Source organism: Sphingobium sp. WR1 (assembly GCF_059693745.1).
In genome coordinates, this window is the sequence record NZ_JCATID010000002.1 from 1 (window position 1) to 108,850 (window position 108,850).

The window sequence follows — 108,850 nt, forward strand, 5'->3', positions numbered from 1 at the left end:
TGCGCTTGATCGATGAGCGCGCGTCCGGTCAGCTTCGCTACCGTCGAACTACACCATCACCCGGGGCACGACCGATGATCGCATCCCCCGGCGTGCTGAAACCATGCTCATCGTTGCGGCAGCCCGTGTAAATGGGTCGCAGAAAGATGCGTTGGAGTTCCTCCTTCTCAAATGGCATTTTCGCCATTGAACCGTCCGGCCGCTTTCCGCTCGGTATCAAGCCGCTTGCATAATTTTTGAGAAGATAATCATGTCCGCTGGCCCATTCGCAGAACCGCATGAGTTGGCCCAGATATTTCTCCTGCGTGGCATAGGAGAGTGTGGGTCGGCCGGGGACATGGTTCTGCGCGACCGTGCGCAAACTCATCCCTGATTTAATCTGATCCTCGAAGTTTGGAGGAAGTTTGCCGATCACGTGGGCAAACTCTTCGCACGCCGCCTTGGTCAATGTGGAGAGCGCCGTCTCAGGCCCAAAGAATGCCACGATGTGCTTCAATTCCGCACGATACCGATCCTTAGTCTTTTCCGTCTGCTCTTTTCGGAACAGGGTGTCCAGATAGGCTTGCTGCACACCGCCAAACGTAGGTGCATGCCGCAAAGGTGATATCAGCGCAGGGGCAGAAGGAGCTGGAACAGGCTCTAAAAAGGCAACGTCATCAAGCCCTTTGGAATAGTCCCCGTCCAAGTGCCGACGCTCCATCCGGGCAATCTGCAAGGCAGCGCGACGAACCAGCTCCCGAAGCAATCGCGCTTCCGACGAATGGAAATCTGCGCGCATACCGGCTTTGGTCAGCAGGTCGGCTTCGATTGACTGCACGACGCGCATCGTTCCGATGTCTTCTGGAGCGCGAAACATCGCGATGCGATCTTCAACCTCCATCACATATTCTTCGCGGCGCTGGCCATCCATAGCCTCGTCGGGAGGTGACGCGTCCACTTCCGACCGTGCTGCCAGCAGATAGTCCCGCGCCAGTCGCCTTGCATCCAAATCGGTCAGCAATGGAAAAGAGGGATCGGTCGGCCGAACTGGCGCGGCAATGCGCGAAGGGACGATTATCCCCTGCTCTCGCGCCACCGACTGGCTGATCCGCTCATGCGCCTCATGGATTTCGCGCTGAGCGGCCTGAACCGCGAGATGATATTTACGCTCATGCTGGCGCGCAGGCTCTCCGGCCTCTTTCCACGCCGACACACCCAACGACTTGTTGTAATCCGACCGGCCCAGATGCGCGGCCACGTCATCAGGGAAGCGCCTGCGGTAATAGAGATTTCGGCTACCCGCACGTTCGACGACGTATGGCGGTTTTGGCATTTCTTCCATGGCCCTGTGTTACACATCGGTGCAGCAAAGAGGCAAGAGAAGCCGCAGATTTCCGCCGATTGGCAGAAATCCGCAGGTTTTGGGAAAATTGGTGGAGCCTAGGGGGATCGAACCCCTGACCTCGTCATTGCGAACGACGCGCTCTCCCAGCTGAGCTAAGGCCCCTAAAGGAGCGCTGCCTATAGGCGAGCAGTTTGGCCCATGCAACGGTCTTTTGCGGAAAAAATTCCGCCTGTCCCTGATCTCGATCAAGCCCGTGGAAATCCGCGGGTTTCCGGCACGGCAAGGTGGTGGATGGGCCGGATATTACCCCTGCGTAACGCCCGGAACGATGCCCCTGCCCGACCATTGATCCCCCGACGATGCCGACGATGCGTCGCCATGGACAAACCAAGGAGAAGGACGATGGGTTATCAAGGCGGACGCCGCTATGGCGAGGATCGCTATTCGACCGGCTGGGACCGCGGAGACCGTTATCGGGCCGGGCGCGACTGGCGCGACGACCGTGGCTCTCGCTACGGCACACGCGGCCAGTTCGGCGGCCCCGATCCGCGCCGCCCCCCGGCCGATTATGATTATGAGGAACGCGGCTTCTTCGACCGGGCCGGCGATGAGGTCCGCAGCTGGTTCGGCGACGAGGAAGCCGAACGCCGGCGCGAATATGATGAATATTATAACCGCCCCTATGGCGATCCACGCGACCAGTCGAGCCGGCTGGGCTATGCGTCGGCCGCGCGCAGCGACTATCTGCCGGGCCGCGGCTATGCCCCCTATACCGGCGAACGCAGCGGCTATGGCAGCGAGGATCATGGCTATCGCAATCGCGCCTTCGGCCCGCAGCAGGATTATGGGGCGCATCACGACAGCAACTATCATGCCTGGCGCCAGCAGCGGATCGATGAACTCGACCGCGACTATGCCGAATATCAGCGCGAGAATCGCGACCGCTTCAACAGCGAGTTCAGCGGCTGGCGCACCCGTCGCGGCGAACAGCGTCAGGCGGTCAGCCAAGTCAAGGAACATCAGGAAGTGGTGGGGAGCGACGGCGAGCATGTTGGCACCGTCGACAAGCTGCGGGGCGACCGCATCATCCTGACCAAGAGCGACCAGGATGCCGGAGGCGTGCATCATTCCATCCCATCAAGCTGGATCAAGTCGGTCGACGCGACGAAGGTGACGCTGGAAAAGACCGCCGACGAAGCCCAGCACGCCTGGCGCGCCGAACGCGAGCAGAATGCCCTGTTCGGCGACCGCGATCAGGATCGTGGCGGCTGGACCAGCGAAGGCTATGCCAGCAGCAGCACCGGTTATAGCGGCAACCGCTATCGCTGATCGCGGCTGACGGCAGGGAAGAGGCCCGGTCGGCTTTACGACCGGGACTCCTGCATCATGGATGCGGTGGGGTTACTGGAGCATGATCCGATCAGATTGAATCGGATCATGCTCTAATTTTCCTTTGTTTCCCGCATTTTCCGAGTCGTCAGATGTTTCCATCTAACTTGAAAATGCTCTAAACCAATCGCGTCAGCAGACCGCGCGCAACGCCTCAGGCAGTTCATCGGCGCTCGAACCGGAACGGGCGATGCGCGGACGGGCGCTGTAAGTGCTGAACTGTTCCAGCGGCAGCGCCGTGCCGCAAAAAGCGCATTCCGCCACCATCCGACCGACGATCCATTGCTGCCGCGTGCAGGACGGACAGCGATTCGCCCCACCAGCATGATAGAGCGGGCTGAAACCCTTCGTGAATGACGGCCGGGCCGTCCCAAATGCGATCTGCATCGATTTCTTCCTCCATTTGCCTGAGGAATCAACGCGCGGGATGCAAAAGGTTTCACTTGTGAACCAAAAAGACATCGACCACCCAAATCGCAGCGACGCGCCGGTCGAGATGTTGGTCGCCTCCGCGCCGAAAAGCCATGGCGACCGGGTGGATGCCCCCTGCCCTGACGGTCTATCGCTGCGGTAACAACAGGCTGGAGTCCCCGTAGGAATAGAAGCGATAGCCCGTTTCGATCGCATGGGTATAGACCGCCTGCATCCGGTCCCGCCCCATCAACGCGCTGACCAGCATGAAGAGGGTCGATTTAGGCAGATGGAAGTTGGTCATCAGCCCGTCGACCGCCTTGAAGCGATAGCCGGGCGTGATGAAGATGCGCGTTTCGTCCGCGAAGGGACGAAGCAGGCCGTCCTCACCCGCCGCGCTTTCCAGCAGGCGCAGGGATGTGGTGCCGACCGCGATCAGCCGGCCGCCCGTCGCGCGCGCAGCGTTCAGGCGATCAGCAGTCGCGGCGTCGATGCGGCCCCATTCGGCGTGCATCCGGTGATCGTCGGTGTCATCGGCCTTGACCGGCAGGAAGGTGCCCGCGCCGACATGCAGCGTCAGCGTCTCGGTCTTGACGCCCGCCTCGGCGATCGCGGCCATCAATTCGGGCGTGAAGTGCAGCGCGGCGGTGGGCGCGGCGACGGCGCCATCCTCGCGCGCGAACATGGTCTGGTAATCGCTGCGATCGCGCTCGTCGGTCGGGCGCTTGCTGGCGATATAGGGCGGCAGGGGCATCCGCCCGGCCCGCTCCAGCAGCAGCTCCACCGGCTCGTCGCCCTCGAAGTCCAGCGTCACGCCGCCATCCTCGTCGCGGGCGCCGGCAATGGCCGCGACGCCCGCGCCGAAATCGATCCGGTCGCCTGTCCGCACCCGCTTGGCGTTGCGCAGGAAGGCCTGCCACTGACGCAGCCCCTGCCGCTTGTGCAGGGTCGCGCCGATCCTTGCCTCGCCCCGCATTCCTTCAAGCTGGGCGGGAATGACCTTCGTATCGTTGAACACCAGCACGTCGCCCGCGCGCAGCAGGGACGGCAGGTCGCGCACGACATGATCCTGCATGTCATCCTCGCCCGGCACCAGCAGCAGACGCGCACTGTCGCGCGGCGAAGCAGGGCGGAGCGCAATATTCTCCGGCGGCAGGTCGAAATCGAACAGGTCTACGCGCATGGCGGGACTATGCCTTGTCTATACAGACATTCGTTTCAAACGCAGCCGACGGACGATCGCGCGGACCGCTTCTCGACTTCGCTCGAAGCGAACGGCGGGAGGAACAAGCCAACTGAGCGGGACAGGTTCCAGCCGGACGATCCGGCTTATTTCTTCGGCGCTGGCTTGGTGGGGGCCGGAGCGCTCGGGGTCTCGATGATCGAGGGCGGCGGCGATGGCGCGGCCGTCACCGGCGGCTTGCCGTCGCTTTCGATCGACGCCTGGAGGATCACGGTCGGGTCGGCTGGCGGCTCGCCCTCATGGATCGCGTCGACATATTGCATCCCTTCGATCACGCGGCCCAGCACGGTATATTTCTTGTCGAGCTGCATACGCGGCAGCAGCACGATGAAGAACTGGCTGTTGGCACTGTCCTCGCTCTGGGCGCGGGCCATCGACAGCGTGCCGCGCAGATGCGGCATCGGGTTGAACTCGGCCTTCAGGTCGGGAAGCTGCGAACCGCCGGTGCCGTCGCCCTTGGGATCGCCGCCCTGCGCCATGAAGCCGGGGATGACGCGGTGGAATTTCAGGCCGTTGTAAAAGCCCTGGCGCGTCAGTTCCTTGATCCGCTCGACATGGTTGGGCGCGATGTCGGGGCGCAGCTGGATGCGCACGCGGCCGCCGCTCGACAGGTCGAGATCCCAGATATTCTGCGGATCGGCGGGCACGGTGGCGGGAGGCAGCTTGAGCGTGGGGTCGGCGCCGAGCGATTTGGCATTCTCCTGCGCGCGCACGGCGGCTTCCGCCTTCTTCATCTCCTCGGCATTGCCGCCGCCACCGCCGCCCTGGGCGAAGGCCACGCCGGACGCGGTGAGGGCGAGGCCGATCGCCACGGTCTTGAGCGCGCTAGTAAAACGCATGAATGAGGCTTTCCTTACACAAACTTGCCCGATGGGTCGCATGGCCCTGATAGCGCGCTGATCGCGATTGGCAACTGAACGCAGGCTGAAACCGAAGGATTAAGCGCCCTTGCGGCCGATCTCATCGACCCGCGCGACCACTTCGTCGCGCACGGCGGGGCTGACGAACTTATGGATCGGCCCGCCATAGAGGGCGATTTCCTTGACCAGCCGCGACGCGATCGGCTGCAACGACACGTCCGCCATCAGGAAGACGGTTTCGACCCGGCCGTTGATCTGCTGGTTCATGCCCGCCATCTGATATTCATATTCGAAGTCGGCAACGGCGCGCAGACCACGGATTATCACGCTGGCGCCCTGCGATTCGGCGAAGTCCATCAACAGCGAATTGAAACCGGTGACGACGATCTCCGTATCGATCCCGGCGCATTCGCGCCGGACCATCTCCAGCCGTTCCTCGTCGGAGAACATGGGCGACTTGGCGATGTTGGTGGTGACGCCGATCACGAGCTTGTCGACCAGCTTCGCGCCACGCCGGATGATATCCATATGCCCCAGCGTGACAGGATCGAAGGTGCCGGGATAGACGCCGATACGTTGCTTCGCCATGAACTTAACGGTCCCTTTCCACAATATAGTCGGCGATGGCGCGCAACAGATCCGCCTCCGCACCGAAACCATGAAGATGCGCCTTGGCCTGCGCGACCAGCATATGCGCCCGTTCGCGCGCCGGTTCCACGCCCAGCAGCGAGACGAAAGTTTCCTTGCCCGCCGCCGCATCCTTGCCCAACGCCTTGCCGGCAAGGTTGGCGTCGCCCTCCACATCGAGCAGGTCGTCGGCAATCTGGAATGCCAGGCCGATGTCGCGGGCATAGCCGTGCAGTCGTGTGCGCGCGTCGTGCGGCAGGCGCGCCATGATCGCGGCCGCCTCCACGCAGAAGGCGATCAGCGCGCCGGTCTTGAGAGTCTGCAACCGGGTGACGGTAGCGAGATCGAAACGGGTCTTCTCCGCCTCCAGGTCCATCATCTGCCCGCCCGCCATGCCGGCCGGACCGCTCGCGACGGCCAGCGCCTTGACCAGCTCAACCCGGACGAAGGGATCGGGATGCGTCTCCTCATCGGCCAGCACTTCGAAGGCCAGATCGTGCAGGCAGTCGCCCGCCAGAATCGCCGTCGCCTCGTCGAATATCATGTGCACCGTGGGCTTGCCCCGGCGCATATCGTCATCGTCCATCGCCGGCAGATCGTCATGGATCAGCGAATAGACATGGATGCACTCGATCGCGAGACCGACGCGCAGCGCCGAATCTCGGGAAATGTTGAACAGGTCGCACGCCGCCTGCACCAGCAGCGGGCGCAGCCGCTTGCCGCCGCCGATCGCGGCATGGCGCATCGCTTCGTAGAGGCGGCGGCGCGGATCGTCCGGCACCGCCAGCAGCCGATCGAAGGCGGCGTCGATCGCCATCACGACGCCGGCCGCGCGCATCTTCACCAAGGCGGTTGCGGAGGCGCCCCCTCCCCCGGTCATGCCGCGTCAGTCCGCGCCGAAGGGCTGCGCGCCGGCAACAGCGCCATTGGCGTCGACCGTCAGCTTGGCGATCCGCGCCTCCGCCGCTTGGAGCCGGTCGGCGCAACGCTTGCGCAATTCCTCGCCCTGCGCGTAGAGCGAGATCGATTCGTCGAGCGGAACGTCCCCGCTTTCCAGCCGGCGCACAATCTGTTCGAGCGCGCGCAACGCATCCTCGAAGGACAGGGTCGAAAGATCGGGGGTGGAAACATCCTCAGCCATGCCTCTTGCATTGGCCGTGCCCACGGTCCCGGTCAAGCCCGGACGCGGCAATAAGCTATTTGCGCCCATTTCCTTCTTTACCCGTTCCTGTCATCAAACAGTCATGACGTCATATCAGGGGGCATGGCGGTTATCCCGTCATTTTGCGTTGACGCACCATGTTGCACATGCACATAAAAGGATCGCTATGAAACACTATTTCCCCCTGATCGCCTTCGCCAGCGTCGCGCTGCTGTCGGCTTGCAACAAGAGTGACGAACCCGAAGTCGTGGGCGGCCCCGCCGACCCGATGGCGGCCCAGCTCGCCAACGCCGCGCCGGTCGAACTGCCGCCGTCGGTGAAGGCCAACAAGCAGTATCGCTGCAAGGACAACAGCCTGATCTTCGTCGACTTCATGAGCGACGACAAGACGGCGCTGCTGCGCACCGAGAAGAACGGCGCCGCGACCTCGCTGAAGGCCGCCGAAGCCGGTCAGCCCTTCACCGCCGAAGGCGGATATGAGGTCAAGGGATCGGGCAACGACGTCACCATCTCCATACCCGGCAAGAGCGCGCTGGCCTGCCACGTCTGATCCGACTTCTTCTTCTGGTTCAACAGGGCCGGACCTTCCCTAGGGTCCGGCCTTTTCTTTTGCCCGCAAAACCAAAGGGCGTCGAAGCCGGAACCGGCTATATATCAGCCACTACCGTCCGCTCCAGCCTAGATATTCTCCCCGATCCCGTCGGTGCTTTCCAGCAGGGCATGGACGCGGTGAGGGGCGGACACTTCGACGCGGCTGGTCACTTCATATTGCGCCTTGGCCTGGCGGACGTTGGAGTCGGCCGGCACGCTGTCGGTCAGCCAGACATTGCCGCCGATCACCGACCGGCTACCCACGATGATGCGCCCCAGGATCGTCGCCCCGGCATAGACGACCACATCATCCTCGATAATGGGATGGCGCGGCAACGCCTTTTCGAGCTGCCCCTTCTCGTCCGCCGGGAAGCTGCGCGCGCCCAGGGTCACGCCCTGATAGAGCCGCACCCGGTCGCCGACGATCGCGGTTTCGCCGATGACGACACCGGTGCCATGATCGATGAAGAAGGACTGGCCGATCGTCGCGCCGGGGTGGATGTCGATCCCGGTCTTGCCATGTGCGATTTCCGAAACGATTCGCGCCACCAGCGGCGCCCCAAGCTCATAGAGCCGATGCGCCAGCCGGTGATGGATGATCGCCAGCATGGACGGATAGCAGATCAGCACCTCATCCACGCTGCGCGCGGCGGGATCGCCCAGGAAGGCGGCGTCGACATCGGTGTCGAGCAGCACGCGCAGGCCGGGCAGGCTCTGGGCGAAACCGCCGATGATGCGCGCGGCTTCGCGATCCACCACCTGCGCCGGCTCGTCCTTCAGCGCATAGATCAGCTCGAGCCGTATCTGCCCGTAAAGGCGACTCAGCACCGTTTGCAGCGTCTCGGCGACATAGGCGTCTTCATTGTGGAGGCGCACGAAACTGGGGCCGAGGCGCAGCGGGAAAAGCGCGCCGCAGAGCGACTGCATGATCTTGGCCAGGTTGGCGCGCGAGGGGAAACCTTCCGCGCCATATTCGGCGTGGTGCTGCTGCGCCTGCCGCCAGCGGCTGCGCGCGACGCTCAAATCCGCGACAAGCTGGTCCAAATCCCAATATCCCTCGACAACGCGGTCGTCTTCCGGTCCGTCTGCGATCATATCAGCCTCATGCGCTTATTGCAGTCGGCATAGCTTGGGTGCGGGCGGGGCGATAAACGAGTTTTGCTTGGGGCCGGACAGTTTCTCTTTTAGGCGCGCGTCGCCGCCTTGGGCAAATGCAGGCAGATTTCGGCGCGCAGACCGCCTTCGGGACGGTTGGCGAGCAAAAACTCCCCGCCCTCCGCCGCCACCGCCTTCTGCACGATGGCAAGCCCCAGCCCCAGCCCGCGCGTATTGCGCTGGCGCGCATCGTCGAGGCGGGAGAAGGGCCGTAACACTTCCTCCAGCCGCTCGCGCGGAATTCCGGGGCCGTCATCGTCGACGCGGATCAGCACCTCGCTGCCCTTGCGCTCCAGCGAGACGCGGGCGCGATGGCCATAATGGAGCGCATTCTCGATCAGGTTGCGCACCGAGCGGCGCAGCGACAGGCCGCGCACCTCCATCTCCAGATGGTCCGGCCCTTCATAGGTCACATCCTGGTCATGATCCTGGAAGGCATCGACCACGGTTGCGATGCTGACCGCTATGTCTGTGCGGACCGGCGGCTCGGGGTCCTTTTCCCCGCCCAGGAAGGCGAGCAGCGATTCGAGCATCGCGCCCATTTCCTCCAGATCGCCACCCATGGCTTGTTGCACTTCAGGGTCCTTCACCGTCTCCAGCCGCAATTGCAGCCGGGCGAGCGGCGTGCGCAGGTCGTGGCCGACCGCCGCCAGCGTCTCGGTCCGCTCGTCGATCAGGCGATGGATGCGCGCCTGCATCGCGTTGAAGGCAGTGATGAGATTACGCACATCGCTGGTGCCGGCTTCGGGCACGATCACTTCCGATCCGCGGCCGATCTTGTGGGTCGCATGGGTCAGGTCGCGCAGCGGCGCCAGGGTCCGGCGGATCAGCAGCAGCCCCGCCACCAGCAGCGCCACAACCGGGATCAGCGCCAATCCCATGCGGCCGATGGTGAAGGCCCATTTGCCGCCGCTATTATGCATCGCGAAATAGAGCCAGCTGCCGTCATGCAATTGCAGCCCGCCGTTGATTTCCGAATGGCGGGCCGGGTTCAGGCGCAGCCACAGGCGGGATTTTTCAAGGCTGGGTTCCCAGGCCACGATCTGCTGCCGCATCCGCTCCAGTTCGGGCGAGAGCGGCGGCGGCGGCGGCGCGACCTGCGACCAGTGGACGTCATAGCGGTCGGTGGTAAGTTGCAGGCCCAGCGCAGGCCGCTCCCCGCGCGGCTGTTCGGCCAGAAGCTTGCGGGCGATGACCAGATGTTCGGCCAGCCGCCGCGCCTCGTCATCCTGCAGCGAGAGATGGCTGGCCCGCTCGTAGATCAGCGTGCCGACGGCGAACTCCAGCGTCACTGTCAGCAGCAGGATCGCGAAGAGCCGGCCGAGCAGCCCCAGCGATCCCCTGACATGCCGCCTCAAGCGCGGCTGACCTCTGCGTTGAACATATAGCCGACCCCGCGCACGGTGGTGATCGGCGCGCCCTTGTCCTGCGTCGACAGTTTGCGGCGCAGGCGGCTGACCAGCACGTCGATGCTGCGGTCGCTGCTGTCGCCCATGCGGGTGCGCGACAGTTCGATCAGCCGTTCGCGCGCGATGACGCGCTGCGGGTGGCTGAGAAAGGAACCGAGCAGGTCGAATTCCGCCCCGGTCAGGTCGACGATCGCGCCGGTGGGCGAGCGCAGCTCGCGGCGGGGGAAGTTGACGCTCCAGCCGTCGAATCGCGCCTCGCTCTCGCGATGTTCGTCCGGGCCGCGCTCCACGCCGACGCGGCGCAGGATGGCGCGAATACGGGCGATCAGCTCGCGCGTGCCGAAGGGCTTGGGAAGATAATCGTCGGCGCCGAGTTCAAGGCCGACGATACGGTCCGTCTCGCTGCCCTTGGCGCTGATGAAGATGATGGGGACGTCGCTCTTGCGCCGGATCTGGCGGCAGAGGTCGATGCCATTGGTGCCGGGCAGCATGACGTCGAGCACGACCAGGTCGACCGGGCCGGCGTCGAACGCCACCCACATTTCCGGTCCCGAGGAAGCGGGGCGGACCTGATAGCCATGTTCCTGGAGCGCCCGGGCGGTCAGGGTGCGCAGCGGCGGATCGTCTTCGACGAGGATGATCGACGGAGCGGTCATGAAGGCGTCAGCGCGGACAAGGTCATAGGCGGGAGATAGGCCCCGCCGGAACGGGGGTCAACTGCGCGGCCCGCTCGAAAGGGTCGATCGCGACTGGAGCAACAATTTGTCACGACGGGGAAAAGCGCCGGCCCGCCATCGGGGACGGGCCGGCGCTTTTGCAGGATCAGAAGGCGGCCGAGATCGAGAAGACGACCTGGCTGCGCGCGATCGACTTGCCGGCATTGTCGGCGTCCGCGACCGAGAAGTTGGGACGCAGGTAAGTTTCCTCGACGCGGGCGATGTCGGTGTCGACATAGGCGACGCCCAGCGTCAGCGGCGTGCCGGGAATGGCGACGTCGGCGCCCACCAGCCAGTCGAGATATTTGCCGGTCGGCGCGACCGACGTGCCGTTGGGGCCAAGGCCGCTATTGCCCTTCGACCAGCCCAGATGCGCCTTCAGCGTGACCGGGGTATTGGGCACCGAACCGCTGACATCGCTCCAGACATAGAAATTATCTTCCTTGGCGCCCGGATCGTCGGGGATGCCCAGCGCATAGGTATCGGCGCTGTTATACCATTTACCCAGCGCCTGCTGCTTGGGCGCATAGGCGACCCCGACCAGGCCCTTCACGGGACCGAACTGGTGCGACAGCTTGACATAGGGTTCGGCGAAATCGGTTTCGTCCGCGCCCGACGGATACATGTACCAGGTCAGGCCGACGTCCAGCGTCGTGCCTTCGCCGAGCGGAATGGCGTAGCCGGCGAACAGGTCCAGTTCGATGCCGGCACCGCCGAAGGTGCCCCATCCCGCCAGGTTGGATGCCCAGGTGCCGACATAGGCGCCGCTTTCATGGGTCGCGGTGATACCGCCCTGCACGGCCATGGCCCTGTCCGACTGCGACACGCCGCGAAAGCGATAATCGGACACGAGGCCGACGCTGCCGGTTACGGTGACGGGGCTGGAGGGTTCATCCTGAGCGAAGGCCGGCGCACTGGAAAGGAGCGCGAGGGCGGCACAGGCGATTTGATACTTCATGAACATTCCCCTTTTACGAAAGAATGTTCCGTCCTGCATCCGCAGCAGCCCGAAGATCTTTGGTTGATCGTCTCCGATACCGGCGGATGTCTCTGGACTATTCCCTCCCGTCCCGCAGGCAAACCGCTTTTGCCGCACCTGCGAAAGGATCGGGAATATTGTGATATAGGAAGCACGGTTATTTGCTAAAGGCGCAATTTATATTTCCAATCTGTTTCTAAATCGTATCAGAATGAAAAAAGCCGCCGTGCCCGGGGGTGGCACGGCGGCTCCTAAGTCGCCTTGTTCGAGGGGGGTGGATCAGGCGACGAGCTGGCGCATCCGTCCGGTTGCGCCGAACAGTTCGACCGGGGCGCCCGCGCCACGGCGGCGATCGACCCATTCGCGCAGCATTTCCGCACACGTATGGTCGATATGGCCGAGGCGCTCGACATTCAGGATGACCAGACCGGCGGCCGGCAGCGATTCGAGCTTCGCCGACAGCTTGGGCAGGCTGAGGAAGGTGGCGGTACCGCGCAGCGCCACTTCATGCGCATCGGCGCGGCTTTCTTCCTCGACCTTGAGGCGCAGCCGCTTGGCGTGCGGCAGCAGCTCGATCATCGACAGGCCGATGCCCACCAGCACGCCGGTCAGCAGGTCGGTCGCCACCACGCAGATCAGCGTCGCCGCCCACACTACGGCCGGGAGCGGACCATAGAGGTGGAAGAGATGCTTGACGTGCGCGACGCTCACCAGCCGGACGCCGGTGATGACCAGGATGCCGGCCAGCGCGGCCATCGGGATTTCCCGCAGCAGCCAGGGCAGCAGCGCGACGAAGCCCAAAATCCAGATGCCGTGCAGGATCGCCGACAGGCGGGTCTTCGCGCCCGCCTGGACGTTGGCGGAGGAGCGGACGATGACACCGGTCATCGGCAGCGCGCCGGCGAAACCACAGAGCAGGTTGCCCACGCCCTGAGCGCTGAGTTCGCGGTTATAATTGGTGCGCACGCCGTCATGCATACGGTCGACCGCCGCCGCCGAAAGCAGGGTTTCGGCGCTGGCGATGAAGGCAATGGCGATGGCTGTGGTGATGACCGTCGGATTCAGAAGCTGCGCCAGCAGCCCGCCTTCGGGCAGCGTCACGGCGGCGACGATCGATTCGGGCACGGTCACGCGCGCGACCGGCAGGCCGAGGAGGAAGGCGACCAAAGTCGCCAGCACGACGCCGACCAGCGCGCCCGGCACCAGCTTCATCGAGGCGGGGCGGAATTTCTCCCAACCCAACATGCCGAAGATGGTGACGAGGCCGACCGCGAAGGCCGTCGCCGCGCCGCCATTCGACAGGCCGAGAATCTGGCCGGGCATCGCGACCAGATTGCGCAAGCCGCTGGACAAGGGCTTATCGTCGAACAGCACATGGAACTGGCCGACCACGATCAGCACGCCGATGCCCGCGAGCATCCCGTGCACGACCGCGGGCGAGATGGCGCGGAACCAGCCGCCGACCCTGAGCAGGCCAGCGACGATCTGGATCGCGCCGGCCAGGATCAGGATGGGACCAAGGGCCGACAGCCCCTGTTCCCGGACGATTTCGAAGACGATGACCGCAAGCCCCGCGGCCGGGCCGCTGACCTGCAGCGGCGAACCCGCCAGCAGCCCGACGACGATGCCGCCGATGATGCCGGTGATCAGGCCCTTTTCCGGCGGCACGCCGGAAGCCACGGCGATACCCATGCAGAGCGGCATCGCCACCAGGAAGACGACGATCGACGCCGTGAAATCGCGGCTGAGATGACCGCCGGAAAGAGCCTTCACCATGATTTACTCCGCCGCTTGGGCAAAGGCCGCTTCGCCCGCGAGGCGACGGCCGTGGGGAAGCGCGATCGGCATCGGCGCGCCTTCGCGCAGGGGCGAGAAGCGCCCGGTTTCGCCGTCCAGGCCGAGCACCTGACCGGCGTGGATGTCGACATACCAGCCATGCAGGGCGATATCGCCGCGCGCGATGCCCGATGCGACCGAGGGATGGGTGCGCAGATGGGCCAACTGGGCAACGACGTTTTCCAGCGCCATGTTGCGCAGCTTTTCCGCGTCGCTCAGATCGTCGGGATAGCTTTCGCGGCAGACCTTCTGCGCGGCATGGCTATGGCGCAGCCAGGCGGCGACGTTCGGCATGGCGGTCAGGTCGGCATTGGTGGACAGCGCCTTCATCGCGCCGCAGTCGCTATGGCCGCACACGATGATGTCGCGCACGCCGAGCACCATCACCGCATATTCCACGGTGGAGGTGACGCCGCCATTCTGGGTGGCGTGCGGCGGCACGATGTTGCCGGCGTTGCGGCAGACGAACAGGTCGCCGGGCGCGGCCTGCATGATGTGTTCGGGGACGATGCGCGAGTCGGCGCAGGAAATCATCAGCGCCTTGGGGCTCTGCCCGTGGCTCGCCAGTTGATTGTATAGCGCGCTCTCGTTCGGAAAGACCTTCGTCTCAAAGCTGAACACGCGACCGATAAGCTCGTTCATGGAGTCTATCCTTCTTTCTATGGCGGCGCCGGTCAGGGGGCGGACCGGTGTAGAATGAAGAATAGGGATGCGGCTTTGCTGCAACGCAGCGCATTTGTTAAATAATATGTCTGGCTAAAAAAGGTGCGACTGGCGCGCCGAACCGCGGAAAACCGCCATTCGGCGCAGGGATTTCCGGGTCATCGCCGGTCGACGACGGCGCTGAACATATATCCGACGCCGCGAACCGTAACAATCGGCGCAGCGCAGCCGCCGCCACCCAGCTTCCGGCGCAGGCGGCTGACCAGCACGTCGATGCTGCGGTCGGACGAAGGCGTATCGCGCACCCCCGCCAGCTCCATCAGCCGCGCGCGGGCGATGACCGTCTGGGGATGATCGAGAAAGACCGTCAGCAGCGAGAATTCCGCCGCAGTCAGTTCCACCGGCTGATCTTGCGGGTCAGTGACCTCGCGCCGGGCGAAGTCCACCACCCAGCCGTCGAAGATCGCCTGGGTCTGGCGGCGAAGGCCGAGCGCCCGCTCCCCCCGCCCCCGGCGCAGCACGGCGCGCAAGCGGGCGGCAAGTTCGCGCGCCGAATAGGGCTTGGCCATATAGTCGTCGGCGCCCAGTTCCAGCCCGACCACCCGGTCGACCTCCGAACTGTTGGCGCCGACCAGAATGATCGGCACGTCGCTGCGTTCCCGCACGTCACGACACAGGTCGAGGCCGTCCGGGCCGCGCAACGCCGCGTCCAGCACGAGCACGCCGACCGGCGCGCTCGTCAGGGCGTTGAAGATATCGTGCGCCGAAGCCGCGGGCAGCGCGCGGAAGCCGCTCTGCTCCAGAAATTCACGCACATTATGCCGCAAATCCGGTTGGGTTTCGGCAATCAGGACCAGCGGTGGATTCATCCGCGCTGCTTGGCGTCCGGCACGGTCAGCGCACGCACGCCGTCCAGTTCGTCGACCAGCACGGCGCGGTCCTGCCGCGCGACGGCGACGGCTTCGGCCGCCTTGGCCCTGGCATAGCGGGCGACCTGCGCGTCGATCTGGCTGCGTGCGGCGGCGCAGCTGCCGGCATAGCTGCCCGACAGCGGGGCGAAGCGATGGATCGCCTTGCCAAAGGCGGGCACGGCGCGGCCCTGCGCGGCGACGGCGCGGTTGACGGTCAGGTCCGCCTGCCAGCGGCAGACCGGCACCGCGCCGCGATTGGCGAAGCGCGGCTCGACCTCGCGCAGGCTGACCGCCGGCTGGGCATGATAGCTGGCGACATAGGCCTGGGCGCCATGGTTGATCTCGACGCTGTGGACCGGGGCGGCGGCCGCGGCCAGGGCCGCGACGAACTGGGATGCAATGGTGAGGAACATGGACGCTACTCCTTCGCGCCAGGCCGGAACGACCGGGCGATTGCGTCGGGTGTAGGTCCGATGAATGTCTGCGTAATTGGCTGAGTGTAACAAATCATTGCTGACGCAACTCAGCGCCTCATTGCGCGGCCATCAGCGCCGGCATGGGCTGCACGCCATTGGTTACATGGTCGACCAGCGCCGCAAGCCACAGCGCGTCGCCAGCCGCCCGATGCCGCGCCACGCCCTGCCCGTCGGCATGGGCCACCGCCGCGCCGATCCGCGCCTCGTCCGCGCCCTGCTCGTCGAAGAGCGTGGCGACATGCTCGATTCGGAAGGGTGTGGCGACGTCCGCCGCCTGCGCCAGCGTTTCAAGCCAATATTGATCGACCAGGCTGTCGGCGATGATCCGCCGCCCCTGCGTTGCGGCCACCAGTTCCGCCAGCACGGTTTCGACCGGCCATCCTTCCGCCGCGATCCGGGCGCGGCTGAGGCCGTGCAGCGCCTCGGCCTCGACCGTCCAGTCCCAGTCCGCCCAGCCGTGATGCGGCCGGATCAGCCAACTGCGCGCCATCCCGCCACCCGCGATCCCGACCTCGATCGGGAAGGAACGCCCATGGCGGGGCAGGCAGGACGCCTCGAAATCGATTGTGATTATGGTCAATTTTCAGGCTCCGATCGCGCGCGCCGCCGGCCCTCTCCAGCCTGTCCGACGCGCTTCGTGGTGCGCTCCCTATTCACTGCAACTATGTCAGGGTGAAGTCAGGCGCTACCTCCTTTTGGGAAAATCATATGAGCAGAAGCGTCGGCGCGGCGAACCGCCCGTCATGGGGGACGCCGCGGCAAGCTTCTGCTAATCAACGGAAACAATGAGGAAACAGAAGCAATCATGACCGTTGTCGCCGCCTATCTTTACCGCCATGGCGAGCGCGTGCGCGCCGTCTCGATCGACGAACGAATCGCGCCGAACGAGGACAAGGCAGAGTTCGTCTGGATCGGCGTCGCCGACCCCAGCGTCGAGGAAATGCAGACGCTGGCGCGCACCTATGGCCTGCATCCGCTGGCGGTGGAGGATGCGATCAAGGCGAACCAGCTGCCCAAGGTCGACCTCTATGGCGACCAGCTGTTCGTCATCGCCCGCACCGCCCATGTGGAAGCGGACATCATCTGCTACGGCGAAACCGCGATCTTCGTGGGCCATAGCCATATCATCACCGTCCGCCATGGCTCCGCCCGCGCGCATCTTACCCTGCGCAAGGAACTGGAGGCGGTGCCCTCCCGCCTGGCGCAGGGGGTGGATTATGTGCTGCACGCCATCCTCGACTTCATCGTCGACGGCTATCTGCCGATCATCGAGGGAATCGAGGAGGAAGTGCTGGCGATGGAGCAGCAGATGATCGACCATTTCCTCGGTCGGGAAGAGATCACCCGCATCTTCAACCTGCGCCGGCAGCTGATCCGCTTCCAGCACATCCTGCTGCCCATGCAGGAGGTGGCGACCAAGTTCGTGAAGGTGGAGCTGCCCTGCATCGACCCGGAGGCCCGCGCCTATTTCAGCGACGTGCGCGATCATGTGCGCCGGGTGCAGACCATGGTGGACGACCTGCGCGAAGTGCTGAACAGCGTGTTCGAATCCTCGACCCTGCTCGAACAGCAGCGCACGGGGGACATCACCCGGCAACTCGCCGCCTGGGCCGCGATACTGGCCGTGCCGACCGCGATCGCGGGCATATATGGCATGAACTTCGAATATATGCCCGAACTCAAGGAGCGGTTCGGCTATCCGGTCGTGCTGGGGGTCATCGCCCTCATCTGCGCCCTGCTCTACGCCCGTTTCAAGAAGCTGAAATGGCTCTAGCGGGCCAGCGGCGGTCCCGATCGCGACCGATCCAAATCGGCGTCTTTCGGCCTTTGGACGGTGAGCCGACTCGCTGAATCTACCCCTTTTGCGCCTCTCCCTGTCCTATCTGACAAAACTGGCAATCCGCCCGAAAAACTATATCGTTCATGTGCCCGAGAAGGCTGAAGCAAAAACGGCCGATCGATCGATAGGCGAAGACGGAAAACGCGCGCATGACTGGCCTCCCTACCGAACCGAGCGAGAGGATGATCGACGCGGAAGCGCCATCCGCCTCGCCCCGTCATGATCCGCCGACGCGGATCGGGGATTATGCCGCCTCCCCCTCCACCGACCGCGCGCCATTTCACGCCCGGGCGGAACGGGCCGTCGAGCACCTGTCCAGATGGGCAGGGCCTCTCGCCCTTTCGGGCATAGTCCTTTTGATCGCCTGGTGGATCATCGACTGATTCGACGGCAATCTGCGTCCCTATCGTTTCCAATCATTGCTACCGCAGCGCAGCGTCGCCTTCGCTCAGGTCGTCGCGACTTTGGGGCGATATGTCCATGCCGCCCCTCAAGTCGTCGGAAAACCGCTTCTTCGCGCCTTTCTCCCGATTGCCAGCGCGCGATTATTATGGCGTGCTGCTGCGCAACATAAATCACAGCGTAGGGGATGACCTGAAACCGGGCCGCAATGGCGGCACGGTGCATGGTCATGACGTCATGACGCGAACAAAGGGTTGCAGATGTCGAAAATCGATCTGGCGATCAAGGATATTCCTCGTTTTCAGCCCGCTACCGCCGCCAGCCTGCGGAACGTCCGGCTGATCCTGTGCCTGTTCCTCCTCGTGGCGGATCTGGTCGCACTGACGACGGGCTTCGCCCTCGGCCTGAAGGCCGCGGGCCAGCCCGTCATGTCCAACTGGCTTTGGCAGCCGCTGACGGGCGGAATGATCGTCTACGGCGTCCTCGCCTTCCACAATCAGGCCTTCAATCCCCGCTGCCTCACCAGCATGACTTCCTCCTGCCGCAGCGCCATCATGGCGCTGGCCGGCACCCTGCTGATCTTCCTGCTGGTGGTCTTTTCGCTGAAGGCGACCGGCACCCTGTCACGCCTGGGCGTGTCGTCGGGTATCTTCACCAGCGCGGCGCTGATCATGCTCCAGCGGGCGATGATCGTGCACGCGGTCCGGCGCCATTTCGGCGAGGGGCTGTTCGCGCAATTGCTGATCGTCGACGGCGGGGTCATGCCCGACCATGTCGACGGCATGACGGTGATCGAGGCGGACGCGGCCGGCCTGCGCCCGGACCTGGACGATCCCTATATGCTCCACCGGCTGGGCACGATCCTGGAAGAATTCGACCGGGTGGTCATCGCCTCGGCCGTCGACCGCAAGGACGATTGGGCGCAGATGCTCAAGGGCGGCAATATCGTGGGCGAGATCATCGTCCCCGACCTCGATTCGATGGCGCCGCTCGCGGTCCAGACCTGTCGCGGTATGCCGACCCTGGTGGTGGCGCGCGGCCCGCTGAACCTGGCCAACCGGGCCAAGAAGCGGCTGCTGGACATCGTCCTGACCGTGCCGGTGCTGATCGCGCTGGCGCCTGCCATGGCGGTCGTCGCCATCCTTATCAAGCTGGACTCCCCAGGCCCGGTCTTCTTCCGCCAGGAACGGATTGGACGGGGCAACCGCATCTTCCACATCCTCAAGTTCCGCAGTATGCGCGTGAACCAGGCCGGTCAGGACGGCGGCACCTCCACCCGGCGCGACGACGACCGCATCACCCGCGTCGGCGCCTTCATCCGCAAGACCAGCATCGACGAACTGCCCCAGCTCATCAATGTGCTGATGGGCGAGATGAGCCTGGTCGGCCCCCGTCCCCACGCGCTGGGATCGACCGCCGAAGATCAGCTTTTCTGGCAGGTCGACCGCCAATATTGGCATCGCCACGCGCTCAAGCCTGGCATCACCGGCCTGGCGCAGATCCGCGGCTTCCGCGGCGCGACCGAGACGCGGCGCGATATCCTGAACCGTGTCGAGGCCGACCTTGAATATCTCCATGGCTGGAGCCTGATGCGCGACATCGCGATCATGGTCGGCACGCTCAACGTCCTGGTCCACCGCAACGCCTATTGATGGATGGAGCCAGTTGATGGATGTGGCCGGACGGCCGGGAATGCGACGAGCCGTTCCCGAACTGCCCGATATCCCTACCTTTTGTTAACCCTCGACAGCTATCCCGCCTGCATCAAAAACAGGCGGGATTTTTTTGTGTCATGCGGAACCAGAAGTCTGCTGTAATCGTTGCACCTCATCCAGCCGGAGAAACGCGCGCAAAAGCGTTCGTTCCGGCCCGTTCTCACGCCGCTCCAGATCTGACCGATCGGTTGGAAACCGCTGTTCAGTTCGTCTCCCGCTGGGCCGGAGTCGCCGCTTTGCTGGCGACCATGGCGGCCATCGTCTGGGCGATTCTCTAAGGCGGAAACGCCCGATTTAGCTTGCTGCCAGATTAACAGATACGACATGGCGGGTTCCGGCCTGTAACCCGCCCATTTCGGACGATCCGAAGCGTTGCTTTGCTGCGACCAATTGCATTCCGGCGAGTGTGCACGGGATGCAAAGAGGGTTAGCATGACCGCATTGCTGCAACGCAACAAGGATTCCTGTTTTTGATCGAAAATCATCGCCCGCCCTCGCGGAGGGGCAGTTGCGTGACAGGTATGGACGGCAGACCGCGTCGGCCGTGCTTCAAGCGCGCCGCGATCGGGACCGTTGCGATTTTGGCGATGGCGCCCTTTGCTGCGCTTGCACAGGAAGATGGCGCGCCGCGCGCGCCGTCCGATGATCGGCGGCTGGCCGATTATGGCTTTCACCTGACCGCCGGACTCGACCTGCTCTATGACGACAATGTCTATCGCGTCGACGATGCGGTGGACGATCCCAAAAGCGACCTGATCGTCACCCCATCGATCGAGGCGACCTTCGGCCGGCCGATCGGCCGGCACGATATATTGCTCCGGGGCAAGCTGGGCTATGACCGCTTCATCTCGGCGGAGCAGCGGAGCAAGCTGCGCATCGATACGGAGGCGAAGGCCAATATCCGTTTCGGCGCTACCTGTCTGGTCACGCCGCGCGCCGCCTATCGGCAGCAGCGCGCCAATTATGGCGACCTGAACAGCGCGACCGAAAATCTTCAGCGCTTCACTAGCTTCGGGGCGAAGTTCACCTGCGAGCGGCCGGGCTTGTTCCCTGTCGCCGAATATAGTCACGACCTGACGCGCAACGCCGACCGGTTCGACTATGCCGACCAGACCAGCGACAGCTTCATGGGCGGCATCGGCTACAACAAGCCGAGCCTGGGCACGCTCACCGCTTATTATGAACGGGTCAACAGCAAGCGCGACACGCTCGGGATCGAGAACCGGATCAACAGCTGGGGCCTGCGCTTCCAGCGGTCGGTGTCGCCGCTGACCCAGATCGACGCCGACCTGCGCTGGCTGGACGTCGACAGCGATTCCGCCGCGGTCGGCAGCTATGACGGGCTGGGATGGAAGGTAAGCCTTTCCACCAACGCCATTTCCCGCCTGAAATTGACCGCCGCCACGGAAAGGGCGATCGTCAACGACAGCCTGATCGCGGCGGGTTTCGCGATCGAGACCAGCTATCGGGTGCAGGGCGATTTCGCCATTTCCGAACTGACGTCGGCCGGTCTTTATGCGGAATGGGAGCGGCGCAAGTTCCGGCAGGACGCCGCGCTGCGCCCCTTCACCATCAATTCCGACCGGAACCTGCGGCTGGGCGCGGTGTTGACCCGCAAGCTGTCGGATCGCTTCGCGCTGACGCTCGATGGTCAGCACTACCGGCGCCGGACCGACACCGACATTTCTCAATATAGCGGCACCCAGGTGACACTGGGCGCGACCATGACATTCTGATTGATCCAGGGAGTATAGACCTGTGAAAGCAGCCAAGACCCTGACCCTCCTCCAGGCCGCGACCCTGATCGCGCTGCCGGTGGCCGCCATCGCCCAGACCGCGCCCGCTCCGGCGAGCACGGCCGCCGTCGCCCCGGCAGCGTCGCAGCCTGCGGCCGCCGGCTATCTGCTCGGCCCGGACGACGAGGTGAAGATCGCGGTGTTCGGCCAGCCGGACCTGTCCACCACCACCCGCATCAAGCCGGACGGCACCGTCCTGCTGGCGCTGATCGGCCCGATCCAGGCCAATGGCAAGAGCACGACGCAGCTCGCGCAGGACATTGCCGCGGGCTATGCCAGCGGCGGCTATCTGACCAAGCCGTCGGTTAGCGTCGAAGTCAGCAATTATGTCAGCCGCTTCGTGACGGTATTGGGCAATGTGCCGCAGGCGGGCAATTATCCGCTTGACCGCCCCTATACCGTCGCGTCGATGCTGGCCAAGGCCGGCGGATCGACCAAGGACGGCGCCAATGCGGTAATCCTGACGCCCGCCGAAGGCGGCGCGCCGATCCGCATTTCGCTGGCGGAGATGTCGGCGGGCGCCAACCGGCCGCTGAAGCCGGGCGACACGCTGTTTGTGCCGCAGGCCGAGAAAGTCTATGTCTATGGCCAGGTTCAGCAGCCCGGCGCCTTTTCCTACGCGCCGGGGCAAAGCTTCCGCCAGGCGCTGGCGCTGGCGGGCGGCCCGACGCTGGCAGGGTCCACAAAACGCATAAAAGTACGCCGGGGGGGGAAGGAAATTCAGGCCAATCTGGACGATCCGGTCCAGCCTGAAGACGTCCTCATCATCCGGGAGAAACTGTTTTGACCGCGATAGATCAAGGAATCTGGCATGAACGACCCGGCCTGTTGAGCCGGTTCCTCTCTTCCGCGCGCGGCGACGCGCGGCGCAACGACCGGCTGATCCCGGACGAGGTGGTGCTGCAACCCGATATGCGCGCGCTTCCCGGCTTTCGCCATGACGAGGAGGAAGAGGCTGCACCGCAGCCCCGCCCCCTGTCGATGAGCGCCATGGCCGCGCCGATCCGGCCGATCAGCCTGCGCCGCGACAGCATCTATGCAGCCTTCAACACCGCGATGCCGGTGACGGATCGCCATGGCCTGGCCGGTCGCAACAGCGAGTTGGAAAGGCTGGTCGAGGCGGTCGTCGTGCAGCGCAAACATGCCGTCGTGTTCGGCACGCGCGGGTCGGGCAAGACGTCGCTCGCGCGCGTTTTCGGCGATCTCGCGGACGAGGCGGGGTGCATCGCCCTCTACGCCTCGGCTAGCGGAGAGTCCGATTTCGACGCGCTGTTCCGCCCCTTTCTGGCGGAACTGCCGATGAGCAACGCCGGGCGCGAGCGGCTGAAAACCATGCTGGGCGAGCGGATCGACGTGGCGCGCCTCGCCCCGCTGCTGGTCGAGGAGGTGCGCGAACGCTCCATCCTCATCATCGACGAATATGACCGGGTCGTATCCGACAGCGCCAAGCAGGATGTCGCATCGCTGCTGAAGCTGCTGACCGATATTCATTCCCCGGTGCAGGTGGTGCTGGTCGGCATCGCCAGCGATATTGACGGACTGATCGCGGCCCATCCCTCGCTGCGCCGCCATCTGGCGCCGCAGCGGGTCAGCCCCATCCCCCGCCCGCAGTTGGAGCGGCTGCTGGAAAGCTGCGCCACCAACGCCCGGCTGACGATCGCCGCCGACGCCATGGAGACGCTGGCGAGCGCGGCCATGGGATCGCCCTATCATGCCCGCCTGTTCGGTATGCACGCCGCGCTGATCACGGAGGCGGCGGGACGCGATCTGGTGACGCTGGCGGACGCCGAACGGGGCCTGGCCGACGCACTCACCGGTTGGTCGGAAATGAGCGACGCCACTTATGCTCTGTTCCGCCGCATCCTGTGGGAAGCGGGGGCCAATCGCCGCATGATCGGCCTGGCCGCCGTCGTGGCGGCGCAGATGCTGGCCATTTCCTATGAGCGGCTGGTGCGCCTGGGCCATGAGGTGCTGGGCGGCGGATCGATCAACGAGGGTCAGGCGCGCGACGCGATGGCCCGGTTGCAACCGGCGCTGGTCGCCACCCCCAATGGCGAATTGTGGATGTTCGAGGACACGCTGGCGCCGCAATTCCTGCTGCTGATGGCCAAGCAGCCGGTGGCTGCTGCGCCGCCCGAACAATCGCCAGCCGAAGAGATGCGCGCATTGCTGCGAGGAGTGGACGGGCTATGAGCATGAACCCCATCGATTTGCTGGCCGCGCTCCAGGCGCGCTGGCGGACCGCCGCGACGATCGGCGGCATCCTGTTCCTGCTGATCGCGGTCGTCGCCTTCATGCAGCCGCGCCAATATATGGGCACGGCCTCGCTGCTGCTCGACCTGTCGCAGACCGATCCGACCTCGACCACGAACGATCAGGGCAGCCGGATCGACGTCGAAAGCATCATCGGCACCCAGACCGACGTGATCCGCAGCGCCAAGGTGATCAACGCCGTGGCGAAGGAAGCCGGCTTCGTCGACGCCCTGCCCGCCGATATGCCTGCTGCGGCCCGGTTGCAGCAGGCGGCCGCGCAGGTGCGCGCCAACCTGACCATCACCACCGGCCGGCAGAGCAATGTGCTGCAACTCCAATATCTGGACCCCAGACCGGACGTGGCGGCCAAGGTCGCGAATCTCGTCGCCAAAATCTACATGCGCGAACAGGTGGAGCTGCGCGCCTCGCCCGCGCGCGGATCGGCCAGATGGTTCGACGAGCAGACGCAGGAAGTGCGCCGCCGCTATGAGCTGGCGCAGAAGAAGCTGTCCGACTTCCAGCGCGCCCATGACATCATCGGCATCAACCGCATGGACCTTGAAGCCGAAAAACTGAAGAATATGTCCTATCAGCTGACCCAGGCGCAGGCCGAAGCCGCCGCCGCCCGGTCCAAGGCGCGCGCCGGCAGCGTGTCGGACATCGAAGGGTCGCTGATCGTCCAGAATCTGCAGGAGCAGGTCGCGGCGCAATCGGCCCGCGTGTCCGAACTGGCGAAGACGCTCGGTCCCAACCACCCGACCATGGCCGCCGCCAGCGCCCAGCTGTCCGAATTGCAGGCGAAGCTGGGCTCGGCCCGCGCCAGCCAGGCCGGGGCGGTCAGCGCCAACAGCGTCGCCGCGAACAGCCGCGAGGGCGACCTCAAGGCCAATATGGCGTCTCAGGAAGACCGCATGATCCGCATGTCGGATGTGCAGGACCAGCTGATGGTGCTCCAGCGCGACGTCGACGCCGCGCGCCAGACCTATGACACGGTGCGCCAGCGCTTCAACGAGGCGGCCCTGAAGAGCCAGATCTCCCAGCCCAACGCCAGCCCGCTGGACGAGGCGGTGGTGCCGCTGCTGCCCGCCAAGCCCAACATCCCGCTGATGCTGGTCGCCGGCATCGCGCTGGGCCTGGTCGGCGGTGTGGCCGGGGTCATCCTGATGGAGATCGTGCATCCCCGCGTCCGATCGGCCACCGGCGTCGCCCGCGCCACCCAAGTCGATGTCATCACCGAACTGATGCCCGTGCCCATCCGGGCCGGGTGGTTCCCCAAGCATAAGGAAGCCGCATGAGACTGCGTTCCACCGCTGGCGCCCCGCCGCAGATGAACCCCGGCGGCACCGCCGCTGCCCGTCCCCGCGCCCGCGACAGCAAGGGTTTTGCCCGGCTGGCGGTCGAGCATGGCTTCCTGCCCGAGGCCGATGTCGCCCGGATCGAGGCCCATGCCCGGACCGAGGGTCTGGCGCTGCATGACGCGGCCGTCGACCTGGGGCTGCTGGACAGCGAGGATGCCGCCATGCTTGCCGCGCTCCAGGGCGGCTTCGCCCTGTTGCCCGCCGGCGATCCGCGCGTCGACCCGCTGGTCGCGGCCGCATTCGACCCGGCCGATCCCTATGCGGCCAAGGTCCGCACCATCCGGTCCAAGATGCGGGCTGTCGCCAAGGATGGCGATCCGGCGGCGCTGAAGCTGGCGGTGCTGTCGATCGAGGCCGGCGACGAAGGCGCGATCATGGCCGCCAACCTCGCCGTCGTCACGGCCCAGATGGACGGGCCGACCATGGCGGTCGACGTCGACATGGACCGCCCTTCGCTCGACCGGCTGTTCCGTGTCGCCAACAAGGCAGGCCTGGCCGAACAGCTGATCGGCAGCGCGGCGCTACTGCCCGCCGCCAAGACCGCGGTGGAGGGATTGTGGCTGATGACCGCCGGCCGCGCATCGGGCAGCGCATCCAGCTTGGTGACGCGCGGCCCGCTGGCCGAAACCGCCGGCGGCTGGGGCCTCAAGGACATGACGATGCTCTTCTACCTGGCCGAACGCAAGGGCGAGCAGACGCCCTATGGCAGCATCCTCGCGGGCTTCGACGCGGTGACGCTGGTGGTGCGGCGCGGGAACACCGCGATCGCCGACATGCGCCGCGTCATCGACGATCTCGATCGCCACGGCGTCCCGATCGCCGGGACGGTGATTGCATGAACGATCTGGCTGCCGGCAATCCGATGCCCTGGCCGGAAGGCGCGCGGACGGATCATCCGGTCGCGCAGGTCGGCGGCATTGCGGTGTCGACTCTCTCGCTCAGGGCGTTGATCGACAAGATGTTGCGTGAAGCCCCGCTGCGCCGGTCGCTCGACCAGCCCGCCTGGCTGATCTTCGACTGCAACGGCCAGGGCCTGTCGATGAACGCCAGCGACGCCGCCTTTCGCGCCGACCTGGCGCAGGCGGACCTGATCCATGCCGACGGGCAGGTCGTGGTCGCGGCCTCCCGCTGGCTGGGCGGCCCGGTGATCGCCGATCGATCGAGCACCACCGATATGTTCATCGACAGCCTGCAACCCGCGGCGGCGGCGGGTGTCCGCTATTATCTGTTGGGCGCCGCCGAAACGGTGAACGCCGAATGCGCCCGGCGGATCACCGCCATGGCGCCCGGCCTGCAACTGGCCGGACGGCGCAACGGCTTCTGGTCCGCGCAGGAGGAGGATGCGGTGATCGATGCGATCAATGCCGCCGCGCCCGATGTCCTGTGGGTCGGCACCGGCAAGCCGCGCGAGCAGGCCTTCTGCGTGCGCAACCGCCACCGGATCAAGGCCGGCTGGATCGTCACTTGCGGCGGCCTGTTCAACTATGTCACCGGCGATTATCCGCGCGCGCCGATGTGGATGCAGAAGTCCGGGCTGGAATGGCTGCACCGCATGGTGACGCGTCCGCGCCAGCTCGCCTGGCGCTACATCACCACCAATCCCCACGCGCTCTGGCTGATCTGGAAGCATCGCCATGGCTGAAGCGCAGGTCGCTGAAGAACGCCCGGCGACGGGCCGCATCCAGCGCCTTGGCAGTGTGCTCGGCCGCTTCGGCCTGGCCAGCCTGTCGTCGGCGATCGTGTCGGTCAGCCATCTGGCCGTCCAGCTTTTCTCGATCCACCATCTGGGCACCTCGGCGATCGGCACGCTGGCCTTCCTGCTGGTCATCATCCAGTTTGGTTACAGCCTGTCCAATGCCCTGGTGTCCACGCCCTACACGATTATGGTCAATCAGGGCGAGGAGGCCGACGCACGCCGTTTCGACTTCTTCTTCCCGGTCAATCTGCTGCTGGCGGCCAGCCAGGGGCTGATCTGCGCCGCCATCGCCTGGGCCACCGCCTCCCCCGCCGCCGCCCTGCTGTTCGGGCTGGCCGGCACCTTCTCGCTGATCCGCTGGTTCGGCCGGTCCAACGCCTATGCCCATCATGCGCCGATGCGCGCGGCGCGATCCGACCTTGCCTATGCCGGCACGATCCTGATTGGCCTGATGATCGCGATGCGCACGGGCGCCAGCCTGTCTTCGATCGGCGGAATGCTGGTGGCGGCCAGCCTGATCGGCATGTTGCCCTTCGGAATCGCCTTCCTGCGCCGCCATGGCGCGATGGGGCCGGGCCGGGCGCTGCGCGCCTATCGCCCGGTGTGGCGCGAACAGTCGGCCTGGACGCTGGTGGGCGTGCTGTCGACCGAGGCGACATCCAATTCCCACAGCTATATTGTGACCCTGCTGGCCGGCCCGACCGCTTTTGCGCCGATCGCGGTGGGTATGCTCTTCTTCCGCCCGGTCAATGTCTGCATCACTGCGCTGACCCAGTTGGAGCGGCCGCGCATGACCCGCGCCGTGGCGCGCGGCGACCATGGCGCGGCGATCAAGTCCGAACGCATGTTCATGGCCGCCCTGGTGCTGCTGTGGTTGGGCACCTGCATCGTCGCGGCGATCGTGCTGGAGGCGTTTCCGGGCCTGATCCTCAAGCCCACGCTCGATCATCAGGCCGTCGTCATCGCCGTGGCGCTCTGCGCCCTGCTTTCGCTGGTCCAGTGCGTGCAGACGCCGATGAGCGTGATGACCCAGGCACGCCGCGCCTTCCGCCCGCTCGCCGCGCAGAGCCTGCGCAGTTGCGGCGTCGGCATCGTCGCGGTGACGCTGATCGTGCTGGGAACCGATCCGGTGCTGTCGATCGGCGGCGTGGTGCTGTCGCAGCTGGTGATGATGCTCGGCATCTGGCGGCTCGACCGCCAGTGGCGCCGCGCGCAGCAGGCGGGGGGCTGAGCCATGGCGACAAGCTGGCACCGCGCTGGTAGCGCCCCGGCGGCGACCGACATCATCCGCACCGCCCCCATAGCGGACGGCGGCAGCGAGCGGCTGGTCTGGATCGCCCAGATTTTCTATTTCGTTTTCCTGATGATGGTCTTCATCGGCCAGCAGCCCTTCGCGTCGCGCACGCAGGAAGAACTGGTGGCGCTGGCTGAGGCCAATGACGGGTCCGACCTGTTCAAACAGGCGCTGTTCATCGGCTTCGCCCTGCTGCTGACGGCGGTGCAGATCATCCGCAAGCAGCCGTTGCGCTACAGGTTCAGCTTCTGGCCGCTGGCGATCATGCTGGTCTGGTTCTTCATCACCTGCGCCTGGGGCGCCGATCCCTTCGTGTCCTTCAAGCGCGCGATGCAGCAGTTGATCGTGATCTATATCACCTTCTGCGCCCTGTCGCTGATCGGGCCGCAGCGATTGTTCGACGCCCTGCGCGCGGCGCTGATCCTTTCGCTCCTCATCTGCTGGATCTCGCTACCGCTGACATCGGCCGCCGTGCATCCCCCGACCGAGCACGACAGGGCGCTGGTCGGCGCATGGCGGGGCTTCTTCTTCCACAAGAATATCGCCGGCGCGGTCATGGCGCTGACCTTCATCGTGTGCGGCAATGCCTGGATCGACCGGCGTAAATGGTATTATGCGCTGTTCGCGGTCATGGCGTTCGTCTTCGTGATCGGGACCAAGAGCAAGACCTCGCTGGCGCTGTGCGTGGGTATGCTCGCGATCAGCAACATCTATCGCGCGCTGAGCGGCAACACCCAGAAGCGCGCCATGCTGCTGCTGATGCTGGGGTTCGGCATGGTCGGCTTCCTGGCGCTCTACATCGCCTATCAGCCCACAATCGAACGGCTGTTCGCCGATCCCACCTCCTTCACCGGGCGGGTGTCGATCTGGCGCGTGGTGTTCGACTATCTCGCCGATCACCCCTATCTCGGTTCGGGTTTCGGCGGCTTCTGGCAGGTCGGCGCGCAATCGCCCGCGCATGACTATCTGAACCAGGAATTCCAGATGCGGACCGCCCATTCGCATAATGGCTATCTGGAAATCTGGGTTACGACCGGGCCGCTCGGCGTCATCATGCTGCTGCTCAGCTTCCTGGCCCTGCCGGCCTACTGGTTCCTGACGGGTTCGACCCGCGAGAACCAGTCGCTGATGGTGCCAGCCTTCGCCATATGGGTGTTCGTCATGTACCAGAATCTGCTGGAAACATCCTTCTTCGACAAGGATCGCCAGGTCTGGGTGATTTTCCTCGCGGCGATCGCGACTGCCCATGCGACCTTCAAGGCGCGGCCCCGCCCGACCTGGACCCGCCGCCACCTTTCCCGCGCGCAGGAGGCCCCCAATGGGTAAGATCATCCTCGGCATCGCCACCTGCAACCGCCCCCAAGGGCTGGCGCGCACGCTCCAGTCGATCGCGGAGCAGGATACGCAGCTCGATCTGGAAATCCTGGTCGCGGACAATGACGCCGGCCGGCAGGAAGGCATGGCCGTGGTCGAGCGGATCGCGGCCCAGGGCTATCGCTGGCCGATCCGCGCCATATTGGTCGAGGAACGCGGCATTCCGCGCGTCCGCAACGCGCTTGTCGCGCAGGCGCTCGGCCACCCGGATGTGAGCCATGTCGCGATGCTGGACGATGACGAGGCCGCCTCCCCCGGCTGGATCGACGCCATGGTCGATACCGCCCGGCAATGGAATGCCGATGTGGTCGGCGGCGCCGTGCTGCGCGAGATGGATGCGCCGGTGCCAAGCTGGGCGGCGCCCCATCCCCTGCTCCAGCCCAAGACGCGCGGCCGGTCCGGCCTGGTCGAGCTGGTCGACAGCACCGCCAATGTGCTGATCGCCGCGTCGGCTTTGCGCGCCATGGGCGATGCTCCGTTCGACGAGCGCATGGCGTTGACCGGTGGGTCGGACAAACAGCTTTTTTCCCGGATGCAGCGCGCCGGCCATCGCTTCGCCTGGTCGGAAGAGGCGGTCGTCACCGAACTCATTCCCGCCAGCCGGGTGACGCAGAAATGGCTGCTGATGCGCGGCTATCGCATCGGCATGACCGACATGATGGTCGAACGCTTCCACAAGGGGCGCGCGCGCGCGCTGCTGGGCGAAACGCCCCGCATTCTGGGCGGCGCGGCGTCGGGCGCATTGGGCGCCCTGCTGACGTTCGACCGGGGCAAGCGCATCCAGCGGCTGGGCCGCCTCTATCGCGCGGCCGGCAAGATTGCCGGACTCGCCGGTGTCCATTATGAAGAATATCGAAAGGTGCATGGCGCATGAGCGATGCGACGCATCAGGCTGAACGCCCCTTCTTTTCCGTCGTCATCCCGCTTTACAATCGGGCGGATATTGTCGGCGACACGATCCGGTCGGTGCTGGCGCAGGACTGGCGGGATCTGGAGATCGTCGTCATCGACGACGGGTCGAAGGACAATCCGCGCCCGGTGATCGACGCGATCGGCGACCCGCGCGTCCGCTATATCCGGCAGGACAATGAAGGTGGCGGCGCGGCGCGCAACCATGGCATATTGGCCTCCGACGGCCAGTATATCGCCTTCCTCGATTCCGACGACCTGTTCCTGCCCGGCAAGCTGTCGATCATGGCGAAGGCGCTGGCCAAGGATGACGGGCGCACCGTCCTCTATTCGCGGATGAAGGTGGACCGGGGCGTCGACCGCTACTGGATACGCCCCGACCGCGGCATACGCGAGGGCGAGGATGTGGGCGAATATCTGTTCTGCGCCAACCAGTTCATGCAGACATCGACCATGGTTGTCCCGACCGATATGGCGCGGCAGGTGCTGTTCGATCCGGCACTCAAAAAAGGGCAGGATCTCGATTTCTGCGTGCGGTTGCAGGGTGCGGGCGCGCGTTTCCGCATGATCGACCAGCCGCTCACCATCTGGCTCGACGCGACCGAAGCGGGGCGAACCTCCTATGTGAAGGGCTATGAAACGTCGCTCGACTGGCTCGACCGGTGCGGCCACATGCTGACGGCGCGGGCGCGGCGGGGCTATCGCGCCACCGTGCTCGCCTATCATATGGCGCCGGTCCGGCCGGTGCTGGCGATCCGCGACCTGGCGGTGGGATTGGTCGCAGGCGGCGTGCCGCCCAAGATCATCGCCCGGCAGGTGCTGCGATCCTATCTGCCCAAGCCGCTCTATCGGTCGCTGGTCAACCGGTTCGTCCTCCATTTCGGCAAGGCGGATTCCGCCCGCCGCCCGCCGCAGCCGTCATGAAACTGATGGAAACAGCCCCCACCAGCGCCGGCACCACGGCGACGCCGCTCTTCTCGGTCGTCATTCCGAGTTACCAGCGGCGCGAGGAGACGGTCGCCGCCGTCGTTTCTGCGCTGGAACAGAGCATCGCCGAGATCGAGGTGATCGTTGTTATCGACGGGTCGACCGACCAGACCGACGAAGCGCTGCGCGGCATCGACGATCCCCGGTTGACCGTGATCATCCAGTCCAATCGCGGCGCGGCCGCTGCGCGCAATACCGGGGTCGACCATGCGCGCGGCCTTTATATCGCCTTCCTCGACTGCGACGACCTGTTCCTGCCGCATCATCTGTCGGACCTGCTGATACTGCTCCAGCATGGCGAGGATGTCGTCGCCTATGGCCAGGTGGTGGCCGACCGCGGCGCCGGCCGTCATTTCCTGAAGCCCCCCCGCGCCATCGCCAGCGGCGAGACGATGGACAGCTATCTGATGTGCGATCGGGGCTTCATCCAGACCAGCAGCATGGCGCTCAGCCGCGCACTGGCGCAGAAGGTCCGCTATCGCGAGGATGTGGGCTTCGGCGACGATACAGATTTCGCGCTGCGCCTGTCGCTCGCCGGCGGGCGCTTCCTGATGACCGAGCGGCCCGGCACCATCTGGACCGACCGTCAGACCGGCAACCGCCTGTCGCAGGTGCGCGACAATGTCGGCAACCTCATCTGGCTGCGCGACCTGCAACCTCATATTTCGCCCCAGGCCTTTGCCGCCTATATGGGCTGGCACGCGGCCAAGAGCATCTGGCCCACCAGCCGCCGCCGGGCGATGCGCTATTATTTCTCCGCCCTCTGCCGGGGTGCGTTCAAGCCGCGCCTGGCCGCGACCGTCCTGTTGCAGATCGTCATGCCCGATCCTGTCTATCGCCGCATGTCCGACGGCTGGATCGACTTTTCCCACCTGCTCGCCGGCAAGGGACCGCGGCTTTGAGGCGGCGCGAATTTCTGGCCGGCGCCCTCGCTTTGTCGGGCTGCGCGCCGATGCCGCAAAGCTATGCGCGCGACGGCGCGGCAAGCGAAAGCCTCGCCACGCGCGCGCGCCGATCCGGCCGCTGGTTCGGCGCGGCGATCAAATCGCGCCAATTGCAGGAGGACCCGGATTTCACCGCCGCCGTCGCGCGGGAATGCGACATGGTGGTCCAGGAATATGAGCTGAAGCGCAAGACGACCGAACCCGCACCCGGCCAGTTCGACTTCAGCGGCGCCGACCAGATCATCGCCTTCGCGCAGAAGCACAGGATGCGCGCGCGCGGCCATGCGCTGGTCTGGTACGCCGCCAATCCCGATTGGCTGGAACCCGCCCTGCAGGCGGCGAACCATGACCAGCGCGAAAAGCTGATGCTCGGCTATATCGACGTCGCCATGCCCCGCTATGCGGGAAAGATCGCCGAATGGGACGTAGTCAACGAGCCGCTCGAACCCAATGAAGGCCGCGCCGACGGTATGCGTCAGGACAGCATGTGGATGCGCGCGCTGGGCGAGGATTATATCGACATCGCCTTCCACCATGCGCGCGAGACCGATCCCAAGGCGATGCTGTTCCTCACCGACTTCGGGCTGGAGCATGATTCGCCCCGCTGCGAGCGCCGCCGCACCGCGATGCTGAAGCTGCTCGACCGGCTGAAGGCGCGCGACGTGCCGATCGACGCGGTTGGGATACAGGGCCATCTCAAGCCCTTCCGCGAGGGCTTCAGCCAGGCTGTGTTCGCCCGCTTTCTCCGGCAGCTCAGCGACTATGGCCTCGCCCTGTCGATCACCGAGTTCGACATCGCCGACCGGGGGGGCCCGCCCAATCCCGACAAGCGCGATCGGGAAGTGGCCGCCGTCGCCAAATCCTTTCTCGACGTGGCTTTCGACAATCCCGCGACGCAGGCGCTGCTCTGCTGGGGCCTGTCCGATCGCTATAGCTGGCTGTCCAACTATCCCGACTATAAGTGGCCCGACGGGCAATTGTCCCGCGGCCTGCCACTGGATGACCGAATGCGCCGCAAGCCGCTCTGGGATGCGATCGGCGCCGCCTTCGACGCCGCCCCCGCCGCGCGGCAGGCCAGCGCCGGCGGACAGGGCGCATGAGGATATCCTCCCTCACCGGTCTGCGGGGCGTGGCCGCGCTGTCGGTGCTGCTTTACCATATTCCGCACAATCCCGCCTTCGCGGCCTTTGCCATGCCGCTTTTTTCGCGCGCCTATCTGGCGGTCGACCTGTTCTTCATCCTCAGCGGCTTCGTCATTTCGCTGGGCTATCATGATCGCGTCATGGGCCGGCCAGGCTGGGCCAGCTATGCCGATTTCCTGGTCAACCGCGTGGCGCGCGTCTGGCCACTGCACCTTGTCGTGACTTTGGTGTTCATGGCGCGCATCCTGCTCAACATATCGGGCAACAAGGGGATCGACCTCAATGCGCCCAATATCGTCAGCAATCTGATTATGGTGCAGAGCTGGGGCTGGGGCACCGAACCCATTGCCGGCAATAGCTGGTCGGTCAGCACCGAAATCGCGGCCTATCTTCTCTATCCGCTGATCGCGCTGATCGCCTTTTCCCGCTGGGCTTGGCTCCATGCCGCCGGCGCGGTCGCGCTGCTGGCGCTGGTCGCGGCATCGGGACGCGGGATGAGCGGACCGCTCGACGTGATAGACAGCGACACGGCATTGACCCTGCTGCGCTGCCTCGCGGGCTTTTCGATCGGCGTTCTCGCCTATCGCGTCGCCGACCGGCGCTGGTGCCGGGGGTTGATCGACCGGCCGGGCGGCTTCCTGGCGATCTGCGCGCTGATCGGCGTGGCGCTCTGGCTGCCGGGCAAGATCGACCTGCTGGTCGTGTGCCTGCTGCCCGCACTGGTGCTGAGCTGCTATTATAACGGCCCGGCCGTGCGTGCGGTCATGTCCAATCCGGTGAGCTTCCACCTCGGCCTCATCAGCTATTCCATCTATCTGTGGCATCCGCTGGTGCGCGATGTCGTGGCGCGGATCATGACCATGGCGCATGGGCGCGGGATCGTCGGCATGGACGGGCTATTCATTCTTGCGATGCTGATCGCGACCTGGCTGCTGTGCTGGGCGAGCTATGCGCTGGTCGAGGTGCGCGGGCATAGGCTGGTCAAATGGCTGCAAAAATATGGCAAGCGCCGCGACGACGCGCGGCAGGTCACGGCGTGACCGCCATGGGCCATGCGATCTGGATCGCGGTGCCGACCTTCCGCCGGCCGCAGCAATTGCGCCATCTGCTGGAAACTTTGCCGGGCGTCGTTGCCGGGCATGACGTGATGCTGCTGGTGGCCGACAATGACCCCGCCGGGCAGGAGGGCGCCGCCGTCATCCAAGACCTGCTCGGCTCGGGCTATGACCTGCCGGTGACGCTGCTGCCTGTGCCGGAGCCGGGCCTGTGCGCCGTGCGCAACGCCATCGTCGCGACCGCGCTCGCCGATCCGTCGATGCGCTTCCTCGCCATGATCGACGATGACGAATGGCCTCAGCCCGGCTGGCTCGACGCCCTGCTCGCCTGCCAGACGGCGATTGGAGCGGATGTCGTCGCCGGCCCGGTCGATTCGATGTTCGTCGGCCCCGCCCCGCGCTGGGCGCGCGAAACGCTGGTGTTCCGGGCCGAGGAACGGCCGAAGGGCGCGACCGACATGCTCTGGGCCAGCAACAATCTGCTGATCCGCCGCCGCGCGCTGGAGATGCTGGAACGGCCCTGGTTCGATCCGCGCTTCAACCGCAGCGGGGGAGAGGATCTGGACTATCTGTCCCGGCTGGCGCGGGCCGGCGCGCGCTTCGGCTGGGCGCCCGACGCGCGGGTCAGCGAATGGGTGCCGCCCGAACGCGCGCGCCTGTCCTGGGTGCTGCGGCGCATGTGGCGCATCGGCTGCACCGAAACCATGGCCCGGCGCAAGGAAACGGCGATGCCGGTGCTGCTTGTTCGATCGGTCGGCATCGTGGCGCTGCGCACGGCAGGCCTTGCCGCCCTGTTGCTGCCCGGCGCGCGACGGGTCGACATCGCCGGGCAGTGGATCAAGAGCTGGGGCCGCCTCTATGCGCTCGCGGGCGGCGCCCACAAGGCTTATGGCGCGCTATAGATTTTGAAGCTGCGGATGATCATGTCGCCCGAGCCATCCGTATAGGCGCTGTTGGTCTTCACCGCGACGTCCATGATCGGATACCAGCGGAACCCCCTATAGGGGTTGACCGACTGATAGGTTTCCTTCCCGTCGACGAACCAGGTGATGTAATCGCGCTGGATATCGACCGCGAAACGGTGGAAGTCCTGCGAGAAGCCTTTCAGGCCATAAGCCTGTTCCGCCTGGATCACGGCACCGCGCTGGAAGGACCGGACACCGCCCGATCCGCCATGGATGGTATGCGCGACATGGCGGTCGAAGTCCCAGTAGCTTTGCTGGCCAAAGCCTTCATAGACGTCGATTTCCGGCGGCCAGCCGCTGGTCGACACCAGCCAGAAGGCCGGCCAGGACCCGCGCCGCGTCGGCATCCGCGCGTCCCATTCATATTGGCCATAGCCAATCTGCGAGGCGAGGAAATTGCGCCCGTCCAGCACCGACGCGCCATAATTCCAGTTCTGCCCTTCATAGCTGATCGGCTTCGCCAGTTTCTGCGTATGCAGCACCAGACCCTTCGGCCCCCAATAGACCGGTCCTTCGATGCCCGGCCAGATTGAGGAATCAAGATAAAGGCCGGTTTCCTCGTTGGCGATCTGGGTCCGGCCATGCGACAGTGACGTCGCCCAGCGATCCCAGCCGCCGTCGGGCGAGCGCTTGTGCGTGGATTTGAGCAGTTCGAACTGGAGCGTGCCCGTGGCCGCAAAGGTGCGCGGGGCGCGGAAGGTGCCGGTCGACTTGGCCGTCGGCGCTGCATAACTCGCCGTGACCGTCGCCACCGACTGGCCCTGCAATGCGCCCCATGGCGCCTCGCGCAGCTTGATCTGGAAGAACTGCCCCGCGGTCGCGGCGATGATCGGCACCTCGACCGTCTGCTCCAGCGGATCGCCGGGGCGGAAGATCACCACTTTCTCGACCGTCTTGTAATTATAGCCGGAAATGGCGCGCGACGAGCCGGACCCGTTCACGGTGGTGATCCGCGCGATCACCGTGTTGGGGGTTGCCCGGTCCAGCTTCACCGGCACATAGGCCGTGCCGCCGCTGCCCGGCAGGAACGTGGCATTGCCCACCCACAAGGTTGCCTTATCCGGCAGCTTGGTGCCGCTCGCGAAGTCGAAGCTCGAAAACGCGATTGACGTGGATGAGGCGGGTGGATTGGCGATCGGCGCCGTAACCGTCGATGTCGTTGACGATGTTGCGGACGACGTCGAAGCAGTCGTCGTGGAACTGCTCGAACTGGAAGTCGGTGTCGAGCTTACCGATAATATTGTGGCAGCCCCGGCGGCGAAGACGCACGAAAGGGCCAGCCCGGCTCCTATGAAGGAGCCAGTACGTGTGGCGACCATTGATAATTCCCCATGTTGTTATGTGCCCGAGGGCCAATCGTCATTCAGCCCAAGTCAGCCGACATGGCGCGCCATTCATGCTCCGGCATACGCGGACAAGAACCCGGTCTCCGGTGCCCGAAAGTCACGCTTTCGGCGTCGTTGAATCTTGATGTCGATTAATCCAAAGCTGGGTTATGCGGGTTAACAAAAGCTTCCTCGCAACAACCGCTCATCGTGTTCCAGGGACATTTTGCGACGAGCCGTGGAAAGCGAACCTCTCGTCCCAAAAATCCGCCGACCGGCAGCGATCGACCGATTCGCGAGCGAAAAAGATGGCAGGCTGCCATCGATCACGGACAATTATGTGACTCGATCGAAGGCGGCCGACTGCGACAAGGAGACAGAGGATGCGCGTGATGGTGTTGGTCAAGGCGACCGAAGACAGCGAAAAAGGCTTTTCCCCCACGCCCGAGACGATGGCGGCGATGGCGGAAATGGGCCGGTTCAACGATGCGCTGCGCGAGGCCGGCATCCTGATCATGGCGGAGGGGCTTCAGCCATCCTCGGCGGCCAGGCGCGTCGCCTTCGACGGACCCGAACGCACGGTCATCGACGGTCCCTTCCCCCATCCCGGCGAGTTGGTCGCGGGTTTTTGGCTGTGGGAGGTCAAGGATATGGACGAAGCGGTCGCCTGGGTGAAGCGCTGCCCCAACCCGATGCCGGGACCGAGCGAGATTGAAATCCGGCCCTTTTACGACGTATCGGACCTGCAATAGTCCCGAAAATGGTGCACCCAACAGGATTCGAACCTGTGGCCTTCGGATTAGGAATCCGACGCTCTATCCTGCTGAGCTATGGGTGCCCGGCGACGGCTCTATTGCGCGTCGCGCCTCCGGTCAATTCTTGGCGTGCGGAGGAAGGACAGGAAAAGGCAGCGGCGCCACCTCCACCCCCTCGTCGATCAGCGCCCTGGCTTCGGCCGGGGCGACATCACCATGAATGCTGGCGCGATCCTGCTCGCCATAATGCATCGCCCGCGCCTGCTCGGCGAAACTGCGGCCGACCCAGGTGGACCCTTCCAGCGCTTTTTGCTGCGCCTGGGCCAGGGCATCGACCAGCGCCTGCATTTTCGCCTGATCGGCGACGTTCATGACCGGCGCCATCGGCTCCGCGCGGGAGGCTACGGGCACAGGCGCGGGATCGGGGCGGCTGTTCCCCTTCGCACTCACCGCCGGCGCCATCACCGCCTTGGACACATCCGCGTCGCCGCACATCGGGCAGGCGAGCAACCCGCGCGCCCTCTGATCCTCATAATCGGCGCTGGAGCCGAACCAGGCCTCGAACACATGGCCTTGAGACTGGCATTTCAGGTCGAACACGATCACGAAACAGTCACGTCCTTCGGTATCATACGGCGATTGGCGAGCGCGGGCACGCGCCCGCGCACATCCCCTATGCGCGACAGGTCCAGGTCCGCAAGCCCCAATCCCGCCGCCTCCCCCATGTCGAGCAGCACATCGCCCCAGGGATCGATCACCACGCTATGGCCATAGGTCACGCGGCCATCCTCATGTTTCCCCACCTGCGCCGCCGCAATGACATAGCAGCCCGCCTCGATCGCGCGCGCGCGCAGCAGCACATGCCAATGCGCTTGGCCCGTTGGCACGGTGAAGGCGGCAGGCGCCAGCAATATCGTCGCCCCCGCATTGGTCAGCACCCGGTAGAGATCGGGAAAGCGCATGTCGTAACAGATGGAAAGGCCCATCCGCCCCCAGGGCGTATCGGCCGCCACCACCTGTTCACCCGGCCCATAGACCGAGGATTCGCGCCAGCTTTCCCCGGTGGCGAGGTCGACGTCGAACAGATGGATCTTGTCGTAACGCGCCCGGATATCCCCGGCATCATCGATCAGGAAACTACGATTGGCCCAGCGCCCGTCGGCCCGCTCGCCCTTCAGCGGCAGGGAGCCGATATGCACCCACAGCCCCTCGCGCGCCGCCGCGTCGCGCACCGCCGCCAGCACCACGTCCTCCGCTTCGCTGCGCAGCGTCTCCGTCGCGCGCGCCCGGTCGCGGTCCAGGCATCCCGCCATTTCGGGCGTGAACAGCATGTCGGCGCCCTCGCCCTTCGCGCGCTTCACCATCTCCACCATGGCGGCGGCGTTGACGGCGGGATCGATCCCGCTGGTCATCTGGAACAGGGCGGCGCGCATCTTGCTCATAACCCCAGCAGCGCGTCCAGCTTGCCCTCACGATTGAGCGCGCTCAGATCGTCGCTGCCGCCGATGTGCCGGCCGTCGATGAAGATTTGCGGCACGCTGGTCCGGCCGGGCGCGCGCGCCAGCATCTCGTCGCGCTTCGGCCCGCCCAGGCTGATGTCATATTCCTCGAACGCGACGCCCTTGCTGTCCAGCAGCGCCTTCGCCCGCGCGCAATAGCCGCACCAGTCCTTGGTATAGATTTCAACCTTCGCCATGATGATAGGATGCTCCTTTCCCCTGAAATTGGGGGAATGCGCCGCTTTGTCAATCCGCGGTATCGGGCAGCACCCGCGCCCAGCACAGCAGCCGCACCTCCCCCGCCCCGCCGCCTTTGAGCACCCGTGCGCAGGCCGCCGCCGTCGCGCCACTGGTATGGACATCGTCGATCAGCAGCACCCGCCGTCCCCGCACCCCATGCCCGTCCGCCAGCGCGAACGCGCCGTGCACCGCCTTTGCGCGCTGGGTCGGGTTCATGCCGCGCAAAGGCGCGGTGCGCCTGACACGCTGCAAGGCGCGCTTTTCGACCGCCCAGCCGGTCAGCCGCCCCAGATGATCGGCGATGAGCGCCGCCTGGTTGAAACCCCTGTTCCACAGCCGCCAGCGGTGCAGCGGCACCGGCACGATCAACGCCTCCTCGCTCCCGACATGCCGCAGCATCTGTCGCGCGATCAGCCGGGCGAGGCCGATCCGCCGCCCATATTTGAGGCGCAGCGCGACCGTCCGCGCGACATCGCCATAGGCCAGCACCGCCCGCGCGCTGTCCCAGGGCGGCGGATCGGACAGGCAGGCGCCGCATTCCGCCCCTTCCCCCATCTCATGCGGGAACGGCAGGCCGCAGCGTGCGCAACAGGGTTCGCCCAGGAATATCATCCCGCTCCAGCAGGGCAGGCAGAAGGCGAAATCCTCCCCGACGATGGCGCCGCAGCCGGGGCAGCGCGGCGGCAGCGCATAATCGACGGCCGGGCGCACGGCGCCCTTGAGAAGCGGGAGGAGCGACATCATCTGCCTTGTCCGCACTTCGCGCACGTTGCACAAGGCCCGCCATGGAACCCCGCCCCGACATTTTCGACCGCGCCCGCCGCGCCCGTTACCGCGACCGGATGCTTGCCGATTTCGCCGATCACGACTTTCTCCATCGCGCGATGCTGGACGAACTGCTCGATCGCCTCGGTGATGTGCAGCGGGATTTGCCCGAGGCGCTGGTGATCGGTTGCCCGGACGGCGGCGCGAAGGCGGCGCTGGAGGCGATGGGCAAGCGCGTCGCCTGCGCCGATCCGGGGTTTCTGACCGCAAAAGGGGCGCGCGGCGTGCAGGCAGACGAGGATGCCCTGCCCTTCGCCGATGACAGTTTCGATCTTGTCCTCGCCTGCGGCACGCTCGACAGCGTCAATGACCTGCCCGGCGCGCTGATCCTGATGCGGCGCGTGTTGCGCCCCGACGGGCTGATGCTGGCGGCCTTCGCGGGCGCGGGCAGCCTTCCCCGCCTGAAGGCCGCCCTGCTCGCAGCCGAAGGCGACCGGCCGGGCCAGCATGTCCATCCGCAGGTCGATGTGCGATCGGCCGGCGACCTGCTGAGCCGCGCGGGTTTCGCCATGCCGGTCGCGGACGGGGAGCTTCTGACCATCCGCTATGGCGATATGCTGCGCCTGATGCACGACCTGCGCGGCATGGGCGCGGGCAATGCGCTGGCCACGCGGCCGCCTGCCTTGTCGCGGGACGTGCTGATGCGCGCGGCGGGGCATTTCGCCGACGCCGCCGACCCCGACGGCCGCACGGCGGAGCAAATGGCGATCGTGTATCTGTCTGGGTGGAAGCCCGATCCCAGCCAGGCGGCGCCGGCACGGCGCGGCAGCGCGACGGTGTCGCTGGCGGCGGCGTTGAAGGGGAAGGGATAGTCGGGTCGGAAGGCGAGCCTGACACTCGCCCTCCAGCTCCGCTTCACTCGATCGTAACGCCTGCCACGCGCCAGCCGCCATCTTCTCGATCCAAGCTGACCGTCTCGATTGCCTCTGCCTTGTTGGCAAAGCGGGTACGGAACTTCACCACTTCATAACCATAAGGCGGTGCAGGCAGATTTTCCTGGCTGACGAAAATGCGGGATAATGCAGCACCCAAAGGCATGCGCTCCTTTTCCGAAGTGCTGGCCCAGACCGGTGCGGTGTTCAGCTTGCGAAATGACGCGGTGGTCCCACGGTAGCTTTCATCCCAACGCCCCTCATCCACCAGCACTAGCCATCGACGCGCCGCATCCACAACCTCCGGGCTTGGCGCTGCGCTGGCGGCCATCGGCGCGGGCGAAGACGGGGCGGAAGCGAGATAGGGCAAGGCGGTGAGCGCCAACAGGCCAAGGGCAAGCGTCATGAGAGCTACTCCGATGATGATCCAGAAAGGACGGGTTGCCCGCCCCGCGCCGCTGATCGGCGCAGCGCCCTGATCCACCTGAGAATCGGGCGCGTCTTCCCCGATTTCCGCGTCCACAAACAATTCGGGGTTCGATGAACCCAAGCCGCCGCCTTCGGCTTCCAGCAACAGGCGCGCCGCCTCACGACTGCTCGACACCGCCATCTTGCGTCGCGCATCGCGAAGACGTTCGTTGATCGTGTGAACCGAGAGGCCTAGATTGCGCGCGATTGATTTCGCGTCATGGCCACGGACCATCAAGCGAAGGGTCTGCTTCTCCTTATCGGTCAGCGCCCAGGAACATTCTGTCATCCGCATGTTCATACCCTGCCAGACCTAGGTCAGGCCCATCGTCGCAGCTACCCCGAAAAATTCGTACTTTTTTCTGGCCCCTCACCTCAGCCCTGCCACATCCCCTACGCGAGGCGTGGAAGCGCGACGGTGTCGCTGGCGGCGGCGTTGAAGGGGAAGGGATAGCCGCGCGCCGTTCGGGCCGGGCCTGACGAAGGCGCGCCCTCCTTGCGCCTTATTTCCGCAGAATCTTCTCCATCGCCTTTCCCTTCGCAAGCTCGTCGATCAGCTTGTCGAGATAGCGGATGTCCTTCATCAGCGGGTCTTCGATCTCCTCCACCCGGACACCGCAGACCACCCCGGTGATCAAATCCCGCGCGGGATTCATCTGGGGCGCCTTACCAAAAAACGCCTCGAAGCTGCTGTTCTTCTCCAGTTCGGCGTCGAGTCCCTTTTGCGTGTAGCCCGTCAGCCAGCGAATAATCTCATCGACCTCGGCCCTGGTGCGTCCTTTCTTTTCCGCCTTGGCGACATAGTGCGGATAGACGCTGGCAAAGCTGATGGAATAGATTCGATGGCCCGTCATGCAGCACCATCGGCATCGGGTTCGGGGCCAAGAAGCGGCATCACGTCGACCGAATCGCACGGGAAGATCGTGAAATGCGGATGGCCTTCGAACAGCCTCGCCGCAGCCTCATGCGACGGCGCGCGCACGACGACGAAAACCGTCAGTTCATTGACGACATCCGCAACGCCATCCGGCGATGTCCGCTTGGTCGGGCCGAGCGGTCCGCCCTCATAGACGATGGAGTCCCTGTGCGCCTCGTCCCAGGCTTTCAGGGCCGCGAGCCCTTCCTCATCCCTGGCGCGTCGTTCCTCGTCGGACATGGCATACCAGGCCTGCCAGCGCGGGCTGGCCTTGTTGCTCGTGAAAACCGCGAGATAGGTGTCTTTCGCGCTCATAGCCTTGCCTCTCTTCCAGTGTCGGCGTCCCTTCCGCCGCACCTTATCCCAGTCCCCGCCGCGGCTCCACTTCGCCGACCATGGGCGCATCCACCACCTCGCGCGACGCCCATCCCTGGCCGTCGTGCCGATATTCGACATGGCTCGCGCGCCGGAACGCCGCGCCGTCCCAGACGATCACCTGCAATTCCATCTCGTTGTTGCGGCGGACATGCAGCCAGTTGAAGCTTTGCGGCTCGGCATTGCGCAACCGGGTCGATGTCGCGGTGCCGGCCTGGATCACCAGCGCGCCGCCGCTATGCGCCACCATCTTCCGCGCGGCCTGTGCATAGGTGCGGTGGAAATGGCCGGCCAGCGCCAGATGCACCCCCGCTTCGCAGGCTGCCTTCACCGCATCCTCATGGCGGCCCACCGCCTCGCTCAGTTCCCCGCCCTTGCCGATCGGCATGGCGAAAAGCGGATGGTGGGTGACGAGAATGCGGGTCTTGTCCGACGCCACGCGCGCGAACCGCGCCCGAAGCATGTCCATCTGATCATGGTTGATTCGCCCGTCCTTGATCGTCAGCGACCGTGCGGTGTTGAGACCCAGGATCGCGACTTCCCCATCCTCGTAAAAGGGGCATAATTCATTACTGATATAGCGCTTGTAGCGCGCCAGCGGCCGGGTGAAGCGGCGCACCAGATCATAGAGCGGCACGTCATGATTGCCCGGAATGACCAGTATATTGAGGCCCGCCGCGCGCAGCCGCCCCAGCCAGGCGGCAGCCTCCCGAAACTGCCCGATCCGCGCCCGCTGGGTGAAATCGCCGCTGATGACCGTCAGGTCCGGGCGCCGCTCCTCCAGCCAGGCGGTGGCGGCGTCGACGATCTTCTGATCATGCGCGCCGAAATGAATATCGGAGAGGTGAGCGATGCGAGCCATGGGGACGTAACGAATCCATGGCCCATGGTTTCCGATGGACCCGAAATCGCGCGCGCGGAGTTATTGCGGCATGGAAACGACATCTCTCCCCAAAAGCGCCGTCCTTGTCGTCAACGCGCATAGCCGGCGCGGGCAAGACCTGTTCGGGCAGGCCAGGGCGAAACTGGAGGCCGCCGGCGTCCGCCTGATCGCCGCCCATGCGGTGGAAGACCCGGAGCAGATGGCCGCGACCGTGCGCGACGCGGTGAACAGCGGCGCGCCGATGGTGATCGTGGGCGGAGGCGACGGCTCCATGTCGGGCACGGTGGACGAGCTTGTCGGCAAGGACTGCGTGTTCGGGGTGCTGCCGCTCGGCACCGCCAACAGCTTCGCCCGGACGCTGGGCCTGCCGCTCGATCTGGACGGCGCGGTGCAGGCGATCGCGACCGGCAGGCGCCGCCGCGTCGACCTCGGCATGATCGGGCGCGACTATTTCGTGAATGCCGCCTCGCTCGGCCTCTCCCCCATGATCGGACGAACCGTGCCGCACAAGCTCAAACGCTATCTGGGCCGGATCGGCTATCTGATGTGGGCGGTCAAATGCTCGGTAGGGTTTCGCGCCTTTCGCCTGACGATCGACGATGGCGTGAAGGAACGGCGGATGTGGTCGACCGAAGTGCGCATCCTGAACGGTCCCTATCATGGCGGGGTCGAACTGTCGGACCGTGCCGATGTCGATACCGGCGAAATCGCGATCCAGGCGGTGGTCGGCCGCAGCAAGCCGCGCCTCGCCTGGGATTGGTACGCCAAATTCTTCAAGCTGCGCGACCGCGACGCGCATACCGAGGAATATCATGGCAAGTCGTTCCGTATCGACACGAAGCCGCGCCAGCGCATCTCGATCGACGGCGAAGTGCTGGCAAAGACCCCGGTGACGGTGAAGATCGCGGCGGGCGCGGTCGAGGTGGCGGTGCCGGGGGACAGTTAGCGTCTCCCATAGCACCTTATAGCAGGATGACTTTTGTTTGAATCGTCATTGCGAGCGCAGCGAAGCAATCCAATGTCACCCCCTATGGATTGCTTCGCTGCGCTCGCAATGACGAGGTAAGTCGACCTGATGTCATCCGACTCTAGCCGTCACGCCCGCGTAGGCGGGGGTCCATCTCCGGGCCTTGCACCATTCGATATGGCAGGAGATGGATTCCCGCCTGCGCGGGAATGACGATATATATTATAAAGTGCTCTACAGCGCCTTCTCGTATATCTGGTAGATCTTGTTCACCTTGCTGTCGATGGCGTCGGCGATGGCGTTCATGCCCTGATTGTCGTCCAGCACCCAACCGATCTCGCCCCGGGTCGATCCATAGTGGGCGGTCGCGCTGCGGCGGATATATTCGATCATCATGAAGGCCAGCTGGCTCGCCATGCGCGAGCCTTGCAACCGTTGCACCACGCCCATCAGCGGCACGCGCATGGTCCGGCAATTGGGCTTTTTCAGCCATTTGAGCAGCCTGATCCAGCCGAAGGGGAGCAACGATCCGTTGAGCGGCTTGATCGTTTCATTGAGGTCGGGCAGCGTCATCATGAAGGCGACCGGCTCGCCATCCAGTTCGGCGATCATGATCAGATCCTCGAACACGATCGGCTTCAGCTTCTTGCCGGTATGGGCGACTTCCTCGTCGGTGATCGGCACGAAGCCCCAGTTATTGCCCCAGGCGTCGTTCAGGATCGCCAGGATGATCGCGGCTTCCTGGTCGAACTTCGACTTGTCGACCTTGCGGATGCGGATGCGGCCGTTCTTCTCGCCGGACTGGACGATACGCTCGATCAGCGGCGGGAATTTCTGCGTGATGTCCAGTTCATAGGTTTTGAGCTGCTTGACCGGCGCATAGCCCGCACCCTCGATCATCGCCTGATAGGCGGGGCTGTTATGCCCCATCATCACCGTCGGCGGATGATCATGCCCCTGGATCAGCAGGCCCGGCTCTTCCCAGATGGACAGCGAGATCGGCCCGAGCACGCGGGTCATGCCCTTCCTGCGCAGCCAGTCCTCGGCCGCCCCGATCAGTGCCCGGCCGACCGCCGCATCCTCCGCCTCGAACAGGCCGAAATTGCCGGTGCCCGGTCCCATGCCCTGCTCGACCGGCTGCTGGAGCGCGAGATGATCGATATGGGCGGAAATACGGCCCACGACCTTGCCGCCGCGCCGCGCGAGGAAATATTGCGCCTCGGCATGGCCGAAAAAGGGGTTCTTCCCCGGCGTCAGCAATTCCTTCACCTCCCCCTTCAGCGGCGGAACCCAGTTGGGATCATTGGCATAGAGCCGCCAGGGCAGGTCGATGAAGGCCTTGAGGTCCGCCCGGCTGGGAATGGGGCCGGAAACGGGAGTGATGACCAGATCATTATGCGCCACGGATGCCGCCCTTGAGGAAAAATGGAGTGCGGTGCAGTTCGGCGCTTGTTCGCACAATGTCAATCACGCGCAGGAAGCCGGGGCACAGATTGGCGGAATGTCACGGTGCTGCCATGATATCAGCGCATTTGGCGGCTAGGACCGGCCGCATGACAGTGCATGATCCCATAAATGCCGCCGCGCAGCGGGCGCGGGCGGCGATCCCCGACGACACCGCCATGCTGCGCGCTGCGGCGGACATGGCGCGCGAATATGCGGTGGCCAATCCGCGCATCTACTGGCCCGACATGCTGGCCTCCGCCGTCATCGGCTGGGCCGCGCTGGCCGGCGCGATCCTTGTCGACACTATGGCGGTGGCGCTCGCCTGCGGCATCGTGGCGATGCTGGCGCTCTATCGCGCGGCCAGCTTCATCCATGAACTGACCCATATCCGCAAGGGCGCCCTGCCCGGCTTTCGCCTGGGCTGGAACCTGATCGTCGGCGTGCCGCTGATGATTCCGTCCTTCCTATATGAGGGCGTCCATACCCAGCATCATGCCCGCACCCGCTATGGCACGGCGGACGACCCCGAATATCTGCCGCTGGCGCTGATGAAGCCCTGGTCGCTGCCGCTGTTCATCATCGTCGCCGCGCTGGCGCCCGTCGGCCTCATCCTGCGCTTCGGCCTGCTGACGCCGCTGTCGCTGCTGATCCCGGCGCTGCGCGGCAAGGTGGTGGCGGAATTTTCCGCCCTGTCGATCAATCCCGCCTATCGCCGCCGCCCGCCCGAGGGTGAGTTTGCGCGCCAATGGGCGTGGCAGGAAGCGGGGGCGAGCCTGTTCGCGCTGGCGCTGGTCGGCAGCGTCTTCGCCTTCGGCTGGAAGCCGCTGCTCGTCTATATGGCCGTCCATTCGGCGATGACCGTCATCAACCAGCTGCGCACGCTGGTCGCGCATCTCTGGGAGAATGAGGGCGAGGCGATGACCGTGACGGCGCAATATCTGGACTCGGTCAATGTGCCACCGCCCGGCACCCTGCCCGCGCTCTGGGCGCCGGTGGGGCTGCGCTACCATGCGCTGCACCATCTGCTGCCCAGCGTGCCCTATCACGCCTTGGGCAAGGCCCATGCGCGGCTGATGGCGACGCTCGACATGGACTCGCCCTATCGCAAGGGCAACTACACGGGGATGATGCCGCTGGTCGGCAAGATCGCCCGCAGCACCATGACGGCGCGCTGACCACCAATATCGAGCGGTAGCCGGAGCATCGCGCGATGTGACCGTAAAATGCACCCCGCTCGATTATTTTTCAGTTGCAGCTTGAAACCGTGGAAGGCGCGCCCATATCACGGCTGTCCCGGTCACTTTCCCCTCCCCCCCTGAGGATCGGGACGCCCCCTATGAACGCCCTGGCGACACCCCTTGGTCGCCGGGGCGTTTTTCTTTGGGGATGTCTTGTTTTCTGTGATTTAGCCTCGCTGGCCTTGGCCCCCTAGTGGTCCGATTCTGACATTCGACACCGCTTGAGGCCATGTCCCACATGAATGTCAGAATCTATTCGGACCACTAGAAATATTTGATTCTAGTGGATTTTACGATTTTGACATTTGCAGACCCATCCCAACCGCCAGGGGATGCAAATGTCAAAATCAATCCACTAGTCGTCAGATGATGCCATCAGACTTGGAAACACTCACTCCTCCGTGCGGAACAGCACGGTTTCACCGACGAGCAGGAACAGGAAGAAAGGCGCCCAGGCGGCCAGGACCGGCGGATAGGCGCCCAGATTGCCCATGGCGAGCGAGAAATTGTCGGCCACGAAATAGGCGAAGCCCAGCGCCATCCCCATCACCGCGCGCAGGAAAAGCTGGCCCGATCGCGCAAGGCCGAAGGCCGCCACCGATCCCAAGATCGGCATCAGCAGCGCGGACAAAGGACCGGACAGCTTGTGCCACAGGCTCCCCTCCAGTTCCGCCGTCGGCCGGCCCGCATCGTGCAGGTCGGAAATCGCCGCCTCCAGTTCGCGGAAGGTTAGTCCGTCGGGATCGACCTTGGCCAGGGTGAACTGGTCGGGGCGGATGTCGCGGCCGAACCGGACCGTGCCGACATCGCGCACGGTGCCGCGCGCCACGTCGAACTGGCGCGCGCCTTCCAGCACCCAGCTCTTCGACGCGACATCATAATGGCCCCTGGGCGCCTGGACGATGGTGGTCAGGCTGTTGTTGACGCGGTTGTAGATCTGCACCTTGCGCAATTGCACCGCCGTACCGCGCCCCGCGACGATCGCGGCGTTGACCAGATTATTGCCGTCGCGCACCCAGGGATTGGTCTTGATCCCGCTGTCGGGCGGGATCGGACCATAATCCACCGCTTCCCAGGCGCTCAGCGCCGCGGTCGAGCGGGCGACGATACGTTCGTTGAAGACGAAGCTGATCGCCGACACGCCCAGCGCCGCCACGACCAGCGGCGCCAATATCTGGTGCGCCGACAGCCCCGCCGCCTTCATCGAGATGATCTCGCTGTTCTGGTTCAGCGTCGCCAGCATGACCAGCGTGCCCAGCAGCACCGAAAAGGGCAGGAACCGCGCGACGATCTGCGGCGCGCGCAGCCCGACATAGTGCCAGAGCTGCGGATCGCCATTGCCCGGATAGGCGAGGATGTCGCCCGAATTGCCGAGCAGGTCGAGCGTCTGGAGCACGACCACCAGCAGCGCCAGCACCGCGAAGGTGCGGGTCAGGAACAGCCGGATCATGTAGAGACTGATCTGGCGCGACGGGAAGAAATCGAGATTCATGGGGTCAGACGGCTCCTTCCGCTTCCGCCGAGCTGCGCCGCCGCCCGAAGCGCAGCAGGCGCGCGACCTGCTTGCCGAGCTTGGCGAAGGCATATTCGAGCGCGGCGATCGGCTGGCCGCCGGGGCGATGCGCGATCACATGATACATCCACAGGACCAGGCCCGAAGCGAGCAGGAACGGCCCCCAGAGCGCGATGATCGGGTCGATCCTGCCCAGCGCGCCCACGCTTTCGCCATATTGGTTGATCTTGTGATAGGTCACGATGAAGACAATCGACAGGAACACGCCCAGCGCCGATGTCGATCGCTTGGGCGGAATGGCGAAGGCCAGCGCCGCCAGCGGCAGCAGCAGCATGAACACCACCTCGACCATGCGGAAATGGAAATTGGCGCGCACCTCATTGCGCAGCTTGTCGGGCGTCGCGTGATTCTTGCCGATCACCACCAGTTCGGGGATCGTCTTTTCCCGATCGACGTCGCGCCCGCGAAACGCCTCGATCTGGGGCAGGTCGATCGGCAGGTCATGGCTGGAAAAGGACAGAATACGCGGTGTCTTATATTTGGGCGCGTCGTTCACCAGCACGCCGTCGCGCAAGCGGAAGATGATGGTGTCCGGGTCGTCCGTCGCCAGGAACCGGCCCTGCGCCGCCGTCACCGCGACCGACTGGCCGTCGCGGTTCACCGCGCGCACGAAAATGCCTTGCAGGTTGCGCCCTTCGTCCATGCTGCGTTCGATCCGCAGCGTCATCCGCTTGCCCAATGTGGTGAACTCGCCGACCTTGATCGACGCGCCCAGCGCGCCCGAGCGCAGTTCGAAGCGCAGCGCCTCATAGGCATGGCGCGAGAGCGGCTGGACGAAGCCGACAATGCCGAAATTGATCAGCGCCAGCGCGATCGCATACATATAGGGCACGCGCAGCAGCCGGCCGTAGGACAGGCCCACCGCGCGCATCACGTCCAGTTCCGACGATGTCGCCAGCTTGCGGAAGGCGAGCAATATGCCGAGCATCAGCCCGATCGGAATGCCGAGCGAGAGATATTCGGGCAGCATATTGGCGAGCATCCGCCACACGACGCTGACCGGCCCCCCTTCCGCCGCGACGAAATCAAACAGGCTGAGCATCTTGTCGAGCACCAGCAGCATCGCGGCGATCACGAGCGTGGCGAGCAACGGCACGGCGATCAGGCGGGCGAGATAACGGTCGGTGGCGGTCAGCATTCTCTAAGTCGTCGTCCCATCACCATGTTTTGGCCGCAAACCCATCTCATATGCGAGTCAGGTAAAATTGCGGGGCGAACAGGGGCTCGCCGTCCGGTCCATTCGGACGGCTATAGCTTCCAGGAGTCTGATGGTCATGTTGAAAGTTGCACTGGGTCTGATGTCGGTAGCCGCGCTGGTCGCGGGCGTCCCGGCGCTGGCCCATGGGCAGGAAATCGCCAACGACATGGAGCGCTGCGGCGCCGGAGCCAAGGGCCCGGCAGTGCTGGTCGACGTGCGCGGCTTTGCCGGCGCGACCGGAAAAGTGCGTGTCCAATCCTATCCGGGCACCCGGGAAGCCTGGCTGGCGAAGGGCGAATGGCTCAATCGAATCGATATTCCGGTCAAGCCCGCCAACGGCGCGATGCACTTTTGCGTGCCGGTGCCGCAGCCGGGCAGATATGGCATCGCCGTGCGCCACGACCGTGACGGCAACGGCAAGACCGACATTTCGCGCGATGGCGGCGGCTTTTCCAACAATCCGTCGATCAGCATCTTCAACCTGGGCAAGCCGGGTGTGGACAAGGCCGCCTTCTATGCCGGCCCCGGCGTGACGAAAATCACGATCAACCTCAAATATATGTGATCCAAAACCATGGTCTGCGTCGCGCTATTGTCCAATCCCAAGTCCACGGGCAACCGGCAGACGCTTCCGCGCGTGCGCAGCTATTGCGCCAGCAATCCCGACATCTTCCATTATGAGGTGGAGCATGTCGACCAGATCGGCCGGGCGTTCCAGACCATCGCCCGCGTCGATCCGACCGTCATCGTCATCAATGGCGGCGACGGCACGGTGCAGGCGTCGCTGACCGAACTCTATCAGGGCGAGCATTTCAAGGGCCGGGTGCCGCCGATCGCGGTGCTGCCCAATGGCAAGACCAACCTGATCGCGCTCGACCTCGGCATCCATGGCGATCCGATCAAGGCGCTGGAGCGGATCGTCCAGATCGCCAAGTCGGGCGTCGACGACCATGTCGTGGCGCGCGAACTGATCGCCCTGTCCGATGGCGAGGCGGAAAGCCGGCCGGTGCTGGGCATGTTCCTGGGCGGCGCGGGCCTTGCCGATTACATGCTCTATTGCCGCAACCAGATCTATCCGCTGGGCCTGTCCAATGGCCTCAGCCATGTCATCACCGCTCTGGCGGTGATCGTGTCGCTGCTGTTCGGCATCCGCGCCCGCTTCCTGCCGCCGTCGAGCAAGCCGGTCAGCATCTCGCTGATCCGCGAAGGCCAGTTGGCCGGGCGCTTTTCCGTGCTGATCGTCACCACGCTGGAGCGGCTGCTGCTGGGCGTGCAGCCGGGCGACAGCCGGCGCGGCAACATGAAGCTGATGGCGGTGGACCAGAGCCTGCCCGCTTTGCTGCGCCTGCTGTGGGGCAGCATCTTCAAGCGCGTGGGCAAGCACAAGTTGCAGGGCATCCACCTGGAACAGGGCGACATCATCCGCATCGAGGGCGACCAAAGCAGCGTCATCCTGGACGGCGAACTGTTCGAAGCGTCGAAGGGCAAGCCGATCGTGCTGCGCTCGACCGAGCCAGTGCCCTTCCTGCGGCTGGCGGCGTAAAGGCGAGCCTCTCCGGCTCGGCGCGCTGACGGCTTCAGGTGGAAACAGGCCATTCCCCTCCCGCTTGCGGGAGGGGCAGCGAGACTTAATGACCCCGGTCTTGTGCCGGGGGAATTTAGTCGCAGCGGGGTGGGCTATTGCCGCGTTGCGCTGAGCCCACCCCCAGTGGTCCGATTCTGACATTCGACACCGCTTGAGGCCATGTCCCACACGAATGTCAGAATCTATTCGGACCACTAGAAATATTTGATTCTAGTGGATTTTACGATTTTGACATTTGCAGACCCATCCCAACCGCCAGGGGATGCAAATGTCAAAATCAATCCACTAGCCCCCTCCCGCCAGCGGGAGGGGGAGCATGTCCACTCCTGGCCGCCGCCCGCCCTCTCCCCATATCCGCTCAAGCCGGAAAGGCCGGCGCGGCCAGGGCGCGGGCGTGGTCGCGGATGCCTGACGGCCAGTCTTCCGACAGCGAAATATACAATCTCTCGTCCTTCGCGTAGAGGGCGCGGATCGCGGCTTCATAGCCGAGCCGGTCGCCCGCCATGGCGGTGACGAAATGATAGGCCGCATCCATCGCCGCGCGCGGGCTGGGCGTGTCGGCGCTGGCCTTCCTCGCCGTTTCCACCAGGCGCCGCAATGTCGCAGACGCGCCGCCGGGCTGCGCCGCCAGCCAGTCCCAATGGCGCGGCAGCAATGTCACCTCGCGCGGCTGGACGCCCAGTTTCGGGCGCCCCCTGCCCCGTGGCGCTTCTTCCGTGGGGCCGCGCAGGTCGATGTCGACCTGCCGTCCCGTGCTGTCGTCGAACAGCAGGATATTCTGCGCGTCGTCACCGACGGCGCGCAATGCCTCCCGCATTTCATCCTCATCGCCGGTGGCGATCCACAGGTCGCCCGCAAAAGCCGTGAAAGTCCGTTCCATACCGAATCTCCTTCGGCATGGTTATTATTACCCGGATTTTATTGAGTCAATATTGCCCGGATAAAATTAGGCCGGGCGCAGCTCCACCCAGGTCGGCGCATGGTCGCTCGCCTTTTCCCGGCCGCGAAACGCCTTGTCGACCTGCGCGTCGATCAGCCGGTCGGCGGCGGCCGGGCTGAGCAGCAGATGGTCGATGCGGAAGCCCGCGTCGCGCGGCCAGGCGTTCATCTGATAGTCCCAGAAGGTCCAGACGCCCCCCGCCGGATGGCGGCTGAGGATCGCGTCGGTCCAGCCGTCACCCAGCAAGCGGCGATAGGCGGCGCGGCTTTCGGGCTGCATCAGCGCGTCGTCGGCCATCGCCTTGACCGAATAGACGTCCACGTCGCGCGGGATGACATTATAGTCGCCGGCCAGGATCGCGGGAACTTCTTCCGCCCAGATTTCGGCGGCGCGGGCACGAAGACGCTTCATCCAGCGCAGCTTGTAATCGAATTTCGGGCCGGGTTGCGGATTGCCGTTGGGCAGGTAGATGCTGGCGACGCGCACGCCCTTCACATCGGCCTCCAGATAGCGGCTATGCTCGTCCTCGACCTCGCCCTCCAGCCCGCGCCGCACTTCGACCGGACTTTCGCCGCGCGCGAGAATGGCCACGCCGTTGAACCCCTTCTGCCCGTGCCAGATCACGCCATAGCCGGCCGCCTCGATATCCTTGACCGGGAAGGTGTCGTCGCTGGTCTTGATTTCCTGAAGGCAGGCGATGTCGGGGCGCGTTTCGTCCAGCCATTCCAGCAAGCGCGGCAGGCGCGCCTTGATGCCGTTGATGTTGAAGGTGGCGATGCGCATGGAGGATCTCTCTTCGATTGGGATGCAGCCCTCTTGAAGAAAGAAAGGGGCTTCGACAAGCTCAGCCCGAACGGGAAGGATTTATACCGAAAAACTCGTGCCGCAACCGCAGCCGGCGGTGGCGTTGGGGTTCGTCACCTTGAACGCCTGCCCGCCCAGATCCGACACGAAATCCACGGCAGAGCCGCGCACCAGGTCGATGCTGACATCGTCCACCACCAGCGTCACGCCGTCGCGCTCGACCGACAGATCCTCCGCCTCGATCGCATCGGCGAGGCCAAAGCGATATTGGAAGCCCGAACAGCCGCCCCCTTCCACCGACAGGCGGAGGATGGCGGGCTTGCCCTGCTTGGCGGCGATGGCCGCGACGCGCGCGGCGGCGGAAGGGGTGAGGTCGATGTCGGCCATGATGTCCGTTAGATAGGATTTCCAGCGCAGCCCGACAAGCCGCTGCCTTGAACATGATTGCGAGCGCAGCGATGCCATGGATTGCTTCGCTGCGCTCGCAATGACGATCGAATGATTATATGCCAGCGATCAGTCGGCGGCCTTTTCCTGCGCCTTGGTCGGGCCGCCCATGGCGACCGGCGGCTTGCTGTTCATCGCCACCAGATAGTCGGGACCGGCGACGAAGGGGATGGGGTTGATCGCCGCGCCGTCGACGCGGACTTCATAATGAAGATGGCTGCCGGTCGAACGACCGGTCGAGCCCATCAGGCCGATCAGCTGGCCGCGCTTCACATAGGAGTTGGCGGCGACGAGCAGCTTCGACATATGGCCATAGCGGGTTTCCATGCCGCCGCCATGGGTGATCTGGACCAGATTGCCATAGCCGCTGGCCCAACCGGCGCGGCTGACGACGCCGTCGGCCGTCGCGTAGATGGGGGTGCCGATCGGGCCGGGAATGTCGATGCCCTTATGCATCCGCGCGCCGCCGTTGAACGGGTCGGAACGGACGCCGAAATTGGAGGTCAGCGAGAGCTTGGCCACGGGGCGGCCGGACGGGATATAGGCCGACGCCTTGGGCGTGCCGTCGAGGCGCTGGAGGCTGGCGAACAGGTCGGAGAAAGCGAGATCGGTCTTGGCGGCCTGGGCCGCGGTCGCGGGCACGTCGCCATAGGGATCGTCATCGTCCGTCGAAGCCTGGACCGGGGCGGCGGCGCAGAGCGCGCCAGCGATGCCGATGGCTCCAAAAATTTTCAGAAATTTCGGCGCGGACTGGAACTTTTGCGATCCACGCGCATTGATCGTGTGAAGAACCGACATGCAAACCCCGACTTGACCACCGGAGGCCTGTGCCTTTCGGTGCTTCCCGTGTTTTATATTTGGCGACCTAAAATCGCCCCCGCTGATGTGCACAGTGCGCATCCCGGATCAGGTTGCAAGCGGCGCGTAAAATTCTTCGGTCAAACCGGCCTGCCGACGCGCCGAGTCGTTGAACGGCGGCTTAACACCGCCACGAAAATACTGTTTCACAAGCATTTGGTAATGATTGGCGGGGTCCACGCCCAGGCCATTCGTCGCCCAGGCGAACCATTTTGTCCCCGCCGAAACATGACGAATCTCGTCCGCCATGATCCGCCGCAGCATCCGGCCGGACGTCATATCGCCCACCCCTTCGAACCGTTCCACCGTCGCCGGGGTGATGTCGAGCGCGCGCGCCTCCAGCACCATCGGCACGATGGCGAGCCGGGCGAGCGCGTCGCCCGCCGTCTCCTCCGCCGCCTGCCACAGCCCGTCATGGGCGGGCAAAGCGCCATAATGGCTGCCGCCCTGGCGCAGCCGCCGGTCGAGCAGCGCGAAATGCATCGCCTCCTCCGCCCCCACCTGCATCCACTGGTCGGTGAACGCCGTCGGGAACGCGCCGCCGAAGCGGCCGATCAGGTCGAAGGCGAGGTCGATCGCGACAAATTCGATATGGGCGAGCGCATGGAGCATGGCGATGCGCGACCGGTCCGATCCGATCTTGCCGCGCTTGGGCATCCTGTTCGGCGGCAGCAGTTCGGGCGCGGCGGGACGCGCGGGCCGGTCCGGCATCGCGGCGTCGAAGCGGTGCGCCAGACGCCCCATCCGCCAGCCCCGCGCCACCGCGCGGGCCGCCATCAGCTTGGCATGGGGATCAGGCGTCAGCAGCACATGGGCGCAGGCTGCGCCCACGGATCTGATCGAAACCGGCAGGGTCAAAGCGCTTGCACCGCCTCCAGCACCTCGGCGGCGTGGCCCTTCACCTTGACCTTGGGCCAGACGCGCAGGATCGTTCCATCCCCGCCGACCAGGAAGGTCGCCCGCTCTATCCCCATATATTTGCGGCCATAGAGCGATTTTTCGACCCAGGTGCCGAACGCTTCGCAGGCCGCGCCCGGCTCGTCGGAGGCGAGGATCACGGACAGGCCGTATTTTTCCGCGAACTTCCTGAGTTTGGCCGGCTTGTCCTTCGATATGCCGATGACCGGCACCCCGGCGGCGGCATAGGCGTCGGCCAGCGCGGTGAAATCCTTCGCCTCGTTGGTGCAGCCGGGCGTATCCGCCTTGGGATAGAAATAGACGACCAGCGGCTTGCCGCGATAGGCTTCCAGCGTGAAGTCCGTGCCGTCGCTATCCTTGAGCGCCACCGCCGGGATGGCGTCCCCCTGTTCCAGCATCATCTTTCCTCCTGATAGGGCGCGGCGAGCGCGGCCCAGGCTTCGCCCACGCATATCCGCGCCTTGGCGTAGCTGGCAAGCAGCCCGTCCCAATCCTGCGCCCCGCAGGCGCGGGCGACCAGCGGACGGGTCGCCTCGGGCGGTTCGGTCGATTTGGGGGAGACGAGGCGCGAGACGACCAGATAGCGGGTGATGAGGTCCTGCGCGGCGATCAGCTCGGCGGGCAGATGGCCGGCCGCGACCAGCTCGGCCAGCGCCTCGCCCAGATCGGGGTCGAACGCCATGCCATGGCGGAACTGGGTGACGTGGATCAGGAACTCCAGGTCGACCAGGCCGCCCGGCACCAGCTTGACGTCGAGGTCGCTGGCGGGCGGCTTATGCTTCGCGATGTCGCCGCGCATCTTGACCGCCTGCCGCGCCAGCGCGCCGAAATCGCGCGGCCGCCGCAGCGTTTCGGCGAGCACTGCGTCGATCGCGGCGCGCGCCGGCGCCGATCCGAAGACCGGGCGGGCGCGGGTCAGCGCCAGATGCTCCCAGGTCCAGGCCTCCTCGCGCTGGTAGCGGGCGAAACTGTCGAGGCTGACCGCGAGCAGCCCCTGCGCGCCGGAGGGGCGCAGGCGGGTGTCGACTTCGTAGAGCGGGCCGGAGGCGGTATGGACAGAGAGCGCATTGGTGATGCGCTGGCCGAGGCGGTTGAAATATTGGGTGGCGCCCAGCGGTTTCGGGCCATCGGATTCGGTCGCGAAATCGCCGGTGAAGAGATAGACGAGATCGAGGTCGGAGGCATGGGTCAGAATGCCGCCACCCATGCGGCCGAGCGCCAGGATCAGCAGTTCCCCGCCCGGCACCTTGCCATGGGCGACATCAAACTCGGTGACGGTGGCGCTGGCCAGCGCCTCGATCGCAGCTTCCGCGACGCGGCCATAGCCCCGCCCTGCCTCCAGCGGATCGCCGCCGCGGATGATCTGCGCGCCGATCGCGAAGCGGCGGTCGCCCACGCGCTGACGCACGCGATCGAGCAGCGCCTGATAATCCTCGCCCGGCTCCAGCGCGCCAAGCTGCCGCGCCAGCGGCTCCACCGGCGGCGGCGGGTCGAAGGCGGAGGCGTCGATCAGGCCGTCGAGCAGTTCCGCCCGCCGCCCCAGCGCATCGGCGAGCGTCGGGGCATGGCTCAATATCTCCGCCAGCAGTTCGACCAAGGCCGGGCGGGCGGCGAGCAGCTTGAAGAAATTGATCGCGCTCGGCAGGCGGGCGATCATGTCGTCGAGGCGGTTGAGAGCGCGCGACGGATCGGGCGCCCTGGCCAGCGTGCGCATCAGGCCGGGCAGCAATTCCTCCAGCGCCTCGCGCGAGGGCGCGCTGCGCAGCGCCCGGATGGTGCCGCCGCGCCAGCGGACGATGCGCGCGAGCGGCGTGTCGGGATCGGCAAAGCCCAGCTCGACAAGCTGCTCCTTCAGCCGGTCCTCGTCATGCGAGAGGGAAGCGTCCGCCTTTTCCGGGGAGAGGCGGTCATAGTTGCGGCCGACCCAGTCGACCTCCGGGCGCAGCAGATCGAGCAAGGCCGCGCCGTCGGGCAAACCGTGGAGCCGCGCGACATTGTCGAGGCTGTCGGTCGACTTGGGCAGTTCGTGGGTCTGGCGATCCTCGACCATCTGGAGCCGATGCTCGATGGTGCGAAAGAGGATATAGGCCGCGTCCAGCCGCGCGGCGACATCGGGTTCGATGACATTGGCGGCGGCGAGCGCGCGCAACGCCTCGCGCGTATTGCCCGACCGGAGCGAGGCATTGCGGCCGCCATGAATCAGTTGATGCACCTGCGCGAAAAACTCGACCTCGCGGATGCCGCCGCGCCCGCGCTTCAGGTCATAGCCGGGACCGAAGGCCTGGCCCTGCGCATAATGGTCGCGGATGCGGCGGCTGATGTCGACGATGGCGTCGATCGCCCCGAAATCCAGGCTGCGCCGCCAGACGAAGGGGCGGATCTGGCGCAGGAAATAGTCGCCCAGGCCCAAATCCCCCGCCGCCGGGCGCGCGCGGATGAAGGCGGCCTGCTCCCAGCCCAGAGCGGTGGATTCATAATAGCCGATTGCCGCCTCCACCGGCAGGGCTATGGGGGTGGCTTCGGGCGAGGGGCGCAGGCGCAGGTCGACGCGGAAGACATAGCCGTCGCCGTCGCGCGCGGTCAGCAATTCGCTCATCCGCCGACCGATGCGCACGGCGGCGTCGGCGACATCCTCCCGCTCGCCATGGGGCAGGGTCTTGGGATCGTAGAGCAGGATCGGGTCGATATCCGACGAATAATTGAGTTCGCGGCTGCCATGCTTGCCCAGCGCCAGCACGACGAAGCCGCCATGCGCGGCGTCGGGATAGCGTTCCTGCATCGCCGCCGCCAGCGCCTCCTCCAGCGCCTGGTCGGCGAAGTCGGACAGGGTGCGGGTGACGCGATCCATGTCCCAGGCCCCGGCCAGATCGGCCGCCGCCACCGCCAGCGCGATCGCCCCGCGCCGCCGCCGCAGCGACCGGGCGACGCCGTCGTCCGGGCTGCCGGCCGCCTGCGCCGCCGCCAGCGCCGCGTCGAAATCGCTGGCCGCCAGCCGTTCGGTCACGGTCGGGAAACGGTCCAGCGCGCGCGCCAGAAAGGGCGAATGCGCCCGGATGCGCGCCTCGGTTTCCTGCCAGTTGCTCACCATCGTCTCTCCTTGTCCCGCGGCCTATCGCGCGGGGATGCGACGAACGCCAGAAACTTTTGAGCCACATGACCGTTAGGCAAGATATGGAAATGCAGCGCAAACTCTTTGGCCGGTCGGCCGCAGGACGGAATGGCGATCGCACGCGCATCGTCACCGTCGGTCTGCCCACGCCTTATGAAGGGGTCGGCAATGCGCTGCGCGCCACCTATGCGCCGCGGCGGGATTCAATCCCCGACGACATGATGGCGCTGCTGATGAAGCTGGATCGCTGCTAAAGCGATTTCAAGTCGGATGGAACATCTGACGACTCGGAGCCGAAGGTCAGCGTAGCTAAATCGCGGAAAACAAAAGAAAATAGATCCTGTTCCGGTTCAATCCAATCGGAACAGGCGCTGGAGCGGGAAGGGCTTTCTTTACCAGTTTCTGCGAGGAGTCACGCCAGACCAGCAGCAGGAAAGCCCGCCGTCCGATGCTTTATCGCACCTTCGCCATCGCCACGCTGATCGCGGCGCCACTGCTTGTGCTTGCCGTCCAGACCTTCCTGCCCAAGCCGCCCGCGCCCGTCGATCGGCCGGAGCCTGCCACGGAAGCGCCGCCGTCCGTCCCGCCGCCGCCCGTCCCCGTGCCGGTCGCGCCGCCCGTCGCCCCGCCGAACCCATCGGCCATCAGCGACGCGGGCAGGCCCATGATGACGCCCGGACAGGGGCTCCCGGAAGCGCCCCCCGTCCCCGACGCCGGGTCAGGCTACGACCCCGATACCGCGCCGCCCGGATCGCCGAACGCGGAGAAATGACGGTCAGATCGCGCCGTTGAACGTATCGCACTGGGCGGGATTGCCGGTCGACAGACCCTTGCGCAGCCACTCCATCCGTTCGGCGCTGGTGCCATGGGTGAAGCTTTCCGGCACCGGCCGGCGGCCCGCCGCCTTCTGGAGCGTATCGTCGCCGATCGCTTCGGCCGCGCGCATCCCTTCCTCCAGGTCGCCCGGCTCCATCAGATTGGTGTCGCGCGCCGCCCAGACCCCGGCATAGCAATCGGCTTGCAACTCCATCTTCACCTGAAGCGCGTTGCCCTCCGCCTCCGACGCGCGCTGCTGCGCCTTGCGGATACGATCCGCCTCGCCGGTGATGGTCTGGATATGATGGCCGACCTCATGCGCGATGATATAGCCGATCGGGAAGTCGCCCGGCGCGTTGAAGCGGCTTTCCATCTCGCGGAAGAAATCGGTGTCGAGATAGATGCGCTGGTCGGCCGGGCAGTAGAAAGGCCCCATGGCCGATTGCGCCGCGCCGCAGCCGGATTGACCGTTCTGGCTGTAGAAGACGAGCGTTGGCGGCGGATATTGCTGGCCTTCGGCCTTGAAGATGTCGGTCCAGCGTCGCTCGGTCGATCCCAGCACCTTGAGCGACACGCGCTGCACGTCGGTCAGTTCATTGGCGGACGGCCGCTCGTTCTGCACCGGCGCCTGCTGCCCGCCGCCGCCGATCAGGCTGAGCGGGTTCATGCCCATGACGACCATGATGATGAGGACGACGACGATGCCGCCACAACCGAAGCGGCTGCCGATCAGGGGCAGCAACATGCCAAGGCCGCCGCCCAGCCCGCCGCCGCCGAAACCGCCGCCACGCCCTTCCTGCACCTCGTAATGGCTGCTTTCCTGTTCGTCGTCGAGCCGCATCGCGCCCTCCCTTTGCTTTTCGTTTCATTGCCTACGCGATTCAATCGGAACGGGAAACCGTCCGCGCACATCATGGTTGCGACGGATCGTGATTTGTTACGAGACATTAAGTTGGAATGCCCGCCGCAAAGACTATATTGCACCGCGACATGGCAGATATCGAACCCACGCGCTCCCGCGCGCCACACGATGCGAAACCCCTGCGCCGCGCAAGGACGCCGCTCGCCCTTCCCCGTGAAATCGCCCTGCTGCTGCAAGGCGGCGGCGCGCTCGGCTCCTTCCAGTCGGGCGTCTATGAGCATCTGGACGAGCTGGGCATCGACGTCACCTGGGTCGCGGGCATCTCCATCGGGGCGGTCAATGCCGCGATCATCGCCGGCAATCTGCCGCATCGCCGCATCAGCCGGCTGAAAAAATTCTGGTATACCGTGTCGGGCGGTATGCCCAATGTCATCCTGCCCGAAATCGACCATATTCGCGAAGCGGCGCATCTGGGCGCGGCGGGCGTGGTCGCCACCTTCGGCGTGCCGGGCATGTTCCGCCCGCGCCTCTGGCCCGCCCCGCTGATGCCCGAAGGAACGCCGGGCGCGATCAGCTTCTATGACAGCGCCCCGCTCAAGGACACGCTGGACGCCTGTGTCGACTGGGATCTGTTGAACGACGGGCCGGTGCGGCTCTCGGTCGGCGCGGTCGACGTGGAAACGGGCAATTTCGCCTATTGGGACACGCGCGGCCCCGGCGGCAACACGCGGATCGACGCGCGCCACATCATGGCGTCGGGCGCGTTACCTCCCGGCCTGCCGCCGATCGAGATTGACGGGCGCTGGTATTGGGACGGGGGCATCGTGTCCAACACGCCGCTCGCCCATGTGCTGACCCATCAGACCGAGGATATGCTGGTCTTCCAGGTCGACCTGTTTCCGGCCGAAGGGCCGATGCCGCGCCAGATGACCGACGTCTATTCGCGGATGAAGGACATTCAGTATAGCAGCCGCACCCGCCAGGTGACGGACCAGTATCTGCGCCTGCGCCGCGAACATGGCGCGATCAAGGCGCTGCTCGACAAGCTGCCGCCCGAATTGCAGGACGCATCGGAAGCACAGGCGCTGCGCCAGTGCCTGGACCAGGGATCGGTCAACATCGTCCACCTGATCTATCGATCGCGCGCCTGGGAAAGCGGGGCGAAGGACTTCGAATTTTCCCGCTCGACCATGCTCGACCATTGGAGCCAGGGCCGCGAGGCGGTGGAGGAAGTGATGCACAAGGGCGACCTGATCGCCCGCAACATCCTCGACGGCAAGAGCGCAACCTTCGACCTAGACGAAGCCGACCATCTGAAGGAGAAAAAGGCATGAGCAAGTCCCTCGCTGGCAAGACCGCGCTGATCACCGGATCGACCTCGGGCATTGGCCTTGCCTATGCCAAGGCGCTGGCGGGCGAAGGCGCCAATGTCGTGATCAACGGCTTCGGCGACGCGGACGCGATCGAGAAGGAACGGGTCGGGCTGGAGGCGCTGAGCGGCGCCAAGGCGCTCTATTCGGGCCATGACCTGACCAAGGTCGACCAGATCGAGGCGATGATGAAGGACGCGGCCACCGCGTTCGGCGGCGTCGACATCCTGATCAACAATGCCGGGATGCAGCATGTCGCCCCGGTCGAGGATTTCCCGCTCGACAAATGGGATCTCATCATCGCGCTGAACCTCAACGCCGCCTTCCACACCACCCGGCTCGCCCTTCCCCACATGAAGGAAAAGAAATGGGGGCGGATCATCCAGACCGCGTCGGCCCATTCGCTGGTCGCCTCCCCCTTCAAGAGCGCCTATGTGACCGCCAAGCATGGCCTCAACGGCTTCACCAAGACGGTGGCGCTGGAAGTCGCGACCTTCGGCATCACCGCCAACTGCATCTCGCCGGGCTATGTCTGGACCCCGCTGGTGGAAAACCAGATTCCCGACACGATGAAGGCGCGGAACATGACCCGCGAGCAGGTGATGAACGATGTGCTGCTGGCCGGGCAGCCGACCAAGCAGTTCGTCACCGCCGAACAGGTCGCCGCGACCGCCCTCTATCTGTGCAGCGACGCCGCGGCGCAGGTGACGGGCGCGAACCTGTCGATCGACGGCGGCTGGACCGCGCAATAGGGGAGGCAAACCCTTGGCTGCCCCGGAGAAGAAGCGCGATGCCGGGGCAAGCCCGGCATGACGAAGCGGGTAAATGGTCGCTAACGACCAGGAGCGGACCTTCATAGCCTCTCCCCTGAAGGGGAGGGGAGAATGAAAAGCCGTCAGTCGCCTAACCACCCCCTTCCCATCATGCTGGCGAAAGTCAGCATCCAGGGTTGTATAGAGCCACTCTGGATCCCGGCCTGCGCCGGGATGACGGAGTTGGGCATGGTCCGTTCCCATCCGCGCGCCCTCCCTACCGCCGCCTGCGCCACAGCGCGCCGTCCTTCAGCACCTCGCGCGCGGCGTTATGGCCCGGCGCGCCGGTCACGCCGCCGCCCGGATGCGTGCCCGCGCCGCACATATAGAGGCCCTTCACCGGCCCGCGATAGGCGCCATGGCCCAGCACCGGGCGCGCCGCCCACATCTGGTCCAGCGTCAGATTGCCGTGCATGATGTCGCCGCCGACCAGCCCGAATTTGCGTTCCAGGTCGAGCGGCGAATGGATCTGGCGCGCGATGACGCTCCCGGCAAAGCCCGGTGCATGGGCCTCGACCGTCGCGATGATGTGATCCGCCGCCGCCTCCCGCTCGTCGTCCCAGTTCCGTCCGTCGGGCAATTGCGGCGCGAATTGCTGGCAGAAGAGGCTGGCCACATGGCACCCCTCCGGCGCAAGGCTGGCGTCTATGGTCGATGGGATCAGCATCTCCACGATCGGCTGCCGCGACCAGCCGTCGCTCTTCGCGTCCATGAACGCCCGGTCCATATAATCCAGCGTCGGCGCGATGATGATGCCCGATTGGTGATGCTCGCCCACGCCCGGCAGGCAGGTGAAGTCGGGCAACGCCGACAGCGCCACATTCATGCGGAACGTCCCCGACCCCGTCTTGAAAGCGCCGATACGTTTGCGGAAATCGGCGGGCAAGTCGGCCGGGGCCATCATCCGCTCATAGAGCAGCTTCGGCCCGACATTGGCGATCACCGTGCGGCCCATCACGTCCTCGCCGCTTTCCAGCGTCACGCCGACGGCACGGCCGCCATCGACCAGCACCGACACGACCGGCGCTTCCAGGCTGATCTCCACGCCCATCGCCGCGACGACCCGCGCCATGATCTGCGTGATCGCACCCATGCCGCCGACACTATGGCCCCAGGCGCCCTTCCTGCCGTTCACCTCGCCGAAGACATGATGCAGCAGCACATAGGCGCTACCCGGCGTGTCGGGCGACGCATAATTGCCGACCACGGCGTCGAAACCGAACGCCGCCTTCACCGCGTCGCTTTCGAACCATGAATCAAGGAAGCTGCGCGCCGATTTGGTGAACAGGTCCAGCACGTCGCGCTGCTGCTCAACGGACAGCCCCGCGACCCGCCGCCCCTGCTTCAGCGCCTCGACGATCATGGTCAGGCCGTCGCCGACATTGGGCGGGGCCTTCAGCACCAGATCGCGCAGCACGTCCGCCACTACCTCCAGCGCGTCATAATAAGACGGCAGCGCCTCGGCGTCCTTCGCGCTATATTTGCGGAACTCCGCCTGCGTCCTGTCCAGCCCGCCGCCCAGCTTCAGATAGCCGCCATCGGGCTGGGGCAGGAAATTGCTGATCGGCCGCTCGATCACGCGATAGCCATGGGCGGCCAGCTTCATGTCACGAATGACCTTGGGATTGAGCAGGCTGACCGTGTAGCTGGCGGTCGAGTTGCGGAAGCCCGGATGGAATTCCTCCGTCACCGCCGCCCCGCCCACGACGGCGCGCCGCTCCAGGATGCGCACCCTGTATCCCGCCCGCGCCAGGTAAAAGGCGCAGACAAGGCCGTTATGCCCGCCCCCGATGATGACGGCATCGTAGGATTTGGTCACAATATGCCCCCCAAAAACCCGTCATTCCCGCGCAGGCGGGAATCCATCTCCGGCCCTAACCCCAGATCCGAGGTTAGGAGATGGATCCCCGCCTGCGCGGGGATGACGATAAACTATTTCATTGGACGACCACCCCGCCCCCGGCGCATGATGCAGCCGCGCCTGCGGGATGACCTGCCGCACCCGTCCGCAAAAATGCCGCAGCGCGACTTCCTGCTCGCTCAGCGGCCCGACGGTGAAGCTGGCCGACGCCATGCCCGCCTGCACCCGCCCGACCAGTTCGGTATCCTCGACATTCACCTGCCGGTTGATCCGCCAGTTGAGGTAGCGCGCCGCCTTCATCTCCCGCCGCCATCGTTCAGGCCTGTCGGCGTCGGGCAGGGCGTAGCTGATCTCCCGGATCAGCGTCCGGGTCGGCGACAGCGGCAGCCATTGCATGAAGTCGATCTGGTCGGGATAGACATCAAAGGCGACATTGGGCCAGAGCTTGAAATAGGTCCACAGCCGCTGCCGATCGGCGGGCAGATGCGGCACAGGCGGCAGGAAATGCTGATAGGCCCGCTCGGACAGGTTGGCGGACGGCCGGTCGAGGATCGGTCCCCACATCTTGTCGGCATGGAGCGAGGCTTCGACGCCATAGCCGTCGCCCATCAGCCTTTTCAGCCCCGGATGCGCCACCGCGATATGCAGCCCGTCGGAATAATTGTCGCCGATATTCTTCCAGTTCACCGCGCGCGGCCGCAACGTCACCCGCCCCAGCGCCCGCACCTCGCCAAAGCGATAGGGCGCGACCTCATCGACATAGGGCGCCATCATCTCCGCCACCGACGGCCCGCCATCGTCGACCAGCCGCACGAACAGGAAGCCCTGCCATGTCTCCACCTCGACGGGACTCAGCCCATGATCCGCCAGCGCGAAGGCATCGCCATAGCTGGCCTTCATCGGCACGCCGGTCAGACGCCCGTCCTTCTCATAGGTCCAGCCATGATAGGGGCAGACCAGCTTTTTCGCGCAGCCGCTGGAACCGTCCACGATCCGCGCGCCGCGATGGCGGCAGACATTGGTGAAACCGCGCACCACCCCGTCATCGCCGCGGATGACCACCACACTTTCGCCGATATAGTCGAGCGTGTGGAAATCGCCGGGCTTGGCTATGTCGCTTTCATGGGCGACGATCTGCCAGGACGGGCGGAAGATGCGCTCCACCTCCACGTCGAGAAATTCGGCATCGGCATAGGTCCAGGCCGGCAGGCTCCATCCCGCATCGGGGTCTTCCCCGTCCGATCGCACCTGCTCCACCCCTGTCCGCCCCTCTATGTCCGCCCCTCAATTTTACGTTTGTATAATAGTGGGCGGACGAAAAGTCGATCTAATTGTCCAGGTCGCTGTCCATTTATGCCGTGCGGCCCGGCTCCTCGCCCCAGTCGGCCAGGATGCTGGCCCGGTTCGCTGCTTTCTCCCAGGGGAAGATGAACCAGTCCTTGGTGACGGCCCGGTCGATCGTTTCGGCGCGATATTCCACGCTGGCGGCGGAGCGGAGATTGTCCATCAGCACGGCAAAGCGCAGCACGGCGGCGTCCAGTCCGCCCATCGCATCACGCAACCGGTTGATGGTCCCGCCGCTGTCGTTGATGTCGTCCACGAACAGCATCCGCTCGCCCGCCGCCGCCCGCGCCGCAAGCTCGGCCAGCAGCGCATCGCTGAACGCCGGCAGCTTCGCCGACAGGTCGACCGACAGCATCGGCCGCCCCATGGCATGGCTCAGCCAGGCCGCCGGGGCAAGGCCGCCGCGGCCCACACCGACCAGCCAGTCGGGCCGCCAGCCCGACGCCGCGACGGCATGGGCCAGCGCCTCGATCTGCGCCAGGAAACGGTCCATGTTGATGTCGGTCAGGTTAGGTTCGCTCATCGCCTCATTCCGCCGCCGCCGGTTCCATCCCGGCCGATGACTGCGCGCCATAGCGCCGCGCCAGCCAGGCGCAGGCCATGAGCTGGATCTGGTGGAAGATCATGATCGGCAGCAGGATCGGTCCGACCGCACTCGCCGGGAACAGCACGCCCGCGATCGGCACGCCCGACGCCAGGCTTTTCTTCGACCCGCAAAATTGCAGCACGATCGCATCCTCGCGCGACAGGCCGAGCATCCGTCCCAGCGCCAGGGTAAAAAGCAGGATCAGGAACAGCATCCCGATGCACAGGCCCGCCAGCACCAGCAATTCCGCCTTCGACACTTTGGACCACAGTCCCTCGACCACCGCGGCGGAAAAGGCGGCATAGACCACCAGCAATATCGAACCCCGGTCGACCCGCCCGATCGTCGCCTTGTGCCGCCCGATGAAGCCGCCGATCCATGGCCGCATCAGATGGCCGACGATGAAGGGCAGCAGCAATTGCAGCACGATCCCTTCGACCGAGGACAGGGAGATGAGGCTGCCGCTCCCGCCCCTCTGCATCAGCAGCGCGACCAGCAGCGGCGTCAGGAAAATCCCCAGCAGGTTGGAAAAGGATGCGCTGACCACCGCCGCCGCGACATTGCCCCGTGCGATCGCGGTGAAGGCGATGGAGGATTGCACGGTCGACGGCAGCAGGGTCAGGAACAGCAGCCCCGCCCGCATGTCCGCCGGTACGATGCCGAATCGCCCCACGATGAGGCCGAGAATCGGGAAGGCGACGAAGGTCGTCCCCAGCGTCGCCAGATGCAGTTTCCACGCCCGCGCCCCGCTCCAGATCGCTTCGCGCGACAATTTTGCGCCATGCAGAAAAAAAAGCAGCACGATGCCCGCATCGGCGACAAGGCTCGCGATCCGCGCGCCCTCCCCCCGCGCCGGTAATAGGGACGCTAGGGCGATGGTGGCGATCAGCAGCAGCAGGAACGGATCGAGGGCTTGGCGCAGTCGGTTCATCATCGGCTTCGTCAGGACGGCAGGTTCGAAAGGGGATAGACGCCGCGCAAAGGCTGCGCCAACAATTTCCCCTTGGGTGCAGACAAGGAGAGGCTGAGCGTGAGCGAGCATATAGCGATCATCGACCAAGACGGCGTGATCGAAATCCATATCGACCGTCCCGACAAGAAGAATGCGCTGACGGCGGCCATGTATCGCGCGATGACGGCGGCGCTGGCCGATGCGTCGGCACGGCCGGAGATCGGCGCCGTGCTGATCGCGGGCCGGGGCGACGCCTTTTGCGCGGGCAATGACCTCAAGGACTTCATGGCCGGGCCGGAGGGCGGCGCCGCCGCTTTCGACTTCATCCGCGCCATCGCAGCCTTCGACAAGCCGATCGTCGCCGCGGTGCAGGGGCTGGCGGTGGGCGTCGGCACGACGATGCTGTTCCACTGCGACCTGGTCTATGCCGCGCCCGACGCACGCTTCATCATGCCCTTCGTCAATCTCGGCATCGTGCCGGAGGCCGGCTCCAGCCTGCTCGCGCCCACGACTCTGGGCCATGCCAAGGCGGCGGCGATGCTGTTGCTGGGCGACCCGATGGATGCGCAGAGCGCCGATCGCGCCGGTCTTCTCACCGCGATCGTCCCCGTCGAGGGCCTGCTCGATCATGCCCGCGCCAAGGCCGCCGCACTGATGGCCAAGCCGCCCCAGGCACTGGCCGCCACCCGCCGCCTGATGAAGGGCGATACCACCGCCCTCACCGCGCGGATCGAGGAGGAAGCCCGGCTGTTCCGCGAAACCCTCGCCTCGCCCGAGGCCCAGGAAGCCTTCGCCGCCTTCTTCGAAAAGCGCGCGCCGGTGTTCAGACGGGGCTGAAACAATTTCCATCCGTTTCAGGAAGGTCGGGATAGCGCGCTGGCCCGACCTTCCTGAACCCAGCGGATCAAGACTTAATCATGCTTGAGATCGCGTCCCGCATTCTCCAGCGATTCGCCGACATTCTTCTTGGCCTCGCCCGCCTCGCGCTTGGCGGCGGCTGCCGCATTGTCGGTCGCGGCGCCGACCCTCTCCGCGCCATTGTCGATCGCCCGGCCGGCATCATCCAGCCCATTGTCGATCTTCGCACCGGCGCCGTCGACCGCGTTGGTCAGGTCGTTGCCAATCGCCGAACCGGCATTTGCCAGATTGTCCTGCGCCTTTTCGGAGCAAGCCGACAGGCCGGCGGCCGCCAGAACGGTCAGTCCGGCGAGAAGGGATTTACGCATATAAATGGCTCCTCTTGCCCTTGTCATGGTGCCGTTCAAGCGCAGGAAGCCCCAGAAAGTTTCGCAGCCTCAACCTTTTTCAGCCACGCAGGCCAAACACCATCGACCGATCCGCCTCCGGGATCAGCCCTTCCAGCACGCGCCAGAAACCCGTGACCGACCCCTGCCCCGCCTGCGCATAAGCCGCCGCCATCTTCTCGCGCAGCGCACGGAACAACTCGGCTTCCAGCGCCTTTCCGGCGGGGCTGAGCCGCAGCAATTTCTGTCGCCGGTCGCTGGTTCCGGTCCGCGTCTCGATATAGCCGCGCTCGACGAGGTCGCCCAGCACCCGCCCCAGCGACTGTTTGGTGATGGCCAGCAGCCGCAGCAGATCCTTGACCGTCAGATCGGGCTGGCGCGAGATGAAATAGAGCGCCCGGTGATGCGCCCGGCCCAGCCCCTGCGCCGCCAGCCCCTCATCGATCGACCGGGTGAGCGCCGAATAGCCGAAATAAAGCATCTCGATCCCGCGCCTGATCTCATCCTCGCGCAGGAAGAGGGGCGACGCGGGAGAAATCTGGGCGGAGGGCGCGTTGGGCAGCGACATGAGGCGTGTGTGATCCAGCGAAAGGGCAGGACGCATATTGGCGTCATCAAACTATCATGACTAGGCTTTCCTTTCGCCGATCACACGTTATATGGCGGTCCGCGTCGACGGTCGATCGACCATGCTGGGGCGTAGCCAAGCGGTAAGGCAGCGGTTTTTGGTACCGCCATGCGCAGGTTCGAATCCTGCCGCCCCAGCCAGCCGAAATCTCCGTTACGCGGCGAGCACCCGAAGATCGGCCTCGAGGTTCAGCGCACGCGCGTGAAGTGGAAGTTGCGGACAAACGGTTCGCCGGCGGCGTTCACATTCGCGGCGGATTCCGTCATCTCCCTGCCATCGGCCGAAACGACATAGACGCGCACCGATCCCAGAGCCTTGTTCTTGGCAAGGCTCATGACCAGCACATTGGGCACCGGCGAATGGACAGCGGCGCTATCCGCTTCGGCCGTATCGCCTTCTCCCGGCGCCATCGTGCCGTCGCGCCGATATTGGACCGCCATATGCCTGACGCTGCCATCCGGCGCCGTGATGTCGATCTTCGTCCGCCACTGACCCGAGCCTGCATCTTCGAAGATGTAGGTCACGCGCTTTGGAGACGGACCATAATTTTCGGGCATCCGGCTCAGATCCAGCTGCCATTCCCCCAGGAAGGATGACGCTTCGGCCACGGGCGGGCGCGTGGCTCCGGGCTGCGCAACGGCCTGCCCGCCAATGAGCAGGGCTGCGGCGGCTGTGGGAAAGAACAAGGCTCCGAAACGCGGGCGCGAATATGGCATATGACCTTCTCCATGGTTTCAGGGGCAAGACCCCCTTGTTGGTTGTCCAGCGAATTTCGTGTCGCTTCACGGCACCGCTAGCAGGCGCGCGGCCTCAAGCTCCGGGAGCGGTGCGCCCGAAGGTCCGAACATGGTGTGCCAGCCTGTTGAGGGGCCGGATGCTATCCGGGCTGCCTGGTCCCGGCCCCGGGCGAAAGTTGCGCGTGCCAGCGCGCCAGGATCGCAACGGCCGCCAATTCGATGGCGAGCACGGCGCCTTGCAACAGCGCCTGGCTCCCGTCGATGAAGAGTATGCTCATGAAGAGGATGAGCGTCACCGACGCTGCCAGCGTGCTGATCCCGGAGCGGGTGACGCCGGCCCAATCATGTTCCAGCATCATCCATGCGATACGCAGATGTCCAAGGCCGATCAGAATCTGGAGCAGCGTGAGCGGGAGGATGGCGGCCTGATAGATGCCGCGCAGAAGATTTTCGTGCGCCCCGCCTTCCAGCAGCGCGCCGGGAAGCCCCTCCTGTCCCGGATAGAGATAGGGAAGTCCGAACAGGGCGCATCCGACCTGGAGCGCCGCCATCGGAATTATCAGGCAGAGCACCAGCGCATAGCTGGTCAGGAGCAGGCGGCCTTCCTCATCGGTCAGCATCTCGCGCCATGCCGCCATCAGACAGCCGATCGCGAATTGCAGCGCCTCTCCTTCGGCTAGTGCCGTCTCAAATTCGGCTTGCATCGCCATCGACCATTCTCGACGACGCTCGCCCAAACATCCTGCTGCCAGAGACATTGCGATGCGTGCCATGGCGGTCTTCATGCGAGCGCCTCCTTGGAAGAGAAAGCGCCGCGACCGCTGGGCATTTCCAGTGCGAGCGAAAGGCCGGCGGCAGTCAACCGATAGGCATGGCGTGCCGGCCGGCCAGGCCGCGCCGGCTCGTGCCACTCCGCCTCGACCAGCCCCTGCTCCGTCATTCGCATCAACAAGGGGTAAAGCGTTCCAGACGAAAGGCCGGTCTCCTTCATGAGATCATATCCATGCCGCCACCGGTCGTGCTGCCCGGACAGGATGTCGAGGAGGGCGCGCATCTGCCTGGAGGGTTGTCGCTTTCGGGCCATGACCAAATCCAACATATGTAGATTTAAGAGTCAATAGGCGTTTTCAAGGCCGGACTGAACGATGCAAAAACCCAGAATTTCGAGATTCCAGGCCGTTTGTGGCCTCGTTGTTGCAATGCTGTAACACCCGCACATGAAATGTCACCGCGGCGCTCCGCATATTCTTTACAGATGTGCAGCAGCGCGGCAGGCTGGCCTTCTTCCGCACGGCCGTCAACGGCGGGTCGGGAGGGGATATGTTGACCGCCATTCGGATGGACGCACCGGACAAGCGCCTCGAATGCGACAAGCAGGGGACCTGGAATTTTGAACAACAGCGGGAAAATGAACGCGCTGCGTTGTGGCGTCGCCTCGTTAATCCTGGGTGCGGCCGCGGCTGCGGCGCCCGCCTGGGCGCAGGAAGCCCAAGGCGCCGAAAGCGATGCCGGTGCTGAAACCATCATCGTCACCGGATCGCGCATCGCGCGTCCAGACCTCAGCGCATCGGTGCCCGTCGCCGTCGTGTCGCAGGAAAAGATCCAGCAGACCGGCGCCGCAAATATTTAGGACGTGCTCGCCGAACTGCCTGCCGTCGGCCAGAATTTCAGCCGCACCTCGTCCAACTTCTCGACTACGGGCAACGGCCAGGCGACCGTCAATCTGCGCAACCTCGGTTCGTCGCGCACATTGGTGCTGGTCAATGGCCGCCGCTTCGTCGCGGGCCTGCCCGGCACCTCGGTCGTCGACCTGAACACCATTCCGACCGACCTCATCAATGAAGTCCAGGTCGTGACCGGCGGCGCTTCGGCAGTCTGCGGATCGGAAGCGATCGCGGGCGTCGTCAACTTCATCCTCGATGACGAATTCCAGGGACTGCGTTTCCACGGCCAGAACACGCTGAGCAGCCGCGGCGATGCCGGCCGCTATCTGGCGACCGTCACCGGCGGCACCGCCTTCGCCGATGGCCGCGGCCACATCGTGATCAACGGAAGCTATGACAAGGATAACGGCCTGCGTTCGCGCAACCGCAGCTTCTCGGCCAACGACATACCCAGCCGCAGCTCGTTCGCTCAGGGTCTCTTCAACACAAGCGCGGACCCAAGGACCGCCTTTGCTCCCGGCGCGAGCACCTTCACCTTCGATCAGGCGAACAACCTGAAGAATTATAAAGGCGCCAATATTGACGGCTATAACCGCAACAATGACCGCTATCTCGGTGTGCCGGTGGAGCGCTATCTGGTTTCGGGCCTCGCAAAATATGAGGTTTCGGACAATGTCGAGTTGTTCGGCGAATTCGAATATGCCAAGAGCAAGTCGCGTTCCAGCCTGGAGCCGCTGGCGGTCGGCGATACCGACCTGACCAATGCTGACGGCACGCCTTATGCCGGCATTCCGATCAACAACCCGTTCATCCCGCAGCAGATCCGCGATGCGATGATTGCCCAAGGCCTTACGGCCCTGCAATTCCGCCGCCGTTCGAACGATATTTTCGACCGCAGCAACCGCAACGATCGCGACACCTGGCGCGTGGTCGGCGGCGCCCGCGGCACGCTGGCCGAGAAGTTCAAGTGGGAACTTTATTACACCCACGGCGAAACCAAGGACAAGACATCCTCCGGCACCATCCTGGCCCCGAACTATCGCAACGCCCTGAACGTGGTGAACGGCCCCAACGGCCCGGTCTGCTCGATCAATGTCGATACCGATCCGACCAATGACGATGCGGCCTGCGCCCCGCTCAACATCTTCGGCTTCAACACGGTTTCGGCCGCGGCCGCCGACTATGTCACCAATGGCGGCCAGCGCTTGACCTATGACGCCCGCGTCAAGCAGGATGTTTTCTCGGCCACCATCACGGGCGACGTGTTCGAATTGCCGGGCGGGGCGCTCAGCTTCGCGACCGGTTTCGAATATCGCCGCGAATCCAGCTCGGAGAATTTCGACGAGGCCACCAACAATGGCGACACACTGGGCAACCTGCTGTCGGATACGCGCGGCAAATATAATGTGAAGGAAGGCTTCATCGAAGTCGTCGCCCCGATCCTGTCGGAACGCCCCTTCTTCCATTATCTGGGCCTGGAGGGCGCAGTGCGCTATGCCGATTATTCGACCGTCGGCGGTGTGTGGAGCTGGAAGGCCGGCGGCGAATGGGCGCCCGTGCGCGATATCCGTTTCCGCGGCATCTATTCGGAAGCAACCCGCGCGCCGAGCATCAGCGAACTTTATTCGGCGCGGAGCGAAACCTTCCCCGCCGTCGTCGATCCGTGCGATCAGGCCAGCGGCGACGGTGATGATTGGGACGGCACGCTGGCACCGCTGCCGGCCGCCTGCGCCGCCAACCCGGCGATCGCGGCGGCGGCGGCCAATGGCGGCTTTGTCTACACGACCGCGCAGATCCAGACCATCAACGGCTTTATCGGCGGCAATACGGACCTACGGGAAGAAACCGCCAAGACGCTGACCCTGGGCGCGGTGCTGACGCCGAGCTTCATCCCGAACCTTAGCGTCACCGTCGACTATTACCGGATCAAGGTTCAGAACGCGGTCGGCATCATCGGCCAGCAAACGTCGCTTGACGAATGCCTCACCGGCGGTGGCGAGGATCTGTTCTGCAACAACATCACGCGCGACACCAGCGGCCGGGTGACGCAGGTCGACGCCTTCAATCTCAACACAGGCTCCTTCCTCGTGTCGGGCATCGATACCCAGATCCGCTACAGCATGAACATCGGCGAGACCGGCAAGCTGGACCTGAGCGGTTACTGGACCCACCTGCTCAAGCAGCAGCAAACCTCCTTCCCCGGCGGTCCGACGCAGAAGGAAGTGGGCCAGCTTGATTGTTACAGCTGCGGCCGCCTGGGCACCGGTTTCCGCGACAAGTTTAATGTCTCGGCGACCTTCTCGCTGGAGAATGTCTCGCTCAACTGGCGTGTCAACTATATGAGCAGCGTGAAGGACGATCTGACCAAGCCAGCACCGATCAGCACCGGCGCCTTCTGGTATCATGACGCCCAGCTGCGCGTCGGCCTCGACAAGGAGAAGACCTACGAGCTGTATTTCGGCGTCGACAATGTCTTCGACAAGAAGCCGCCGATCTTCGGCGACACCAATGTCGTCACCTTCCCCGGCACGCAGACGTCGGCCAATACCTACGACCTTTATGGTCGCATGTTCTATGCGGGCGTGGACTTCCGCTTCTGATCGACAACGCGGCGCCGGCTTCGGCCGGACCGCCGTCAACAGCCAAAAAAGGGGGCGTTCCTTGCGGAGCGCCCCCTTTTTCTTGTCCCGGCCGGGTCAGCCCAGCACCTCGGTCATGACCCGCCGCCAGTTGCCGCCCATGATCCTGTCGATCTCGCGCCCGTTAAAGCGCGCCTTTTCAAGCGCGGCGGCGATGCTGTCCATCCGGTGCATGTCGTTGAGCGCCGGGATCACAACATGCTGTGGGTCCTGCGCGAAACCGGGAATGCCCAGCTTGTCCATGGCGCGCCACCATTCCAGATATTCCTTCACGCCCTCCGCATTGTCATTGTGCAGCTTCACCAGATTTTCCTGGCCGCCGATCGGGAAATCATTGGAAATGCCGACCGCGTCGATGCCCCCGACGCGGATGACATGGCGGATCTGGGCGATCAGATGATCGGTGGTGGGCGCCGCGTCGCGGGTCAGCCAGAAGCTCATCATGAAGATGCCCATCATCCCCCCGCGATCGGCGATCGCCCGGATCACCGTGTCGGATGCGCAGCGGGGATGGTCGACGATCGCCTTGCAGGCGCCATGCGACAGCAGGATCGGCGTGGTGCTGCGCCGCGCCGCTTCCAGCATGGTCGGCTCCGATCCATGCGACACATCGGGGATGATGCGCAGCCTGTTCATCTCCGCCAGCCCCTCCACGCCCAGCGGCGTCAGGCCACTCCAGCGCGGCTCGATCGCGCCTCCGGCGAAGAGATTGTCGTTATGATGGGTGAATTGCAGCACGCGCAGGCCCCGCGTGTGGAAATCGGCAAGGCGCGACAGGTCGGCACCGACCGGCTCGCAGGACTGGAATTGCAGGAAGATGGCGCAGCCCGGCCGGCTGCCGATGTCCGATCCCTTCAGCGCGACATAGGCGGCGTTGCTGTCGCGCAGCCGGGCCACCACCCGGTCGAGCGCCGCGCTGCACTTGGCATAGGTGCGCAGGTAGCGGGGCGTCCCGTTCGCGTCGCGGACTTCCTCAATCTCCGAAATGTCGCAGATGATCCCGTCCAGATGCGCCGTCGACAGTTGCGCCAGATCGTCGGGGAGGAAACTGAGGCCATCCATGAAAAAGGGCCGCCGCGCTCGCTCCATCGTCATGGCGCGTCCCGCCCATCCCATGGCGACGCCGCCGGACAGCAGGGCGAGGGCATGGCGGCGGGAAAGTGGGCTGGGCATATTGCTTCCTTGCATTCTGGAACTGCATCGCCTTACCGCATTCCGCCCTCTCGCCAAGAGCCTGTCCCGGCGGCATCCCCCTTTTCTCGAAAGCGATTGACGCGGTCATTGTCGCGATTTGAATGGACCTGTTCGGCTCATCATGCCGGAATCGCCGTCAGCCGGAGGAATCTGCGGTCTGCGCCCCGTCCGATCACAGGGCCGTTCTATCGCAGCATCCTTCTTCTGCAGACCTGGGCCATGCAGGGCGCGGCTTTGCAAAGGACGAGTTCGCCGCCTCTATGAGACTTCCCCGTTTTCTGTCTTCCACTGCCGGCGACATGGCCATCGATCTGGGTACGGTCAATACGGTCATCTACGTCCGTGATCGCGGGGTGGTGCTCAACGAGCCATCGGTGGTTGCGCTGGAAACGCGGCAGGGCGTTCGCCGGGTGAAGGTGGTCGGCAACGAAGCCAAGCTGATGATGGGCAAGACGCCCTCCGGCATCGAGGCGATCCGTCCCTTGCGCGACGGCGTGATCGCCGATCTCGACATTGCCGAGCAGATGATCCGGCACTTTGTGGGCAAGGCGCTGAGCGGCGGCCGCTATGGCCGGCGGCACGCCATCGTCATCTGCGTGCCGTCGGGGGCGACGATGGTGGAGCGACGCGCCCTTCGCGACGCCGCGTCCAATGCGGGGGCATCGAGCGTGCGCTTGATCGAGGAACCGCTGGCCGCGGCGATCGGCGCGGGACTTCCCGTCACCGAGCCCAGAGGCGCCATGATCGTCGATATCGGCGGCGGGACGACTGAAGTCGCCGTTCTGTCGCTGAGCGGCATCGCCTATAGCGGATCGGCGCGCATCGGCGGCGACCGGATGGACGACGCCATCGCATCCTATATCCGGCGCGCCCATAATCTGCTGATCGGCGAAGCCACGTCCGAACGGGTCAAGTTCCAGATCGGCGCGGCGACGCCGCCTGACGGAGAGGGAGAGCGGATCGTCGTGAAGGGCCGCGATCTCGTCAACGGGCGGCCCGCCGAAATATCGATTACGGAAGCCGAGATCGCGGGCGCGCTGGCGGAGCCGGTCAGTCACATCACGGCCGCCGTCCGCGCCGCGCTGGAGCAGACGCCGCCCGAATTGTCGGCCGACATCATCGATGAAGGGATCACGCTGTCGGGTGGCGGCGCCCTGCTCCACCGGCTGGACGAAGCGCTGGTCGACGCCACCGGCCTGCCGGTCAGGATCGCGGACACGCCGCTCATCTGCGTCGCGAACGGCGCCGGCATGGCGCTGGAGCAACCGGTCTACGAAAATATCCTGGCCACTCTATAACGGGCCGCCCGCTTTTTATCGCGACGTCCCGGCCGTGAGATGTTCCATCCTGTCGGAAATCGCTCTAGAGGGTCGGTTCATGCCCGACATTTTCATTCCCGACGCCCTCCCCCAGTCCTCCGGGCCTGAACTGACCGGGCGGGCACTGTTCCCGCATCGGCATCTGCTGTCGATCGCCGACCTCAAACCATGGGAAATCCGCTTCCTGCTCGATGAGGCGGAACATTGGGCGCAGGCGAACAAGGGCCAGGCGCGCAAGCATGACGGCCGGCTGGCGGGCATGACGCAGATCAACGCCTTTTTCGAGAATAGCACGCGCACCTTGCTGTCGTTCGAAATCGCCGGCAAGCGGCTGGGCGCGGACGTCGTCAACATGCACGCCGGCCAGTCCAGCGTGAAGAAGGGCGAGACGCTGATCGACACCGCCATGACATTGAACGCCATGGCCGCCGACGTCATCGTCATCCGCCACGCCAGTTCGGGCGCGGTGGCGCTGATCGCGGACAAGGTGGACTGCCCGGTGCTGAACGCCGGCGACGGCTGGCACCAGCATCCGACGCAGGCGCTGCTCGACGCGCTGACCATCCGCCGCCGCAAGGGCGGGTTCGAGGGACTGGTGGTCGCCATTTGCGGCGATGTGCTGCACAGCCGCGTTGCCCGCTCCAACATGCTCTGTCTCGCCGCATTGGGCGCACAGGTGCGCGCGGTCGCGCCGCCCACGCTGCTGCCGCCCGAGGTCGAGATGCTGGGCGCCACGCCCTATACGCGCATGGACGAAGGGCTGGACGGCGCCGACGTGGTGATGATGCTGCGCCTGCAGAATGAGCGGATGGACGGGGCCTTCATCCCCTCCCCGCGCGAATATCATGCGCTATACGGCCTGACACCGGAGCGGCTCGCCATCGCCAAGCCCGACGCGCTGGTGATGCATCCCGGTCCGATGAACCGGGGCGTCGAAATCACCAGCACCGTCGCCGATCATCCCGACCGTTCGGCGATCACCGAGCAGGTGGCGATGGGCGTGGCGGTGCGCATGGCGTGCCTGGATGTGCTGACGCGCGGCGCGCGCGGCGTGGAGGGATGGGCTTGAGCATCCCGACCGATGGAGACGTTGTTTTGCCGGGGAACGCCGTATGACTAAAATCGCGATCATCAACGGCAGGCTGGCCGATCCCGCAGCGGACAGCCTCTCCCCCGGCACCGTGCTGATCGAGGGCGACAGGATCGTCGCTGCCGGACAGGTCGACATCCCCGCAGACGCCGAAACCGTCGATGCGCAGGGGCTGGTGGTCGCGCCGGGGCTTGTCGACCTGGGAGTCTTCGCCACCGATAAGCCGGCCTTTCATTTCGGCGGCATCACCCGCGCGGCGCTGATGCCCGACCAGCGCGCCCCGCTGGACGAGGTCGGCCTGATCCGCGAGGCGACGCGCGCGGGCAAGCCCGATTTCTGGGTCCATCCGATCGCGGCGGCCACGCGCGGCCTCAAGGGCGCGGAAATGGCCGAAATGGGCCTGATGCAGGCGGCAGGCGCAAAGGCCGTGGGCACCGGCCGCCAGTGGATCGCCGATTCGGGCGTGATGCTGCGCGTGCTGTCCTATGCCAGCGGGCTGGGCCTCACCCTGATCGCCCATGCCGAGGATGGCGGCCTGACCGCCAAGGCGGTGGCGACCAGCGGCGAAACGGCGACCCGGCTGGGCCTGCCCCACGCTCCGGCCTGCGCCGAAGCGATGGCGATCGCGCGCGACATCATGCTGGTGCGCGAAACCGGCGCGTCGATCCATTTCCGGCTGGTGACGACCAGAGCGGGCTTCGACCTGATCCGCGCCGCCAAGGCGGAAGGGCTGAACGTGACCTGCGGCATCAGCCCGGCCTATCTGTTCCTCAACGACCAGGCGGCGACGGATTTCCGCACTTTCGCCCGCCTTTCCCCGCCGCTGCGATCGGAGAACGATCGGCAGGCCAGCCTCGCCGCGGTTGCCGACGGGACCATCGACGTCATCACCTCCAGCCATGATCCGCGCGGGCCGGAGGACAAGCGCCTCCCCTTCGCCGACGCGGCGCCGGGCATGGCGGGCGCGGAAACGCTGCTCGCCCTCTCGCTCAATCTGGTGCGCGAAGGTCAGGTGACGATCAATCGCCTGATGACTTTGCTCTCCGCCAATCCGGCGCGGATATTGGGCGTCGATGCGGGCAGCTTCGCCGCCGGAAGCGCCGCCGACCTGATCTTCGTCGATCCCGACGCGCCCTGGATCGTGGATTCGGCCAGGATGGCGGCGGCGGCCGGCAACACCCCGTTCGACAAGGTGCCGGTGCAGGGCCGCGCGCGGCGGATCATGAAGGGCGGCGCCTTCCTGTGATGCGGGGCGGCGCTGCGATCGATCGCCGCCGCCAAGCCCTCATCCCAATATGAACTCTACCCCCGCATTGGCGTGGATGCTGGTGCAGTCGTAGATGGGCAGGACATTGGCCTTCACATCGACGATCAGTTCCAGCTCGGTGCAGGCCAGCACCACCGCCTGCACATTCTGCTTGGCGATGTCGGTCAGTTCCGACTTCATGTAACGCTCGGATTCGCGGCTGATCTTGCCCACGGTCAGTTCGTCATAGACGATGCGGTCGATCCGTTCGGCCAGTTCCATGTCGGCGGGCAACAGCGAGACGCCGTGCGACACCAGCCGCTGGCGATAGAATTTTTCCGTCATCACGTTGCGCGTGCCGATCAGCGCCGCCTTTTCCACGCCGTCGGCCTGCATCTTCTTGCCGACGCGCTCGGCGATGTGGAGGATGGGGATGCCGACCGCGCCCTGCACCTGATCGTAGACGCGGTGCATCGAATTGGCGCAGATCAGCAGCGCGCCCGCGCCCGCCGTCTCCAGCCGCCGCGCCGCGTCGATCAGATGGACGGTGGCCGCATCCCAATCCTCTTCGGTCGTGCAGCCCGCGACGGAGGCGAAGTCCAGGCTGTCGATCAGCAGCGGCGCGCTGTGCTGGCCCCCCTTGGCACGATGCACCGCCTTGTTGATGATCTCATAATAGCGGGCGGTGGAGGTCCAACTAAGACCGCCGATCAGGCCGAGTTTGTGCATATCGCTCCCGTTTGCCGGGGCAATTGAAAAGTCACCCAACCCCGTTCGGGCTGAGCTTGTCGAAGCCCCGTCCTTTCCCTTTTAAGGAAGAACAGCCCTTCGACAAGCTCAGGGCGAACGGAAGTTGGGTCCGCCCATCGTTTAGTGGGCAAGCCCCTTGACGATTTCCTCGACCATCTTCTTGGCGTCGGCCAGCAGCATCATGGTGTTGTCCATGTAGAACACCTCATTGTCGACGCCGGCATAGCCCGCGCCGCCCATGGAGCGTTTCACGAACAGCACCGACTTGGCGTTGGCGACGTCCAGGATCGGCATACCGTAGATGGGCGACGTCTTGTCGGTCTTGGCCGCCGGGTTGGTGACGTCGTTCGCGCCGATGACGAAGGCGACGTCGGCCTGGCCGAACTCGCTGTTGATATCCTCCAGCTCGAACACCTCGTCATAGGGGACGTTGGCTTCGGCCAGCAGCACGTTCATATGGCCGGGCATACGGCCTGCGACCGGATGGATCGCATATTTGACGCTGACGCCTTCCTTCTTGAGCAGGTCGCCCATCTCGCGCAGCGCGTGCTGTGCCTGGCTGACCGCCATGCCGTAGCCCGGCACGATGATGACGCTGTCCGCCTGCTTCATCAGGAAGGCCGCGTCCTCGGCCGACCCGCGCTTGTAGGGGCGGTCGACCGCCGCCGCGCCGCCGCCGGATGGGCCGGATTCGGCGCCAAAGCCGCCGGCGATCACGCTGATGAAGCTGCGGTTCATCGCCTTGCACATGATGTAGGACAGGATCGCACCCGAAGACCCCACCAGCGCGCCGGTGATGATCATCGCGGTATTGCCCAGGGTGAAGCCCATGGCCGCCGCCGCCCAGCCGGAATAGCTGTTCAGCATCGACACCACGACCGGCATGTCCGCGCCGCCGATCGGGATGATCAGCAGGAAGCCGATGATGAAGGACATGGCGATAACCGTCCAGAACAGCCAATGTGGTTGAAAACCTCCCGCGAAAACCGCGATCAGTCCTAAAATCGCAAACAAAGTCCCCAGATTTATGACATGGCGCAACGGCAGCATGATTGGCTTGCCCGACATATTGCCATTCAATTTGAGAAACGCGATTACCGAACCCGAGAAGGTGATTGCACCGATCGCTACGCCTAGCCCCATCTCGATAGCACTAAGAGGGTTAATCCATTCGTCTCGGCCACAACCTACGATCCCGCCGTGAGGACCGAGGCAATCGGAGAATCGCACACCCATTCCGATGCCGAAAGCGCCGGGATTGAGATAGGCGGCCGCGCCGACCAGCACGGCGGCCATGCCGACCAGGCTGTGGAAGGCGGCGACCAGCTGCGGCATCGCCGTCATCGCGATCCGCCGGGCGATCAGGAAGCCGATGCCGCCGCCCACGATGATCGCGCCGACGATTTCGGGCAGGCTGACGACATCATGGGTGTAGAGCGTGGTCACGACCGCGATGGCCATGCCGATCATGCCCATGCGGTTGCCGCGCCGGCTGGTGGCCGGGCTGGACAGGCCGCGCAGCGCCAGGATGAAGAGGATGCCGGCGATCAGATAGGCCAGCGCCACGAAGGGAGAGACAGGAGCAAGCTCGTGCATCACTTGCGCTCCTTCTTCTTGTACATGGCGAGCATCCGCTCAGTAACCGCAAAGCCGCCGAAGATATTGACCGATGCAAAGACCACCGCGACCAGCCCCAGCACCTTGGCGGCGATGCTGCCCGCCTCCGCCGACGCGACCAGCGCGCCGACGATGATGACCGAAGAAATCGCGTTCGTGACCGCCATCAACGGCGTGTGGAGCGCCGGCGTCACCGACCAGACCACATAATAGCCGACGAAACACGCCAGCACGAAAATCGACAGGATGGAGATGAAGTCCATTCTAGTCCTCCCCTATTAACTCGCCCGTCCTCGCACGAATGCCGGCAAGGACATTGTCCAGATCATTGATGATCGTGACGGCTGGGATGCGCAGGACATGGAAGCCCCGCTGCGCAAACCAGAAGTCACGTTGCTCGTCCCGCTTCGGCGCATCACCCCGATCATGCGCCTCGCCATCCACCTCGATCACCAGCCGCGCTTCGTGACAGTAAAAGTCTGCGACATAGGGACCGGAGGGATGCTGACGGCGGAATTTCAACCCCTCGGGCCGCTGACGGAGAGCCTGCCAAAGCAGAACTTCCGGCTTTGACATCGCCTTTCGCAACTGCCGCGCCCGGTTTACCTGTCCTTGCAGCATTCTCATCCTCCCCTGTAAGGGGAGGTGGCTGGCCGCAGGCCAGACGGAGGGGTGTCCCGCTCCTGATAGGGTGACACCCCACCACCGCCTTCGGCGGTCCCCCTCCCCTTACAGGGGAGGATGGGAGCCAGCCTCATGCTCACCCCGCCAGCAACCGTTCGTTCACTACCTTGCCGCCCTGGGTCAGGCGGATGGCGTTGCCGATTTCCTCGTCCAGCACCGGCGCGTTCTTTTCCTTGTCCCAGAAGGCGGACAGGAAGTTGAACAGGTTGCGCGAGAAGAGCGCCGAAGTGTCCGCCGCCAGCCGCGACGGCACGTTGCGGTGGCCGACGATCTTGACGCCGTGGCGCTCGACCACTTCGCCGGCGACCGCGCCCTCGACATTGCCGCCCTGCTCGACCGCAAGGTCGACGATCACGCTGCCCGGCTTCATCGTCGCGATCTGCGCGTCGGTGATGAGCCGCGGCGCGGGACGGCCGGGGATCAGCGCGGTGGTGATGACGATGTCCTGCTTGGCGATGTGCGACGACACCAACTCCGCCTGCGCCGCCTTATACTCGTCGGACATTTCGGTGGCGTAGCCGCCGGCGCCCTCGCCCTCGATGCCCGCGACCTTCTCCACGAAGATCGCCTTGGCGCCGAGCGATTCGATCTGCTCCTTGGTCGCGGCGCGGACGTCGGTGGCGGACACCTGCGCGCCCAGACGCCGCGCGGTGGCGATCGCCTGGAGGCCGGCGACGCCGACGCCCATGATGAACGCCTTGGCCGCCGACACCGTGCCGGCCGCCGTCATCATCATCGGGAAAGCCTTGCCATATTCGGCGGCGGCGTCGAGCACCGCCTTGTAACCGGACAGGTTCGACTGGGACGAAAGAATATCCATCGACTGGGCGCGGGTGATGCGCGGCATGAACTCCATCGCCAGCGCCTCGAATCCGGCGGCGGCATAGGCGTCGACGCGCGCGCGATCGCCAAAGGGATTGAGGCCGGCCGCAATCCAGGCGCCGGGCCGGGCGCCGGCCAGACTGTCGGGTGCAGGACCCTGCACCCCCAATATGATGTCCGCGCCGGCGACCGTCGCGCCGCGATCGGCCACCGTCGCGCCGGCGGCCGCATAGTCTGCATCGGCGATCGACGCCGTCAGCCCGGCGCCGGCCTCCACGGCCACTTCGGCGCCCAGCGCCTTGAATTTCTTGACGGTTTCGGGCGTCGCGGCGACGCGCCGTTCCCCCGCCGCCTGTTCCTTCACTACCGCAATTTTCATATTCGTCGCACCCCCTCCTGATCCTGATCTTCCGCTCAGCTGGAAATCAGCAGCACCACGATGGCGGCAACGATGACGCTGGCGACGGTTCCCCATTTCATCAGGCCGACGAAACCCTGATAGGTTTCGTTCGCGCTTTTCATATGTCCTTCAGTCGACATATTCGCTCCTCCTCCTGTGCTCTTCGCGGCCCACCTCTTATCCTGTCGCCCTTCCCCCCTCAACCCAAAGGCCGACAAGAAAATCTTTCGCGGTTAAGCACGCCTTTACCCCTGCGCGTTAGCCATTGACGCCTGTTGCACTTGAGGGGTGAAGATGGCGCGCGACGGCATACCGATGCTGATGCTGATCGATGACGAACCGGCACAGCGACGGCTGGTTTCGGCGCTGGCGTCCCGCGCCGGATGGCGCACCATCTTCGCACAGGACGGCGAGACGGCGATAGCGACGCTGGGCACGCAGGACGGGATGCGGCTCGACGCCATCATCCTCGACCAGTGGAGTCCCGACTTCAACCCCTCCTCCCTCATCCGCGAGATTCGCGCGCGGCGCCCCGCGCTCCCGCTGCTGGTCCTGACCGCCCATAATCAGGTCGCCGACGCGGTCGAGGCCATGCGGGCGGGCGCGACAGATTATCTTTCCAAGCCGATCGCCCCGGACCGGCTGCTCGCCGCCCTCAACGCGACCCTGGCCGAAGGCGGCGCGGCCGGCGAACTGCGCCCGTTGACCGAGAAGATCACCGCTCCCCTCTCCTTCGAGGATGTGGTCGGTTCCGCACCGCTGTTCCGCGCCGCGCTCGCCATCGCGGCCAAGGCGGCACGCGCGCGCGTCCCCATGCTGATCGAGGGGGAAAGCGGCGTCGGCAAGGATGTGATCGCCTGCGCCGTCCACGCCGCGTCGCCCCGCCACAAGCAGCCGATGATTACGGTCAATTGCGGCGCCATTCCCGACAATCTGGTCGAATCGGAACTGTTCGGTCATGAACGCGGCGCCTTCACCGGCGCGTTCGACCGGCATGTCGGCAAATTCGTGTCGGCCGACATGGGCACCATCTTCCTAGACGAAGTGAGCGAGATGCCGCTCGACGCGCAGGTCAAGCTGCTGCGTGTCCTCCAGGACGGCGAAGTGCAGCCGATCGGCGCGCGCCGCCCGGTCCATGTCGACGTGCGCGTCATCGCCGCCACCAACAAGCGGCTGATAGACGAGATCGAGGCGGGCCGATTCCGCGAGGATCTCTATTATCGCCTCAACGTCGTCCAGTTGACCGTCCCGCCGCTGCGCGAGCGGATGGGCGACATTCCCGCGCTCTGCCGCCACCTGCTCGCCCGCATCGCGACCCAGCCAGGGCTGCGCAGCCTGGGCCTGACCGACGATGCGCTCTCGCTGCTGATGCAGCATCCCTGGCCGGGCAATGTCCGCCAGTTGCAGAACGCCCTCTTCCGCGCCGCCGTGCTGTGCGAGGGCGATGCATTGACGCCGCAGGATTTCCCGCAGATCGCGGCGCAGATCCGGATCGGGGAAACCGCCGGCCGCATCGGCGCCCGCCCCCGCGTGGTCGGCCAGCCCCATCGCGACGGCGCCGGCATCACCCTGTTCGAGGTCGACGGCCATGTCCGCCAGCTCGCCGAAATCGAGGCCGACGTCATCCGCCTCGCCATCGGTCATTATCGCGGACGCATGACCGAAGTCGCCCGCCGTCTGGGGATCGGCCGGTCTACGCTCTACCGCAAGCTCGCCGAACTGGGCATCGACAGCGCCGCCTGACGGGCTATGGCGTTGAAATCTGCCCGCGCCTATGCTTTGGACGGGGCATGAAGAACGTCCCCCTCGCCGCCTGCCTGCCCATCCTGCTGCTCGCCGCCTGTGGCCGCACCGAACCGGTGGCGGACATGCCGAACCAGGAGGAACTGGCCGCAGCCGCCAACGCCGCAGCCGCCAATGCCATCGCCAACCAGAAGTCGGACGAAACACCCGACAGCCGCAACTATGTGAATATCGAGCATGGTTTTTCCGTCACCCTCCCCGAAGGCTGGGTGATGGACAAGGGCGCCAGCAATGCCGAGGGGGTGGTCTATCAAGACCCCGGCGCGGGCGCCGATGTCCGCGTCTTCTGGCAGAAGAATGAAGGCGACCAGACGCTCCAGCAGATTGTCGAGGCGCTCAGCAACGGCGCCGAAGGGGTCGATGGCGACTTTGTCGGCGACAATGAATATCGCGGCACGGCCAATGACGGCGAAGGCAATAATGTCGCCGTGCGCCTGCTCCGCCAGCCCGACGGATCGATCGTCACCGCGACCTTCGTCTATCCCGAAATGCTGAGCGAGCAATATCAGGGCATTGCCGACACGCTGCTCACGAGCCTGCGGGTCTTCGCACCGAAGCGGGAGGCGGAGGCGGCCGCGACCGCTCCGGCAGCCAACGCGGCCACCGCGCCCTGATCCGCGTCAGCGGGTGGCGGCGTCGCTCTCCGTCAGTTCGCGCGTTTCGCTCAGCGTCTTCGCGCCCAGCGTCAGGTCGCGGGTCTGCTGCTCGACCAGGCCGGTCCGCGTCGACAGGCCATAGCGCACCGCCACCTGCACGCCGTTCCCGGCCAGCGCCTCCTCCAGCCTGAACCGGTCGCCCTCGCGCTGCGTCAGCCGCAATACGCCCTCGACATTCACCGGCCGACCCAGCGGCGATCCCGCCACGGTGCGCACGCCGCGCCCCGCCGCCTCATCCTCCACCTCCCCGCCGGCGAAGAGGAACAGCGGCCGATATTCGCCGGCGAGCAGCGCCAGCCGCCCCTCCGACGACAGGCCGGCGAAAAGCGCCTGCACCGCGCCGGCGGCGCGATATTGGGCGGAATCGGGCGCGAAGCCCTCCATCATCCTGGCCAGCCCCTGTTCGACCGACGACCAGACCCGGTCCATATCGTCCAGCCCGACGATCTTGCCCTTCGCATCGATGCGGAACCCCATCTCCACCCCGATCAGCGGGGTCAGCGCCGCGCGCCAGGATTGGGTGGCGGCGGCGGGCGCGTCACTGTCGATGGTGCGCAGCGCGGCATGGAGCAGCCAGGCGTCGCCCACCCGCTCGAAGCGCAGGCTGCGGGTCGCGCTGAACCGGCTTTTCTGCCCGTCGACGGTCCGGTTCTGGTCGATGCGGTAGACAAGATCATGGCCGACCGGCGGCGCGAAGGCGATGGGGACAAGTTCGGCCGCCGCCGGTTGCGCCGCCAGGGCGAGCAGGAGGGGCGTCAGTCTCCCGATCGTCATCGCCACCGGCACGCTCATGCGCGGCGCCGCCCGATGGCATGGGCGCCCCAGGCGGCCGACGCCACCACCAGCGCGCCGACCGCCTGATGCAGCACCGCCAGCGGTAGCGCGATGCCGCTGATGACGGTGGCGATGCCCAGCAGCACTTGCGTGCCGACGGTGGCGTTGATCGCGATCGACGCGCCGCGCTGCCCGGCCTTCTTCGCGCGCCGCGCCAGCAGGATCAGCAACGCCGCCGTCACCCAGGCCCACCAGCGATGGATGAAATGGACCAGATAGGGATCGGACGAGACGGTGGCCCAGAGCGACCCCATCCAGCTGATCCCCTCCGGCACCAGATGATCGTTCATCAGCGGCCATGTATTGGAGACATAGCCCGCATCCAGCCCGGCGGTGAACGCGCCGAACAGCAGTTGCGCGAACAGCGTCAGCAAGGCCGCCAGCGCGAAAGGCCGCATCCGCGCCGGCCGCGCCGCCGGATGGCGCGCCAGCATCAGCAGGTCGAGCGCGGTCCAGATAAGGCCACCCATGATGAAAAGCGCGGTCAGCAGATGCACCGCCAGCCGATAGTGGCTGACGTCGGTGCGCACCGACAGGCCCGATTCCACCATCCACCAGCCGATCGCCCCCTGCAACCCGCCCAGCGCCAGCAAGGCGGTCAGCCGCCAGCCATAGCCGGCCGGGATCGCCCGCTTCCATGCAAACCAGATCAGCGGCAGCGCGAAGGCGACGCCAATCAGCCGCCCCAGCAGCCGGTGCGCCCATTCCCAGAAAAAGATGAACTGGAAATCGCCCAGGGTCATGCCGCGGTTGATCTCCCGATATTCGGGGATCTGCTGGTAGAGACGGAACGCCTCCATCCACTGGTCATGGGTCAGCGGCGGGATGGCGCCGGTGATCGGCTTCCATTGGGTGATCGACAGGCCGGATTCGGTCAGGCGGGTAACGCCGCCCACGACCACCATGCAGAAGACCAGAATGGCCACGGCGAGCAGCCAGCGGGCGATGGCGCGCGGCGCGGCGGCGGTGGGGAAGCGGAGGACGGATGCGGAAGCGGTCATCGCCGTTCCATGCGCCGCGACACCGCCGGTTTCAAGAGCATAGCGGATGGACAAAAGGTCCGGGTCGGCAGGTCGGCGGGAGATGATCCCGATCATGGCGGTATCGGGCGGTATCGGTTGCGATCTTGCCGGGACAGGCAGGACTGGCGACAATCCCGACACCGAAATAGACATTTCCAGATCGATTCCACGATAGGCGACGAATTCAGCCCCGGACCCGCCATGCGTCCTTGAAAAGTTATTTGTATGAGTATATCGGAAAAGCGAGCGCGCGGAAGCGCCCCGTCTTTTTTCGTCAGGATGCCTCAATGAGCGATTCGCCCAAGACTGCCCCGAAGCTGCGCAGCCGCGCCTGGTTCGACAACCCAGACAATATCGACATGACCTCGCTCTATCTGGAGCGTTACCTGAACTTCGGCCTCAGCCTGGAAGAATTGCGCAGCGGCAAGCCGATCATCGGCATCGCCCAGACCGGCAGCGACCTGTCGCCCTGCAACCGCCATCATATCGTGCTGGCCGAGCGGATGCGCGAAGGCATTCGCGAAATGGGCGGCATCGCCCTCGAATTTCCCGTCCATCCGATCCAGGAAACCGGCAAGCGTCCGACCGCAGGACTTGACCGCAACCTGGCCTATCTGGGCCTGGTCGAGGCCCTGTACGGCTATCCGCTCGACGGCGTGATCCTGACCACCGGCTGCGACAAGACCACCCCGGCGCTGCTGATGGCCGCCGCCACCGTCAACATCCCGGCGATCGCCCTGTCGGTCGGCCCGATGCTCAATGGCTGGCACAAGGGCGAGCGCACCGGATCGGGCACGATCGTGTGGCATGGCCGTCAATTGCTGGCCGCCGGCAAGATCGACGACGAAGGCTTCATCAAGCTGGTCGCGTCGTCGGCGCCCTCGACCGGTTTCTGCAACACCATGGGCACCGCCAGCACCATGAATGCGCTGGCCGAAGCGCTGGGCATGATGCTGCCGGGCAGCGCGGCGATCCCCGCCCCCTATCGCGACCGTCAGGAAGCCGCCTATCGCACCGGCAAGCGCATCGTGGAAATGGTGCATGAGGACCTCAAGCCCTCCGACATCATGACGCTCGACGCCTTCCACAACGCCATCGTCGCCAACTCGGCGATCGGCGGTTCGACCAACGCGCCGATCCACCTGGCCGCCATCGCCCGCCACATGGGCGTCGAGCTACCGCTCAAGGATTGGGAGACGGTCGGGCACAAGGTGCCGCTGCTGGTCAACATGCAGCCGGCCGGCGAATATCTGGGCGAGGATTATTACCGCGCCGGCGGCCTGCCCGCCGTCATCAGCCAGCTGATCGATCAGGGCCTGATCCGCGAGGGCGCGATGACCGTCAATGGCAAGACCATGGGCGAAAATTGCAAGGGCGTGGAGATAGAGGATGAGAAGGTCATCCGCCCCTTCAACCGGCCGCTGAAGGAAGAAGCGGGCTTCCTGGTCCTGTCGGGCAATCTGTTCGACGCGGCGGTGATGAAGACCAGCGTCATCAGCCAGGAATTTCGCGACCGCTATCTGTCCAACCCGGACGATCCCGAAGCCTTTGAAGGCCCGGCGGTCGTGTTCGACGGGCCGGAGGATTATCACCACCGCATCGACGATCCGGCCACCGGCATCACCCCCGACACGCTGCTGTTCATGCGCGGCGCCGGCCCGATCGGTTATCCGGGCGCGGCAGAAGTCGTGAACATGCGTCCGCCCGCCTATCTCATCACCGAAGGCGTGTCCGCCCTGCCCTGCATCGGCGACGGCCGCCAGTCGGGCACGTCGGGTAGCCCCTCCATCCTCAACGCCTCGCCCGAAGCGGCGGCGATGGGTGGCCTCGCCCTGCTGGAAACCGGCGACCGGGTTCGCATGGACCTGAAGGCCGGCACAGTGAACGTTCTGATTTCCGACGCGGAACTGGAAGCGCGCCGCGCGAAGCTGGTGGCCGAGGGCGGCTATCAATATCCCGCCTCGCAGACCCCCTGGCAGGAAATCCAGCGCTCGGTCGTCGGCCAGATGAACAGCGGCGCCATCCTGGAAGGCGCGGAGAAATATCAGCGCATCGCCCAGACCATGGGCCTGCCGCGCGACAATCACTGAGCAATCTCTCTTCCCGATTCCCACAGGAGAACATCCCATGTTCAACGGAGCCATCCTCATCGGCGCGCGCGAGCGCAACGGCGGTGAGCCTTTCTACGCGATCAACCCGGCCACCGGCGAAAAGGGCGAGGTCGCCTTCTCCAGCGCCATGCCCCCGCAAGTCGATGAAGCGGCCGCGCTGGCCGACGCCGCGTTCGAAAGCTTTTCGACCCTGTCGCCGGACGCCCGCGCGACCTTCATGGAAACCGTGGCCGACAATATCATGGGCATCGGCGACCTGCTGATCGAAACCGCCATGGCCGAAACCGGCCTGCCGCGCGCCCGTCTGGAGGGCGAGCGTGGCCGCACCATCGGCCAGCTGCGCCTGTTCGCCAGCTATGTGCGCCTGGGCGACTGGCTCGACGCCACCATCGACAAGGCGCTGCCCGATCGCGCGCCGCTGCCGCGCGCGGACCTGCGCCGCGTCAACCATTCGGTCGGCCCCGTCGCCGTGTTCGGCGCGTCCAACTTCCCGCTCGCCTTCTCGGTCGCCGGTGGTGACACCGCCGCCGCCTTCGCCGCCGGCTCGCCCGTTATCGTCAAGGGCCACAGCGCCCATCCCGGCACCGGCGAACTGGTCGCCCGCGCCATCCAGGCGGCGGTCAAGGCTTGCGGCCTGCATGAAGGGGTCTTCTCCTACCTGCCGGGTGCCAACCGCGCGCTGGGCGGGTCGCTGGTCGCCGATCCTCGCATCAAGGCCGTGGGCTTCACCGGTTCGCGCGGCGGCGGCACGGCGCTGATGAAGATCGCCGCCGAACGCGCCGAGCCGATCCCGGTCTATGCCGAAATGTCGTCGATCAACCCGGTCGTGCTGCTGCCCGGCGCGCTCGCGTCGCGCGCCGAAGCCATGGGCGCCGCCTTCGTCGGCTCGCTGACCATGGGGTCGGGCCAATTCTGCACCAACCCCGGCCTAGTCATCGCGCTCGACGGCCCGGACCTCGACAAATTCGTCGCCGCCGCCGCCGCCGCGCTCTCGGGCGCCGCGCCGCAGGTCATGCTGACGCCCGGCATCCACGACGCCTATGAAAAGGGCGTCGCTGCGCTGGTCGGCGCGGAAGGCGTCACCACCATCGCCCGCGGCACCGACCCGGAAGGCGTGAACCGTGGCCAGGCCGCTTTCTTCGCGACCGACAGCGCGACCTTCGCGTCCAACCCGGTGCTGTCCGAAGAAGTCTTCGGTTCGTCGTCGGTCCTGATCCGCTGCGCCAGCATCGAAGAGATCATCGCGACCATCGCGGGTCTGGAAGGCCAGCTGACCGCGACGCTCCAGATCGGCGAAGGCGATGAAGGCGACGCCACCAGACTGCTCCCTACCCTGTCGCGCAAGGTCGGTCGCATCCTGACCAACGGCTGGCCCACCGGCGTCGAAGTGACCCATGCCATGGTCCATGGCGGTCCCTTCCCGTCGACCGCCGATGGCCGCTCCACCTCGGTCGGCACGCTGGCGATGATGCGCTTCCTGCGCCCCGTCTGCTATCAGGACGTGCCGGACGCGCTGCTGCCCGCCGCGTTGCAGGACGCCAACCCCTGGGGCCTGACGCGCCGCATCGAAGGCAGGCTGGAAGTCGCAGCATGACGATCCGGGCAGGTCTCGTCGGCCTCGGCAAGATCGCGCGCGACCAGCATCTGCCCGCGATCGACAAGATCGACGGCATCGAACTGGTCGCCGTCGCCAGCCGCAACGCGCAGGGGGAAGGGGTGAACAACTATCCCGACCTTGGCGCGATGCTGGCGGGCGAAGCCGATCTGGACGCCGTCATCCTCTGCCAGCCGCCGCAGGTCCGCTATCAGGCGGCGCGGCAGGCGCTGCTGGCGGGCAAGCATGTCTTCCTGGAAAAGCCGCCGGGCGCGACCGTGTCCGAAGTGGAGGCGCTGACCGCGCTGGCCCAGCGCCAGGGCGTGACGCTCTATGCCAGCTGGCACAGCCGCTACGCCGCCGCCGTGGCCCAGGCCAAGGCGTGGATCGCCGAGCGCAAGGTGGAGCGGATCGACATCCAGTGGCGCGAGGATGTGCGCCACTGGCATCCGGGCCAGCCCTGGATCTGGGAAGCGGGCGGTTTCGGCGTGTTCGATCCGGGCATCAACGCCCTGTCGATCCTGACCGAGATCGTCGGCGAGCCGATCACCGTCCTGTCCGCCTCCCTCGAAGTGCCGTCGAACAAGCAGGCGCCGATCGGCGCGACGCTGGCCATGGCGACGGCTTCGGGCGCGGCGATCGACACGGTGTTCGACTGGCGCCAGAGCGGGCCACAGACGTGGGACATCGCGGTCGAGACCGACAAGGGCAGCCTGCTCCTGTCCGAAGGCGGCAACAGCCTGCGCCTCGACGGCGAAGTGCAGATGAAGGCGCCGGACGAGGAATATCCGTCCATGTATCGCCGCTTCGTCGGGCTGGTGGCGGACAAGGCGATCGACGCCGACACCGCGCCGCTGCGTTTGGTGGCCGATGCCTTCCTTTGCGGACGGCATTGCCCTACGGCTGCGTTTGAGGACTGACATAAAGGGAAGAAGCATGGGGAGCGCGCGACAGGACGGACCGTTCGGATCGGACGAAGGCGCGCTCCGCATCCATCAGGCGATCGCCCGCGATCTGGGCACCGCCATATTGACCGGCAAGCACAAGCCCGGCGACCTGTTCGAGGGCGAGATCGAGGCGTCCGAGCGCCTGGGCGTATCGCGCACCGCCTATCGGGAGGCCGTGCGCATCCTGATCGCCAAGGGGATGCTGGAAAGCCGGCCCAAGGCCGGCACCCGCGTCCTGCCCCGCGCGCGCTGGAACGTGCTGGACCCCGAAATGCTCGCCTGGATGTTTGCTGGCGAGCCGGACGCCCATTTCATCCGCGACCTGTTCGAACTGCGTGGCGTGATCGAACCCGCCGCCGCCGAATTCGCCGCGCGCCGCCGCACCGAGGAGCAGCTGGCGGTGATGGACGCGGCCCTGGCGGAGATGGGGCGCTATGGCCTTTCCACGCCCGAGGGCCGCGCCGCCGACCAGCGGTTCCATCACGCCATCCTGGCCGCCACGCATAATGACGCGCTGGAGGCGCTGGCGAGTTCGGTGGGGGCGGCGGTCAGCTGGACCACGACATTCAAGCATCGCAAAAAGCTGCTGCCGCGCGACCCCCTGCCCGACCATCAGGCCGTGCACCGGGCGATCGCCGCGCGCGACACCGCGGCGGCGCGCGACGCCATGGCCGAACTGCTGCGGCTGGCGCTGGCCGACATGGACATCGCCCTGTCGGAATAGGCGGTCCGCCCCGGACCGTTCGGGCCGAACCGGCCGAAAGCCCCTGTCTTATAGCGAGATGACTTTGGATTGAATCGTCATTGCGAGCGAAGCGAAGCAATCCATGGTCACGCGCTATGGATTGCTTCGCTTCGCTCGCAATGACGAGATGAATTCATCCGAGTCTAAAAAAAAGAAAAACCCCGCCTTCGCGGCGCTTTCCCTTATTTCTTCTTGCCGAAGTCCACCGTCACGACGTTGGAGCCATCCTCCGTCTTCACCGACGGCGCATCATTCTCCGCCTCGTCATGCGGCTCGGGCGGTTCGTCGGCCTGGACCTGGAACTGGAGCGCGAAGTTGACCGCCGGATCGACGAAGGCGGTGATCGCGCTGAAGGGGATGACGAGGTGCGCGGCCACCTGGTTGAAGGTCAGGCTGACCTCGAAATGCACGTCGCTGACCTTCAGATCCCAGAATTTATTCTGGAGCACGATCGTCATTTCGTCCGGGAAACGCTCGATCAGATGCTTGGGGATGTCGACGCCCGGCGCCTGGGTCTTGAAGGTGATGTAGAAATGATGCGCGCCCGGCAGACCGCCGGTCTGCTGCACCTCGCCCAGCACCCGGCCGACGACCGCGCGCAGGGCCTCCTGCACGATTTCGTCATAGGGAATCAAGCTGTCGGGCAGATCATCACTCATGCCCCAATGTCCTAGCGGCACGAAACAGAGGGTCAAGCCCTGCACGAGCAGATTGCAAGGCCGGCGCGAAGCGCTATAGGGCGGCCATGCGCAAGGCCGAGATTCACCGCAACACGGCGGAAACCCAGATCGACGTCACCGTCAATCTTGACGGGACGGGCATTTATACCGTTTCGACGGGCATCGGCTTCCTCGACCATATGGTCGAACAGCTGTCGCGTCATTCGCTGATCGACATGGACGTGAAGACCGTGGGCGACCTGCATGTCGACCAGCATCACACCACCGAGGATACGGCGATCGCCATCGGCGAGGCGGTGGCCAAGGCGCTGGGCGACAAGCGCGGCATCAGCCGCTACGGCAGCGTCTATTCGCCGATGGACGAAACGCTGACCCGGGTGGCGCTCGACATTTCGGGCCGCCCCTGGCTGGTCTGCAAACTGCCCTTCACCGTGCACAAGATCGGCGAATGGGACACGGAGATGGTGGAGCATTTCTTCCACAGCTTCGCCCAGGCGGCCGGCATCACGCTGCACATCGAAAATCTCTACGGCAGCAACAATCATCATATCGTCGAAAGCGCGTTCAAGGGCCTCGCCCGCGCGCTGCGCCAGGCGGTGGAGATCGACCCGCGCAAGGCGGATGCGATTCCCTCGACCAAGGGGATGTTGTGACCCATATCGCCCTTATCGATTATGGCGCGGGCAATCTCCATTCGGTCCATAACGCGCTGCGCAAGGCGGGCGCGGAGAATGTGACCATCACCGCCGATGCCGATGTGGTGGCGAAGGCCGACCGCATCGTCCTGCCGGGCGTGGGCGCCTTTCGCGCGTGCCGCGACGCGCTGGTGGCGATTCCGGGCATGGTGGACGCCATGAACGAGGCGGTGAACAGACGCGGCACGCCCTTTCTGGGGGTGTGCGTGGGGATGCAGCTGCTCGCCGACGCGGGTGAGGAATTCGGACGGCATGAGGGGCTGGGCTGGATAGCCGGCACGGTGCGCCTGATCGAGCCGAACGACGCCGCGATCAAGGTGCCGCATATGGGCTGGAACGATGTGCGGCTGAACGGCGCGCCGCCCCTGCTGGAGGCGGGCGAGGCCTATTTCCTGCACAGCTATCATTATGCGGTCGCCGACCCGGCGCATGTCGCCGCCACGACCGACCATGGCGGGCCGCTGGTCGCCGCGGTCGCACGCGACACCATCATCGGCTGCCAGTTCCACCCGGAAAAGAGCCAGCGCTACGGCCTGTCCTTCCTCGCGCGCTTTCTGGATTGGCGGCCGTGATCCAATACCACCCCCCGTTCGGTTCGAGCCTGTCGAGAACCGTGCGCGCTACCTGTGTCTCGACTTCGCTCGACACGAACGGATGTTGATATGAGCCTCATCGTCTTTCCCGCCATCGACCTCAAAGGGGGGCAGGTCGTCCGCCTCGCCGAAGGCGACATGGACCGCGCCACCGTCTATGGCGACAATCCAGCCGCGCAGGCGCTGCTGTTCGCGCAGGCCGGCGCGCAGCATCTGCATGTCGTCGATCTGGACGGCAGCTTCGCCGGTCATGCGGTCAATGCCGAGGCGGTCGAGGCGATCGTCGAGGCCTTTCCCGGCCATGTGCAGCTTGGCGGCGGCATCCGTAACCGCGAAGCGGTGGAACGCTGGTTCGACCTCGGCGTCTCGCGCATCGTGATCGGCACGGCGGCGCTGAAGGACCCGGCCTTCGTCAAGGCGGCGGCACGCGACTTTCCCGGCGGCATCGTCGTCGCGGTCGATGCGCGCGACGGCTTCGTCGCCACCGACGGCTGGGCGGAAAAGTCCGACATGCCGGTCATCGACCTCGCCCGCCGGTTCGAGGATGCCGGCGTCGCCAGCCTGCTCTTCACCGATGTCGGTCGCGACGGGCTGCTCAAGGGCTGCAATGTCGACGCGACGGTGGACCTCGCCCGCGCCACCGACATTCCGGTGATCGCCAGCGGCGGGGTCGCGGGGATCGCCGACATCCGCATATTGAGCCTCCATGCCGACGAGGGGATTGAGGGTGTCATCACCGGCCGGGCGCTGTATGATGGCCGCCTGGACCTCAGGACCGCGCTGGCGGTCGCGCAGGCGGCGGCTTGAACCCATACGCCGCCTTCCCCGTTCGGTTCGAGCTTGTCGAGAACCGTTGCACGCGGGTTCTCGACAAGCTCGAACCGAACGGATTTGGGAAGCTGTTTCAATGACCGTCCGCACCCGCGTCATCCCCTGCCTCGACGTCGCCAATGGCCGCGTGGTCAAGGGCGTCAATTTCGTCGACCTCAAGGACGCCGGCGATCCGGTGGAGCAGGCCAAACTCTACGACGCGGCGGGCGCCGACGAACTCTGCTTCCTCGACATCACGGCCACGCATGAAGCACGCGGCACCATCCTCGACGTGGTGCGCCGCACCGCCGAAGTCTGCTTCATGCCCGTCACCGTGGGCGGCGGCGTGCGCAGCGCGGAAGATGCGCGCGCGCTGCTGCTGGCCGGGGCGGACAAGGTCGCGGTCAACAGCGCGGCGGTCGCCCGGCCCGAACTGGTCGCCGATATCGCCGACCGTTTCGGCAGCCAGTGCATCGTCGGATCGGTCGACGCTCGGCGCGTCGGCGAGGGGAAATGGGAAATCTTCACCCATGGCGGGCGCAAGCCCACCGGGATCGACGCGCTGGCGCACGCGCTGCGCCTCGCCGAACTGGGCGCGGGCGAGTTGCTCGTCACCTCGATGGACGGCGACGGCACCAAGCAGGGCTATGATCTCGCGCTCACCCGCACGATCGCGGACGCCGTATCGATCCCGGTGATCGCCAGCGGCGGCGTCGGCACGCTCGACCATCTGGTCGAAGGCGTGGTGCAGGGCCATGCCAGCGCGGTGCTGGCCGCGTCCATCTTCCATTTCGGCCAACACACGATCGCACAGGCGCACCGCGCGCTGGCGGCCGCCGGCGTGCCCGTGCGCACCGCCTGAAAGCGTCGATTTACTTTACATTAACCATGATATCCCGCCGCTTGTTAACCATTATTTTCAGCGGAAATTCGTCAGTTCACGTCTGTGGCACGAACCCTGCTTTAATCGGGACAGATCGAGTGCAACCGATCATGGTTCGACGCCAAGGGGGTAATGTGATGAAATTGACCAAGATGCTTCTCGCCGCCGGCGCCGCCGGCCTGATGGGCGCCGCCGTGCCCGCGCCTGCCCAGGCGACCTGGTGGTGCTGGTTCGGCAAGTGCGACACCGGCTCTTCGAGCGGCGGTTCGTCCAGCAGCAGCGGCGGCACGAGTTCGTCGGGTGGCGGTTCGTCGGGCGGCGATCCGACGCCGGTGCCCGAGCCGGAACAGATGGCGCTGTTCGCCATGGGCTCGGCCGTGCTGGCCGGCCGCGTGCTCTTCGCGCGCCGCAAGAAAAACTGATCTGGCAGAAATGATTTGACGGGTCGCGCGCACGGCGCTTGATGCGCTTCATGCGCGCGACCCTTCAGACTCTCGAACAGACCATCCGCCAGCGTCGGACCGCCGACCCGTCGGCCTCCTATGTCGCCAGGCTCACCGCCAAGGGCCGCGCCAAGATCGCGCAGAAGCTGGGCGAGGAAGCGGTCGAAACCGTCATCGCCGCGATGGCGAACGACCGTGACGGGGCGATCGGCGAAAGCGCCGACCTGCTTTTCCATCTGATGGTGCTGCTTGCCGATCTCGACGTGCCGTTCGACGCGGTGCTGGACGAGCTGGACCGGCGCGAAGGCGTGTCGGGTATCGCCGAAAAGGCCGCCCGCCCCCAGGATTGATCCCGCCACCCCGGAAAATCTTGCGGGAAAAATCTTGCCCGTCTTGCGTTGATGCGTCAGCTTCGCATCACGAAAAGGGGGAGGCATGATGGTTCGTTCTCTTGTCGGCGGCCTGCTGGGTGGCCTGGCCATGTTCATCACCGGCTTCATCTTCTGGGGCACGCCCTTGAGCGCGCTGGCGCTGAGCCGTGCCGAAGCGCAGGCCAGCGCCAATTTGCAGGCGGCGATGGCGCAGGCGCTGACGCCCACCGGCACCGGCGTCTATGTCATCCCCGATCCGTCGACCGCGCAGGGCACCATCCTCTATGGCCGCGGGCCGGTGGCGCAGATCTTCTACAACAGCAACGGCTTTCCGGTAATGGACGGCGCGAGCCTGATCGGCGGCCTCATCCTCTCGCTGGTCGTCGGCGTGGTGATCGCGCTGGCGCTGCGCTTCGCCGTCGCCGATTTCGCCAGCCGGGCGCGCGTCGCCATCCTCTTCGCGCTGGCGGCGGTGCTGTGGCTGCATATCGGCCAGGCCGTCTTCAACCACGCGCCCTGGGGCTATATCCTCTATCTCGCCTTCAGCGATTTCGTGGCGCTGGCGCTGGCGGGCCTGATCGCGGCGAAGCTGATGGAGGGCAGGACGGCGGCTACCGATACACTTCACTGACGTCGATCGGCCATCGCGCCTCTTCCGCCATGCGGATCATGCAGGCGGCATGACGGCGGGCTATGGCCATCCGGTCGGCGCCATAGCCGCCGCCCATCGTGCTGGCCACCGGCATCCCACGCCCGCGCGCCTGCCGCATGACATAACGATCGCGCGCGGCCAGACCCGAATCGCTCAGCGCCAGTCGCCCCAGCCTGTCCTCGCAATGGGGATCGACCCCGGCCTGATAGAGGATCAGGTCGGGCGCGAAATCGTCCAGCACGCCCGGCAGGACATCCGCCAGCATCGCGAGATAGGCGGCGTCGCCCGTCCCGTCCTCCAGCCCGATGTCGAGCGTCGAGCGCGCCTTGCGCGCCGGGAAATTCTTTTCCGCATGGACCGACAGAGTGAAAATATCGTCGCGCCCCGCCAGCAGGGACGCTGTGCCGTCCCCCTGATGCACATCCAGGTCCAGGATGAGGATGCGGGCGGCGTCGCCTTCCGCGATCAGCCGGTTGGCCGCGATCGCCAGGTCGTTGAACACGCAATAGCCAGCGCCGGTATCGGCCAGCGCATGATGGCTCCCGCCCGCAGCATTGGCGGCATAGCCATGGACCTGCGCCAGCCGGGCCGCCAACCAGGTGCCGCCCGGCGACAGCATCGAGCGGCGCATGACCCGTTCCGTCACCGGAAAGCCGATCCGCCGCGCCTTTTCGGCCGGCACCGTCAGGGTCAGCACCTGATCCACATAGGCCGGATCATGCACCGCCGCGATCCATTCGCGCGGCATCGGCTGTGGCTCATGCACCACATAAGGGGCGGCGCTTTCGCGCAACGCCTCCATCACCAGGCCATATTTGTCGAAACGAAAAGCGCCGCCGGGTGTTGCAGGAGAGACATAGGCGGGATGGTGAACAACGTGCAGCATGATCTTTTCCCGCTATCGCGATTTGAACGATGGCGGCTTTGCGCTATCTGGTCCAGCATGAACCATCCCGATTTGATCCGTTTTTCGCTGCTGGCGCTTGTTGGTTTCGGCTCGGTGCCCGCCGCGGCGCAGACCCCGCCGCCCGCCGTCGTTCCGACCCTGCCTACGCCACCGCTGGTCCAGCCGCTTCCCCCGCCGCCCCCGCCCGTGCCGATCCCGGCCCTGTCGCCGGCGCAGGAGGCCTGGGCGAACGACTGGCTCAAGACCGGCGCGGCCCAGGGGTTGATGGCCCGGCAGAAGGCGAGCGGCCCGCTCAGCGGCCCGGCGCTGATCAGCGCGCTGCTCGACCGGGCCAAGGCGCTCGGCACCGGCCGGGTCGACACGGCCGACTTTCTCAATATTTGGGCGCTGCGTCCGGCCACGGTCGATCCGCGGCCCGGCCTTGCCAAGGCGGTGGCGGAGGATCGGCTGCAGCAATGGGCCAATGGCCTGACCCCACCCTGGGCGGGTTACGAGACGCTGCGCAAGGGCCTCGCCAAATATGAGGCGATCCGGGACAAGGGCGGCTGGCCGACGCTGACCGCCACATCCTCGCCCGATGTGGTGCGCAAGCGGATCGCGCTGGAAGATCCCGCCGTCACGCCGGACGAAAATCTGGTCGACGTGATCCAGCGCGCCCAGCGCCGCTACGGGCTGGAACCCACCGGCCATCTGGGCACACGCACGCTTGAAGCGCTCAATGTCGGCGTGGACGACCGCATCGGCGCGATCATGGCCAATATGGAGCGCTGGCGCTGGATGCCGCGCAGCCTGCCGGTCAACCGCGTGCAGGTGAACATCGCCGCCGCCGTGCTGACCGTGTTCGAAGGCGACCAGCCGGTCAGTTCGATGCGCGCCGTCACCGGCAGCCCCGACAATGCGACGCCGATGCTGTCGTCCAGCATCCATTCGATCGTCGTCAATCCGCCCTGGAACGTGCCGATGTCGATCGCCCGGCGGGAATTATTCCCCAAGGGACGCGCCGCCCTGGCCCGGCAGGGCTACAAGATCGTCAAGACGCCCGAGGGTGGCGAGCGCATCGTGCAGCCGGCCGGCCCCAACAGCGCGCTTGGCCGGCTGAAGTTCGACTTCAACAATCCCTTCGCCGTCTATCTGCACGACACCCCGTCGCGCGGGAAATTCTCCAGCTATGACCGGCTCGCCAGCCATGGCTGCATCCGCCTGGAAAAGCCGGTGGCGCTGGCCGAGAAGATGGTCGCCGCCGACCCCAATCTCAACGGCCAGATTCAGACGCTGATCGACGAGGGCAAGACCCAGCGCGTCTCCCTGCCGCAGCAGGTGGCGGTCTATCTGCTTTACTGGACCGCCTTCGCCAGCAACAACGGCACGGTCAGCTTCCGCGCCGACCCCTATGGCTGGGACAAGCTGCTCGCGCAGAAGATCGAGGCGTCGAGCCGCCGGCTCGATCCCACCGCAGCCCCGTCTTCCACCCTCGCATCGAAGGACTGATATTTTCCCATGCGCAAATTCGCCCTGATCGCCCTGGCCGGCGCCCTCGCCCTTTCCGCTTGCGGCAAGAAGGAAGAGGAAGCACCGGCCGTCACCAATAATCTGGTCGAGCCGCCGGTCGAAAATGTGATCGTCAAGGAACCCGAAGCCCCGCCGCCCGAACCGCAGAACAATGCCGCCGCGACTCCGGTCGCGCCGCCGCCCGCCATTTCGGAACAGCAGCAAATTCAGGATGATGCAGAAGCCACCGGCATGACCGCACGCCTGCCCGAAGGCGGCGAGCAGAGCCGGCCCGCGGATGAATCGAGCGGCACGGGCGAATAAGTCTGCGCGCCCCGGTCTTCAATCGGGGCGTCAGCTTTGCTATACCGGGCGCATGGATCGCCGCAATTTCACGAAGTTCGCTTTAAGCGGACTCGCTTTTTCGTTTCTGCACGACAGCATGGGGCGTGCCGCGCCGCCGACAACGGCGGCCGGAGGTTCGGGGCTTCAACCCGCAAGTCCCGCCCGGGTTCCCGCCACGCCGCGCGCCGTCGCGCAAAAACCCTATGCCGCGCTGCTGGAGCGGGCCAAGGCCGCGCTGGACGATCATGCGCATCATTTCACCCTGCGCGACCGGGTGGCGATCGTCGATTTCGACGCCCCGTCAAAGGATATGCGGATGCACATCGTCGACCTGATCGGTGGGCAGACCAGCAGCTATCTCGTCTCGCACGGGCGCGGGTCCGACCCCGCCCATTCGGGCTGGCTGCACAGCTTCTCCAACGAATTCGATTCGCTCGCCAGCAGCCAGGGCGCGTTCAGGACGGGCGAGATGTATTTTGGCCAGCATGGCCGCTCGATGCGCCTGCTCGGCCTCGACCCGCAGAACAGCAATGCGGAAGCGCGCGCGATCGTCATCCATGGCGCGGACTATGTGAGCGAGGACCATGTCGCCGCCTGGGGCAAATGCGGCCGATCCGAAGGCTGTTTCGCCGTCGCCCCGCATATCGTCCCGCAGGTGCTGGGCCTGCTGGGACCGGGGCGGATGCTCTACGCGGACAAGATCGGCAAGGGCTGAGCGTCGGTTTGAAAAATGCGCGCAAGAGCGGGATGACATTTCCTTGAATCGTCATTGCGAGCGCAGCGAGCCGAAGGCTCGCTGCGCTCGCAATGACGGGGTGGATCAATGTGAAGTCATCATACTCCAAGCCGGGTTCGGGGCGGCGCGTGGAACCCCCTTCCCCCTCACGCGCTTGCCCTTTGACCAACAGGGGAAGATGATGACCGCAACCGTCGCGCAGCAGGTGCATGTCGATGCGCCGTGGAAGATACCGCCCCGCGCCTGGTGGGAGATATTGAAGCGCGTCTACGCGGCCATATCCGGCAATCATCTGGGCCTGTTGTCCGCCGGCGTCGCCTATTATGCCTTCCTGTCGATCGCACCGCTGCTGGCCGCGGTGGTGTTGACCTATGGCCTGATCGGCGATCCCGCCCTGGTCCAGCGCCACATGGCCGCGATCATCACCGTAGTGCCCAGCGACGCCGCAACACTCATCAACGACCAGCTGATCGGGGTCGTATCCGCGGCCAAGGGCACCACCGGGCTGGGACTGGTCATTGCGCTCGCCCTTGCGGTCTATGGCGCGACGCGGGCCGCGACCGCCATCATGGAGGCGCTCAATATCGTCTATGCGTCGCAGGAGGCGCGGGGCATCATCGCGCTGTACCGGGTGTCGATGGGCATCACCTTTTCCGCCGTGCTGGTGGTGGTGGCGGGCGTCGTCACCGCGACGGTCATCGGCCTGATCCAGAAGCTGCTGACCGGATGGGGAACCGGCGTGATCTTCGCGATCAAGGCAGTGACATGGGTCAGCGCCGGACTGCTCGCCAGCGCCATCTTCGCGCTCATCTACCGGTTCGGGCCGCATCGGCGCAAGGCGCAGTGGCAATGGCTGACGGTGGGATCGGTGACGGCGACGATCTTCTGGCTGGCCGCGACGCTGGGCGTGTCCTTCTATGTCTCGCGTTTCGGCAATTATAACGAAACCTACGGATCGCTGGGCGCGGTCGTGGTGTTGCAGCTGTGGCTGTTCGTGTCCGCCTATGTCGTGCTGCTGGGCGCGCAGATCAATGCGGAGGCCGAGCGGCAGACGAGCGCCGACACGCAGGTCGCGGAGCCGATGCAAAAAGCCGCATAATCGCGCTTGCCCTCCCCGTCTGGCCACGCTAAAGCGCCGTCCTTCGCTGGCTCCGGTCAGTGCAGGAGTGTAGCTCAGTTGGTAGAGCGTCGGTCTCCAAAACCGAATGCCGGGGGTTCGAGTCCCTCCACTCCTGCCAGGCGAACTGGCCGCGAACCCTTGAAAAACCAAGAGTTCGCGGCTAAGTGCGCTGAGCGATTTCGAAGCGGACGGAACGTCCGCTGGTTAAGAAATCGCGGCCATATAGGCCGGCGAAGCAAGGTCGCGGAGCAAGCGGCCGCACCCCCGGACGCCAGACAGGGCGGGATCGGGAGGGCGGACTGTTGCTTCGCGAATTGGTGTTGGTTTTGACGATTTAGAAGGCAGGCGATGGCGAAGGTTTCCCCCAGCGAATTCGTCAATCAGGTGCAGACCGAAGCGAAGAAGATCGTCTGGCCGACCGGCCGCGAGACGCTGATGACCGGCGTGATGGTCGTCATCATGACGACGCTGCTCGGCCTCTTCTTCTTCGGCATCGACACTTTCTTCGGCGCGATCGTTCAGTGGTTGCTGAGCGTTGCGGCGGGTCGTTGAGCAAGACGCTCTGAACAGGAGTTTGACACGGTAACATGGCGCGCTGGTACATCATCCACGCCTATTCGGGCTTCGAAAACAAGGTCAAGGAATCGATCCTGTCCGAAGCCGAGCGCATGGGCCTCTCCCAGCTGGTCGAGCAGGTGGAAGTGCCCACCGAAACCGTGACCGAAGTGAAGCGCGGCAAGAAGGTGCAGGTCGAGCGCAAGTTCATGCCCGGCTATGTCCTCGCCAAGCTGGCGATGAACGACGACATCTATCACCTGGTGAAGAACACGCCCAAGGTGACGGGCTTCCTGGGATCGAGCGGCAAGCCGCAGGCAATCAGCGAGGCGGACGCCGCCCGCTATTTCGGCGCCCAGAAGGAAGCCGAGGCCGCGCCCAAGCACAAGGTCAATGTCGATTACGAGATCGGCGACAGCGTCAAGGTGCTGGACGGCCCCTTCGCCAGCTTCAACGGCGTGGTCGAGGAACTGGATTTCGAAAAGAACCGGGTCAAGGTGTCAGTGTCGATCTTCGGCCGCGCCACTCCGGTCGAGCTGGACTTCGAGCAGGTCGAACTGTCGAAGTAACCGTCCGCGGGGCAGATATCAAAAGGGTCGCCAGCCTGCCAGGCCGGCGACCCTTTTTACATTGAAGGCATGACACATCCGTCGCCGTCATTGCGACATCTTGTATCGCCCCCGTTTAAAACCGGCCGAATGCGGAATTTCCAACCCACCAATTCCCCCCTTCCCTTTGAGGGGAAAGGTCGCTATAGGCCCGCGCTTCCATGCCGCCCTCCAGGGCAGCAGGGACATGCGCGGGAGGCTTTCTTCGGAAGGCCGTTCGACCGCTAAACTTGAACGGGCGGATTTGCCTGCAGATCCGCCAGCTACAGAGTGAGTGACAATGGCCAAGAAGATTACGGGCTATATCAAGCTCCAGGTGCCCGCCGGAGCCGCCAACCCCTCGCCGCCGATCGGCCCCGCTTTGGGCCAGCGCGGCGTGAACATCATGGAATTCTGCAAGGCGTTCAACGCCTCGACGGACAAGATGGAAAAGGGCACCCCGCTGCCGACCATCATCACCGTCTATGCCGACCGTTCGTTCAGCTTCGTCACGAAGATGCCGCCGGCCACCTATCTGATCAAGAAGGCCGTCAACCTGAAGTCGGGTTCCAAGGAACCGGGTAAGGTCGTCGCCGGCAAGATCACCCGCGCCCAGCTCGCCGAAATCGCGCAGACCAAGATGGTCGACCTGAACGCGAACGACATCGACGCGGCGACGAAGATCATCGAAGGCTCCGCCCGCGCGATGGGCCTCGAAGTGGTGGAGGGCTAAGACCATGGCAAAGCTGACGAAGAAGGCGAAGGCCCTGGCCGCTGCCGTTGACAAGGAAAAGCTGCACGGCGTCAATGAAGCGCTGGGCCTGATCAAGACCCATGCGACCGCCAAGTTCGACGAGAGCGTCGAAATCGCGATCAACCTGGGCGTCGACCCGCGTCACGCCGACCAGATGGTCCGTGGCGTCGTCACCCTGCCCGCCGGCACCGGCAAGGACGTCCGCGTCGCCGTGTTCGCCCGTGGCGACAAGGCTGACGCCGCGACCGCCGCTGGCGCCGACATCGTGGGTGCCGAAGACCTGCTCGAATCGATCCAGGCCGGCAACATCGACTTCCAGCGCGTGATCGCCACCCCCGACATGATGGGTCTGGTCGGTCGCCTGGGTAAGGTTCTGGGGCCCAAGGGCCTGATGCCGAACCCGAAGCTGGGCACCGTCACCCCGAACGTCGCCGAAGCCGTGAAGGCCGCCAAGGGCGGTCAGATCGAATTCCGCGTCGAAAAGGCCGGCATCATCCACGCGGGCCTCGGCAAGGCGAGCTTCTCGGCCGAAGACCTGCGCAAGAATTTCGACGCCTTCGTCGACGCGATCGTCAAGGCGAAGCCGTCGGGTTCGAAGGGTAAATATGTCCGCAAGATCGCCCTGTCGTCCTCGATGGGTCCGGGCGTGAAGGTCGATGTGGCGGAAGTCGCCTCGATCTGATCCCTCGCGGATAAGAGATACAAGGGCCGCTTTCCCTCCTTGCGGGGGAAGGCGGCCTTCTTATTTTGTGGGCGCGACATAGCTTATCCTCCCCTGTAAGGGGAGGTGGATGGCCAAAGGCCAGACGGAGGGGTGTCAGCCTCTCGACAGGGGGACACCCCTCCACCACCAGCTTCGCTGGCGGTCCCCCTTCCCTTCCAGGGGAGGATTTTGGAATCAGGGGCGTGACCTTCCCCTGAGTTCCCGCGATCGGGAACATGAACGGTCTTTTCGTATCCGTCGGTTATGGCGGGTCGCTTTTACCGATGGAAAACAAGAACATGCCTTTTGAAACTCTCCCCGCCCTCCTTGCGCAGGCGCTCGCCGCCAAGGGCTATGAAGCGCTCACCCCCGTCCAGTCCGAAGTCACGCAGGCGGAAGCGCATGGCCGCGACCTGCTGGTGTCGGCGCAGACCGGATCGGGCAAGACCGTCGCCTTCGGCCTTGCCATGGCGGGCGAGCTGCTGGGCGAGGCCGACCGCCTGCCCATGCCGGAAAAGCCGCTGGCGCTGGTGATCGCGCCGACGCGCGAACTGGCGTTGCAGGTCAGCCGCGAGCTGGAATGGCTCTATGGCGCGGCGCGCGCCCGCATCGCCACCTGCGTCGGCGGCATGGACGCCGCCAAGGAGCGCCGCAACCTCAGCCACGGCACCCATATCGTCGTCGGCACGCCGGGCCGCCTGCGCGACCATCTGGAGCGCGGCGCGCTCGACCTGTCGGCGCTACGCACCGTGGTGCTGGACGAAGCCGACGAGATGCTCGACATGGGCTTCCGCGAGGATCTGGAGGAGATATTGGACGGCGCGCCCGAACAGCGCCGCACTTTGCTTTTCTCCGCCACCATGCCCAAGCCGATCGTTGCGCTTGCCAAGCGCTACCAGCGCGACGCGCTGCGCATCTCGACCATGAGCGAGGAGCGCGGCCATGGCGACATCAGCTATCAGGCGGTGACGGTCGCCCCGTCGGACATCGAGAATGCGGTGGTGAACCTGCTGCGCTACCATGAGGCGGAGACGGCGATCCTGTTCTGTGCCACCCGCGACAATGTGCGCCACCTCCATAGCAGCCTGACCGAGCGTGGTTTCGCCGCCGTGGCGCTGTCGGGCGAGCATAGCCAGAATGAGCGCAACCATGCGTTGCAGGCTCTGCGCGACAAGCGGGCGCGGGTCTGCGTCGCCACCGATGTCGCCGCGCGCGGCATCGACCTGCCCTCGCTCAGCCTGGTCGTCCATGTCGAGCTGCCGCGCGACGCCGAGACGATGCAGCATCGTTCGGGCCGCACAGGGCGTGCGGGCAAGAAGGGCACCGCCGTCCTGATCGTGCCCTATCCGCGCCGCCGCCGCGTCGAATCCATGCTGCGCGGGGCGAAGATTCCGGTCGAATGGGGCACGCCGCCGAGCCGGGAAGCGATATTGGAGCAGGACAATGCCCGGCTGCGCGCGTCGCTGATGGAAAAGGCGGAGCTGGATGAGGCCGACTGGGCGCTGGGCGCCGAACTGCTGGCCGAAAAATCCGCCAAGGAAATCGCTGCGATGCTGGTCAAGAGCGCCCGCGCCGCCCTGCCCGCGCCCGAGGAGCTGCTGGACCGCAGCGAAGCGCCCGTGCGCAATGACGGGCCGCGTCCGGGCTTCGAGGACACGCAATGGTTCCGCATGGATATCGGGCGTCGCCAGAATGCCGATCCGCGCTGGATCCTGCCGCTGATCTGCCGTCGCGGCCATGTGTCGCGTCAGGATATCGGCGCGATCCGCATCACGACCAACGAAACCATGTTCGAAATCCCACGCGCCATCGCCAGCCGCTTCATGTCGGCGCTCAAGCGCACCGGCGAGGCCAATGACGAGGGCGCGGACGTGGCGTTCGAGCCGATCGACGGCGCGCCGCGCGAACAGGCGCGCGATAACAAGCGTGCGGGCAGCCGTCCCAACGATCGCGGCCCGCGCCCCGGTGGTCCCGGCGGCTATGCGCCCCGTCCCTTCAAGGGCGGACCGAAGCGCCCCGGCGGACCGCGCAAGCCGCGCGGGTAATTGTTGGAGCGAGCTGACTTTGGATTGAATCGTCATTGCGAGCGCAGCGAAGCAATCCATGTTTGCGCCAGTGGATTGCTTCGCTGCGCTCGCAATGACGAAGTGGGTTTATCTAAGGTCATCAAAGTCTTGAGCGAAGTCGAGAACCGTTTCTCGACTTCGCTCGAAACGAACGGAATATACTACCCCACCCCGCAGAGCGTCAGCATCCGCGCCGCCAGTTCGCGTTCGCCCATGACGACATGGGGCACGCCCAGCCCCTCCAGATGCGCCACCTCCGCGTCCGAATGGGCGCGGGCGATGACCTGGAGGCTGGCGTTCAGATGCCGCGCATGTTCGTGGATCGCGCCGCCCTCAAAGCCTTCGGGCACCGCGATCAGCAGGTGGCGCGCCTCGCGGATGCCGGCGGCGAGCAGATGCTTGTCCTCCAGCGCATTGCCCTTGACGACGGACAGGCCGGCCTCCTCGGCCTCCTCGACGCGCTCCGGATCGCCTTCCACGACAACGAAATGGACATGCTGCTCGGCCAGGCGGCGTGCGATCAGCTTGCCGACCCGGCCATAGCCGACCAGAATGACATGGCCGATGCGGGGCGATGCGGGCTGCGTCTGATTGTCGGTTTCGTTGTCGTCTTCCTGCTTATGGTCGCGCACGATCATCGAGAAGAGGATCGGGTTGAGGAAGATCGACACCATCGCGCCCGCCAGGATCAGGTCGCGGGCATCATCCGGCAGGACGCCCAGGCCCGCACCCAAGGACGCGAGGATGAAGGAAAATTCGCCGATCTGGGCGAGGCTGGCGGCGATGGTCAGCGCCGTGACATTGGGATGGCCGAACGCGCGGACGATGCCCCAGGCGGCGATCGACTTGCCGATGACGATGATGAGGACGGTGGCCAGCAGGGGCAGCGGCTGCTCGATCACGATCGAAGGATTGAAGAGCATCCCGACCGACACGAAGAACAGCACCGCAAAGGCGTCGCGCAGGGGAAGCGTTTCCTCGGTGGCGCGGCGGCTGAGCGGCGTTTCGCCCAGGATCATGCCGGCGAAGAAAGCGCCCAGCGCGAAGGACACGTCGAAGGCGAGCGCCGCGCCGAAGGCGACGCCCAGCGCGATGGCGAGGACGGCGAGGCGGAACAGCTCGCGCGATCCGGTATGGACCACCCAGTGCAGCGCCCAGGGGATGACGCGGCGGCCGACGATCAGCATCACCGCGACGAAGCCCGCCACCTTGAGCAGGGTGCCGAGCAGCGGCCCCAGCAGCGCCCCTGCCCCGCCGCCGCCATCGACATTGTTCATGACGCTGGCGAGCGCGGGCAGCAAGACGAGGGCGAGGACCATCACCAGATCCTCGACGATCAGCCAGCCGACCGCGATCCGCCCCCGCCGTGTCTCGACCAGATCGGCGCCCT

The 108,850-nt window shown here is 65.4% G+C and carries 116 protein-coding genes and 4 tRNA genes (1 of these 120 cut by a window edge); 60 read left to right on the forward strand and 60 right to left on the reverse strand.

Annotated features, from left to right (window positions below):
- Positions 1-37 precede the first annotated feature (37 nt).
- Both AC58EF_RS02350 and AC58EF_RS02355 read right to left on the reverse strand, forming a co-directional pair.
- The gene (locus AC58EF_RS02350) at positions 38-1,321 is read right to left on the reverse strand and encodes a hypothetical protein (protein ID WP_497274190.1); all 1,284 of its coding nucleotides are present in this window, start codon (positions 1,319-1,321) and stop codon (positions 38-40) included.
- A gap of 89 nt (positions 1,322-1,410) precedes the next feature.
- A tRNA-Ala gene (locus tag AC58EF_RS02355) sits at positions 1,411-1,486 on the reverse strand.
- A gap of 240 nt (positions 1,487-1,726) precedes the next feature.
- Here AC58EF_RS02355 and AC58EF_RS02360 point away from each other — a divergent pair.
- Positions 1,727-2,653, forward strand: coding sequence for a DUF2171 domain-containing protein (locus AC58EF_RS02360; protein ID WP_497274192.1), 927 nt, complete (start codon positions 1,727-1,729; stop codon positions 2,651-2,653).
- Between the two features lie 192 nt (positions 2,654-2,845).
- Here the strand turns inward: AC58EF_RS02360 and AC58EF_RS02365 are convergent, their stop codons facing one another.
- The 6 genes from AC58EF_RS02365 to AC58EF_RS02390 all read right to left on the reverse strand — a co-directional run bounded on the left by AC58EF_RS02365 (position 2,846) and on the right by AC58EF_RS02390 (position 6,995).
- Positions 2,846-3,100 (reverse strand): hypothetical protein, encoded by a 255-nt coding sequence (locus AC58EF_RS02365; RefSeq protein WP_497274194.1) that lies wholly within the window; start codon positions 3,098-3,100, stop codon positions 2,846-2,848.
- Between the two features lie 172 nt (positions 3,101-3,272).
- Positions 3,273-4,307 carry a tRNA preQ1(34) S-adenosylmethionine ribosyltransferase-isomerase QueA gene (gene queA / locus AC58EF_RS02370; RefSeq protein WP_497274195.1) on the reverse strand — a complete coding sequence of 345 codons (1,035 nt, stop codon included), beginning with the start codon at positions 4,305-4,307 and terminating at the stop codon, positions 3,273-3,275.
- Positions 4,308-4,453: 146 nt separating this feature from the next.
- Complete coding sequence (locus AC58EF_RS02375) at positions 4,454-5,206, reverse strand: peptidylprolyl isomerase (protein ID WP_497274197.1); 753 nt, start codon at positions 5,204-5,206, stop codon at positions 4,454-4,456.
- Positions 5,207-5,305: 99 nt separating this feature from the next.
- Positions 5,306-5,815 (reverse strand): pantetheine-phosphate adenylyltransferase, encoded by a 510-nt coding sequence (coaD, locus tag AC58EF_RS02380; RefSeq protein ID WP_497274198.1) that lies wholly within the window; start codon positions 5,813-5,815, stop codon positions 5,306-5,308.
- 4 nt (positions 5,816-5,819) lie between these two features.
- Positions 5,820-6,734, reverse strand: a complete 915-nt coding sequence (locus AC58EF_RS02385) for a polyprenyl synthetase family protein (RefSeq protein ID WP_497274200.1) — start codon at positions 6,732-6,734, stop codon at positions 5,820-5,822.
- Positions 6,735-6,740: 6 nt separating this feature from the next.
- Entirely contained in the window at positions 6,741-6,995 is a 255-nt protein-coding gene (locus tag AC58EF_RS02390; RefSeq protein WP_497274943.1) for an exodeoxyribonuclease VII small subunit, read from the reverse strand.
- A 187-nt stretch (positions 6,996-7,182) separates the two neighbouring features.
- Here AC58EF_RS02390 and AC58EF_RS02395 point away from each other — a divergent pair, with 187 nt between their 5' ends.
- Entirely contained in the window at positions 7,183-7,566 is a 384-nt protein-coding gene (locus tag AC58EF_RS02395) for a hypothetical protein (RefSeq protein ID WP_497274201.1), read from the forward strand.
- Positions 7,567-7,694: 128 nt separating this feature from the next.
- Here the strand turns inward: AC58EF_RS02395 and epsC are convergent, their stop codons facing one another.
- The 9 genes from epsC to AC58EF_RS02440 all read right to left on the reverse strand — a co-directional run bounded on the left by epsC (position 7,695) and on the right by AC58EF_RS02440 (position 16,332).
- Positions 7,695-8,702, reverse strand: coding sequence for a serine O-acetyltransferase EpsC (gene epsC, locus AC58EF_RS02400; RefSeq protein ID WP_497274202.1), 1,008 nt, complete (start codon positions 8,700-8,702; stop codon positions 7,695-7,697).
- Positions 8,703-8,791: 89 nt separating this feature from the next.
- Positions 8,792-10,120 carry an ATP-binding protein gene (locus AC58EF_RS02405; protein ID WP_497274204.1) on the reverse strand — a complete coding sequence of 443 codons (1,329 nt, stop codon included), beginning with the start codon at positions 10,118-10,120 and terminating at the stop codon, positions 8,792-8,794.
- Complete coding sequence (locus AC58EF_RS02410) at positions 10,117-10,827, reverse strand: response regulator (protein ID WP_497274205.1); 711 nt, start codon at positions 10,825-10,827, stop codon at positions 10,117-10,119. Before AC58EF_RS02410 ends, AC58EF_RS02405 begins: the two co-directional genes overlap by 4 nt.
- Positions 10,828-10,993: 166 nt before the next feature.
- A complete protein-coding gene (locus tag AC58EF_RS02415) occupies positions 10,994-11,851 on the reverse strand; it encodes a TorF family putative porin (RefSeq protein WP_497274207.1) in 858 nt (285 codons plus the stop codon).
- Positions 11,852-12,145: 294 nt separating this feature from the next.
- Positions 12,146-13,642 (reverse strand): SulP family inorganic anion transporter, encoded by a 1,497-nt coding sequence (locus AC58EF_RS02420; protein WP_497274208.1) that lies wholly within the window; start codon positions 13,640-13,642, stop codon positions 12,146-12,148.
- A 3-nt stretch (positions 13,643-13,645) separates the two neighbouring features.
- Positions 13,646-14,344 (reverse strand): carbonic anhydrase, encoded by a 699-nt coding sequence (locus AC58EF_RS02425; protein WP_497274209.1) that lies wholly within the window; start codon positions 14,342-14,344, stop codon positions 13,646-13,648.
- Positions 14,345-14,523: 179 nt separating this feature from the next.
- On the reverse strand, positions 14,524-15,234 hold the full coding sequence (locus AC58EF_RS02430) for a response regulator (protein ID WP_497274210.1): 711 nt from the start codon (positions 15,232-15,234) through the stop codon (positions 14,524-14,526).
- Complete coding sequence (locus AC58EF_RS02435; protein ID WP_497274212.1) at positions 15,231-15,689, reverse strand: hypothetical protein; 459 nt, start codon at positions 15,687-15,689, stop codon at positions 15,231-15,233. The genes AC58EF_RS02430 and AC58EF_RS02435 overlap by 4 nt, the downstream gene beginning before the upstream one ends.
- A gap of 118 nt (positions 15,690-15,807) precedes the next feature.
- Positions 15,808-16,332: a hypothetical protein gene (locus tag AC58EF_RS02440; RefSeq protein ID WP_497274214.1), complete on the reverse strand. Its 525-nt coding sequence runs from the start codon at positions 16,330-16,332 to the stop codon at positions 15,808-15,810.
- A gap of 225 nt (positions 16,333-16,557) precedes the next feature.
- Between AC58EF_RS02440 and AC58EF_RS02445 the strand changes: the two genes are divergently transcribed.
- The 3 genes from AC58EF_RS02445 (at position 16,558) to AC58EF_RS02455 (ending at position 19,646) form a co-directional block, all read left to right on the forward strand.
- Positions 16,558-17,526 (forward strand): magnesium and cobalt transport protein CorA, encoded by a 969-nt coding sequence (locus AC58EF_RS02445; RefSeq protein WP_497274215.1) that lies wholly within the window; start codon positions 16,558-16,560, stop codon positions 17,524-17,526.
- A gap of 215 nt (positions 17,527-17,741) precedes the next feature.
- Entirely contained in the window at positions 17,742-17,975 is a 234-nt protein-coding gene (locus tag AC58EF_RS02450) for a hypothetical protein (RefSeq protein ID WP_497274217.1), read from the forward strand.
- A gap of 279 nt (positions 17,976-18,254) precedes the next feature.
- Positions 18,255-19,646, forward strand: coding sequence for an exopolysaccharide biosynthesis polyprenyl glycosylphosphotransferase (locus AC58EF_RS02455; protein WP_497274218.1), 1,392 nt, complete (start codon positions 18,255-18,257; stop codon positions 19,644-19,646).
- Between the two features lie 98 nt (positions 19,647-19,744).
- Here the strand turns inward: AC58EF_RS02455 and AC58EF_RS02460 are convergent, their stop codons facing one another.
- Complete coding sequence (locus AC58EF_RS02460; protein WP_497274220.1) at positions 19,745-20,194, reverse strand: hypothetical protein; 450 nt, start codon at positions 20,192-20,194, stop codon at positions 19,745-19,747.
- A gap of 93 nt (positions 20,195-20,287) precedes the next feature.
- Between AC58EF_RS02460 and AC58EF_RS02465 the strand changes: the two genes are divergently transcribed.
- The 14 genes from AC58EF_RS02465 to AC58EF_RS02530 are packed head-to-tail and all read left to right on the forward strand — an operon-like array spanning position 20,288 to position 35,419.
- On the forward strand, positions 20,288-21,445 hold the full coding sequence (locus AC58EF_RS02465; protein WP_497274945.1) for a hypothetical protein: 1,158 nt from the start codon (positions 20,288-20,290) through the stop codon (positions 21,443-21,445).
- A gap of 22 nt (positions 21,446-21,467) precedes the next feature.
- On the forward strand, positions 21,468-22,292 hold the full coding sequence (locus AC58EF_RS02470; RefSeq protein WP_497274221.1) for a polysaccharide biosynthesis/export family protein: 825 nt from the start codon (positions 21,468-21,470) through the stop codon (positions 22,290-22,292).
- Positions 22,289-23,698, forward strand: a complete 1,410-nt coding sequence (locus AC58EF_RS02475; protein ID WP_497274222.1) for an AAA family ATPase — start codon at positions 22,289-22,291, stop codon at positions 23,696-23,698. The genes AC58EF_RS02470 and AC58EF_RS02475 overlap by 4 nt, the downstream gene beginning before the upstream one ends.
- A complete protein-coding gene (locus tag AC58EF_RS02480) occupies positions 23,695-25,053 on the forward strand; it encodes a GNVR domain-containing protein (protein WP_497274224.1) in 1,359 nt (452 codons plus the stop codon). Before AC58EF_RS02475 ends, AC58EF_RS02480 begins: the two co-directional genes overlap by 4 nt.
- Positions 25,050-25,955, forward strand: a complete 906-nt coding sequence (locus AC58EF_RS02485; protein ID WP_497274225.1) for a P-loop NTPase family protein — start codon at positions 25,050-25,052, stop codon at positions 25,953-25,955. The genes AC58EF_RS02480 and AC58EF_RS02485 overlap by 4 nt, the downstream gene beginning before the upstream one ends.
- A 23-nt stretch (positions 25,956-25,978) precedes the next feature.
- On the forward strand, positions 25,979-26,758 hold the full coding sequence (locus AC58EF_RS02490; RefSeq protein ID WP_497274947.1) for a WecB/TagA/CpsF family glycosyltransferase: 780 nt from the start codon (positions 25,979-25,981) through the stop codon (positions 26,756-26,758).
- Complete coding sequence (locus AC58EF_RS02495; protein ID WP_497274227.1) at positions 26,751-28,043, forward strand: polysaccharide biosynthesis protein; 1,293 nt, start codon at positions 26,751-26,753, stop codon at positions 28,041-28,043. Before AC58EF_RS02490 ends, AC58EF_RS02495 begins: the two co-directional genes overlap by 8 nt.
- 3 nt (positions 28,044-28,046) lie before the next feature.
- Complete coding sequence (locus tag AC58EF_RS02500) at positions 28,047-29,432, forward strand: O-antigen ligase family protein (protein ID WP_497274228.1); 1,386 nt, start codon at positions 28,047-28,049, stop codon at positions 29,430-29,432.
- On the forward strand, positions 29,425-30,354 hold the full coding sequence (locus AC58EF_RS02505) for a glycosyltransferase family 2 protein (protein WP_497274230.1): 930 nt from the start codon (positions 29,425-29,427) through the stop codon (positions 30,352-30,354). The genes AC58EF_RS02500 and AC58EF_RS02505 overlap by 8 nt, the downstream gene beginning before the upstream one ends.
- Positions 30,351-31,313: a glycosyltransferase family 2 protein gene (locus AC58EF_RS02510; protein ID WP_497274232.1), complete on the forward strand. Its 963-nt coding sequence runs from the start codon at positions 30,351-30,353 to the stop codon at positions 31,311-31,313. Before AC58EF_RS02505 ends, AC58EF_RS02510 begins: the two co-directional genes overlap by 4 nt.
- 5 nt (positions 31,314-31,318) lie before the next feature.
- The gene (locus AC58EF_RS02515; RefSeq protein ID WP_497274234.1) at positions 31,319-32,278 is read left to right on the forward strand and encodes a glycosyltransferase family 2 protein; all 960 of its coding nucleotides are present in this window, start codon (positions 31,319-31,321) and stop codon (positions 32,276-32,278) included.
- Positions 32,275-33,420 carry an endo-1,4-beta-xylanase gene (locus AC58EF_RS02520; protein ID WP_497274236.1) on the forward strand — a complete coding sequence of 382 codons (1,146 nt, stop codon included), beginning with the start codon at positions 32,275-32,277 and terminating at the stop codon, positions 33,418-33,420. The genes AC58EF_RS02515 and AC58EF_RS02520 overlap by 4 nt, the downstream gene beginning before the upstream one ends.
- Positions 33,417-34,502 carry an acyltransferase family protein gene (locus AC58EF_RS02525; RefSeq protein ID WP_497274238.1) on the forward strand — a complete coding sequence of 362 codons (1,086 nt, stop codon included), beginning with the start codon at positions 33,417-33,419 and terminating at the stop codon, positions 34,500-34,502. Before AC58EF_RS02520 ends, AC58EF_RS02525 begins: the two co-directional genes overlap by 4 nt.
- Before the next feature lie 5 nt (positions 34,503-34,507).
- The gene (locus tag AC58EF_RS02530; RefSeq protein WP_497274948.1) at positions 34,508-35,419 is read left to right on the forward strand and encodes a glycosyltransferase family 2 protein; all 912 of its coding nucleotides are present in this window, start codon (positions 34,508-34,510) and stop codon (positions 35,417-35,419) included.
- Here the strand turns inward: AC58EF_RS02530 and AC58EF_RS02535 are convergent.
- The gene (locus AC58EF_RS02535; protein ID WP_497274240.1) at positions 35,404-36,525 is read right to left on the reverse strand and encodes a glycoside hydrolase family 16 protein; all 1,122 of its coding nucleotides are present in this window, start codon (positions 36,523-36,525) and stop codon (positions 35,404-35,406) included. The genes AC58EF_RS02530 and AC58EF_RS02535 overlap by 16 nt on opposite strands.
- Between AC58EF_RS02535 and AC58EF_RS02540 the strand changes: the two genes are divergently transcribed.
- Both AC58EF_RS02540 and AC58EF_RS02545 read left to right on the forward strand, forming a co-directional pair.
- The gene (locus AC58EF_RS02540; protein ID WP_497274242.1) at positions 36,518-36,946 is read left to right on the forward strand and encodes a hypothetical protein; all 429 of its coding nucleotides are present in this window, start codon (positions 36,518-36,520) and stop codon (positions 36,944-36,946) included. The two genes, AC58EF_RS02535 and AC58EF_RS02540, sit on opposite strands and share 8 nt — an antisense overlap.
- Positions 36,947-37,190: 244 nt before the next feature.
- Complete coding sequence (locus tag AC58EF_RS02545; protein ID WP_497274243.1) at positions 37,191-37,559, forward strand: YciI family protein; 369 nt, start codon at positions 37,191-37,193, stop codon at positions 37,557-37,559.
- Positions 37,560-37,568: 9 nt separating this feature from the next.
- Here the strand turns inward: AC58EF_RS02545 and AC58EF_RS02550 are convergent.
- The 5 genes from AC58EF_RS02550 to AC58EF_RS02570 all read right to left on the reverse strand — a co-directional run bounded on the left by AC58EF_RS02550 (position 37,569) and on the right by AC58EF_RS02570 (position 40,045).
- A tRNA-Arg gene (locus AC58EF_RS02550) sits at positions 37,569-37,645 on the reverse strand.
- 34 nt (positions 37,646-37,679) lie between these two features.
- Positions 37,680-38,168, reverse strand: coding sequence for a DUF1178 family protein (locus AC58EF_RS02555; protein WP_497274245.1), 489 nt, complete (start codon positions 38,166-38,168; stop codon positions 37,680-37,682).
- Positions 38,165-38,995, reverse strand: coding sequence for a carbon-nitrogen hydrolase family protein (locus AC58EF_RS02560; protein ID WP_497274949.1), 831 nt, complete (start codon positions 38,993-38,995; stop codon positions 38,165-38,167). The genes AC58EF_RS02555 and AC58EF_RS02560 overlap by 4 nt, the downstream gene beginning before the upstream one ends.
- A gap of 5 nt (positions 38,996-39,000) precedes the next feature.
- Positions 39,001-39,258 carry a glutaredoxin 3 gene (gene grxC / locus AC58EF_RS02565; RefSeq protein WP_497274247.1) on the reverse strand — a complete coding sequence of 86 codons (258 nt, stop codon included), beginning with the start codon at positions 39,256-39,258 and terminating at the stop codon, positions 39,001-39,003.
- Positions 39,259-39,307: 49 nt separating this feature from the next.
- Positions 39,308-40,045, reverse strand: coding sequence for a double zinc ribbon domain-containing protein (locus AC58EF_RS02570; protein ID WP_497274249.1), 738 nt, complete (start codon positions 40,043-40,045; stop codon positions 39,308-39,310).
- Between the two features lie 41 nt (positions 40,046-40,086).
- On the opposite strand from AC58EF_RS02570, the gene AC58EF_RS02575 reads away from it, so the two are divergent.
- Positions 40,087-40,938 carry a class I SAM-dependent methyltransferase gene (locus AC58EF_RS02575; RefSeq protein WP_497274251.1) on the forward strand — a complete coding sequence of 284 codons (852 nt, stop codon included), beginning with the start codon at positions 40,087-40,089 and terminating at the stop codon, positions 40,936-40,938.
- A 43-nt stretch (positions 40,939-40,981) separates the two neighbouring features.
- Here the strand turns inward: AC58EF_RS02575 and AC58EF_RS02580 are convergent, their stop codons facing one another.
- From AC58EF_RS02580 to AC58EF_RS02595, 4 genes are all read right to left on the reverse strand, one after another.
- The gene (locus tag AC58EF_RS02580) at positions 40,982-41,767 is read right to left on the reverse strand and encodes a helix-turn-helix domain-containing protein (RefSeq protein ID WP_497274253.1); all 786 of its coding nucleotides are present in this window, start codon (positions 41,765-41,767) and stop codon (positions 40,982-40,984) included.
- A 202-nt stretch (positions 41,768-41,969) separates the two neighbouring features.
- A complete protein-coding gene (locus tag AC58EF_RS02585) occupies positions 41,970-42,320 on the reverse strand; it encodes a DUF2200 domain-containing protein (protein ID WP_497274254.1) in 351 nt (116 codons plus the stop codon).
- The gene (locus AC58EF_RS02590) at positions 42,317-42,697 is read right to left on the reverse strand and encodes a hypothetical protein (RefSeq protein ID WP_497274255.1); all 381 of its coding nucleotides are present in this window, start codon (positions 42,695-42,697) and stop codon (positions 42,317-42,319) included. The genes AC58EF_RS02585 and AC58EF_RS02590 overlap by 4 nt, the downstream gene beginning before the upstream one ends.
- Before the next feature lie 43 nt (positions 42,698-42,740).
- Complete coding sequence (locus AC58EF_RS02595) at positions 42,741-43,619, reverse strand: metallophosphoesterase family protein (RefSeq protein WP_497274256.1); 879 nt, start codon at positions 43,617-43,619, stop codon at positions 42,741-42,743.
- Between the two features lie 70 nt (positions 43,620-43,689).
- On the opposite strand from AC58EF_RS02595, the gene AC58EF_RS02600 reads away from it, so the two are divergent.
- A complete protein-coding gene (locus tag AC58EF_RS02600) occupies positions 43,690-44,586 on the forward strand; it encodes a diacylglycerol/lipid kinase family protein (protein ID WP_497274258.1) in 897 nt (298 codons plus the stop codon).
- A gap of 255 nt (positions 44,587-44,841) precedes the next feature.
- Here AC58EF_RS02600 and AC58EF_RS02605 read toward each other — a convergent pair whose 3' ends face one another.
- Positions 44,842-46,011: a GNAT family protein gene (locus AC58EF_RS02605; protein WP_497274260.1), complete on the reverse strand. Its 1,170-nt coding sequence runs from the start codon at positions 46,009-46,011 to the stop codon at positions 44,842-44,844.
- A gap of 149 nt (positions 46,012-46,160) precedes the next feature.
- Between AC58EF_RS02605 and AC58EF_RS02610 the strand changes: the two genes are divergently transcribed.
- Positions 46,161-47,228 (forward strand): fatty acid desaturase family protein, encoded by a 1,068-nt coding sequence (locus AC58EF_RS02610; protein WP_497274261.1) that lies wholly within the window; start codon positions 46,161-46,163, stop codon positions 47,226-47,228.
- A 454-nt stretch (positions 47,229-47,682) separates the two neighbouring features.
- On the opposite strand, the gene lptG is transcribed toward AC58EF_RS02610, so the two are convergent.
- Positions 47,683-48,783 carry an LPS export ABC transporter permease LptG gene (gene lptG, locus AC58EF_RS02615; protein ID WP_497274262.1) on the reverse strand — a complete coding sequence of 367 codons (1,101 nt, stop codon included), beginning with the start codon at positions 48,781-48,783 and terminating at the stop codon, positions 47,683-47,685.
- Positions 48,784-48,787: 4 nt separating this feature from the next.
- Positions 48,788-50,002 (reverse strand): LPS export ABC transporter permease LptF, encoded by a 1,215-nt coding sequence (lptF, locus tag AC58EF_RS02620; RefSeq protein ID WP_497274264.1) that lies wholly within the window; start codon positions 50,000-50,002, stop codon positions 48,788-48,790.
- 130 nt (positions 50,003-50,132) lie between these two features.
- Here lptF and AC58EF_RS02625 point away from each other — a divergent pair, with 130 nt between their 5' ends.
- Complete coding sequence (locus tag AC58EF_RS02625) at positions 50,133-50,627, forward strand: DUF2141 domain-containing protein (protein ID WP_497274266.1); 495 nt, start codon at positions 50,133-50,135, stop codon at positions 50,625-50,627.
- A 9-nt stretch (positions 50,628-50,636) separates the two neighbouring features.
- The gene (locus AC58EF_RS02630) at positions 50,637-51,605 is read left to right on the forward strand and encodes a diacylglycerol/lipid kinase family protein (protein ID WP_497274268.1); all 969 of its coding nucleotides are present in this window, start codon (positions 50,637-50,639) and stop codon (positions 51,603-51,605) included.
- Between the two features lie 400 nt (positions 51,606-52,005).
- Here the strand turns inward: AC58EF_RS02630 and AC58EF_RS02635 are convergent, their stop codons facing one another.
- The 7 genes from AC58EF_RS02635 to AC58EF_RS02665 form a co-directional block, all read right to left on the reverse strand.
- Positions 52,006-52,527: a DUF2239 family protein gene (locus AC58EF_RS02635; protein WP_497274270.1), complete on the reverse strand. Its 522-nt coding sequence runs from the start codon at positions 52,525-52,527 to the stop codon at positions 52,006-52,008.
- 66 nt (positions 52,528-52,593) lie between these two features.
- Complete coding sequence (gene xth / locus AC58EF_RS02640) at positions 52,594-53,370, reverse strand: exodeoxyribonuclease III (RefSeq protein ID WP_497274271.1); 777 nt, start codon at positions 53,368-53,370, stop codon at positions 52,594-52,596.
- 81 nt (positions 53,371-53,451) lie between these two features.
- Entirely contained in the window at positions 53,452-53,778 is a 327-nt protein-coding gene (locus tag AC58EF_RS02645; protein WP_497274273.1) for a HesB/IscA family protein, read from the reverse strand.
- A gap of 129 nt (positions 53,779-53,907) precedes the next feature.
- Complete coding sequence (locus AC58EF_RS02650) at positions 53,908-54,636, reverse strand: M23 family metallopeptidase (protein WP_497274275.1); 729 nt, start codon at positions 54,634-54,636, stop codon at positions 53,908-53,910.
- Positions 54,637-54,744: 108 nt separating this feature from the next.
- Positions 54,745-55,554, reverse strand: coding sequence for a ferritin-like domain-containing protein (locus AC58EF_RS02655; RefSeq protein WP_497274276.1), 810 nt, complete (start codon positions 55,552-55,554; stop codon positions 54,745-54,747).
- Entirely contained in the window at positions 55,551-56,012 is a 462-nt protein-coding gene (gene bcp, locus AC58EF_RS02660) for a thioredoxin-dependent thiol peroxidase (protein WP_497274951.1), read from the reverse strand. Before bcp ends, AC58EF_RS02655 begins: the two co-directional genes overlap by 4 nt.
- Entirely contained in the window at positions 56,012-58,702 is a 2,691-nt protein-coding gene (locus tag AC58EF_RS02665) for a bifunctional [glutamine synthetase] adenylyltransferase/[glutamine synthetase]-adenylyl-L-tyrosine phosphorylase (RefSeq protein WP_497274278.1), read from the reverse strand. The genes bcp and AC58EF_RS02665 overlap by 1 nt, the downstream gene beginning before the upstream one ends.
- 89 nt (positions 58,703-58,791) lie before the next feature.
- On the opposite strand from AC58EF_RS02665, the gene AC58EF_RS02670 reads away from it, so the two are divergent.
- A complete protein-coding gene (locus AC58EF_RS02670; RefSeq protein WP_497274280.1) occupies positions 58,792-58,977 on the forward strand; it encodes a hypothetical protein in 186 nt (61 codons plus the stop codon).
- Between the two features lie 194 nt (positions 58,978-59,171).
- Positions 59,172-59,495, forward strand: a complete 324-nt coding sequence (locus tag AC58EF_RS02675) for a hypothetical protein (protein WP_497274282.1) — start codon at positions 59,172-59,174, stop codon at positions 59,493-59,495.
- A gap of 3 nt (positions 59,496-59,498) precedes the next feature.
- Here AC58EF_RS02675 and ypfJ read toward each other — a convergent pair whose 3' ends face one another.
- A complete protein-coding gene (gene ypfJ / locus AC58EF_RS02680; RefSeq protein WP_497274283.1) occupies positions 59,499-60,380 on the reverse strand; it encodes a KPN_02809 family neutral zinc metallopeptidase in 882 nt (293 codons plus the stop codon).
- A gap of 149 nt (positions 60,381-60,529) precedes the next feature.
- On the opposite strand from ypfJ, the gene AC58EF_RS02685 reads away from it, so the two are divergent.
- Both AC58EF_RS02685 and AC58EF_RS02690 read left to right on the forward strand, forming a co-directional pair.
- The gene (locus AC58EF_RS02685) at positions 60,530-61,735 is read left to right on the forward strand and encodes a DUF3734 domain-containing protein (protein WP_497274285.1); all 1,206 of its coding nucleotides are present in this window, start codon (positions 60,530-60,532) and stop codon (positions 61,733-61,735) included.
- Positions 61,732-62,523: a 3-hydroxybutyrate dehydrogenase gene (locus tag AC58EF_RS02690; protein ID WP_497274287.1), complete on the forward strand. Its 792-nt coding sequence runs from the start codon at positions 61,732-61,734 to the stop codon at positions 62,521-62,523. Before AC58EF_RS02685 ends, AC58EF_RS02690 begins: the two co-directional genes overlap by 4 nt.
- 277 nt (positions 62,524-62,800) lie before the next feature.
- Here AC58EF_RS02690 and AC58EF_RS02695 read toward each other — a convergent pair whose 3' ends face one another.
- The 4 genes from AC58EF_RS02695 to AC58EF_RS02710 form a co-directional block, all read right to left on the reverse strand.
- Positions 62,801-64,402 (reverse strand): phytoene desaturase family protein, encoded by a 1,602-nt coding sequence (locus AC58EF_RS02695; RefSeq protein ID WP_497274289.1) that lies wholly within the window; start codon positions 64,400-64,402, stop codon positions 62,801-62,803.
- 21 nt (positions 64,403-64,423) lie between these two features.
- Entirely contained in the window at positions 64,424-65,701 is a 1,278-nt protein-coding gene (locus AC58EF_RS02700) for an aromatic ring-hydroxylating oxygenase subunit alpha (RefSeq protein WP_497274291.1), read from the reverse strand.
- A gap of 94 nt (positions 65,702-65,795) precedes the next feature.
- A complete protein-coding gene (locus AC58EF_RS02705) occupies positions 65,796-66,311 on the reverse strand; it encodes a phosphoribosyltransferase (protein ID WP_497274293.1) in 516 nt (171 codons plus the stop codon).
- Positions 66,312-66,315: 4 nt separating this feature from the next.
- A complete protein-coding gene (locus AC58EF_RS02710) occupies positions 66,316-67,305 on the reverse strand; it encodes a bile acid:sodium symporter family protein (RefSeq protein ID WP_497274295.1) in 990 nt (329 codons plus the stop codon).
- Between the two features lie 99 nt (positions 67,306-67,404).
- Between AC58EF_RS02710 and AC58EF_RS02715 the strand changes: the two genes are divergently transcribed.
- Positions 67,405-68,163, forward strand: a complete 759-nt coding sequence (locus AC58EF_RS02715; protein ID WP_497274297.1) for an enoyl-CoA hydratase — start codon at positions 67,405-67,407, stop codon at positions 68,161-68,163.
- Positions 68,164-68,237: 74 nt separating this feature from the next.
- Here AC58EF_RS02715 and AC58EF_RS02720 read toward each other — a convergent pair whose 3' ends face one another.
- Together AC58EF_RS02720 and AC58EF_RS02725 are read right to left on the reverse strand one after the other, a co-directional pair.
- Positions 68,238-68,552, reverse strand: a complete 315-nt coding sequence (locus AC58EF_RS02720) for a hypothetical protein (RefSeq protein WP_497274299.1) — start codon at positions 68,550-68,552, stop codon at positions 68,238-68,240.
- A 79-nt stretch (positions 68,553-68,631) separates the two neighbouring features.
- Entirely contained in the window at positions 68,632-69,138 is a 507-nt protein-coding gene (locus AC58EF_RS02725) for a MarR family winged helix-turn-helix transcriptional regulator (protein ID WP_497274953.1), read from the reverse strand.
- Positions 69,139-69,263: 125 nt separating this feature from the next.
- On the opposite strand from AC58EF_RS02725, the gene AC58EF_RS02730 reads away from it, so the two are divergent.
- Positions 69,264-69,338, forward strand: a tRNA-Gln gene (locus AC58EF_RS02730).
- A gap of 48 nt (positions 69,339-69,386) precedes the next feature.
- On the opposite strand, the gene AC58EF_RS02735 is transcribed toward AC58EF_RS02730, so the two are convergent.
- The 3 genes from AC58EF_RS02735 to AC58EF_RS02745 all read right to left on the reverse strand — a co-directional run bounded on the left by AC58EF_RS02735 (position 69,387) and on the right by AC58EF_RS02745 (position 70,989).
- The gene (locus AC58EF_RS02735) at positions 69,387-69,914 is read right to left on the reverse strand and encodes a hypothetical protein (RefSeq protein ID WP_497274300.1); all 528 of its coding nucleotides are present in this window, start codon (positions 69,912-69,914) and stop codon (positions 69,387-69,389) included.
- Between the two features lie 161 nt (positions 69,915-70,075).
- The gene (locus AC58EF_RS02740) at positions 70,076-70,645 is read right to left on the reverse strand and encodes a hypothetical protein (protein WP_497274302.1); all 570 of its coding nucleotides are present in this window, start codon (positions 70,643-70,645) and stop codon (positions 70,076-70,078) included.
- Positions 70,646-70,716: 71 nt separating this feature from the next.
- Positions 70,717-70,989 (reverse strand): PadR family transcriptional regulator, encoded by a 273-nt coding sequence (locus AC58EF_RS02745; protein WP_497274304.1) that lies wholly within the window; start codon positions 70,987-70,989, stop codon positions 70,717-70,719.
- 354 nt (positions 70,990-71,343) lie between these two features.
- On the opposite strand from AC58EF_RS02745, the gene AC58EF_RS02750 reads away from it, so the two are divergent.
- Both AC58EF_RS02750 and AC58EF_RS02755 read left to right on the forward strand, forming a co-directional pair.
- Positions 71,344-71,565, forward strand: a complete 222-nt coding sequence (locus tag AC58EF_RS02750) for a hypothetical protein (protein ID WP_497274306.1) — start codon at positions 71,344-71,346, stop codon at positions 71,563-71,565.
- A 3-nt stretch (positions 71,566-71,568) separates the two neighbouring features.
- The gene (locus tag AC58EF_RS02755) at positions 71,569-74,199 is read left to right on the forward strand and encodes a TonB-dependent receptor domain-containing protein (protein WP_497274308.1); all 2,631 of its coding nucleotides are present in this window, start codon (positions 71,569-71,571) and stop codon (positions 74,197-74,199) included.
- 96 nt (positions 74,200-74,295) lie between these two features.
- Here AC58EF_RS02755 and AC58EF_RS02760 read toward each other — a convergent pair whose 3' ends face one another.
- Positions 74,296-75,411 (reverse strand): membrane dipeptidase, encoded by a 1,116-nt coding sequence (locus AC58EF_RS02760; protein ID WP_497274309.1) that lies wholly within the window; start codon positions 75,409-75,411, stop codon positions 74,296-74,298.
- 281 nt (positions 75,412-75,692) lie between these two features.
- On the opposite strand from AC58EF_RS02760, the gene AC58EF_RS02765 reads away from it, so the two are divergent.
- From AC58EF_RS02765 to AC58EF_RS02775, 3 genes are all read left to right on the forward strand, one after another.
- Positions 75,693-76,730 (forward strand): rod shape-determining protein, encoded by a 1,038-nt coding sequence (locus AC58EF_RS02765; protein ID WP_497274310.1) that lies wholly within the window; start codon positions 75,693-75,695, stop codon positions 76,728-76,730.
- Positions 76,731-76,809: 79 nt separating this feature from the next.
- Positions 76,810-77,820 carry an aspartate carbamoyltransferase catalytic subunit gene (locus tag AC58EF_RS02770; protein WP_497274312.1) on the forward strand — a complete coding sequence of 337 codons (1,011 nt, stop codon included), beginning with the start codon at positions 76,810-76,812 and terminating at the stop codon, positions 77,818-77,820.
- A gap of 43 nt (positions 77,821-77,863) precedes the next feature.
- Positions 77,864-79,087, forward strand: coding sequence for a dihydroorotase (locus AC58EF_RS02775; RefSeq protein WP_497274314.1), 1,224 nt, complete (start codon positions 77,864-77,866; stop codon positions 79,085-79,087).
- Positions 79,088-79,126: 39 nt separating this feature from the next.
- Here AC58EF_RS02775 and AC58EF_RS02780 read toward each other — a convergent pair whose 3' ends face one another.
- The 6 genes from AC58EF_RS02780 to AC58EF_RS02805 all read right to left on the reverse strand — a co-directional run bounded on the left by AC58EF_RS02780 (position 79,127) and on the right by AC58EF_RS02805 (position 83,500).
- Positions 79,127-79,816, reverse strand: a complete 690-nt coding sequence (locus tag AC58EF_RS02780) for an aspartate/glutamate racemase family protein (RefSeq protein WP_497274315.1) — start codon at positions 79,814-79,816, stop codon at positions 79,127-79,129.
- 141 nt (positions 79,817-79,957) lie between these two features.
- On the reverse strand, positions 79,958-81,433 hold the full coding sequence (locus AC58EF_RS02785) for an NAD(P)(+) transhydrogenase (Re/Si-specific) subunit beta (RefSeq protein WP_497274317.1): 1,476 nt from the start codon (positions 81,431-81,433) through the stop codon (positions 79,958-79,960).
- Positions 81,433-81,717 carry an NAD(P) transhydrogenase subunit alpha part 2 gene (locus AC58EF_RS02790; RefSeq protein ID WP_066857938.1) on the reverse strand — a complete coding sequence of 95 codons (285 nt, stop codon included), beginning with the start codon at positions 81,715-81,717 and terminating at the stop codon, positions 81,433-81,435. The genes AC58EF_RS02785 and AC58EF_RS02790 overlap by 1 nt, the downstream gene beginning before the upstream one ends.
- A 1-nt stretch (position 81,718) precedes the next feature.
- Positions 81,719-82,075, reverse strand: a complete 357-nt coding sequence (locus AC58EF_RS02795; RefSeq protein WP_497274319.1) for an endonuclease domain-containing protein — start codon at positions 82,073-82,075, stop codon at positions 81,719-81,721.
- 139 nt (positions 82,076-82,214) lie between these two features.
- The gene (locus AC58EF_RS02800; RefSeq protein WP_497274321.1) at positions 82,215-83,339 is read right to left on the reverse strand and encodes an NAD(P) transhydrogenase subunit alpha; all 1,125 of its coding nucleotides are present in this window, start codon (positions 83,337-83,339) and stop codon (positions 82,215-82,217) included.
- 35 nt (positions 83,340-83,374) lie between these two features.
- The gene (locus tag AC58EF_RS02805) at positions 83,375-83,500 is read right to left on the reverse strand and encodes an aa3-type cytochrome c oxidase subunit IV (RefSeq protein ID WP_497274323.1); all 126 of its coding nucleotides are present in this window, start codon (positions 83,498-83,500) and stop codon (positions 83,375-83,377) included.
- Positions 83,501-83,654: 154 nt separating this feature from the next.
- Here AC58EF_RS02805 and AC58EF_RS02810 point away from each other — a divergent pair, with 154 nt between their 5' ends.
- Together AC58EF_RS02810 and AC58EF_RS02815 are read left to right on the forward strand one after the other, a co-directional pair.
- Positions 83,655-85,103 (forward strand): sigma-54-dependent transcriptional regulator, encoded by a 1,449-nt coding sequence (locus AC58EF_RS02810; RefSeq protein ID WP_497274324.1) that lies wholly within the window; start codon positions 83,655-83,657, stop codon positions 85,101-85,103.
- 47 nt (positions 85,104-85,150) lie between these two features.
- Positions 85,151-85,777 (forward strand): hypothetical protein, encoded by a 627-nt coding sequence (locus tag AC58EF_RS02815; protein WP_497274326.1) that lies wholly within the window; start codon positions 85,151-85,153, stop codon positions 85,775-85,777.
- Positions 85,778-85,783: 6 nt separating this feature from the next.
- On the opposite strand, the gene AC58EF_RS02820 is transcribed toward AC58EF_RS02815, so the two are convergent.
- Positions 85,784-86,611, reverse strand: a complete 828-nt coding sequence (locus tag AC58EF_RS02820) for a hypothetical protein (protein ID WP_497274328.1) — start codon at positions 86,609-86,611, stop codon at positions 85,784-85,786.
- Entirely contained in the window at positions 86,608-87,654 is a 1,047-nt protein-coding gene (locus AC58EF_RS02825; protein WP_497274955.1) for a COX15/CtaA family protein, read from the reverse strand. The genes AC58EF_RS02820 and AC58EF_RS02825 overlap by 4 nt, the downstream gene beginning before the upstream one ends.
- Positions 87,655-87,962: 308 nt before the next feature.
- Between AC58EF_RS02825 and AC58EF_RS02830 the strand changes: the two genes are divergently transcribed.
- From AC58EF_RS02830 to AC58EF_RS02845, 4 genes are read left to right on the forward strand one after another with little or no spacing between them, the layout of a single operon-like run.
- Complete coding sequence (locus tag AC58EF_RS02830) at positions 87,963-89,765, forward strand: IlvD/Edd family dehydratase (RefSeq protein WP_497274330.1); 1,803 nt, start codon at positions 87,963-87,965, stop codon at positions 89,763-89,765.
- 37 nt (positions 89,766-89,802) lie between these two features.
- Positions 89,803-91,380: an aldehyde dehydrogenase (NADP(+)) gene (locus AC58EF_RS02835; protein WP_497274331.1), complete on the forward strand. Its 1,578-nt coding sequence runs from the start codon at positions 89,803-89,805 to the stop codon at positions 91,378-91,380.
- On the forward strand, positions 91,377-92,300 hold the full coding sequence (locus AC58EF_RS02840; protein WP_497274333.1) for a Gfo/Idh/MocA family protein: 924 nt from the start codon (positions 91,377-91,379) through the stop codon (positions 92,298-92,300). The genes AC58EF_RS02835 and AC58EF_RS02840 overlap by 4 nt, the downstream gene beginning before the upstream one ends.
- Before the next feature lie 16 nt (positions 92,301-92,316).
- Positions 92,317-93,051, forward strand: a complete 735-nt coding sequence (locus AC58EF_RS02845; protein WP_497274335.1) for a FadR/GntR family transcriptional regulator — start codon at positions 92,317-92,319, stop codon at positions 93,049-93,051.
- 203 nt (positions 93,052-93,254) lie between these two features.
- Here the strand turns inward: AC58EF_RS02845 and AC58EF_RS02850 are convergent, their stop codons facing one another.
- On the reverse strand, positions 93,255-93,731 hold the full coding sequence (locus AC58EF_RS02850) for an SspB family protein (protein ID WP_497274336.1): 477 nt from the start codon (positions 93,729-93,731) through the stop codon (positions 93,255-93,257).
- Positions 93,732-93,817: 86 nt separating this feature from the next.
- Here AC58EF_RS02850 and hisB point away from each other — a divergent pair, with 86 nt between their 5' ends.
- From hisB to AC58EF_RS02885, 7 genes are all read left to right on the forward strand, one after another.
- Complete coding sequence (gene hisB, locus AC58EF_RS02855; protein WP_497274338.1) at positions 93,818-94,405, forward strand: imidazoleglycerol-phosphate dehydratase HisB; 588 nt, start codon at positions 93,818-93,820, stop codon at positions 94,403-94,405.
- On the forward strand, positions 94,402-95,019 hold the full coding sequence (hisH, locus tag AC58EF_RS02860) for an imidazole glycerol phosphate synthase subunit HisH (RefSeq protein WP_497274340.1): 618 nt from the start codon (positions 94,402-94,404) through the stop codon (positions 95,017-95,019). The genes hisB and hisH overlap by 4 nt, the downstream gene beginning before the upstream one ends.
- A gap of 90 nt (positions 95,020-95,109) precedes the next feature.
- The gene (gene hisA / locus AC58EF_RS02865; RefSeq protein WP_497274342.1) at positions 95,110-95,847 is read left to right on the forward strand and encodes a 1-(5-phosphoribosyl)-5-[(5-phosphoribosylamino)methylideneamino]imidazole-4-carboxamide isomerase; all 738 of its coding nucleotides are present in this window, start codon (positions 95,110-95,112) and stop codon (positions 95,845-95,847) included.
- A gap of 100 nt (positions 95,848-95,947) precedes the next feature.
- The gene (gene hisF / locus AC58EF_RS02870) at positions 95,948-96,712 is read left to right on the forward strand and encodes an imidazole glycerol phosphate synthase subunit HisF (RefSeq protein ID WP_497274345.1); all 765 of its coding nucleotides are present in this window, start codon (positions 95,948-95,950) and stop codon (positions 96,710-96,712) included.
- A 158-nt stretch (positions 96,713-96,870) separates the two neighbouring features.
- Positions 96,871-97,155: a PEP-CTERM sorting domain-containing protein gene (locus AC58EF_RS02875; RefSeq protein WP_497274347.1), complete on the forward strand. Its 285-nt coding sequence runs from the start codon at positions 96,871-96,873 to the stop codon at positions 97,153-97,155.
- Between the two features lie 50 nt (positions 97,156-97,205).
- A complete protein-coding gene (locus AC58EF_RS02880) occupies positions 97,206-97,526 on the forward strand; it encodes a phosphoribosyl-ATP diphosphatase (protein WP_497274348.1) in 321 nt (106 codons plus the stop codon).
- Positions 97,527-97,611: 85 nt separating this feature from the next.
- Positions 97,612-98,178 (forward strand): hypothetical protein, encoded by a 567-nt coding sequence (locus AC58EF_RS02885; RefSeq protein ID WP_497274349.1) that lies wholly within the window; start codon positions 97,612-97,614, stop codon positions 98,176-98,178.
- On the opposite strand, the gene AC58EF_RS02890 is transcribed toward AC58EF_RS02885, so the two are convergent.
- Positions 98,159-99,085 carry a histone deacetylase family protein gene (locus AC58EF_RS02890; RefSeq protein ID WP_497274351.1) on the reverse strand — a complete coding sequence of 309 codons (927 nt, stop codon included), beginning with the start codon at positions 99,083-99,085 and terminating at the stop codon, positions 98,159-98,161. The two genes, AC58EF_RS02885 and AC58EF_RS02890, sit on opposite strands and share 20 nt — an antisense overlap.
- A gap of 57 nt (positions 99,086-99,142) precedes the next feature.
- Here AC58EF_RS02890 and AC58EF_RS02895 point away from each other — a divergent pair, with 57 nt between their 5' ends.
- The 10 genes from AC58EF_RS02895 (at position 99,143) to AC58EF_RS02940 (ending at position 107,439) form a co-directional block, all read left to right on the forward strand.
- Positions 99,143-100,594 carry a L,D-transpeptidase family protein gene (locus AC58EF_RS02895; RefSeq protein ID WP_497274353.1) on the forward strand — a complete coding sequence of 484 codons (1,452 nt, stop codon included), beginning with the start codon at positions 99,143-99,145 and terminating at the stop codon, positions 100,592-100,594.
- A 9-nt stretch (positions 100,595-100,603) separates the two neighbouring features.
- Positions 100,604-100,918, forward strand: a complete 315-nt coding sequence (locus tag AC58EF_RS02900) for a hypothetical protein (RefSeq protein ID WP_497274355.1) — start codon at positions 100,604-100,606, stop codon at positions 100,916-100,918.
- Between the two features lie 52 nt (positions 100,919-100,970).
- Complete coding sequence (locus tag AC58EF_RS02905; RefSeq protein WP_497274357.1) at positions 100,971-101,654, forward strand: murein L,D-transpeptidase catalytic domain family protein; 684 nt, start codon at positions 100,971-100,973, stop codon at positions 101,652-101,654.
- Between the two features lie 202 nt (positions 101,655-101,856).
- Positions 101,857-102,774: a YihY/virulence factor BrkB family protein gene (locus AC58EF_RS02910; RefSeq protein ID WP_497274359.1), complete on the forward strand. Its 918-nt coding sequence runs from the start codon at positions 101,857-101,859 to the stop codon at positions 102,772-102,774.
- Between the two features lie 63 nt (positions 102,775-102,837).
- Positions 102,838-102,913: transfer RNA gene (locus tag AC58EF_RS02915), tRNA-Trp, on the forward strand.
- 230 nt (positions 102,914-103,143) lie between these two features.
- Positions 103,144-103,347: a preprotein translocase subunit SecE gene (secE, locus tag AC58EF_RS02920; protein ID WP_497274361.1), complete on the forward strand. Its 204-nt coding sequence runs from the start codon at positions 103,144-103,146 to the stop codon at positions 103,345-103,347.
- Between the two features lie 35 nt (positions 103,348-103,382).
- A complete protein-coding gene (gene nusG, locus AC58EF_RS02925; RefSeq protein ID WP_179041269.1) occupies positions 103,383-103,919 on the forward strand; it encodes a transcription termination/antitermination protein NusG in 537 nt (178 codons plus the stop codon).
- Positions 103,920-104,238: 319 nt separating this feature from the next.
- A complete protein-coding gene (gene rplK / locus AC58EF_RS02930; RefSeq protein WP_497274363.1) occupies positions 104,239-104,670 on the forward strand; it encodes a 50S ribosomal protein L11 in 432 nt (143 codons plus the stop codon).
- Positions 104,671-104,674: 4 nt separating this feature from the next.
- Positions 104,675-105,373 carry a 50S ribosomal protein L1 gene (gene rplA / locus AC58EF_RS02935; protein ID WP_497274364.1) on the forward strand — a complete coding sequence of 233 codons (699 nt, stop codon included), beginning with the start codon at positions 104,675-104,677 and terminating at the stop codon, positions 105,371-105,373.
- Between the two features lie 320 nt (positions 105,374-105,693).
- A complete protein-coding gene (locus AC58EF_RS02940) occupies positions 105,694-107,439 on the forward strand; it encodes a DEAD/DEAH box helicase (protein WP_497274366.1) in 1,746 nt (581 codons plus the stop codon).
- A 182-nt stretch (positions 107,440-107,621) separates the two neighbouring features.
- Here the strand turns inward: AC58EF_RS02940 and ybaL are convergent, their stop codons facing one another.
- Positions 107,622-108,850 carry the 3' portion of a YbaL family putative K(+) efflux transporter gene (gene ybaL, locus AC58EF_RS02945; protein WP_497274367.1) on the reverse strand. The gene runs 409 nt beyond the window's last position, so 1,229 of the gene's 1,638 nt are visible here — the last part of the coding sequence; the start codon falls outside the window, past its right edge; its stop codon occupies positions 107,622-107,624.

What these genes read in the sequence shown, in the direction of transcription:
- AC58EF_RS02350 (WP_497274190.1), bottom strand. Translation starts at nt 1,321, where the DNA reads ATGGAAGAAATGCCAAAACCGCCATACGTCGTCGAACGTGCGGGTAGC.
- AC58EF_RS02360 (WP_497274192.1), top strand. Translation starts at nt 1,727, where the DNA reads ATGGGTTATCAAGGCGGACGCCGCTATGGCGAGGATCGCTATTCGACC.
- AC58EF_RS02365 (WP_497274194.1), bottom strand. Translation starts at nt 3,100, where the DNA reads ATGCAGATCGCATTTGGGACGGCCCGGCCGTCATTCACGAAGGGTTTC.
- queA (WP_497274195.1), bottom strand. Translation starts at nt 4,307, where the DNA reads ATGCGCGTAGACCTGTTCGATTTCGACCTGCCGCCGGAGAATATTGCG.
- AC58EF_RS02375 (WP_497274197.1), bottom strand. Translation starts at nt 5,206, where the DNA reads ATGCGTTTTACTAGCGCGCTCAAGACCGTGGCGATCGGCCTCGCCCTC.
- coaD (WP_497274198.1), bottom strand. Translation starts at nt 5,815, where the DNA reads ATGGCGAAGCAACGTATCGGCGTCTATCCCGGCACCTTCGATCCTGTC.
- AC58EF_RS02385 (WP_497274200.1), bottom strand. Translation starts at nt 6,734, where the DNA reads ATGACCGGGGGAGGGGGCGCCTCCGCAACCGCCTTGGTGAAGATGCGC.
- AC58EF_RS02390 (WP_497274943.1), bottom strand. Translation starts at nt 6,995, where the DNA reads ATGGCTGAGGATGTTTCCACCCCCGATCTTTCGACCCTGTCCTTCGAG.
- AC58EF_RS02395 (WP_497274201.1), top strand. Translation starts at nt 7,183, where the DNA reads ATGAAACACTATTTCCCCCTGATCGCCTTCGCCAGCGTCGCGCTGCTG.
- epsC (WP_497274202.1), bottom strand. Translation starts at nt 8,702, where the DNA reads ATGATCGCAGACGGACCGGAAGACGACCGCGTTGTCGAGGGATATTGG.
- AC58EF_RS02410 (WP_497274205.1), bottom strand. Translation starts at nt 10,827, where the DNA reads ATGACCGCTCCGTCGATCATCCTCGTCGAAGACGATCCGCCGCTGCGC.
- AC58EF_RS02415 (WP_497274207.1), bottom strand. Translation starts at nt 11,851, where the DNA reads ATGTTCATGAAGTATCAAATCGCCTGTGCCGCCCTCGCGCTCCTTTCC.
- AC58EF_RS02420 (WP_497274208.1), bottom strand. Translation starts at nt 13,642, where the DNA reads ATGGTGAAGGCTCTTTCCGGCGGTCATCTCAGCCGCGATTTCACGGCG.
- AC58EF_RS02425 (WP_497274209.1), bottom strand. Translation starts at nt 14,344, where the DNA reads ATGAACGAGCTTATCGGTCGCGTGTTCAGCTTTGAGACGAAGGTCTTT.
- AC58EF_RS02430 (WP_497274210.1), bottom strand. Translation starts at nt 15,234, where the DNA reads ATGAATCCACCGCTGGTCCTGATTGCCGAAACCCAACCGGATTTGCGG.
- AC58EF_RS02435 (WP_497274212.1), bottom strand. Translation starts at nt 15,689, where the DNA reads ATGTTCCTCACCATTGCATCCCAGTTCGTCGCGGCCCTGGCCGCGGCC.
- AC58EF_RS02445 (WP_497274215.1), top strand. Translation starts at nt 16,558, where the DNA reads ATGACCGTTGTCGCCGCCTATCTTTACCGCCATGGCGAGCGCGTGCGC.
- AC58EF_RS02450 (WP_497274217.1), top strand. Translation starts at nt 17,742, where the DNA reads ATGACTGGCCTCCCTACCGAACCGAGCGAGAGGATGATCGACGCGGAA.
- AC58EF_RS02455 (WP_497274218.1), top strand. Translation starts at nt 18,255, where the DNA reads ATGTCGAAAATCGATCTGGCGATCAAGGATATTCCTCGTTTTCAGCCC.
- AC58EF_RS02460 (WP_497274220.1), bottom strand. Translation starts at nt 20,194, where the DNA reads ATGATTTTCGATCAAAAACAGGAATCCTTGTTGCGTTGCAGCAATGCG.
- AC58EF_RS02480 (WP_497274224.1), top strand. Translation starts at nt 23,695, where the DNA reads ATGAGCATGAACCCCATCGATTTGCTGGCCGCGCTCCAGGCGCGCTGG.
- AC58EF_RS02485 (WP_497274225.1), top strand. Translation starts at nt 25,050, where the DNA reads ATGAGACTGCGTTCCACCGCTGGCGCCCCGCCGCAGATGAACCCCGGC.
- AC58EF_RS02490 (WP_497274947.1), top strand. Translation starts at nt 25,979, where the DNA reads ATGCCCTGGCCGGAAGGCGCGCGGACGGATCATCCGGTCGCGCAGGTC.
- AC58EF_RS02495 (WP_497274227.1), top strand. Translation starts at nt 26,751, where the DNA reads ATGGCTGAAGCGCAGGTCGCTGAAGAACGCCCGGCGACGGGCCGCATC.
- AC58EF_RS02500 (WP_497274228.1), top strand. Translation starts at nt 28,047, where the DNA reads ATGGCGACAAGCTGGCACCGCGCTGGTAGCGCCCCGGCGGCGACCGAC.
- AC58EF_RS02505 (WP_497274230.1), top strand. Translation starts at nt 29,425, where the DNA reads ATGGGTAAGATCATCCTCGGCATCGCCACCTGCAACCGCCCCCAAGGG.
- AC58EF_RS02510 (WP_497274232.1), top strand. Translation starts at nt 30,351, where the DNA reads ATGAGCGATGCGACGCATCAGGCTGAACGCCCCTTCTTTTCCGTCGTC.
- AC58EF_RS02515 (WP_497274234.1), top strand. Translation starts at nt 31,319, where the DNA reads ATGGAAACAGCCCCCACCAGCGCCGGCACCACGGCGACGCCGCTCTTC.
- AC58EF_RS02525 (WP_497274238.1), top strand. Translation starts at nt 33,417, where the DNA reads ATGAGGATATCCTCCCTCACCGGTCTGCGGGGCGTGGCCGCGCTGTCG.
- AC58EF_RS02530 (WP_497274948.1), top strand. Translation starts at nt 34,508, where the DNA reads ATGGGCCATGCGATCTGGATCGCGGTGCCGACCTTCCGCCGGCCGCAG.
- AC58EF_RS02545 (WP_497274243.1), top strand. Translation starts at nt 37,191, where the DNA reads ATGCGCGTGATGGTGTTGGTCAAGGCGACCGAAGACAGCGAAAAAGGC.
- AC58EF_RS02560 (WP_497274949.1), bottom strand. Translation starts at nt 38,995, where the DNA reads ATGCGCGCCGCCCTGTTCCAGATGACCAGCGGGATCGATCCCGCCGTC.
- grxC (WP_497274247.1), bottom strand. Translation starts at nt 39,258, where the DNA reads ATGGCGAAGGTTGAAATCTATACCAAGGACTGGTGCGGCTATTGCGCG.
- AC58EF_RS02570 (WP_497274249.1), bottom strand. Translation starts at nt 40,045, where the DNA reads ATGATGTCGCTCCTCCCGCTTCTCAAGGGCGCCGTGCGCCCGGCCGTC.
- AC58EF_RS02575 (WP_497274251.1), top strand. Translation starts at nt 40,087, where the DNA reads ATGGAACCCCGCCCCGACATTTTCGACCGCGCCCGCCGCGCCCGTTAC.
- AC58EF_RS02580 (WP_497274253.1), bottom strand. Translation starts at nt 41,767, where the DNA reads ATGAACATGCGGATGACAGAATGTTCCTGGGCGCTGACCGATAAGGAG.
- AC58EF_RS02585 (WP_497274254.1), bottom strand. Translation starts at nt 42,320, where the DNA reads ATGACGGGCCATCGAATCTATTCCATCAGCTTTGCCAGCGTCTATCCG.
- AC58EF_RS02590 (WP_497274255.1), bottom strand. Translation starts at nt 42,697, where the DNA reads ATGAGCGCGAAAGACACCTATCTCGCGGTTTTCACGAGCAACAAGGCC.
- AC58EF_RS02595 (WP_497274256.1), bottom strand. Translation starts at nt 43,619, where the DNA reads ATGGCTCGCATCGCTCACCTCTCCGATATTCATTTCGGCGCGCATGAT.
- AC58EF_RS02600 (WP_497274258.1), top strand. Translation starts at nt 43,690, where the DNA reads ATGGAAACGACATCTCTCCCCAAAAGCGCCGTCCTTGTCGTCAACGCG.
- AC58EF_RS02610 (WP_497274261.1), top strand. Translation starts at nt 46,161, where the DNA reads ATGACAGTGCATGATCCCATAAATGCCGCCGCGCAGCGGGCGCGGGCG.
- lptG (WP_497274262.1), bottom strand. Translation starts at nt 48,783, where the DNA reads ATGAATCTCGATTTCTTCCCGTCGCGCCAGATCAGTCTCTACATGATC.
- lptF (WP_497274264.1), bottom strand. Translation starts at nt 50,002, where the DNA reads ATGCTGACCGCCACCGACCGTTATCTCGCCCGCCTGATCGCCGTGCCG.
- AC58EF_RS02625 (WP_497274266.1), top strand. Translation starts at nt 50,133, where the DNA reads ATGGTCATGTTGAAAGTTGCACTGGGTCTGATGTCGGTAGCCGCGCTG.
- AC58EF_RS02630 (WP_497274268.1), top strand. Translation starts at nt 50,637, where the DNA reads ATGGTCTGCGTCGCGCTATTGTCCAATCCCAAGTCCACGGGCAACCGG.
- AC58EF_RS02635 (WP_497274270.1), bottom strand. Translation starts at nt 52,527, where the DNA reads ATGGAACGGACTTTCACGGCTTTTGCGGGCGACCTGTGGATCGCCACC.
- xth (WP_497274271.1), bottom strand. Translation starts at nt 53,370, where the DNA reads ATGCGCATCGCCACCTTCAACATCAACGGCATCAAGGCGCGCCTGCCG.
- AC58EF_RS02645 (WP_497274273.1), bottom strand. Translation starts at nt 53,778, where the DNA reads ATGGCCGACATCGACCTCACCCCTTCCGCCGCCGCGCGCGTCGCGGCC.
- AC58EF_RS02650 (WP_497274275.1), bottom strand. Translation starts at nt 54,636, where the DNA reads ATGTCGGTTCTTCACACGATCAATGCGCGTGGATCGCAAAAGTTCCAG.
- bcp (WP_497274951.1), bottom strand. Translation starts at nt 56,012, where the DNA reads ATGCTGGAACAGGGGGACGCCATCCCGGCGGTGGCGCTCAAGGATAGC.
- AC58EF_RS02665 (WP_497274278.1), bottom strand. Translation starts at nt 58,702, where the DNA reads ATGGTGAGCAACTGGCAGGAAACCGAGGCGCGCATCCGGGCGCATTCG.
- AC58EF_RS02670 (WP_497274280.1), top strand. Translation starts at nt 58,792, where the DNA reads ATGCAGCGCAAACTCTTTGGCCGGTCGGCCGCAGGACGGAATGGCGAT.
- AC58EF_RS02675 (WP_497274282.1), top strand. Translation starts at nt 59,172, where the DNA reads ATGCTTTATCGCACCTTCGCCATCGCCACGCTGATCGCGGCGCCACTG.
- ypfJ (WP_497274283.1), bottom strand. Translation starts at nt 60,380, where the DNA reads ATGCGGCTCGACGACGAACAGGAAAGCAGCCATTACGAGGTGCAGGAA.
- AC58EF_RS02685 (WP_497274285.1), top strand. Translation starts at nt 60,530, where the DNA reads ATGGCAGATATCGAACCCACGCGCTCCCGCGCGCCACACGATGCGAAA.
- AC58EF_RS02690 (WP_497274287.1), top strand. Translation starts at nt 61,732, where the DNA reads ATGAGCAAGTCCCTCGCTGGCAAGACCGCGCTGATCACCGGATCGACC.
- AC58EF_RS02705 (WP_497274293.1), bottom strand. Translation starts at nt 66,311, where the DNA reads ATGAGCGAACCTAACCTGACCGACATCAACATGGACCGTTTCCTGGCG.
- AC58EF_RS02710 (WP_497274295.1), bottom strand. Translation starts at nt 67,305, where the DNA reads ATGAACCGACTGCGCCAAGCCCTCGATCCGTTCCTGCTGCTGCTGATC.
- AC58EF_RS02720 (WP_497274299.1), bottom strand. Translation starts at nt 68,552, where the DNA reads ATGCGTAAATCCCTTCTCGCCGGACTGACCGTTCTGGCGGCCGCCGGC.
- AC58EF_RS02725 (WP_497274953.1), bottom strand. Translation starts at nt 69,138, where the DNA reads ATGTCGCTGCCCAACGCGCCCTCCGCCCAGATTTCTCCCGCGTCGCCC.
- AC58EF_RS02735 (WP_497274300.1), bottom strand. Translation starts at nt 69,914, where the DNA reads ATGCCATATTCGCGCCCGCGTTTCGGAGCCTTGTTCTTTCCCACAGCC.
- AC58EF_RS02740 (WP_497274302.1), bottom strand. Translation starts at nt 70,645, where the DNA reads ATGGCGATGCAAGCCGAATTTGAGACGGCACTAGCCGAAGGAGAGGCG.
- AC58EF_RS02745 (WP_497274304.1), bottom strand. Translation starts at nt 70,989, where the DNA reads ATGCGCGCCCTCCTCGACATCCTGTCCGGGCAGCACGACCGGTGGCGG.
- AC58EF_RS02750 (WP_497274306.1), top strand. Translation starts at nt 71,344, where the DNA reads ATGAACGCGCTGCGTTGTGGCGTCGCCTCGTTAATCCTGGGTGCGGCC.
- AC58EF_RS02760 (WP_497274309.1), bottom strand. Translation starts at nt 75,411, where the DNA reads ATGCCCAGCCCACTTTCCCGCCGCCATGCCCTCGCCCTGCTGTCCGGC.
- AC58EF_RS02765 (WP_497274310.1), top strand. Translation starts at nt 75,693, where the DNA reads ATGAGACTTCCCCGTTTTCTGTCTTCCACTGCCGGCGACATGGCCATC.
- AC58EF_RS02770 (WP_497274312.1), top strand. Translation starts at nt 76,810, where the DNA reads ATGCCCGACATTTTCATTCCCGACGCCCTCCCCCAGTCCTCCGGGCCT.
- AC58EF_RS02775 (WP_497274314.1), top strand. Translation starts at nt 77,864, where the DNA reads ATGACTAAAATCGCGATCATCAACGGCAGGCTGGCCGATCCCGCAGCG.
- AC58EF_RS02780 (WP_497274315.1), bottom strand. Translation starts at nt 79,816, where the DNA reads ATGCACAAACTCGGCCTGATCGGCGGTCTTAGTTGGACCTCCACCGCC.
- AC58EF_RS02785 (WP_497274317.1), bottom strand. Translation starts at nt 81,433, where the DNA reads ATGCACGAGCTTGCTCCTGTCTCTCCCTTCGTGGCGCTGGCCTATCTG.
- AC58EF_RS02790 (WP_066857938.1), bottom strand. Translation starts at nt 81,717, where the DNA reads ATGGACTTCATCTCCATCCTGTCGATTTTCGTGCTGGCGTGTTTCGTC.
- AC58EF_RS02795 (WP_497274319.1), bottom strand. Translation starts at nt 82,075, where the DNA reads ATGCTGCAAGGACAGGTAAACCGGGCGCGGCAGTTGCGAAAGGCGATG.
- AC58EF_RS02800 (WP_497274321.1), bottom strand. Translation starts at nt 83,339, where the DNA reads ATGAAAATTGCGGTAGTGAAGGAACAGGCGGCGGGGGAACGGCGCGTC.
- AC58EF_RS02805 (WP_497274323.1), bottom strand. Translation starts at nt 83,500, where the DNA reads ATGTCGACTGAAGGACATATGAAAAGCGCGAACGAAACCTATCAGGGT.
- AC58EF_RS02810 (WP_497274324.1), top strand. Translation starts at nt 83,655, where the DNA reads ATGGCGCGCGACGGCATACCGATGCTGATGCTGATCGATGACGAACCG.
- AC58EF_RS02815 (WP_497274326.1), top strand. Translation starts at nt 85,151, where the DNA reads ATGAAGAACGTCCCCCTCGCCGCCTGCCTGCCCATCCTGCTGCTCGCC.
- AC58EF_RS02820 (WP_497274328.1), bottom strand. Translation starts at nt 86,611, where the DNA reads ATGAGCGTGCCGGTGGCGATGACGATCGGGAGACTGACGCCCCTCCTG.
- AC58EF_RS02825 (WP_497274955.1), bottom strand. Translation starts at nt 87,654, where the DNA reads ATGACCGCTTCCGCATCCGTCCTCCGCTTCCCCACCGCCGCCGCGCCG.
- AC58EF_RS02830 (WP_497274330.1), top strand. Translation starts at nt 87,963, where the DNA reads ATGAGCGATTCGCCCAAGACTGCCCCGAAGCTGCGCAGCCGCGCCTGG.
- AC58EF_RS02835 (WP_497274331.1), top strand. Translation starts at nt 89,803, where the DNA reads ATGTTCAACGGAGCCATCCTCATCGGCGCGCGCGAGCGCAACGGCGGT.
- AC58EF_RS02840 (WP_497274333.1), top strand. Translation starts at nt 91,377, where the DNA reads ATGACGATCCGGGCAGGTCTCGTCGGCCTCGGCAAGATCGCGCGCGAC.
- AC58EF_RS02845 (WP_497274335.1), top strand. Translation starts at nt 92,317, where the DNA reads ATGGGGAGCGCGCGACAGGACGGACCGTTCGGATCGGACGAAGGCGCG.
- AC58EF_RS02850 (WP_497274336.1), bottom strand. Translation starts at nt 93,731, where the DNA reads ATGAGTGATGATCTGCCCGACAGCTTGATTCCCTATGACGAAATCGTG.
- hisB (WP_497274338.1), top strand. Translation starts at nt 93,818, where the DNA reads ATGCGCAAGGCCGAGATTCACCGCAACACGGCGGAAACCCAGATCGAC.
- hisA (WP_497274342.1), top strand. Translation starts at nt 95,110, where the DNA reads ATGAGCCTCATCGTCTTTCCCGCCATCGACCTCAAAGGGGGGCAGGTC.
- hisF (WP_497274345.1), top strand. Translation starts at nt 95,948, where the DNA reads ATGACCGTCCGCACCCGCGTCATCCCCTGCCTCGACGTCGCCAATGGC.
- AC58EF_RS02875 (WP_497274347.1), top strand. Translation starts at nt 96,871, where the DNA reads ATGAAATTGACCAAGATGCTTCTCGCCGCCGGCGCCGCCGGCCTGATG.
- AC58EF_RS02880 (WP_497274348.1), top strand. Translation starts at nt 97,206, where the DNA reads ATGCGCGCGACCCTTCAGACTCTCGAACAGACCATCCGCCAGCGTCGG.
- AC58EF_RS02885 (WP_497274349.1), top strand. Translation starts at nt 97,612, where the DNA reads ATGATGGTTCGTTCTCTTGTCGGCGGCCTGCTGGGTGGCCTGGCCATG.
- AC58EF_RS02890 (WP_497274351.1), bottom strand. Translation starts at nt 99,085, where the DNA reads ATGCTGCACGTTGTTCACCATCCCGCCTATGTCTCTCCTGCAACACCC.
- AC58EF_RS02895 (WP_497274353.1), top strand. Translation starts at nt 99,143, where the DNA reads ATGAACCATCCCGATTTGATCCGTTTTTCGCTGCTGGCGCTTGTTGGT.
- AC58EF_RS02900 (WP_497274355.1), top strand. Translation starts at nt 100,604, where the DNA reads ATGCGCAAATTCGCCCTGATCGCCCTGGCCGGCGCCCTCGCCCTTTCC.
- AC58EF_RS02905 (WP_497274357.1), top strand. Translation starts at nt 100,971, where the DNA reads ATGGATCGCCGCAATTTCACGAAGTTCGCTTTAAGCGGACTCGCTTTT.
- AC58EF_RS02910 (WP_497274359.1), top strand. Translation starts at nt 101,857, where the DNA reads ATGACCGCAACCGTCGCGCAGCAGGTGCATGTCGATGCGCCGTGGAAG.
- secE (WP_497274361.1), top strand. Translation starts at nt 103,144, where the DNA reads ATGGCGAAGGTTTCCCCCAGCGAATTCGTCAATCAGGTGCAGACCGAA.
- nusG (WP_179041269.1), top strand. Translation starts at nt 103,383, where the DNA reads ATGGCGCGCTGGTACATCATCCACGCCTATTCGGGCTTCGAAAACAAG.
- rplK (WP_497274363.1), top strand. Translation starts at nt 104,239, where the DNA reads ATGGCCAAGAAGATTACGGGCTATATCAAGCTCCAGGTGCCCGCCGGA.
- rplA (WP_497274364.1), top strand. Translation starts at nt 104,675, where the DNA reads ATGGCAAAGCTGACGAAGAAGGCGAAGGCCCTGGCCGCTGCCGTTGAC.
- AC58EF_RS02940 (WP_497274366.1), top strand. Translation starts at nt 105,694, where the DNA reads ATGCCTTTTGAAACTCTCCCCGCCCTCCTTGCGCAGGCGCTCGCCGCC.